Raw genomic sequence first — 114867 nt, forward strand, 5'->3', positions numbered from 1 at the left:
TCCGCGGGCAAGACCCTGGTCGAGCTGTTCGGTCTGGCGCGCGAGCTCAACATCGACGCCGAGGGCATCGACATGGGCCCCTCGCCGACGGACGCGGCCCTGGCCGCCGATCTCGCCCTGCCGATCGAGGAGCTCGAGCTCACCGTTCGGTCGTACAACTGCCTCAAGCGCGAGGGCATCCACTCCGTGGGTGAGCTCGTGGCCCGCTCCGAGGCGGACCTGCTCGACATCCGCAACTTCGGTGCGAAGTCGATCGACGAGGTCAAGATGAAGCTGAACGGCATGGGCCTCGCGCTGAAGGACTCGCCTCCCGGCTTCGACCCGACCGCTGCCGCTGACGCCTTTGGCGCCGACGACGACGCGGACGCCGGGTTCGTCGAGACCGAGCAGTACTAAGAGCTCGGGACTGACGGTTTGATTTTGGCTGCGCGTGCGTTCTGGTTGCTCGCGCAGTTCCCCGCGCCCCTTACGGGGCGCGGGTGCCACTGACCCCGGTACCTGATACGGCCGGGGCAGACAACAAGGAGAAACACCATGCCGAAGCCCACCAAGGGTGCCCGTATGGGCGGCAGCGCCGCGCACGAGAAGCTTCTTCTGGCGAACCTCGCCAAGCAGCTCTTCGAGTACGGCCGCATCACCACCACCGAGGCGAAGGCCCGTCGTCTGCGTCCCTACGCGGAGCGTCTGGTCACCAAGGCGAAGAAGGGTGACCTTCACAACCGCCGCCAGGTGCTGTCCGTCATCACCGACAAGAGCATCGTGCACACGCTCTTCACGGAGATCGGCCCGCGCTACGAGAACCGCCCCGGTGGTTACACGCGTATCACCAAGATCGGTAACCGTCGTGGCGACAACGCGCCCATGGCGATCATCGAGCTGGTCGAGGCCCTGACCGTGGCGCAGGCTGCCACCGGTGAGGCCGAGGCGGCCACCAAGCGTGCCGTCAAGGAAGACGCCCTCAAGAAGGACGACGCGCCCGTCGAGGACGCGAAGCCCGCTGAGGACGCTGCCGAGGAGTCCAAGGACGCCTGAGGCTCTGCCTTGCTGTGAGCGGGTCCGCCCTTCGGGGCGGGCCCGCTTTCGCATGTCCCTGGTGCTGAGAGGATTACTGGTGTGAGTGATGAAGTGGAGCCCGGGTTCGTACGGGTGCGTCTCGACCTTTCGTACGACGGCAAGGAATTCTCCGGCTGGGCCAAGCAGCGGCAGGGGCAGCGGACCGTCCAGGGCGAGATCGAGGACGCGCTGCGGACCGTGACGCGGTCGCGGGAGACGTACGAGCTGACCGTCGCCGGGCGGACCGACAGCGGGGTGCACGCGCGGGGGCAGGTCGCTCACGTCGATCTGCCCGAGGACGTGTGGGCCGAGCACAGCGACAAGCTGCTGCGGCGGCTCGCCGGGCGGCTGCCGCACGACGTGCGGGTCTGGAAGGTGGCCGAGGCGCCTGCCGGATTCAACGCGCGGTTCGCGGCCGTGTGGCGGCGTTACGCCTATCGCGTGACCGACAATCCGGGCGGCGTCGACCCGCTGTTGCGCAGTCATGTGCTGTGGCACGACTGGGAGTTGGACCTCGACGCCATGAACGCCGCCGCCGAGAAGCTCGTCGGCGAGCACGACTTCGCCGCCTACTGCAAGAAGCGTGAGGGCGCCACGACCATTCGTACGCTCCAGGAACTGCGCTGGGAGCGGCGGCCGGACGGGATCCTCGAGGCGACCGTGCGGGCCGATGCCTTCTGCCACAACATGGTGCGGTCGCTGGTCGGCGCCATGTTGTTCGTGGGGGACGGGCATCGCCCCGTGGAGTGGCCCGCCAAGGTGCTCGCCGCCGGGGTGCGGGACTCCGCCGTGCATGTCGTACGGCCGCACGGGCTGACCCTTGAGGAAGTGGGTTACCCCGCCGACGAGTTGCTCGCCGCGCGCGCCAAGGAAGCGCGCAACAAGCGGACGTTGCCCGGCGCCGGGTGCTGCTGAGCCCCGACTGCCGGACTACTCGGGGGCGTTGGCCGCGGCAGAGGCCTGGGCCTCGCCCCGCCGGTTGATCTGGCCGAAGGCGAAGCGGGCCAGGTCGTCGCCGACGGTGTAGACCTTGCGCTCCTTCTCCGTGACGTCCTTGTCGCTGGTGAAGCCGGAGGTCGTGAAGTAGGCGTAACGGCCGTAGGCGTTGTACGTGCCGCGGCAGACCGCCGTACGGCAGAAGGCGGGGATGCCCTTGCCGGACAGGGAGAGGACCAGGCCTTCCTTCGCCTGGTCGTTGGCCTTGGCGGCCTGGGCCGCCGTGTCGAAGACGGCGACGCCGACCGTGACGGCGATGTTGTCCTTCACGTAGCTGGCGCGGAAGAGCTGCGTGCAGTCGTTCTTGGTGAGGACCGCGGCCAGCTTGGCCTGCGTGACGCTCGCGCACTTCTTCGTGCCGTCCGTGTCGCCCTTCTTGTAGACACGGTCGCCCGAGGTCAGCGACTTGCCGGGGAAGAGCGTGTCGGCGCTGAGCGGCGCCTTGTCCTTCTTGGCGCTGGAGATGAACTCCTTGGGGTCCGGCGGGGGCGGCGGCGTCGTCTCCTCGAAGGACGGGCCGGGGTTCTCGCTCGCGCCGGGGATGTCCGCGGTCGAGGGCAGCTCGCTGGCCGGTTTGTTCGCGGCGGAGGAGTTGTCGCTGTTCGCGGAGACGACCGCGACGGCGACCGCGGCCGCGACCACGACGGTGGCGAGCGCGCCGCCACCGATCATCAGCCATTTGCGGCGCCGGGTGCGCGATTCGGACGCCTCGGCGAGCGCCGCCCAGTCAGGGGTCTGTGAATCCCCTGGACCCCACTGAGGTCCCCCTTGCCCAAAGCTCATGCGCCGCATCTTAGACGGGGAGTTGGGGATGTTGAGCGGGGGTCCGGGGAGGGGCCCGGCCTAGCCTGATCCGTATGAACACGGGCAAAGTAGCTGTTAGCGGGTGGTTGTTGCGGCCGGTGACCTGGCACGGCTGGGCGGCGCTCGGAGTCGTGCTCCTCGCCGCGGTCGTGCGCGTGGGGCTGCGGGGCCCGGACGGCGGGATGGACAACGCCATCGTGGTGCGGGCGGCCGAGGCCTGGCTCGAGGGGCGTTCGCCCTATGCCGACCGGCACTTCCTCTATCTGCCGGGCGCCGTGCTCGCCGCGGTGCCGCAGGCGCTGCTCCCGCAGTCCGTCGTGCGGTTCCTCGTCCCGGCGGGGGTCACGGCCTCGCTCGTCGTCGGGTGGGGGTGCGCGCTGCGGATCCACGGGGTGGCGTGGCGCAGCCGGTTCGCGGTGCTCGGTCTGCTCGCGCTCGCCGTGGGGTTCGCGCCGTTCGGGCATCTGATCGGCCTCGGGAACTGGACCGTGGCGTCGGCGGCGGCGCTGCCGCTCGCGCTGCTCCTCGTCTGCCGGGGGAAGTGGGTGGCCGCGGGGCTGGTCATCGGGGTGGCCGTCGCCGTGAAGCCGCTGCTCGCGCCGGTGGTGCTGCTCTTCGTCTTCGCGCGGCGGTGGAAGGGGCTCGGGGCCGCGGTGCTCGTGCCGGCGGTGGTGTCCGCCGGGGCCGCGCTCGCGATGCCGGACCCCGCGGGGTTCTTCACGCGGACGCTGCCGTTCCTGCTGCGGGGCGACGACAGCTTCGTACGGCTCTACGAGGCGTCGCCCGCCGCGATCCTGCCGCGGCTCGGGGTGCCGCAGGGGGTGGCGTCGCTGCTCGCCCTCGCGGCGGCAGGAGCGGGGGTCTGGTGCGCCTGGCGGCGGTGGAAGGGTGGTCGGGGGCCGGGGGAGCTGCGGGTGGTCGAGACGGCCGTGATGCTGATGCTGGCGGCCTTCCTGGTGTCCAGGCCCTCGTACGACCACTACCTGCTGGTGGTCGTGCCGCTGCTGCTCGCGGGGGCGCTGGTGCCGGGGGCTGTGGCCCGGGGGCCGTGGTTCTGGGTGGCGCTCGTACCGCAGGTTCCGGGGTTCAGCTGGCCCTGGCTCGAGCCGGGCACCAGGCGGGCCTTCCGGGACTGCGTGACGCTCTGCGTGCTGGCGGTCACGGTCGCCCGGAGCTGTGTCCGGAAGGGCGGGGCTACCCTGGAGAGCGCAGACCCGCCTGTGGTGGAAGAGCCGCCGGTGCCGGTCTCCAGAGCCGCGTTTTGACCCGTACGGGGCGGCGCGGGTAGTCTCGAGGATTGTTATGCGTATTGGTGTCGTCGTTCTCACGCGAAGGGCCCATACGTAGGTTCCCTGGAGCAGTTACCAGTGGCTCGCATACGGGCAGCGTCCCCGGCACTGTGAGCCCCAGCTGCATGATCGCTTCCTGGGTGCCGTGTGTCTGGACCCCATCCACTGAAGAAGCGAAGGCTACGAAGTGCGTACGTACAGCCCTAAGCCCGGCGATGTGACCCGCCAGTGGCACGTCATTGACGCTCAGGACATCGTCCTGGGCCGTCTGGCGACCACTGCCGCCAACCTCCTGCGGGGCAAGCACAAGGCGATCTACGCCCCCCACATGGACATGGGCGACTTCGTCATCATCATCAACGCCGACAAGGTTCACCTGTCCGGCAACAAGAAGACCCAGAAGATGGCGTACCGCCACTCCGGCTACCCGGGTGGTCTGCGTTCCGTCCGCTACGACGAGCTTCTTGCGAAGAACCCCGAGAAGGCCGTCGAGAAGGCCATCAAGGGCATGATCCCCAAGAACACCCTGGGCCGTCAGATGCTCTCGAAGCTGAAGGTCTACGCGGGCGACCAGCACCCGCACGGCGCTCAGCAGCCGGTCCCGTTCGAGATCACCCAGGTCGCGCAGTAGTTCCGGCCACCCCCAAAGACGTAAAGAAATCTGAGGAGAATCGTGGCCGAGACCACCGTTGAGCAGCCGGTCGAAGAGACCGAGGTTGTTGACGTAGAGCAGTACACCACCGAGTCCGAGGCGCCCGTCGAGGGCGAGTACACCTCGGAGTCGAACGCCGCGCGCTTCGGCGACCCGCAGCCGGCCGCCGGCCTGGGCCGTCGCAAGAACGCGATCGCCCGTGTCCGGATCGTCCCGGGCACCGGCAAGTGGAAGGTCAACGGGCGCACGCTCGAGGACTACTTCCCGAACAAGGTCCACCAGCAGGAAGTCAACGAGCCCTTCAAGGTGCTCGAGCTCGACAACCGCTACGACGTCATCGCCCGCATCTCGGGTGGCGGCGTCTCCGGTCAGGCCGGTGCGCTCCGTCTCGGTGTCGCCCGTGCGCTGAACGAGGCCGACGTCGACAACAACCGCGCCGCCCTCAAGAAGGCCGGTTACCTCAAGCGTGACGACCGTGCGGTCGAGCGCAAGAAGGCCGGTCTCAAGAAGGCTCGCAAGGCTCCGCAGTACAGCAAGCGCTAATCTGCCTGCTTGTACTGTTCGTTCGCCCCGGCGGCACGTTGTGTGCTGCCGGGGCGTTCGTTTATCGGGAACCCTGGAGATCCTGGTGATCCCAGGGCGGGACCCCGGTGATCCCGGGGTAGAAGTCCGGAGGAGGACAGCAGTGGGACGACTCTTCGGCACGGACGGCGTGCGCGGTGTCGCCAACGCGGATCTGACGGCCGAGCTCGCGCTCGGGCTCTCCGTGGCGGCGGCTCATGTGCTCGGCGAAGCGGGCACGTTCGAGGGCCATCGGCCGGTCGCGGTGGTCGGACGAGACCCCCGCGCGTCAGGGGAGTTCCTGGAGGCCGCGGTGGTAGCCGGTCTCGCGAGCGCGGGCGTGGACGTCCAGCTCGTCGGTGTGCTGCCCACCCCCGCGGTGGCGCATCTCACCGGTGCGCTGGGCGCCGACCTCGGCGTGATGCTCTCCGCGAGCCACAACGCCATGCCGGACAACGGCATCAAGTTCTTCGCGCGCGGCGGCCACAAACTGCCCGACGAGCTCGAGGACCGCATCGAGTCCGTGTACGAGGAGCACCGCACCGGCGCTCCCTGGCAGCGGCCCACGGGCGCGGGCGTCGGCCGTGTGCAGACGTACGACCAGGGCCTCGACCAGTACGTCGCGCATCTCCTCGGTGTGCTCCCCAACCGCCTCGACGGACTGAAGATCGTCCTCGACGAGGCGCACGGCGCCGCCGCCCGTGTCTCGCCCGAGGCGTTCGCGCGCGCCGGTGCCGAGATCATCACGATCGGCGCCAAGCCCGACGGCCTGAACATCAACGACGGCTGCGGCTCCACGCACCTGGGCCTCCTGAAGGCCGCCGTCGTCGAGCACGGCGCCGACTTCGGTGTCGCGCACGACGGCGACGCGGACCGCTGCCTCGCCGTGGACCACACGGGCGCCGAGATCGACGGCGACCAGATCCTGGCCGTCCTGGCGCTCGCCATGCGCGAGCACGGCACGCTGCGCTCGGACACGGTCGTCGCGACGGTCATGTCGAACCTGGGCTTCAAGCTCGCCATGGAGCGCGAGGGTCTCTCCCTGGTGCAGACCGGTGTCGGCGACCGCTATGTGCTGGAGTCGATGAAGCAGAACGGCTTCGCCCTCGGGGGCGAGCAGTCCGGGCACGTGATCATCCTCGACCACGCGACCACGGGTGACGGCACGCTGACGGGCCTTCTGCTCGCGGCGCGCGTCGCCGAGACCGGGCGCAGCCTCGCCGAGCTCGCCGGGGTCATGGAGCGGCTTCCGCAGGTCCTGATCAATGTGCCCGACGTCGACAAGTCCCGGGTCACCACCTCCGCCGAGCTGACGGCCGCCGTCGCCGAGGCCGAGCGTGAACTGGGGGCCACGGGACGGGTGCTGCTGCGGTCGTCCGGCACGGAGCCGCTGGTGCGCGTCATGGTCGAGGCCGCCGACATCGACCAGGCGCAGTCCGTGGCCGAGCGGCTCGCCGACGTGGTGAAGTCCGCGCTGGGTTAGGGCAGTTGCCCGGCCGGGACCGCTGCCCGGCTAGGACGGTTGTGACTTGGCGGTGCGCTCGCGCTGCCTGGCCCAGAGGAGCTTCTGGGTCAGGAGCGTGAGCGTACCGGCGAGGACGATGCCGAGCAGGTTGAGCAGGAGCTGCTCGGTGGAGCCCCACGCCTGCTTGTACTCGTCGTAGCTGAAGGCCACGGCCGCGTTCGCCGCCGCGGGGACCGTCGTCACCGAGATCGCGACGCCGACCAGGGCGCCCGACTTCGCCGAGGTCAGGGACAGCATGCCCGCCGCGCCCGCGAGGACCGCCACCACGAACGAGAACCAGTCGGGGCGGTAGATGAAGTTCGTGTTCGGGCGCTCCGACTTCAGGGCGTCGTCGCTGAACAGGTTCACCGCGTCCATGAAGTGGCTGAAGCCGACGGTCACCACCATCGCGACCGCGAAGCCCACCAGTATCGCGATGAGCGAGCGCAGGGCCAGGCGCGGGGCGCGCTGGACCAGGGCGGTGCAGAAGCCCGCCAGGGGGCCGAACTCGGGGCCCACCGCCATCGCGCCGACGATCAGGATCGCGTTGTCGAGGACCACGCCGCAGGCCGCGATCATCGTGGCGAGCGTGATGAACGCGACGTACGTGATCGAGAGCGTCGACTCCTCGTGGGTCGCGTCGGAGAGCTGCTCCCACAGGACCGCGTCCGCGCCCTCGCCCGGGGCGTCCTCCTCCGCCTTGTCGGCGCGGTGGGACAGGGACAGGTCGATGTTCTCGACCGCGATCGAGCCCGACTCGTCGATGCCGAGCCCGCGCAGACCGCCGATCAGTTCGTCGCCCGCCTCGCGGGCCACGTCGCACATGACGACGTCGCCCGAGGGGTTGCGGGCCGCGCCCGGCAGCACGGCGAGGTGGGTGGTGCCGGTCGTCTCCTCGATCAGACGCACCACGTCATCGGTTCTGTCCGCCGGGGTGATCAGGCGTAGATGCAGCATGCGCGCAGCGTAGCGGGGGTGTCCCCGGGGGCTAGAGCTTGCGCAGGCTCAGGCGCTTCACCTTGTGGTCGGGGCCCTTGCGGATGACCAGGGCGGCCCGGCCGCGCGTCGGGGCCACGTTCTCCAGGAGGTTGGGCTTGTTGATGGTGCGCCAGGTCGTGCGGGCGTAGTCCAGGGCCTCTTCCTCCGAGACCTGGGTGTACTTGCGGAAGTACGAGGACGGGTCCTGGAACGCGGTGGCGCGGAGCTTCTTGAAGCGGTTCAGGTACCAGCGCTCGATGTCCTCGGCGCGCGCGTCCACGTACACGCTGAAGTCGAAGTAGTCGGCGAGGCCCACGCGGGTGCGGCCGTCCTTGCCGGGGAGGGCCGGCTGGAGGACGTTGATGCCCTCGACGATGAGGATGTCGGGGCGGCGGACCGTGAGGCGCTGGTCCGGCACGATGTCGTAGATCAGGTGGGAGTAGACGGGCGCCGTCACCTCGTCCTTGCCCGCCTTGATGTCCGCCACGAAGCGGGTCAGGGCCCTTCTGTCGTACGACTCGGGGAAGCCCTTCCTGGACATCAGGCCGCGGGCCTCCAGCTCCTTGGTGGGCAGGAGGAAGCCGTCCGTCGTCACCCGCTCGACGCGGGGGTGCTCGGGCCAGCGGGAGAGAAGGGCCTGGAGGAGACGGGCGACGGTCGACTTGCCGACCGCCACCGAGCCCGCGACTCCTATGACGAAGGGCGTGCCCGACTGGGAGCCCTTCTCGCCGAGGAAGGTGTTGAGCGCGCCGCGCAGGCCGTCGGTGGCGCCTACGTAGAGGTTGAGGAGGCGGGAGAGCGGGAGATAGATGTCCCGCACCTCGTCCAGGTCGATGACATCGCCCAGGCCGCGCAGCTCCTCCAGCTCGGCGGCGGTGAGGGGAAGCGGCGTCTTGTCACGCAGGGCGCTCCACTCGGTGCGGGTGAGGTCGACGTAGGGAGTCGCCTCCGGCCTGTGCCGGTGGGCGCTCCGCGCGGTCGTCGGGGGTACGGAGACCGATGAGATCACAGTCCATTGTTACGGCTGTTTGAACGGGGCGGGGGGTGGGGTGCGTCACCCTGCGGGGCTTGGGCGGCTGGGGTGTGCGGGTTTGTGGTCTTGCGCACCCCGCGGGGCTTGGGTGGTTGGGGGTGCGCGGGCTCGTAGGCTGCTGCTCGTGATTATTGGGGTCGGTATCGACGTGGCCGAGATCGAGCGGTTCGAGGCGGCGCTTGAGCGTACGGCCGGGATGGCCGGGCGGCTCTTCGTGGAGCGGGAGTTGCTGCTGCCGAGCGGGGAGCGGCGCGGGATCGCCTCGCTGGCGGCGCGGTTCGCGGCCAAGGAGGCGCTGGCCAAGGCGCTGGGGGCGCCTGCGGGGCTGCGGTGGACGGACGCGGAGGTGTTCGTCGAGGAGAGCGGGCAGCCGCGGCTGCGGGTGAAGGGGACGGTGGCCGCGCGGGCCGCCGAGTTGGGGGTGCGGTCGTGGCATGTCTCGCTGAGTCATGACGCGGGGGTGGCTTCGGCCGTGGTGATTGCCGAAGGCTGATTGCCGAAGGCTGATTGCTGAGGGGTGGGCGTCGTGCTCGGCGCTGGGTGACACTCGGGGTATGCGTACTGCGTACACGGTGGAGACGGTCAGGGCAGCTGAGCGGGAGTTGATGGCTCGGGTGCCGGAAGGTGCCCTGATGCAGCGGGCCGCTGCGGGGCTCGCGGTGGTGTGTGCCGAGGTGCTCGGCAAGGTCTACGGCTCCCGGGTCGTGCTGCTCGTGGGGAGCGGGGACAACGGGGGTGACGCGCTGTACGCCGGGGCGCGGCTTGCCCGGCGTGGGGCCGGGGTGTCCGCGGTGCTGCTTTCGCCCGAACGGGTGCATGGGGGTGGGCTTGCCGCCTTCCGTGCGGCTGGGGGGCGGGTTGTCGCGGGTGAGGGTGCGGAGGGTGTTCTGCGGAGGGCCGATCTTGTCGTTGACGGGATCGTGGGTATCGGGGGGAAGGGGGGACTGCGGGCCCCGGCTGCTCAACTGGTGAGTTCTGTAAGGGCGTTTGGGGCGCCGGTGGTTGCCGTGGATCTGCCGAGTGGTGTCGATGCGGACAGCGGTGTCGTCGTCGGCGAGGCGGTGCGGGCGGATGTGACGGTGACGTTCGGGGCGTACAAGCCGGGGTTGTTGATCGATCCGGGGCGGGAGTACGCGGGGGTCGTGCGGCTGGTCGACATTGGGCTTGAGCTGGGTGCGGGTGCGGGTGCGGGTGCGGGTGCTGGTGTGGGCGCGGGCGCGGGCGTGGGTGTGGGGGAGGCTGAGGTCGAGGCTTTTCAGTACGCCGATGTGGCCTCGCTGCTGCCGATGCCGACCGGGGAGAGCGACAAGTACCGGCGGGGTGTCGTGGGGATCGTCGCCGGGTCCGCCCGGTACCCCGGGGCCGCTGTGCTCGCTGTGGCCGGTGCGCTGCGGGGTGGTGCGGGGGCCGTGCGGTACGTGGGGCATGCGGCGGATGCGGTGATCGCCCGGTTCCCGGAGGCCCTCGTCTCCGCGGGGCCGCCGTCCAGGGCGGGGCGGGTGCAGGCCTGGGTGGCCGGTCCGGGGCTCGGGGACGACGCCGAGGGGCTCGCGGATGTGGTGGGTGCCGATGTGCCCGTGCTGATCGACGCGGACGGGCTGCGGCTCGCCGATGCGGCGGCGGTGCGGGGGCGGGGCGCGCCTACCTTGCTCACGCCGCACGCGGGGGAGGCTGCTGCCCTGTTGGGGGTTGCGCGGGAGGAGGTCGAGCGGGGGCGTCTTGCCGCTGTGCGGGAGTTGGCGGGGCGGTATGGGGCGACGGTGCTGTTGAAGGGGTCGACGACGCTGGTCGCGGGCCCGGGGGGCGGTGCGGTGCGGGTCAACCCGACGGGGACGCCGTGGCTGGCCACCGCGGGCAGCGGGGACGTGCTGTCGGGGCTGGCGGGGGCGTTGCTCGCGGCGGGGCTCGGGGCGGGGGACGCGGGGGCGGTGGGCGCGTATCTGCATGGGCTCGCTGGGCGGCATGCGGCGGATGGGGCGCCGGTGGGGGCGCAGGACGTGGCGGAGGCGATTCCTGCGGCTTGGCGGGATGTTCGGGGGGACTAGCGTCCGGCTTGGCGGTGCGGTGTCGCTCCGGCTGCGGGTGCGTGCGGGCCGCGGGGCTGGTTCGTCTGTGGGTGCGGTGCCGCGCCGGTATGTCCGTCCTCGCTATCGTCCGGTGGCCGCCTTGGTGCTTCGGAGGGGGAGTGCCGCGAGCCGTGCTCCGGGCGGACATACCGGCACGTCCCCTTGCGAGCGTTCCCGACTGCGGCCCATCCGGTCTTGTTCTTCGGTCAGGCGCGTGCTGCGGGGCAAACGGGCGGGTGGGCGGGAAAGCTTGTTCGGTCAGGTGGTGCTGCGGGGGAACGGGCGGCTGGTCGCGCCCTGCGGTCAGGGCGGCTCTTCGGGTGACCCCACCGCGCGGCACAGGCCGACAGGCCACACCGCGGGGTTCGCTCATCGCATGATCAGTAAGACAGCTCAGCGCGGCCTGGCCGTGCTGCTCGCGGTGGCCGCCACCCTCCCGGCAGGCCCCGCGTTCGCCGACCCCGCACCGCCGAGCCCCGCCTCCCCCGCCGCCCGCCTCGTCCCCGGCATCCCGCTTCCGCCGCGGCACCCGTGGCAGCTGGACACCCCGGACCAGGACCTGGCGCCGCACGTGTACACCCCCAGCGCCGCCGAGGACGCCATCGAGCCGGACGACGCCGTCGGCGAGCAGCTCATCGAGTACGTGCCGCCGGGTGAGGTCGTCAGGAAGTCGGCCGGCGCCCGGTGCAGCGCGAGTACCGGGCCCCATCAGCGGGACGTCGAGCGGTGGCTGAAGCTTGACGTGGACGGGAAGCAGTCCGCCAAGGACTGCCGGGCCATCCGTGCCTTCCAGCGGAAGGAAGGGATCCGGCCCGCCATCGGCTTCGCGGGGCCCGTCACCTGGGCGCGGATGCGGCTCATCTCCGCCCGCAAGAAGCCGAACGCCGAGAGGAAATGCCCTACGCGCGCGTACCGCCTCGCCTGCGTCGATCTGCGGCGGCAGCTGATGTGGGTGCAGAAGGGGAAGAAGGTGCTGCTCGGGCCCGTGCCGATCCGGAGCGGGCGGGCCGGGTACGCGACCCGTGTCGGCTGGCACAAGATCTACTGGAAGCACAAGAACCACTGGTCGTCGATCTACGAGACCCCCATGCCCTACAGCCAGTTCTTCAACGGAGGACAGGCCTTCCACGCCATCTACGGCAACATCTACAGCCCCCCTGGCTCACGCGGCTGCGTGAATATGCGGCTCGACGACGCCCGTGCCCTGTGGAAGACCCTGCACAAGGGAGACCGGGTCTACGCGTGGGGACGCAGGCCCGGGACCTGAGGCGCGCGGCTGCCGGGGTGTCAGCGGGCTCTGAGACACTGGTCGGCGTTATGACTGAGACCGCACCCTTGCGTGCCCGCGCCGAGATCGACCTGGCCGCCCTCCGGGCCAACGTGCGGACTTTGCGCGCCCACGCCCCAGGCGCCGCCTTCATGGCCGTCGTGAAGGCGGACGCGTACGGCCATGGGATGGTGCCCTGCGCCCGCGCCGCCGTCGAGGCGGGAGCCACCTGGGTGGGCGCCGCGACGCCCGAGGAGGCGCTCGCGCTGCGGGCCGCCGGGATCCAGGGGCGCCTCATGTGCTGGCTGTGGACTCCGGGCGGCCCCTGGCGCGAGGGCGTCGAGGCCGACCTCGACATGTCGGTGAGCGGGCTCTGGGCGCTGCGCGAAGTGTCCGCGGCCGCGCGGGCCGTGGGGCGCACCGCGCGTATCCAGCTGAAGGCCGACACCGGCCTCGGGCGCAACGGCTGCATGCCCGCCGACTGGCCCGAGCTCGTCTCGCAGGCGCGCCAGGCCGAGGCCGAGGGCCTGGTGCGCGTCACCGGGATCTGGTCGCACTTCGCGTGCGCCGACGAGCCAGGACATCCGTCCATCGCCGCTCAACTCACCCTCTTCCGCGAGATGATCGCGGCTGCCGAGGAGCGCGGGATCCGCCCCGAGGTGCGGCACATCGCCAACTCGCCGGGCACGCTCACGCTTCCGGAGACACACTTCGATCTCGTACGACCGGGGATCGCGATGTACGGGATCTCGCCGAGCCCCGAGGTCGGCACCCCGGAGGAGTTCGGCCTGCGGCCCGTCATGACGCTCAGCGCCTCGCTCGCCCTCGTGAAGCACGTCCCGGGGGGTCACGGCGTCAGTTACGGGCATCACTACGTCACACCCGGCGACACGACCCTGGGCCTCGTCCCGGTCGGGTACGGGGACGGGATCCCGCGCCACGCGTCCGGCACAGGACCCGTGCTCGTCGGCGGCAAGTGGCGCACGGTCGCGGGACGCATCGCCATGGACCAGTTCGTGGTCGACCTCGGCGGTGACGAGCCGGAGGTGGGCTCCGAAGCGGTCCTGTTCGGTCCCGGTGACCGGGGCGAGCCGACCGCCGAGGACTGGGCGCAGGCGGCGGGCACCATCGCGTACGAAATCGTCACCCGCATCGGATCGCGTGTCCCGCGCGTCTATGCCAATGAGCGACCCGACGAGTGAGTAGGAGCGGCACGTGAGCGAGACCAGCACGGGGGCGGCCGCGGAAGCGGTGACGGAAGTCGCCGCGGCGGCCGGGAACTGGCGCAGGGCCGGATTCGCCGGCGCGGCGATAGGCGTCGTCGCGGCGGGAGCCGCGGCCGGTGTCGCCATCGAGCGGCTGACCGTCGGACGCGGCATGCGCAAGAAGGCGCGGCTCGCACTCGACGCCTCCGGGCCGTACGGCTCGCTGCGCGGCATGCCGGGTCAGGCGTACGCCGACGACGGCACCGAGCTCTCGTACGAGGTCGACGAGGTCGAGGCGGACAGTGCGCAGGCACCGCGCCGCCGCAGGCTCTTCGGGCGCAAGGCCCCTGCCCCCGTCACCGTCGTCTTCAGCCATGGGTACTGCCTGAGCCAGGACTCCTGGCATTTCCAGCGGGCGGCCCTGCGCGGCGTCGTGCGCTGTGTGTACTGGGACCAGCGCAGCCACGGCCGTTCGGGGCGGGGAGCCGCGCAGCTCGCGGACGGGACGCCGGTCTCCATCGACCAGTTGGGGCGGGACCTGAAGGCCGTCATCGACGCGGCGGCGCCCGAGGGACCGCTGGTCCTGGTCGGGCACTCCATGGGCGGCATGACGACGATGGCCCTCGCCGACCACTTCCCGGAGCTGATCCGCGAGCGCGTCGCGGGCATCGCCCTGGTGGGTACGTCGTCCGGGCGGCTCGGCAGCGTCAACTTCGGTCTCCCGGTCGCCGGAATGAATGCCGTGCGGCGGGTGCTCCCGGGTGTCCTCAAGGCGCTCGGCTCACAGGCCGATCTCGTGGAGAAGGGGCGGCGGGCCACCGCGGACCTCTTCGCCGGCATCATCAAGCGCTATTCGTTCTCGTCGAAGGACGTGGACCCGGCGATCTCGCGGTTCGCCGAGCGGATGATCGAGTCGACGCCCATCGACGTGGTCGCGGAGTTCTATCCGGCGTTCGCCGAGCACGACAAGACGGAGGCCCTGAAGCACTTCGCCGAGCTTCCGGTGCTCGTCCTGGCCGGGGACAAGGACCTGGTGACGCCCAGCGAGCACAGCGAGGTCATCGCCGATCTGCTGCCGGACGCCGAGCTCGTCCTCGTCCCGGACGCCGGGCACCTGGTCATGCTGGAGCACCCCGAGGTGGTCACGGACCGCCTCGCGGATCTCCTCGCCCGCGCGGGGGCCGTCCCCGCGGCGGCCGACGCACGGACGTCCAGCGGCTAACGTTGGGGGGCATGGAAACACCGCACAACCCGGCCCCCGTGAACTCCCTCGGCATCACCGTCACCTCCCCCGAGCAGATGGGGGACCTGGGTCGCCGCCTCGCCAAACTGCTCCGCCCCGGTGACCTCGTGATGCTCACCGGCGAGCTGGGCGCCGGCAAGACGACGCTCACCCGAGGCCTGGGCGAAGGCCTCGGCGTCCGGGGCGCCGTCACGTCCCCGACCTTCGTCATCGCCCGGGTCCATCCGTCCTTGTCCGAGGGCCCGCCCCTGGTGCACGTGGACGCGTACCGCCTGGGCGGCGGGTTGGACGAGATGGAGGACCTCGACCTCGACGTCTCGCTGCCCGAATCGGTGATCGTCGTGGAGTGGGGCGACGGCAAGGTCGAGGAGCTCTCCGACGACCGCCTGCGCGTCGTCATCGACCGGGCCGTCGGCGACACGACGGACGAGGTGCGCGAAGTGACGCTGACCGGGGTCGGGACGCGGTGGGCCCAGGCCGATCTCACGCTGCTTTCGGCCTGATCCTCGTCTTTTCGCCCGAACATTCCGACAAGGCGTCGGGAAGATGTTGCGCGGCGTGCTCCGGGCGTGGTCACATGGATACCGGTACTGGTTAGGTCTACCTAACCACGTCTGCCCCCGGAGCCCAGGAGGCATCCATGTCGGCTTCAGAACGTGACGTACAGCCCCGGCCGCACGGGCTGTCGGGGCCATCGGGGATTTCCATGCGCGATCTGCTCGCGTCCTGCGTGGCCGCCACTGCGGTGTCCACGCCACCGCGCGATCCTGCGCCCACGGGCGAGGCCCCTACGGAACGACGACGACCTTCTTGCTGATCGTCGCGAACTCCCACATCGCGTTGCCGTCCTTGCGCGACTCGCGGATGCCGCCGGTCTTCTTCGACGGGTCGGGCTTCGGCGTCGAGCCGTCGACGGCCGCGCTGAAGCCGATCGCGATGCCGTCCACGTTCGCGAAGCGCACGACGTGCTCGATCGCCACGCCGTCCGTTCCGGTGACGGTGCCCGAGCGCGAGGTGACGGCGTACGTGCCGGGGACCGGGTCCACCGTGCTCGGCGTGACCTTGAACGTGCGCTGCGCCTTGCCGGAGCCCGCGACCAGCCACACGCGGTCGTCGCCCACCGAGTAGACGACCCGCTCGCCGCTGCCGGACTGCGCCGGAAGCGCCGTCGGGTTGGCCTTGTCCTTGGGGGAGCGTGACGCCGAGGCGGAGGGGGACGTGTCGGGCTTCTTGCCCAGGGAGTCCGGCGCGCTGGCCGAGGCCTGGTAAGCGAGGAAGCCGACCGCGGCGAGCGCAGCGGCGGTGAGCCCGGCCACGAATCCCGAGCTGCTCCTAGACACCTGCGCCACCCTCTTCGTACTCCGTACGGCTACGGGGTGACGTTAGCAGCAGGTGTGCGGCATCCTCGGTCGGCCGTGCGCCGGGCGCCGGAGCCGTAGGCTATTCGCGTGCTCTTGCTCGCTCTGGATACCGCCACCCCCGCCGTCACCGTCGCGCTGCACGACGGCGCCTCCGTCGTCGCAGCCTCCAGCCAGGTGGACGCCCGCCGCCACGGCGAGCTGCTGCTCCCCGCCGTCGACCGCGTGCTCGCCGACGCCGGGCTCAGACTCGACGCCGTGACCGGCATCGTCGTCGGCGTGGGCCCCGGCCCCTACACCGGCCTGCGTGTCGGCCTGATGACCGCCGACACCTTCGGCCTCGCGCTCGGCGTGCCGGTGCACGGGGTGTGCACGCTCGACGGGCTCGCGTACGAGTCCGGCATCGAGAGCGGCCCCTTCGTCGTCGCCACGGACGCGCGGCGCAAGGAGGTCTACTGGGCGCGGTACGCGGACCCGCGCACCCGCCTCACCGAGGCCGCCGTGGACCGCCCCGCCGACATCGCGGACGCGGTGGCGGGCCTGCCCGCCGTCGGCGCGGGCGCGGTGCTCTACCCCGAGACCTTCCCGGACGCCCGCGCCCCCGAGCACGTCTCGGCGGCCGCGCTCGCCTCGCTCGCCGCGGAGAAGCTCGCTGCGGGCGAGGAGCTGCTGCCCCCGCGGCCGCTGTACCTGCGCCGCCCGGACGCGCAGGTCCCCAAGAACTACAAGGTGGTCACCCCCAAGTGACATCCGTGACGACAGCTGTCCTGCGCGAGATGCGCTGGTGGGACATCGAGCCCGTCTTCGTCTTGGAGAAGGAGCTCTTCCCGGACGACGCCTGGTCGCGCGGCATGTTCTGGTCCGAGCTCGCCCACGCCCGCGGGCCGCTGGCCACCCGCCGCTATGTGGTCGCCGTGGACGGGGACCGGCTCGTCGGGTACGCGGGGCTCGCGTCGGCCGGCGACCAGGCCGACGTGCAGACCATCGCGGTGGCCCCGAGCCACTGGGGCACGGGGCTCGGCTCCCGGCTCCTGACCGACCTGCTCGGCGCGGCCACCGCCTTCGAGTGCGCCGAGGTCATGCTCGAGGTGCGGGTCGACAACACCCGGGCCCAGAAGCTGTACGAGCGCTTCGGCTTCGAGCCCATCGGCTTCCGGCGGGGCTACTACCAGCCGGGCAATGTGGACGCCCTGGTCATGCGTCTGACCGATCCCTCAACTTCCGTACAAGGAACCGACACCCATGGCTGACTCGCGCGATCAACCTCTCGTTCTCGGCATCGAGACCTCCTGCGACGAGACCGGCGTCGGCATCGTCCGCGGCACCACCCTGCTCGCCGATGCCATCGCCTCCAGCGTCGACGAGCACGCGCGCTTCGGCGGCGTCGTGCCCGAGGTCGCCTCGCGCGCGCACCTGGAGGCGATGGTGCCGACCATCGACCGCGCGCTGAAGGAGGCCGGGGTCGCCGCCTCCGACCTCGACGGCATCGCGGTGACGGCCGGTCCCGGCCTCGCGGGCGCGCTGCTCGTGGGCGTCTCGGCGGCCAAGGCGTACGCGTACGCGCTCGGCAAGCCGCTGTACGGCGTGAACCACCTGGCCTCGCACATCTGCGTGGACCAGCTGGAGCACGGCACGCTGCCCGAGCCGACGATGGCGCTCCTTGTCTCCGGCGGCCACTCCTCGCTGCTGCTCTCCACCGACATCACGTCGGACGTACGCCCTCTGGGCGCGACCATCGACGACGCGGCGGGCGAGGCCTTCGACAAGATCGCGCGGGTGCTCAACCTCGGCTTCCCGGGCGGCCCCGTCATCGACCGGTACGCGAAGGAGGGCGACCCGAACGCGATCGCCTTCCCGCGCGGCCTCACGGGCCCGCGCGATGCCGCGTACGACTTCTCCTTCTCGGGCCTGAAGACCTCCGTCGCGCGCTGGATCGAGGCCAAGCGGGCCGCGGGCGAGGAGGTGCCCGTCCGTGACGTGTCGGCGTCCTTCCAGGAGGCGGTCGTCGACGTGCTGACCCGCAAGGCCGTGCGGGCCTGCAAGGACGAGGGCGTGGACCACCTGATGATCGGCGGCGGCGTGGCCGCCAACACGCGGCTGCGTGCCCTCGCGCAGGAGCGGTGCGAGGCGGCCGGGATCCGGCTGCGGGTGCCGCGGCCGAAGCTGTGCACGGACAACGGCGCGATGGTGGCCGCACTGGGCGCGGAGATGGTGGCCCGTAACCGCTCGGCCTCCGACTGGGACCTGTCGGCGGACTCCTCGCTGCCGGTGACGGAGCCACACGTCCCGGGCCACGCGCACAGCCACGACCACGACCACGTGCACGAGGTCAGCAAGGAGAACCTGTACTCGTGACCGTCGCGCTGATGTGGGAGGCCCGCGCCGCCGAAGGGCGGGGCGAGGAACTGCTCGCGTGGGCGCGGGCGCAGCCCCTGGCGGGCGAGCCGGTCCGCCGCGAGAGCTTCCGCGCCCCGCAGGACCGGGTCCTCGTCCTGACGTGGTGGGACGCCGCATACGACGCCGAACTGCCCGAACTGCCGGAGCCCGCGCCGGAGTTGGTGACGCGGGCGGTGCACAGGTGGCGCTTCGAGTCGGCCGGGCTCGGCTGACCCGGAGGGACCAGCCGGTCAGGGGCGTCGCGCCTGCCCCAGGAGCCCGTCGATGACCGCTCCCAGCTGCTTGGACACGTCGTAGTCCGCCGTCAGTTCCAGCCAGCGGTCGGCGAGGGCGGTCATGTGGGGGAGTTCCCCGGCGTCCGCGTCCGTGAGCATGCCGGGGAAGTGGCGCCTGCGGTCCGGCTCCTCGGCGCGGCGGGCCATCGCCTGGCGGAAGACCAGGTCGCCGTAGACGCAGTGCCAGATGGTGCGGTAGGCGGCGACGGCCTCGGCCGGGGTCAGGCCGCAGGTCATGCAGGAGTCGATGATCTCCTCGACCATCCACAGGGCGCCCTTGTCGGTGAGGTCGCCCAGGCTCAGCACCTCGACCACCCAGGGCATCCGCGCCAGCGTGCCGTGCATGTGCAGGGTGACCGCGAGCAGCCGGTCGCGCGGGTCGTCGGGGAGCTCCGGGCGCGGGACCGAATCGGCCGTGCCGGACAGGGTGAGCATCAGGAGCTCGTCCTTGTCACGCACGTGGTGGTAGAGCGCCATCGGGGTCGTGCCGACCTCCTTGGCGACCCTGCGCATGCTCAGGGCGGCCACGCCCTCCTCCTGGAGGATGCGGCGCGCGATGCCGACGATCGTGTCGAGGTCGATGCGGCTGGGGCGGCCGCGTTTCTTCTTCTGCTCGACGGGTTTCTCCGCGGCCGCCGGTCGTGCCGCGTCTGTTCTTTCCGATTCTGCTGCCACGTGGCTCATTGTCGCGCCCCGGGGGTGTGGGGGAAGCGGTGCGGGTGAAGCACGCCGTTTTATTTTCTATACGCGTATAGTAATGTGCGTGGGCATGGTGAATCCCGCTGACTCGAAGCCCCCGCGGACCCGTTGGCTGCTGCCGGTGCTGCTCACGGTGCAGTTCCTGGTCTCGCTGGACATGTCCGTCGTGAACATCGCGCTGCCCGACATCGGCGACGACCTCGGCTTCGGAGCCGATTCGCTGCTCTGGGTCGTCAACGCCTACGCGCTCGCCTTCGGCGGCCTCCTCATGCTGGGCGGGCGCCTCGCCGACCTGGCCGGGCGGCGGCGCACCCTGATCGCCGGGTTCGCGGTCTTCGGCATCGCGAGCCTGGCGGGCGGGCTCGCGCAGACGCCGGGTCAGCTCGTCGCGGCGCGGGCCGTGCAGGGTGCGGGCGCGGCGGCGCTCGCTCCCGTCGCGCTCGCACTGATCACCGTCAACTACGCGGCCGGGTCCGCGCGTTCACGGGCGCTCGGGCTCTGGGGCGCGGCGGGCGCGCTCGGCGGTGCGGTCGGAGTGATGGCGGGCGGTGTGCTCACCGAATGGGCGGGCTGGCGCTCCGTGATGCTGATCAACGTCCCCGTGGTGCTCGGCGCGCTCCTGCTCTCGCGCCGTGGCGTGCCCGCCGACCGGCGCACCGGGCCCGCGCCGCGCCTCGACGTGCTGGGCGCGCTGCTCGTCACGGCGGGCATGGCGGCACTCGTCCTCGGCCTCGTCCGCACGGAGACGTACGCATGGGGATCCGGCACGACCCTGGGCACCCTCGGCGCGGCGGCCCTGCTGCTCGTCGCGTTCGCCGTCGTCGAGTCCCGGCAGCGCGAGCCGCTGCTCCGGCTCGGCCTGCTCAGGAACCGCCCTGTGGCCTCCGCGAACGCGTTCGCGCTGCTGATGTCGTCGGGGCAGTTCGCCGCCTTCTACTTCACCTCGCTCTATCTCCAGGAGGTCATGTCGTACGGGTCGACGCGGGCGGGGGCGGCGTTCCTGCCGTTCTGCGTGGGCGTGGTCGCCGGGTCGGTGATCTCGGCACGGAAGGTCGGCCGCTTCGGGGAGCGGGCGCTGCTGGTGACCGGAGGGCTGCTCGGAGCGGCGGGCTTCGTGTGGTTCGCCCTCACCGTCGGGCCCGGCGGCACGTTCCTCGGGTCCATCGTGGGGCCCTCGCTGGTGGCGAGCGTCGGCATCGGCATGTGCTTCGTGCCCCTCGGCACGGCGGCGACGTCCGGTGTCGCCGCCGAGGAGACCGGCATGGCGTCGGGGCTGCTCAACAGCTCCCGGCAGCTGGGCGGCTCGCTGGGGCTCGCGGTCCTGGTGACGGTGGCGTCGGGCGTCACGGGCTCTGGCCGGGGGCCCGGCGCGCTCGCGGACGGGTACGCGACGGCGTTCGGCGTCGCCGCGGCGCTGCTCGTGGCGGCATCGGTGGTCACGGCCGTGCTGCATCGCGCTCCCGCACGGCTGCGACCTGCGGAAACGTCTGCCCAAGAAGATTCTTCGAAGAATCTGGGCGACGATGTCGATTCGGGCGTCTCCCGTTCGACGCATGGGTGAGAGGCGAGGAGAAGCCCCGCCACCACCCGATGGGAGACCACCATGCCGCGCTACCTGACGATGATCCGCGTCGACGAGAAGAACTCCCCCGAGGGCGGCCCGAGCCCCGAGATGGGCGAGCGCATGGGCGCGCTCCTCGAAGAGATCACCAAGGCCGGGGTGATGCTCGAGACCGCCGGCCTCACCCCGAACGCCGAGGGCACCCGTGTCCACTGGAAGGGCGGTCAACTGTCCGTCACGGACGGGCCGTTCACCGAGGCCAAGGAGGTCATCGGCGGCTACTCGATCACCCAGTGCAAGGACAAGGCCGAGGCGGTCGAGTGGGCGAGCCGGTTCCTGAAGGTGCACGACGAGCAGTGGACGGTGACGGCGGAGGTCCGGGAGATCATCGAGGGCTGAGGCTGAGGCTGAGGCTGAGGCCGAGCCGCGGGCCGTGGGCGCAGGGTCTTTGCGGTGCCCCGCGGAGGGTGCTCTGATGGGTGGCCGTGACGGCCCACTCCTCAGAGCACCCTCGCCAGGACGCTCCCCGCAACGCCATTGAGACCGTCTTCCGGATCGAGTCCCCGCGCCTCATCGCCGGTGTCGCGCGGATCGTGCGCGACGTGGGCATCGCGGAGGAGCTGGCGCAGGACGCGCTGGTCGCCGCCCTCGAACAGTGGCCGAAGACCGGCGTCCCCGACAATCCGGGCGCCTGGCTGACGACCACGGCCAAGCGCCGCGCGATCGACCTCGTGCGCCGCAGGGAGCGCTACGCGCGCAAGTTGGAGGAGATGGGCCGCGACCTGGAGACGGCCCCGCCCCACGTCGACGAACCCGCAGACTCCGTCGACCCTGACCACATCGACGACGACCTCCTGCGCCTCGTCTTCACCGCCTGCCACCCGGTGCTCTCCGCCGAGGCCCGCATCGCGCTCACCCTGCGGCTGCTCGGCGGCCTCACCACGGCGGAGATCGCCCGCGCGATGCTGGTCCCCGAGGCGACGGTGGCTCAGCGCGTCGTGCGCGCGAAGCGCACTCTCGCCGCCAAGGGCGTGGCCTTCGAAGTGCCGTACGGAGCCGATCGCGAGGCCAGGCTCGGGTCGGTGCTCGAAGTCATCTACCTCATCTTCAACGAGGGGTACGCGGCCACGGCGGGCGACGACTGGCTGCGCCCCTCCTTGTGCGAGGACGCGCTGCGCCTCGCCCGGGTGCTCGCAGGGCTGATGCCGCGGGAGGCCGAAGTGCACGGCCTTGCGGCGCTGTTGGAGCTCCAGACGTCCCGCGCGGCGGCGCGGACGGGCCCCAAGGGCGAGCCGGTGCTCCTCGCGGACCAGGACCGCCGCCACTGGAACCGGCCGCTGATCCGGCGGGGCTTCGCGGCACTCGCCCGCGCGCGGGCCGTGTCGACGGGCGGCCCCGGCCCCTACGAGCTCCAGGCCGCGATCGCCGCCTGTCACGCGAACGCCGCGTCGTACGAGGAAACGGACTGGCCCCAGATCGCCGCCCTGTACGGCCTGCTGGCCGCCCGCACCCCGTCACCGGTGATCGAGCTGAACCGCGCGGTGGCCGTGTCGATGGCATCGGGCCCGGCTCAGGCGCTGCGCCTGGTGGACGCGCTCGCGGACGAACCCGCCCTGAAGGACTACCACTTGCTGCCCAGCGTGCGGGCCGACCTGCTGGCCCGCCTCGGGCGCGGCGCGGAGGCGCGGGCGGAGTTCGAGCGGGCGGCGGGGCTTGCGCGGAACGTGAGGGAGCGGGAGCTGTTGCTGGGGAGGGCGGAGGAGTGCGGGTAGGGGCGGGGCCGGGGAAAGGTACTCAGTTCCCCACCGCCGGGTGCCCGATCAGCATCGCGGGCGCACCCGCCACCCGGGTGAGGAACACGGTGGCCGAGTTCTTGCCCTGCGGCTTCACCTTCCGGCGCAGTTCCTCCGGCTCCACCGCGGACCCCCGCTTCTTCACCGTCAGGATCCCGACCTCCCGCTCCCGCAGCACCGCCTTCAACTTCTTGACACCGAAGGGCAGTTGATCGGTGATCTCGTACGCCACCGCGTACGGCGTCGCGTGCAGCGCGTCGGAGGTGACGTACGCGATGGTCTCGTCGATCAGACCGCCCTCCACCCGCGCGGCCACCTCCGCCACCAGATGCGCACGGATGACGGCGCCGTCCGGCTCGTACAGATAGCGTCCGACGGGTCGCACCGCCGGGTCGGGGAGCATCTCGGCGAGGGAGGACGCGACCGAGACTCCCGAGGGCAGCAGCGTCGCGCGGTGCGAGGACGGGGTGTCCGTGCCGAACCACAGCACGGCCTCCTTCACGTCCCCGCCGTCCGAGATCCACTCCGCCGCGGCCTCGGCGGGAACCGCCTCGTGCGGAATGCCGGGAGCGATCTTCAGCGCCGCGTGCGGGGCCTTGCGGGCGGCCTCGACGGCCCAGGACAGGGGCGGGGAGTAGGCCTCGGGGTCGAAGATGCGGCCCCGCCCGCCACGCCGCGCCGGGTCCACGAAGACCGCGTCGTAGGCGGCCGTGTCGACCTCGGTGACATCGGCCTCGCGCACCTCGATGAGGTCGGCGAGGCCAAGCGCCTCCGCGTTCGCGCGCGCCACCGCGCAGGTCAGCGGGTCACGGTCCACGGCAAGGACGGCGATCCCGGCCCGCGCGAGGGCGATCGCGTCGCCGCCGATGCCGCAGCAGAGATCGGCCACGCTCCGTACGCCGAGGGACCTGAAGCTCTCGGCGCGGTGCACGGCCACGCTCGTGCGGGTCGCCTGCTCGACGCCGTTCGGCGTGAAGAACATCCGCCCCGCGTCCTCGGCACCGAACTTCGCCACCGCCCGCCGCCGCAGCCGCGCCTGCGCGAGCACCGCCGTGACCAGCTCCGCCGGGTGCTCGCGGCGCAGGCGGGTGGCGACGGCCAGCTCCCGGGCCGGATCGGCGTCGCGCACCTCGTCGAGATCGAGCAGGGACCGGCCTTCGGCGCTGAGCAGCGCGGAGAAGGAGGTCAGGGCGGCCGAGTCGCGGTCGAGGTCGTTCACCCGGCCCATTGTGGGCCAGTCGGTGGATGGTGCGCGCCCGGCGGCGGTGTCGGCCCGTCAGCAGGGCTTTGAGCTGCAAAGATCCGGCGCCATGCAACTAGTACGACAAAACGACAAATTCAGGGCGAGACGGAAGGCGCGGGGGCCTGTCCCGGCCCGGGTCAGGGGCCGGGTACGGGCCGGGGCGGCCGTGCTCGCCGTCGCCGCGATCGCCTCCGGCTGTGCGTCGGGCGCCGACGGCGGAGCGAACCCCGCCCCCGGCCAGCAGCGCCTGGACGCGCCGCCCGCCCGCGCCCTCGACTCCTACGCCCAGAAACTCCGCGTCGCGCAGGTCGCCCGCGCCGCCGCCGCGAAGCGCTGGGGCCTGGCCAAGACCCCGCTGACCGCGCCGGCCGCCCCGGCCGTGAAGCCGAAGATCACCACCCGCAAGGGGTTCGAGGTCAAGGGGCAGGCGAGCCTGCCGCCCGTCTTCACGACCATCCCGACCAAGAAGAAGATCGTCTTCCTGACCATCGACGACGGCGCCGAGAAGGACCCGGCGCTGCTCAAGATGATGAGCGACCTCAAGATCCCGTACACCGCGTTCCTCAGCGACTACCTGGTCAAGGAGGACTACGGCTACTTCAAGAAGATGCAGTCGCGCGGGGTCGCGCTGAACAACCACACCCTCAACCACCGCTACCTGCCGGGGCTTTCGTACGAGGGCCAGCGCCGCGAGATCTGCGGCATGCAAAACGTCATCCACAAGCGCTACGGCAAGCGGCCCGAGCTCTTCCGCCCGCCGTACGGCAACTACAACGTGGATTCGCTGCGCGCCGCCAAGTCCTGCGGCATCAAGGCGGTCCCGCTGTGGGCGTCCGAGGCCTTCCCCAACCGCATGGACTGGCGCGAGTGGGACAAGGACCTGCACCCCGGCGACATCATCCTCACGCACTTCCGGGGGTGCGAGGACTGGAAGGGCACGATGCCGGACATGGTCCGCAAGGTCATGAAGACGGTCACCGACAAGGGGTACGCGGTGGCCAGGCTGGAGGACTACCTGTGACGGGGCGGGCGCGGGCGCACCGCTACTTCGCCGCGGCCCTCGCGGCGGGCGTGCTCGCGCCCGCGCTGCTCACCGGGTGCGCGCAGTCGGTGGACCCGATCGAGCGGTTGGGGAGGAAGGCGGCGGAAAAGGTCCCGAAGCGAAAGCCGATGGACGACCGCTGTGGGCAGGCGTTCCGCACGGCGGAACGGGTGGGCACAGCCCCACCTGCCGGGCCACCAAAAACAGGGCAGATCCCAGCTTCGGGCAAGGAACTCCCTGACCATGAGAAGCGTTGCCCGGACACGGGCGAGACCCCGCCCGCACCGCGGGATGACGCCTCGCCCCGCTGAGCCGGCCGCCAGGCGAATTAGCAGTCCGCTTGACCGAGTGCTAATCGTCGTCCTAGTCTCGGCCTTGGCACTCACCACTGGAGAGTGCCAACAGCGACGGGCAGGTCCGGCACCCGCGACGACGGATCCACCTGGTCGCCACCCCAGACTGTTAACCCCGTAGATCTCCGAAGGGGGAGACCGGATCGTGACGACCGCCAGCTCCAAGGTTGCCATCAAGCCGCTCGAGGACCGCATTGTGGTCCAGCCGCTCGACGCCGAGCAGACCACGGCCTCTGGCCTGGTCATTCCGGACACCGCGAAGGAGAAGCCCCAGGAGGGTGCTGTCCTCGCTGTGGGCCCGGGCCGCTTCGAGAACGGCGAGCGCCTGCCGCTCGACGTGAAGGTCGGCGATGTCGTGCTGTACAGCAAGTACGGCGGCACCGAGGTGAAGTACAACGGCGACGAGTACCTCGTCCTCTCGGCTCGCGACGTGCTCGCGATCGTCGAGAAGTAATTCACCTGCTTCACCAGTATTGCTTTTGAGCTGCGCCCCTGGTCACCCCGCTGATTGCCGGGCGGCGAGGGGCGTAGTTCGTTAAAACCGAGTATCCGAGAGGGCTGAACCGCTCCCATGGCGAAGATCCTGAAGTTCGACGAGGACGCCCGTCGCGCCCTCGAGCGCGGCGTCAACAAGCTTGCCGACACGGTCAAGGTGACGATCGGCCCCCGCGGCCGCAACGTCGTCATCGACAAGAAGTTCGGCGCACCCACCATCACCAACGACGGCGTCACCATCGCCCGTGAGGTCGAGGTCGAGGACCCGTACGAGAACCTCGGCGCGCAGCTCGTCAAGGAGGTGGCGACCAAGACCAACGACATCGCGGGTGACGGCACCACCACCGCGACGGTCCTCGCCCAGGCCCTGGTCAAGGAAGGCCTGCGCAACGTAGCCGCCGGCGCCTCCCCGGCCGCCCTGAAGAAGGGCATCGACGCCGCGGTCAAGGCCGTGTCCGACGAGCTCCTCTCGACCGCGCGCCCGATCGACGACAAGGCCGACATCGCGGCCGTCGCCGGTCTGTCCGCCCAGGACCCGCAGGTCGGCGAGCTCATCGCCGAGGCGATGGACAAGGTCGGCAAGGACGGTGTCATCACCGTCGAGGAGTCCAACACCTTCGGCCTGGAGCTCGACTTCACCGAGGGCATGGCCTTCGACAAGGGCTACCTGTCCCCGTACATGGTGTCCGACCAGGAGCGTATGGAGGCCGTCCTCGACGACCCGTACATCCTGATCCACCAGGGCAAGATCTCCTCCATCCAGGACCTCCTGCCGCTGCTCGAGAAGGTCATCCAGACCAACGCCTCGAAGCCGCTCCTGATCATCGCCGAGGACGTCGAGGGCGAGGCCCTGTCGACCCTGGTCGTGAACAAGATCCGTGGCACCTTCAACGCCGTCGCGGTGAAGGCCCCCGGCTTCGGCGACCGCCGCAAGGCCATGCTCGGTGACCTCGCCACCCTCACCGGCGGCACCGTCATCGCCGAAGAGGTCGGCCTCAAGCTCGACCAGGTCGGCCTTGACGTGCTCGGCACCGCCCGTCGCGTGACCGTCACCAAGGACGACACCACCGTCGTCGACGGCGGCGGCGACGCCTCCGAGGTCGCGGGCCGCGTCAACCAGATCAAGGCCGAGATCGAGTCCACGGACTCGGACTGGGACCGCGAGAAGCTGCAGGAGCGCCTGGCGAAGCTCGCCGGTGGCGTCTGCGTGATCAAGGTCGGCGCCGCGACCGAGGTCGAGCTCAAGGAGAAGAAGCACCGTCTGGAGGACGCCATCTCCGCGACCCGCGCCGCGGTCGAGGAGGGCATCGTCTCCGGTGGTGGCTCCGCTCTGGTGCACGCCGTCAAGGTGCTCGAGGGCAACCTCGGCAAGGAGGGCGACGAGGCCACCGGTGTCGCCGTCGTCCGCCGCGCCGCCGTCGAGCCGCTGCGCTGGATCGCCGAGAACGCCGGCCTCGAGGGCTACGTCATCACCTCGAAGGTCGCCGAGCTCGACAAGGGCTTCGGCTTCAACGCTGCGACCGGCGAGTACGGTGACCTGGTCAAGGCCGGTGTCATCGACCCCGTCAAGGTGACGCGCTCCGCGCTCGAGAACGCCGCGTCCATCGCCTCGCTGCTCCTCACGACCGAGACCCTGGTCGTCGAGAAGCCGGCCGAGGAAGAGGGCGACGCCTCGGGCCACGGCCACGGTCACTCGCACTGACCCGCTGCCTGACGCCGGCGCTTAGCTGAACCGGAGGCCCGGTACCCCGTAGTGGGGTGCCGGGCCTCCGTGCGTTCCTGAGTGCGGGCTCGTCGTGGCTTGTCGCGCAGTCCCCGCGCCCCTGAAGGGGCGCTCCTGCTCCGGGGGTTCTCTACTGCGGGCCGTACTTCCTGCCCGTCCTCGACGTCACTCCGCCCAGCAGCGCCCTCGGCGTCACCTTCACCACGCCCATCAGTGCCTTGTACCTGGGGTCCGGGATGGAGAGGGTCTTGCCCCGCGCCAAGTCGGACAGCGCCGCCGCGACCAGTTTGTCCGCGTCGAGCCACATCCACTTGGGGATGTTGGACGTCCCCATCCCGGCGCGCTCGTGGAACTCGGTCCGTACGAACCCGGGGCACAGGGCCATCAGCCGCACCCCGGAGCCGGCCAGATCCTTCGCCGCGCCCTGCGTGAACTGCACGACCCACGCCTTCGACGCCCCGTACGTCCCGCGCGGCACGAACGCCGCCACCGAGGCGACGTTCACGACGCCACCGCGGCCCCGCTCCCGCATCGACTCCGTCGCCGCCGACGTCAGCCGGAGCACCGCCTCGCAGTGCACCTTCAGCATCGTCAACTCGTCCTCGATCGACACCTCCAGGTACTGGCCCTTGTTGCCGAACCCGGCGTTGTTCACCAGCAGGTCGACCGGGTTCCTGCGGTCCGCGAGCCGCTTCTCGACGGTGGCGATGCCGTCGTCCGTCGCGAGGTCCGCCGTGAGGACCTCCGCCTCGATGCCGTGCCGGTCGTGCAGTTCGGTCGCCTGTTCCCGCAGTCGCTCGGTGTTCCGTGCCACCAGGACCAGGTTGTGGCCGTCACCGGCGAGCCGCCGGGCGAAGGCCGCGCCGATACCGGCGGTCGATCCCGTAATCAGAGCCGTAGTCATGGACCAAGGCTAGTGAGATCCGGAGACCGCTGTGTCGCCCGGACCGGCCCCTTGACCTGCTGCCTCGTCAAGTCGCCGGTGCCGAGGGCCGGTTACGAGGCCTGCGCGCCGTACTTCGCCACATACTTCCGAGCCGCTTCGATCGCCTCGGGATGCAGCGCGTCCCCGGCGGCGAGCAGGCGCGGCAGCAACTCCCTCTCCGTCGTGACGGCTTTGAACTGGAGGGCGACGGTGACGTCGTGCCCCGGCCGGTGCACGACCTCGATCGTGTCGTCGCCCCGGATCTCGCCCGGTTCGATCACCCGCAGATAGGCGCCGGGAGCGCCCTGCTGCGTGAAGCGCTTGACCCACTTCGTCTCGCCGAGATGGCCCTGGAACGTCTGACAGGGAATGCGGGCCGACGTCACCTCGATGAGCAGGTCGGGGCCGACGCGCCAGCGCTCGCCGATCTTGGCGCCGTTCACGTCGAGGCCGGACGTCGTGAGGTTCTCACCGAAGGAGCCGTTGGCGAGCGGGTGGCCGAGCAGGCGCTCCCACTCGTCCAGGTCCTCGCGCGCGTAGGCGTACACGGCCTGGTCGTTCCCGCCGTGGTGCCGCAGGTCGCAGACCTCGTCCCCGGCGACCCCGCTCCCGGCGGCACCCTTCGCGCCGGGAGCCGCCACCCGTACGGCCCCTTCGGCGGGCTGTTTGTCGATGCCGGTACCGCCCGAGGGAGCGTCGGTGTACTCCACGGCTTTGTGCCGGCCCAGATTCACGGAGAGAAGCTTCATGGCGGAAGGGTAGGTGAGCCCGCTCAAAGCGTCGACGCATTATTGGGCGTTTGATCCAAGTGTCACTTATGCTTGATCCATGATCGAGGCCCGTCATCTCCGCGTCCTGCGTGCCGTCGCCGCCACCGGCTCCTTCTCGGCCGCCGCGCGCGAGCTCGGCTGCACCCAGCCCGCCGTCAGCCAGCAGATGAAGGCCCTCGAAACCTCCGCGGGTACGCCGCTCCTGATCCGCACGGGCCGTGAGATGCGCCTGACCCAGGCGGGCGAGGCCCTGGTCCGGCACGCCGCGGGGATCCTGGCGGGGCTGACCGCCGCCGAGGAGGAGGTCGCCGCCATCGCGGGCCTGCGGGCCGGCCGGGTCCGCCTCGTCTCCTTCCCCAGCGGCAGCTCGACGCTGGTGCCGAGTGCGCTTGCCGCCCTGCGCGCGGCGCACCCGGGCACCCGGGTCTCGCTGGTGGACGCCGAGCCGCCGCGCTCGGTCGAGATGCTGCGTGAGGGCGACTGCGACGTGGCGCTCGCCTTCCGGTACGACGGTGCGTCCGCCGCCGAGGAGTGGGACGACCTGGTCGTGCGCCCGCTGCTCGCGGACCGGCTCGTCGGCCTCGTGCCCGAGGGGCACCGGCTCGCCAAGGCGGAGTCGGTCGCCATCGGGGAACTGGCCGACGAGCCGTGGATCGCGGGCTGTCCGCGCTGTCGCAGGCAGCTGGTCGAGGTCTGCGAGGGGGCGGGGTTCGTGCCCCGCATCGATTTCGCGACCGATGACTATCCGGCGGTGATCGGCCTGGTCGGCGCAGGCCTGGGGGTCGCGGTGCTGCCCGAGCTCGCCATCGAGTCCGTACGCCCCAAAGGTGCACGCACAGTGACGGTGGAGCCTGCCGTCCAGCGCGAGATCGTCGCGCTCACCCTGCCGGATCTGGCGCAGGTGCCCGCCGTGGCGGCCACCCTTGACCACCTCGCGCAGGCCGCGGAGCGCTGAGCGCCCGCCGCGAAGAAACGTTCCTTCAGGTACGCGTGACCATGCCGCCGTGCGCTGCCGAGGCCGCGGCGGACGCCGATGCCGACGGCGCGGACGTCGTGACGAGGCGGTTGCGGGCGCGACCCATGAGCTCCTCGCGCTCGTCCTCGGTGAGCCCGCCCCACACGCCGTACGGCTCCCGTACCGCGAGGGCGTGAGCGGCGCACTCCGCGCGTACCGGGCACCTCATGCAGACCTCCTTGGCGGAGTTCTCACGCGCGCTGCGTGCCGCGCCCCGCTCGCCCTCGGGGTGGAAGAAGAGCGAGCTGTCGACCCCGCGGCAGGCCGCGAGGAGCTGCCAGTCCCAGAGATCTGCGTTCGGTCCTGGAAGGCGGGAGAAATCTGCCATTGCTTGTCTCCTGGTAGCCGTTCTGCGCGGATACGGTGCCCATGACCGTACATCTACTGTCTAAGGAGATGAAAATATGACTCATTGGAAAATCTAGCCACAGACACCAGCAAAAGGGAAGGAAGAGGGCTAAATGGGGCATGGGTTGTGATGAAAGGTTGAGGGTCTCTCGCGCTGTCTGCTCTGTGTCCGCGCCCTCACGTAGAGTGCCGAACGAGGCCGACCGCCCCGTAACTCTTTCGGGTGACCGTCGTTGAGAGTGCGAGGCGGTTGAAAGAACAAGCGCTCGGGCAGATGTCCGAGAGCGTCAACCGCACAGGTGACGAATATGTACCAGCCTGGAGGCTCAAGGTGACGCGCATCAGCTGCGGAGGGCGGCCATGACATCCGTCCTCGTCTGCGACGACTCCCCGCTTGCCCGAGAGGCGCTCCGCCGCGCGGTCGCGACCGTGCCCGGCGTCGAGCGCGTGACGACAGCGGCCAACGGCGAGGAAGTCCTCCGCCGCTGGGGCGCCGACCGCTCGGACCTGATTCTGATGGACGTACGCATGCCCGGTCTGGGCGGCGTGGAGACAGTGCGGCGGCTGTTGTCCGCCGACCCCGGTGCGCGCATCATCATGCTCACCGTCGCCGAGGATCTGGACGGTGTCGCGCTCGCGGTCGCCGCCGGTGCCCGCGGCTATCTGCACAAGGACGCCTCGCGCGCCGAACTGCGCGCGACCGTCACCCAGGCACTCGCCGACCCGACGTGGCGACTGGCTCCGCGCAGACTGCGCTCGGCCGAGATGGGCGCGGCGCCCACACTCACCGCGCGTGAGATCCAGGTGCTCGAGGGCATGAGCCACGGCCGGTCCAACGCCGAGATCGGACGTGAGCTTTTTCTCTCCGAGGACACGGTCAAGACCCACGCCCGGCGGTTGTTCAAGAAGCTCGGCGCCTCGGACCGCGCGCACGCCGTGGCGCTCGGTTTCCGCTGGGGCCTGGTCCGATAGGTGTGCCGCCGTGCGGGCACGGCGCTCCCCGCCCGCCGTGTGGTGGGCGGGGCGACGGACGCCCGTAGCTCCCTCTCGCGGGAGCGGTTGCCGATGCTTCGCCGCCGATGCCGCATCCTTGAGGTGTGGAGTTCCTCGGGGACAGGTCGGTCGAGCGGGAGGGGAGGGCGCACGAGATGAGTTCCGGCGCACCTGCTCATAACGCTTCGGTGCACAACTACGGACGTGGTGCCACGGATCAATCGGCGCCAAGGCACCATGGACCGATGCGCGATGACAAGACGACGGTGATCGGTGCCCTCGTCCTTCGCGCGGTCGAGGGCGATGAGCAGGCCACGCACGATCTGCTGGCTCATGTGCACCCCCTGGCGCTGCGGTACTGCCGCACACGGCTCTCCCGACTGCCGGGTGACGCGCGGCACTTCGTGGAGGATCTGGCGCAGGAAGTGTGCGTCGCGGTCCTCCTCGCGCTGCCGCGCTACAAGGACACGGGACGCCCCTTCGAGGCGTTCGTCTTCGCGATCGCCGCGCACAAGGTCGCCGACCTGCAGCGCGCGGCGATGCGCCATCCCGGATCCACGGCGGTGCCGTCGGACGAGATGCCGGAGCGCCCCGACGACTCCCTCGGTCCCGAGGAGCGCGCGCTGCTCAGCAGCGACGCCGAGTGGGCCAAGAAGCTCATGGCCAACCTTCCGGAGAACCAGCGCGAGCTGCTGCTCCTGAGGATCGCGGTCGGGCTCACCGCCGAGGAGACCGGCCAGATGCTGGGGATGTCCCCGGGTGCCGTGCGTGTCGCGCAGCATCGCGCGCTGAGCCGGTTGCGGGCACTGGCCGAGCAGTAACGATCACCGGTTGCCCGACGATCGCCTTCGGCGTCCGTTCATGACGTATGAACGTACAAACCTGGTCGATGATCTTGATCGTGGAATGAGACACCCTCCGTTCCCGTTAGCATGGACATCCGCACCGATCAAGGCCATTTGGGGAAGGTGTCATGACTGCAAACGTCGACGGAGTGCCCGAGAAATTCGCGACGCTCGGGCTGACCTACGACGACGTGCTGCTGCTGCCCGGCGCGTCGGAAGTCCTCCCGAACGCGGTCGACACCTCGTCGCGTATCTCCCGCAACGTGCGCGTGAACATTCCGCTGCTGTCCGCGGCGATGGACAAGGTCACCGAGGCCCGCATGGCGATCGCCATGGCGCGGCAGGGTGGCGTCGGCGTGCTGCACCGCAACCTGTCGATCGAGGACCAGGTCAACCAGGTCGACCTGGTGAAGCGCTCCGAGTCCGGCATGGTCACCGACCCGATCACCGTGCACCCGGATGCGACGCTGGGCGAGGCCGACGCGCTGTGCGCCAAGTTCCGCATCAGCGGCGTCCCGGTGACCGACCCGGCGGGCAAGCTGCTCGGCATCGTCACCAACCGCGACATGGCCTTCGAGAACGACCGCAGCCGCCAGGTGCGCGAGGTCATGACGCCCATGCCGCTCGTGACCGGCAAGGTCGGCATCTCCGGCGTCGACGCCATGGAGCTGCTGCGCCGCCACAAGATCGAGAAGCTGCCGCTCGTCGACGACGCGGGGATCCTCAAGGGCCTCATCACGGTCAAGGACTTCAAGAAGGCCGAGCAGTACCCGAACGCCGCCAAGGACGCCGAGGGCCGTCTCCTCGTCGGTGCCGCCGTCGGTGCGAGCCCCGAGGCTCTGGAGCGCGCGCAGGCACTGGCCGGTGCGGGCGTGGACTTCCTCATCGTCGACACCTCGCACGGGCACAACAGCAACGCCCTGAGCTGGATGGCGAAGATCAAGTCGGGCGTGGGTGTCGACGTCATCGGCGGCAACGTCGCGACGCGCGACGGCGCGCAGGCGCTGATCGACGCCGGCGTCGACGGGGTCAAGGTCGGTGTCGGCCCGGGTTCCATCTGCACCACGCGCGTGGTCGCCGGAATCGGCGTCCCGCAGGTCACCGCCATCTACGAGGCGGCTGTCGCGGCGCGCGCGGCTGGTGTCCCGGTCATCGGCGACGGCGGCCTCCAGTACTCGGGTGACATCGGCAAGGCGCTGGCCGCCGGCGCCGACACCGTGATGCTCGGCTCGCTGCTCGCGGGCTGCGAGGAGTCGCCGGGTGAGCTGATGTTCATCAACGGCAAGCAGTTCAAGTCCTACCGCGGCATGGGTTCGCTCGGTGCCATGCAATCCCGCGGCCAGGGGCGTTCGTACTCGAAGGACCGCTACTTCCAGGCGGAGGTCTCCTCGGACGACAAGCTCGTCCCCGAGGGCATCGAGGGCCAGGTGGCCTACCGCGGCCCGCTGGCCAACGTGCTGCACCAGCTCGTCGGCGGCCTGCGCCAGACGATGGGTTACGTGGGCGCCGCCTCCATCGACGAGATGGAGTCCAAGGGCCGCTTCGTGCGCATCACGTCGGCGGGCCTCAAGGAGAGCCACCCGCACGACATCCAGATGACGGTCGAGGCGCCGAACTACACGAACAAGCGCTGACGGCCGTACAGGCCGTATAGGCCGAGAGGCGCTGACGGCGCTCCACGCGCGCGTGGGGGCGGGTCCGGATTCCCGGGGCCGCCCCCTTTGCGCGCGTCGGGGATACTGGAGCGGCAGACGAGTGCCGAAGTACCGAAGAAGTGCGAAGTACCGAAGAAAGCTGAAGGGCCACCCACGTGACTGAGATCGAGATCGGGCGCGGCAAGCGCGGCCGCCGCGCGTACGCCTTCGACGACATCGCCGTCGTGCCGAGCCGTCGTACCCGCGACCCGAAGGAGGTCTCGATCGCCTGGCAGATCGACGCCTACCGCTTCGAGCTGCCCTTCCTGGCGGCGCCGATGGACTCGGTCGTCTCGCCGCAGACCGCGATCCGCATCGGCGAGCTGGGTGGTCTCGGCGTGCTGAACCTCGAGGGCCTGTGGACGCGGTACGAGGACCCGCAGCCGCTGCTCGACGAGATCGCGGAGCTGGACACCGACAACGCGACCCGGCGCCTCCAGGAGATCTACGCGGCCCCGATCCAGGCCGACCTGATCGGGCAGCGCATCAAGGAGGTGCGCGACTCGGGCGTGGTCACCGCCGCTGCGCTCTCCCCGCAGCGCACCGCCGAGTTCTCCAAGGCCGTCGTGGACGCCGGCGTCGACATTTTCGTGATCCGCGGGACCACCGTCTCCGCCGAGCACGTCTCCGGTGCCGCCGAGCCGCTCAACCTCAAGCAGTTCATCTACGAGCTCGACGTGCCGGTGATCGTCGGCGGCTGCGCCACGTACACCGCCGCGCTGCACCTGATGCGCACGGGCGCGGCCGGTGTCCTCGTCGGCTTCGGCGGCGGCGCCGCGCACACCACGCGCAACGTCCTGGGCATCCAGGTGCCGATGGCCACGGCCGTCGCGGACGTCGCGGCCGCCCGCCGTGACTACATGGACGAGTCCGGCGGCCGGTACGTGCACGTCATCGCGGACGGTGGCGTGGGCTGGTCCGGCGACCTGCCCAAGGCCATCGCCTGCGGCGCCGACTCGGTGATGATCGGCTCCCCGCTTGCGCGCGCCACGGACGCGCCGGGCAAGGGCCACCACTGGGGCATGGAGGCCGTCCACGAGGACGTGCCGCGCGGCAAGCGCGTCGACCTCGGTGTGGTCGGCACGACCGAGGAGATCCTCACCGGTCCCTCGCACATCCCGGACGGCTCGATGAACTTCTTCGGGGCGCTGCGCCGGGCGATGGCGACGACGGGCTACAGCGAGCTCAAGGAGTTCCAGCGCGTCGAGGTGACGGTCGCGGACGCGCAGCACAAGCGCTGATCGACTTCTTCTTTTAAGAAGGGCCCCGGTACTCGTACCGGGGCCCTTCTTCGTCTGTCAGATGTCAGATGTCAGAGGCGGTGGGCCGCGCCCGCCGGGGTCGCGCCCCGGGTGTCGAGGAGCAGCTGGGCCTTCACGGCGAGACCTTGCAGGTCGTACGTGCGATGGTGCTGGAGCAGGATCGTGAGGTCGGCGTCGGCCGCCGCCTCGTACAGGGAGTCCGCGCGGGGCACGGGGTGGCCGAGGACGCTCCAGCTGGGGACGTAGGGGTCGTGGTAGCTGACGGCGGCGCCCATCTCCATCAGGCGGGTCGCGACCTCCTGGGCGGGGGAGCCCTGCTGGTCGGCGAGGTCGGGCTTGTAGGTGACGCCGAGGAGCAGGACGCGGGCGCCGCGGGCGGACTTGCCGTGTTCGTTGAGCAGGGTCGCCGAGCGCTGGATCACGTACCGGGGCATGCGGTCGTTGACCTGCTGGGCCAGTTCCACCATGCGCAGGGGGCGGGCGCCGCGGCCGGGTCCTGGGATGTCCAGGGGGACCCCGTGGCCGCCGACGCCGGGCCCCGGCCGGAAGGCCTGGAAGCCGAAGGGCTTGGTCTCGGCGCAGCGGATGACGTCCCACAGGTCGATGCTCAGGTCGTGGCAGAGCACGGCCATCTCATTGACCAGGGCCATGTTCACGTGCCGGTAGTTGGTCTCCAGGAGGTGCACGGTCTCGGCCTCGCGGGGGCCACGCGCGCGTACGACCTTGTCGGTGAGCCTGCCGTAGAAGGCGGCGGCCGATTCGGTGCAGGCCGGGGTGAGGCCGCCGATGACCTTGGGGGTGCCCGCGTAGCCGTGGGTGCGGTTGCCCGGGTCGAGTCGGCCCGGCGAGTGCGCGAGGTGGAAATCGCGGCCCGCGCGCAGGCCTGAGCCCTCTTCGAGGATGGGGCGGAGGAATTCCTCCGTGGTCCCCGGGTAGGCGGGGGACTCAAGGATGACCGTGGTGTGCGGGCGCAGGCGCGCGGCCAGGGCGCGGGCGGCTTCGGCCACCTGGCCCAGGTCGAGGGTGCGGTCGGCCGCCGGAGGAGTGGGAGCGCAGATGACCGCGGTGCGGACCCGGCCGAGCTCGACCGGGTCGGTGGTGGGCCGAAAGCCCCTGGAGAGCATCCGGCGGACATCGGCGGCGGTGAGGGTTCCCTCGGCGCCGTCGCAGGGCAGGCGGCCGCTTGCCAGGTCGACGGCGCGGGCGGGGTCGTAGCCGATGGTGGCGATGCCGCCGGAGACGGCGGCCTGGGCGAGGGGCAGGCCGAGGTGGCCGAGACCGATGACGGCGAGATCTGCGGGCATGGCGGTGGGCCGTCCTCCCAATAGCCGGAGCGGGACGAGCGCGCAAGCCCTGTGGACAAGGTGGACCAGCGCAATGTCAGACTAGGAGTAAATATGACCGTTATGCGGCATTGTGCTGTGCCGGGCGTCGGAGTGTTGACCGCGTGTTGTCCACAGGCGGCGGCCGAACTCAGCGGACCTGACCAGAATCTGGGCATGATGTGAGCGCGACCACACCCGACAGCTAACGGGAGGCAGCGGTGAGGACAGCGACCTTGGGACCGGCGGAGCGTGCCGAGTCACTTGCGGAAATGGCCGAGCGGGAGCTGGATGTCCTGGTCGTGGGCGCGGGAGTGGTCGGTGCGGGCACCGCACTGGACGCCGTGACCCGCGGCCTCTCCACCGGCCTCGTCGAGGCACGGGACTGGGCGTCGGGCACGTCGAGCCGCTCCAGCAAGTTGATCCACGGCGGCCTGCGCTATCTGGAGATGCTCGACTTCGCGCTGGTGCGCGAGGCGCTGAAGGAGCGCGGCCTGCTCCTCGAGCGGCTCGCCCCGCATCTCGTGAAGCCGGTGCCGTTCCTGTATCCCTTGCAGCACAAGGGCTGGGAGCGGATCTATGCCGGATCGGGCGTCGCGTTGTACGACGCCATGTCGATGTCGCGTGGCCACGGCCGAGGCCTGCCCATGCACCGTCATCTGACCCGGCGTCACGCCTTGCGCGTAGCCCCGTGCCTGAAGAAGGACGCGCTGACGGGGGCCATGCAGTACTACGACGCGCAGATGGACGACGCCCGCTATGTGGCGACGCTGGTGCGCACAGCGGCCGCGTACGGCGCGAAGGTCGCCAACCGCGCCCGTGTGACGGGCTTCCTGCGCGAGGGCGAACGCGTCGTCGGCGCCCGGGTGCAGGACGTCGAGGGCGGCGGGGAGTACGAGGTCCGGGCCAAGCAGGTGGTCAACGCCACCGGCGTGTGGACGGACGACACCCAGGCGATGGTCGGCGAGCGGGGACAGTTCCACGTCCGGGCGTCCAAGGGCATCCATCTGGTCGTGCCCAAGGACCGGATCAACTCGACGACCGGCCTGATCCTGCGCACGGAGAAGAGCGTCCTCTTCGTCATCCCGTGGGGGCGGCACTGGATCGTGGGGACGACCGACACCGACTGGGACCTGGACAAGGCGCATCCGGCGGCGTCCAGCGCCGACATCGACTATCTGCTCGAGCATGTGAACTCGGTGCTCGCGGTGCCCCTTTCACGGGACGACGTGCAAGGGGTGTACGCGGGACTCAGGCCGCTGCTCGCCGGGGAGTCGGACGCCACGAGCAAGCTGTCGCGCGAGCACACGGTGGCGCATCCGGCGCCGGGCCTGGTCGTCATCGCGGGCGGCAAGTACACGACGTACCGAGTCATGGCGAAGGACGCCGTGGACGAGGCGGTGCACGCACTCGACCAGCGGGTCGCCGACTGTGTCACCGAGGACATCCCGCTGGTCGGCGCCGAGGGGTACAAGGCGCTGTGGAACGCGCGCGCCAGGATCGCCGCACGCACCGGGCTCCATGTGGTGCGCGTGGAGCACCTGTTGAACCGGTACGGATCGCTGGCGGAGGAAGTCCTCGCCCTCGTCACGGCCGACCCCACGCTGGGCGAGCCGTTGCCCGCCGCGGACGACTACCTCCGCGCCGAGATCGTCTATGCCGCGTCGCACGAGGGGGCACGGCACCTGGACGACGTGCTGACCCGGCGCACGCGGATCTCTATCGAGACGTTCGACCGGGGCACGCGCAGCGCGCAGCTGTGCGCGGAGCTGATGGCGCCGGTCCTCGGCTGGGACAAGGACCAGGTGGAGCGGGAGGTGCAGCACTACGAGAAGCGGGTGGAGGCCGAGCGGGAGTCGCAGCGGCAGCCGGACGACCTGACGGCGGACGCGGCGAGGCTGGGCGCGCCGGACATCGTGCCGCTCTAGCCGCGGGCGCTCTCAGCTGCCGGACGGGCCGGAGTCGCAGAACTCGGCAGCCAGGAGAGCCGGTTCGAGGGCCGGGTCGGCCAGCTCGTCCGTGTTGACCCGGAAAGTCAGGACACGGTCGCCGTCGCGGGTGGCGGCCGTGCGGACGTAGCTTCCGGCGATGCGGCCGGTGTGGCCCCAGACCGTGGTGCCGCAGGGCAGCTTCTGCGGGTAGAGGCCCATGCCGTAGTGACCCTCCGCGGTCCGGGTGTTGAGCATCTGTCGCAGCTGGAGCGCGGGGAGCAGCCGGCCGGTGAGGAGGGCGGCGTAGAAGCGGTTCAGGTCGGCGAGCGTGGAGATCAGCTCGCCCGCGGCGCCCGCGACGCCCGGGTCGAGGGCGGTGACGTCCTGGCCCTCGCTCGTGTACGCGCGACCGTGCGGGGCGGGGAGCGTGGTGCGGGTGCCGGGGAATGAAGTGCCGGACAGGCCAAGGGGGGTGATGACGCGGCGTTGGGTCTCGGCGGCGTAGGAGCGGCCGGTGACCTGCTTGATCACCATGCCGAGGACGACGTAGTTGGTGTTGGAGTACGACCAGCGGCCCGGCGTGGTCGCGGGGTGGGCGAGGGCGGTGCGGACCGCCTCCGTCGGAGTGAGGGGGACGAGGCCTTTGGTGTCGGTGGTGTAGTCCGCGAGGCCGCTGGTGTGGGTGAGCAGGGCGCGCAGCGTAAGGCTGCGGCCGTCGAGACTTTTGCCGCGGATGAGACCGGGCAGGTGGAGTTCCACGGGGTCGGAAAGGGACAGACGGTGTTCGGCGGCGAGTTGGAGCAGGACCGTCGCGATGAACGTCTTGGTGATGCTTCCGGCGCGGAAGTGGTCGGTGCGGCGGATGCGGGTGGCGTCTTTGGTGTTGCGGGTGCCGGTGTGGGCGCCGGTGCTGGAACCGGTGTCGGCGCCGCTTCCTGTTCCGGTCGCGGGTGCTTGGTTTCTGTCCGCGCCTGTGCTGGTGTCGTCGGCTGTGGGCTGCTTGGCCTGCGCGAAGTGCCAGTGGGGCCGCTGGGTCGCCCGCTGTCCCGGTGGTGGGTCCGGGGCGCCCGGCTCGGTTGTTGACCATGGGGCCTCGCGGGCCAACAGAGCCGCGGCGGGGGCCTTGCCTCGGGTGACGAGCAGCGGAAGAGTGGCGTCCGTGGCCGGTTTGGCGGCCAGCGGCGCACTGGCGGAAGTCAGGCCGATGAGGGTCACCGCAAGGGGTACGGCCAGCAGTGTCCGCGGAATGGGCATGGCGGTCCCTCCTTGTGCGGAGCCCATCATGAGGGACGTTGGACCCTGGGCGTAGACCGGTCCCTGAGTAAGGGACAATGGAGGCTCTGTCAGGGCGGGTTGCGCGGGTAGCAGCGGTAGCAGCAGAGGGGACGCATGTCGGACGCGGAGCAGGCGGGTCAGTCCCGTCAGGACAAGAGCGAACGTCTCCTCTCCGGGCGTTACCGGCTGGGAGAAGTGCTCGGCCGCGGCGGAATGGGAACCGTCTGGCGCGCCAAGGACGAGACACTCGGCCGGACCGTCGCGGTGAAGGAGCTGCGCTTTCCCTCGAGCATCGACGAGGACGAGAAGCGCCGGCTCATCACGCGTACGTTGCGTGAGGCCAAGGCGATCGCGCGGATCCGCAACACCAGTGCGGTCACCGTGTACGACGTGGTCGACGAGGACGACCGGCCGTGGATCGTGATGGAGCTGGTCGAGGGCAAGTCCCTTGCCGAGGCCATTCGCGAGGACGGGCTGCTCACGCCGAGGCGCGCGGCCGAGGTCGGGCTCGCGGTGCTCGACGTGCTGCGCTCGGCGCACCGCGAGGGCATTTTGCACCGCGACGTGAAGCCGTCGAACGTGCTGATCGCCGAGGACGGCCGGGTCGTCCTCACGGACTTCGGCATCGCGCAGGTCGAGGGCGACCCGTCGATCACGTCCACCGGCATGCTCGTCGGCGCGCCTTCGTACATCTCGCCGGAGCGTGCACGAGGGCACAAGCCGGGTCCGGCGGCCGACCTGTGGTCGCTCGGCGGGCTGCTGTACGCGGCGGTGGAAGGCGTTCCTCCGTACGACAAGGGGTCGGCGATCGCGACCCTCACCGCGGTGATGACCGAGGACGTCGAACAGCCGACGAACGCGGGTCCGTTGGAGAAGGTCATCTACGGCCTGCTGGCCAAGGACCCCGAGCAGCGGCTGGACGACACGGGGGCGCGGGCGCTCCTGCTCGACGTGATTCACGCGCCCGAGGTCAAGGACGAGCCGGAGCCGGTCGACGCGACGAAGGTCGTGCCGTTGCCTCCGGTGCCGCCGACCTTGGGGAAGCGGTTCGGCAAGGACAAGGCCAAGGACAAGGGCAAGGGCAAGGCCAAGGGAGGCGTCGGCCGTGCGGCCGGGGCGGGTGCGGCCGGTGGCGGCGCCGCGGGTGCCGCTGGTGCTGCGGCCACCTCTGAGGCCGCCGGGACCTCCGAGACCGCTGCATCCTCCGTGGACTCCGGTGGCCGCAAGGGCGAGGAGGCCGCCGAGCGGCTGAAGGGTGCGCTCCGGTCGGTGCGGAAGGCCGCGGCTGCGGCTACCGCGCGGGGCGCTGGGGCGGGTGCGGGCACGGGTGCCGGGACGGATGCTTCCGGCTCTGCTTCACCCTCCGACTCCAATTCAGGTTCAGGTTCAGGTTCCGGTTCTGGGGCTGGGGCTGGGTCTGGCTCCGCTTCTGGTGCGGTGGCGGAGAAGCCGTCGCGTTCCGGGGCGGCTGGAGCGGCCGCTGGTTCTGCTGTGTCTGGTTCTGCTACCGCTGCCTCTCCTTCCGCTCCTGCCACTCCGCCGGTTCCCGCGACGCCGCCGCGTGCGACGCCTCCCAAGGCCTCGCTCACCGACGTGGTGCCGCGGCGCACACTCGTGATCATCTCGGTGGCCCTCGTGCTCGCGGTGCTCGGGACCGTGCTGGCCTTCGCGCTGAACGGCGGGGACGAGAACGGCGGGCAGGACAGCAAGAACGGCGGGGACAAGGCCGCGTCCAGCGGGGCCACCGCGGGCAGCGGCGAGAAGGACAAGGAGAAGGACGAGGGCGCCGGGCAGGACGACGGCGCCGAGAAGGGCAAGGGCGACGCGGACAAGGGCACGGGCTCGGGGGCGGACCCGGGCGCGGACGAGAGCAAGGATCCGGACGACAGCGGCGAAGGCAGCGGCAACGACCCCGGCAAGGAGCCGGGCGACGGTGCCGAGTCGACGTACAAGCACTCCCAGGGCTTCTCGGTGGGCCTGCCCAAGGGCTGGAAGTACCAGTCCACGGCTGCCGCGGGCGCGCGCTTCACCGGTCCGAACGGGCAGAAGCTGCTGATCGGCTGGACCCCCACCCCGAAGTCCGACCCCGTGAGCGACTGGAAGAGCCAGGAGTCGTACATGGTCCGGTCGCAGTACAAGCGGATCCGGATAGAGAAGGTCGACTTCCGTGGCTGGAACACGGCCGACTGGGAGTTCACGTACGTCGAAGGCGGCACGAAGTACCGCTCGATAGACCGTGGCTTCGTCGTCAACGACCACCTGGGCTACGGAATGATGTACACGGCCAAGGACGGCAAGTGGGGCAGCGACGAGCGCAAGGACGCGTGGCAGACCTTCACGAAGTCGTTCAAGCCGAAGAAGTAGCCAAGGGTCTCGGCGAGATCTCGCATCCCCTCAATGTGGTTTGCCTCCGGCACGTATCGTGAGTGACTGCGGACCGTACGCAGCCGCAACAAGGCGTTAGACGAACGGAATTGACCACCGGGCGGACGGGGGAGGCGTCGTGGACGAATACGCGGGGCGGGTACTCGCCGACCGCTATCGCCTGCCGCTGCCTCCTGCGGATGAGTACGAACTCGCCGAGACGCGCGCCTTCGACACGTACAGCGGCCAGGAAGTCCTGGTCAGGCAGGTGCCGTTGCCTGAGGTCGTCGACGCGGAGGTGCTTGAGCTCGATGAGCGGGACCTCCCGGAGGGGGAGCTTCCGGCGGGGTTCGTGAGCGCGGGTGCGGTGCGGCGGCCGTCGGCGCGCACGACGCGCAGGCCGTCGGATCCGGCGGTGCGGCGCGCGATAGAGGCGGCGCAGGCCGCCGCGCAGATTCCCGACCATCCGCGGCTCGACCAGGTCTTCGACGTGTTCGCCGAGGGCGGTTCGCTGTGGATAGTCAGCGAGTTGGTCGCGGCGAGGCCGCTGGCCGCGCTGCTCGCGGACCGGCCGCTGAGCCCGTATCGGGCGGCGGAGATCGCCTCGGACGTGGTGACGGCGCTGCGGGTGCTGCACGCGCACGGCTGGGTCCACCGGAACATCACCGCCCGCACGGTCCTGGTCTGCGACGACGGCCGGGTGGTCCTCACGGGCCTCGCGGCCGGCGCGGCGGAAGAGGCGCTGTGCGGGTACGACCCTCGGCCCGAGGAGTTCTTCGCGGGTTTTGAGGGTGGGGCTGGGGGTGGTGCCGGGGATGGTGCCGGGGCCGACCCGGACCCCGATGAGGGTGAGCCTGACGGGGCCTATGAGGTCGATGAGAGCGATCGTTCGCGTGGGCATGCCGCGATCGAGGCCGCCCCGGCCGCTGAGCCCGGGGGCGATGTACGGGCGACACGGTCCAACGCCATAGCCGCGTATCGCGCCGGGGCACGGGCCGCGGCGCGGGTGAGCGAGGACGAGGGGCGGCGGGGCCCGGCGTCGAGGGGCGCGGAGCTGCCGGGGCCCAGGGGCGGCGGGTCGTTCGGGGCGCGTGAGGGGTACGAGGGGTACGAGGCGTACGACGACGAAGGGCCGCGTAGGTACGGCGCGGAGGGCGGGAGCGGCAGCGAAAGCCGCAGCGGGAGCAGGGGGAGCGGCGGGACCAGTGGTGAGGCCGAGGTCGCCGGGAGGATCCTGGATCCGTATGGCGTCGGCGGTACGAAGCAGTGGCACGGGGCCGTGCCGAGGGGCGGCGGCGCGGGGGCGTCGAGTGCCGGTGCGGGCAAGAGTGTTGGGGGTGTTGGGGGCGTCGGCGGAGGAGGCTTCGGTGGGCCTGCCGGCGGGTTCGCCGGGGGGAACGACGGAGGCAGGGCCGACCGAGACACCGGTCGAGGCGCCGACCGAGGCACGGACCGAGGCGCCGACCGAGGTGAGCTAGGCCCTGCGAGTGGCCGTGGCGGTCAGGGCGTTGGTGCCGGCTACGAAGTACAGAGCGCTGCCTACGAAGGCCAAGGCTCTGGCTACGGCGCCCCGGGTTCCCCGTCGCGTCACGACGCACCGGGCTCCGCACTCAGCCGAGGCGGCCCGGACTCCACCCCGGAAGCCGACCCCACCTCGGCCCCCACCCCGCCCCCCTCCTCGTCCGGCCACAGCTACTGGGACGCCCTCGTCGCCGAGCGGAGCGGGGCCCGGCGTGGGCCCGCCACCGCTCTTGCCGCCGAGCGGGCCCGGCACGCGCGCATGACCGTGGTCGGGGCCGTCACCGAGCGGTGGGCGCCCGAGCAGGCCGGGCCCGTGCACGAGAACTGGCAGCTTGCCCCGCCCATCGGACCCGCCACCGACCTCTGGGCGCTCGGCGCGTTGCTGTTCCGCGCTGTGCAAGGGCACGCGCCCTACCCCGAGGAGAGCACCTTCGAGCTCGTCCAGCTGGTATGCGCCGAGCCGCCCGCCTTCGCGGAGGAGTGCGGTCCGCTCCGGCCCGTCGTCGAGTCGTTGCTGCGCCAGGACCCCACCGAGCGGCTCGACTTCGAGGAGCTGAACGGCTGGCTGCGGTCGCTGGTCCGCTCGGCGCCCGAGCCGGAAGCCGGTGCGAACGTCGTGCCCGCGCCGCCGTTCGACGCCAGGCGGCTGCCTGTCGTACGCCGTCGCGGTGTTCTCGTACGTCGAAGGAAGCGACGCGCCCCCGCGCCCGCCGCCACCGCCCCCACGCCGAACTCCCGTCAGAACGGCCGTCACAAGCACAAGCAGCCCAAGCAGTCCAAGCAGTCGAAGCAGCCCAAGCGAGGGCGGGAGGCTAGGCCCGCAGCCGCCGCGTCCGCCTCGGCTTTCGCGTCCGCACCCGCACCCCCGCGGGCACCCGCACCCCCACGCGCACGCGCGCCCAAGCGGAGCGGGACGGGCCAGCCGCGCTCCCTGGGGCGCCTCCTGCTCCTGCTCATCCTGGTCGGGCTCGTCGCGGCGATCGCGTACGCCGTGGCCTTCATGCCCAAGTCGGGGGAGAACAAGGGCAGCGAGCGTGCCGGATCCGCCGGTGACCCCGGCACCAGCCAGGGGCCCGGCCCCGGCAGCGGCTCCAGCGCCCGGCCCAGCGAGGACGGCAAGTCCGACAAGCCCAGCGACAAACCGAGCGAGAAGCCGGAGAGGAGCCCCGACTCGCAGGAGCCGCAGACCAGCGGACCCGCGCTGCCGAAGGGGTTCACGCTCCGCAAGGACGCCGAGGGCTTCCGGGTCGCCGTCGCGAGCGGCTGGGACCGCCGGCCCAAGAACGGGCGGGGGCAGGTGCTTTACACGCAGGGCGACTTCGAGCTGATCGTCGTGCCGGGGCGGGACGGCACGGACGAGTACGGCAGCGACCCCATGAAGTACCAGCGCGAGCACGAGCGCGAGCTTCAGCCGTTCCGCGACTCGACCTGGGCGGTGTCCTCCGGGATGCGCAGGATCGATGTGGGCGGACGGGTCATGGGCGAGGGGCAGTTCACCTGGAGCGGCCCGGACGGCGGCGAAATCTTCGTACGCAATCTCGCGATGATCGTCGGCGGGAAGTACCACGTCGTGCAGATCCGAGGACCTGAGGCGGAGCGGGACGAAGTGGACCGGTTCTATGAGCAGGCCTCGGCGACCTATCAGGTCACTGATTGAACCGTTGACCGGTTTCCCACCCCCATCAGTCATCATGTGATGCGTCGGGCACGGTATTTGACCGTTCCTGATCGACGTTTCGCGGAGCTTCTCGGCCGCGGGAGCGGCTCGGTGTCGTTGCGTCACGCGTCACAGTGAGGTCTCCGAGCACCCCCGGAGGTTCCCCGCACGCCACCGGCTCCCTAACCTGGGCCATGTCAGAACCATTGCGGGGGATCGTGAATCAGATGCAGGGCCTGCTCCTCGCGGGCCGCTACCGGCTCGGAGAGTCCATCGGGCGCGGTGGCATGGGACGGGTGTGGCGCGCGCGGGACGAGGTGCTGCACCGGGTCGTCGCCGTCAAGGAGCTGACGGCCGCGCAGTTCGTGCAGGAGGCCGACCGCGCGGTCCTTTTCGCGCGTACGCACGCGGAGGCGCGGGCCGCGGCCCGGATCAACCACCCCGCGGTCGTCACCGTCCACGACGTCCTCGAGTACGACGACCGGCCCTGGATCGTGATGGAGCTGGTCGAGGGCCGTTCACTCGCGGACGCCGTCAAGGAGCAGGGCCGCATCGAGCCCACCGAGGCCGCCCGCATCGGCCTGTGGACCCTGAAGGCCCTGCGCGCGGCGCACGCGGCCGGGGTCCTGCACCGTGACGTCAAGCCCGGCAACGTACTCCTGTCGGACGACCGGCGCATTCTGCTCACCGACTTCGGGATCGCCGCGATCGAGGGGGACTCGACGATCACGCGGACCGGCGAGGTCGTCGGCTCCGTCGACTATCTGGCGCCCGAGCGTGTCAGCGGCGCCAACCCGGGCCCCGCGTCCGACCTGTGGGCGCTCGGCGCCACGCTGTACACGGCGGTCGAGGGGAACTCCCCGTTCCGGCGCACGTCCCCGCTGGGCACCATGCAGGCCGTGGTCACGGAGGAGCCCGCGCCGCCCGAGTACGCGGGGGTGCTCGCCCCTGTCATCAGCGCGCTCCTCCGCAAGGACCCGGACACCCGGCCGACCGCGGAAGAGGCCGAGCTGATGCTCGCCGAGGCGGCGGAAGGGCGACAGCCGAGCGCGGGGCAGGCGTACGTGCCGACGCAGATCCACTCCACGTCCCAGCAGCAACAGCAACAGCGGCAACAGCCGCAGCCCTCGCCCCAAGCGCAGACCCGGCACCAGCACACACCGCAGTACGGCCACCACTCGGTGGAGCCCGGCACCGTCGTCCACGGGAACAGCGGGACAGGAAACGGCACCGGCCCCAACTCCGCACCCCACCACTCCGGCACCGTCGTCCACGGCATCCACCAGTCACATCAGCCCCACCAGTCCCCGAGTCACCCTCCGAAGCGCCGCATGCGGACCGCGATCGTCGCGGTGATCGCCGCGGCCGTGCTGCTCGGCGGCGGAACCGCGGGCTACCTGTACTACGCGGACGGCGACGACGGCCGTACGGAGCAGTCCAGTGACGGAGCGCCGGGCAAGGCGGTCGGCGGCATACCCAAGGACTGGCCGTTGGTGGAGGACGCCGAGGGCTTCAAGCTCAGGCTGCCCAAGGGCTGGGAGCGCGAGGCCGACGGCAATCAGATCGACTACACCCCGGACCACGGACGGCACTTCGTACGCATCAGCATCGACCGCAACACGACGTGGGAGAGCCCCTACACGCACCAGCTGGACCTGGAGAGGAACCTGAAGGTCAAGCTGCCCGACTACAAGCGGCTGCAGCTCGACCAGAACACCTACCGCGACCGGACGGGCGCGCTCTGGGAGTTCAGCTGGAAGGCGGGGGCGAACGACACGACCGCGGGCCCGCGCCGCGCCATCTCACAGTCTTATCTCGGCCGTGACGGCGTCGAGTACGTGATTTACATGTCGTCCCCCGCCGCCGACTGGAACAAGGCGCGCCAGCAGTTCGACGCGATACTCCGTGGCTGGCGGGAGCGCTGAATGCCATCGCCCGCGGCCGGGGTGGCTGGGACGAGCGGCCTGAACCAGTCCGCCGCCCAGGTCCGGAGGGTCCGTTCGCACACGTGTGGGGCATGATGGCCGCATGGGGAGCGTGGGGGACAACGCCCGGGTCATAGCTGGCCGTTACCGCCTGGATGCGCGGCTCGGCAGGGGTGGCATGGGCGTCGTCTGGCAGGCCACCGATCAGTTCCTCGGCCGCCGGGTCGCCGTCAAGGAACTGGCGCTCGACGACACGCTCTCCGAATCAGACGCGATGCAGCAGCGCGAACGCACCCTGCGCGAGGCGCGGGCGGCGGCGCAGCTCAGACATCCGCACATCATCGTCGTCCACGACGTCGTCGTGCAGAGCGACCACCCGTACATCGTCATGGAGTTGATCGAGGGCGGTTCGCTCGCCGGGCGGATCGCGCGTTCGGGTCCGATGAACGCGCGGGCGGTGGCCCGGATGGGCATCGATCTCCTTGGCGCGCTGAGCGTCGCGCACGCCGCCGGGGTCCTGCACCGCGACATCAAGCCCGCGAACGTCCTCATGGAGGAGGCGACCGGACGCGTCGTCCTCACCGACTTCGGCATCGCGCAGGTCAGCGGGGCGACGACGCTCACGGAGATCGGGTCGTTCGTGGGCTCGCCCGAATACACCGCACCCGAGCGGATGTCGGGCGAGCGGACAGGGCCCGAGTCCGACCTCTGGTCGCTCGGCGCGCTCCTCGTCGCCGCGCTGACCGGCGAGTCGCCCTTCCGGCGCGACTCGATCGGCGGCGTGCTGCACGCCGTCGTCTTCGACGAGATCCGCCCGCCGCCGGCCGCCGCACCGCTGCTGCCCGTCATCCTCGGCCTCCTCGAACGCGACCCGGACCGACGGCTCGGGGCGGCGGAGGCGGTGCGGCTGCTGCGGACGTACGTCGAGACGGGGCGGATGCCGTCGACACCGGCGGGCCGGGCCGGCGGTCAGCCTTCGGCGCTGCCGGGCGGGCGGCTCGGCGGCTACACGCCCACCTACCGTGACCTGCCCACTCGTCCGCCCGCGCACCCGGCAGGGCCTTCCCGGGGCCGGCGCAGGGTCATGCTGATCGCCGCCGCGCTGGTGGCCGCGGTGGCCGGGGCCGGGGTGTCCGCCGCCGTCCTGCTGGGCAGGGACGACGACGGGAAGGGCGGTACGCCGTCGACGCCGGCCTCGCAGAGTTCGCAGACCGGGCAGACGGGGAAGCCGAGCCCGTCGCCTTCGCCGACCCCGACGGTGACGGTCACGCGCGGCTCCCGCACACCGAAGCCCTCAACGCCCGAGGCCCCCGAGGGCTACCGCGTGGCGAAGGACCCCCGGGGCTTCACGCTCGCCGTGCCGGACGGCTTCACGCGCGAGCTTGACGGGCCCCGCACCTTCTACAAATCGCCCGGCGGCACCTACCGCATCGGCATCAAGGAGTCGGCTCCGGAGCCGGGCGGCCCGCTCGCCGTGCAGCGCCGCTCCGCCGCCAAGGGGCCGGAGAACAACCCCGGTTACCGGGACGGCGAGGTCAGCGAGACCTCGCACAACGGACGGCCCGCGGCCCTGTGGCAGTTCAGCTGGGACGGCTTCACGGAGGCGGAGGGCGCACGGCACACGTATGACCTGTGCTGGGAGGAGGGCGGCCGGATGTACGACGTGTGGGTCTCGGCGCCGGTCGGCAAGGCCGAGCAGGGCAGGCGGTATTTCGACACCGCGGTGGACTCGTTCGTACGCCGCTGAGTCCATGTCGTACGCCGCGGAGGCCCGGCCCGGCGCATCACCCCTGTCACAAGTCGGTGACCCGAGTGGAAGCGGGGGCCTTCGGCAAGGTACTGATGTGGGCATGAGTAATGACGGGGGAGCCAACCACGGCCCGTACGAACCGACCAGTTTCGGACTGCAGCCGCCGCAGTCGTCCGTACCGGGGCAAGGCGGGCAGCAAGGTCAGGACGGCAACCCGTACGCCCAGCAGCAGCCGCACCACCAGCAGCCGCACCAGCAGCAGTCGCAGCCGCCGCACCAGCAGCAGGCGCACACGCAGCTGTCGCACCCGCAGCAGCCCGCCGCGCCGACGCCGCCCCCGTCGCCCTACGCCCAGCCCACCCAGGTGGTGCCGAACCAGCCGTCCGAGCCGGACCCGGGCGCGGGCCGCCTGATCGCGGGCCGCTACCGCCTCCTCTCCAAGCTCGGCCACGGCGGCATGGGCACGGTCTGGCGCGCGAAGGACGAGACGGTGGACCGCGACGTCGCGGTCAAGGAACCCCGCATCCCCGACCACCTGCCCGAGCGCGAGCGCACCAACGTCTTCGAGCGGATGCGCCGCGAGGCGCGCGCCGCGGCCCGCCTCGACCACCCGGCCGTGGTCAACGTCCACGACGTGGCGGTCGAGGACGGCCAGCCGTGGATCGTCATGGAGCTGGTCCAGGGGCGCTCGCTCGGTGCCGCGCTCCAGGAGGGCACCCTAGGCGCCCGCGAGGCGGCCCGCGTCGGCCTGGAGGTGCTCGGCGCCCTGGACGCCGCCCACCAGGCGGGCATCCTGCACCGTGACGTGAAGCCGGACAACGTGATGCTGGGGCAGCACGACCGCGTCATCCTCACGGACTTCGGCATCGCCCAGATCGAGGGCGAGACGAACCTGACGGACACGGGCGGCTTCGTCGGTTCGCCCGAGTTCATCGCCCCGGAGCGGGTGTTGGGCCAGCGCCCCGGCCCGGCCTCCGACCTCTGGTCGCTCGGCGTGGTCCTCTACGCCGCGACGGAGGGCGTCTCGCCGTTCCGCCGCAACAACACCCCCGCGACGCTGCAGTCCGTCCTGAACGCGACGCCCGCGGCACCGGCTTCGGCCTCGGGCCCGCTGGCGCAGGCGATCAACGGGCTCCTGGCCAAGGACCCGGCCCAGCGCCCGCGCGCGGCACAGGTCCGCGCCCTCCTGGAGGAAGCGGCGAAGCCGCCGGAGGTGGCGCCGACGCGGGTCGTCCAGGTCGGCGGGGGCGGAGCCTCGGGCGGCAAGGGCGTCACCATCGGCCGCAAGGGGCTCATGGGCATCGGCGCGGTGGTCGTGGCGGCCGTGGTCGCAGGCGTCCTGGTGGTCATGAACCCGTTCGCGGCGGCCGAGGCGGACAGCTGGAAGCAGCACGAGGAGAAGGCGCTGGGCGCGACGCTGGCGGCGCCGCCGGACTATGTGAAGTCCGCGCCGGACGGCACCGTCGCGACGGAACACTGGGTCAGGTACACCGACCCGAGCACCGCCATCTCGATCACTCTGTCCCTCGCGAAGAAGTCCGAGGACAGCGCCGGCGAGATGGCGGGGTCCGCGGCCGCGCAGGCGTACAGCGACAGCGACGGCGTCGAGAACGGCGACGACACCGACATGGCCGAGGATCCCGCTCCCCGGAGCAGTACGGCGAAGACGTCGTACAAGGACCGGGAGTCCGCCGAGAACACGATCACCTACGTCGATGATTCGGACTCGGAGAGCCTGAAGCCGCGCGAGGCCAAGGTCTTCTACTACAAGGCCGCCAAGTCCGGCGACATGTACAAGCTCGCGATCGACTACCCGAGCAAGGGCGACTTCGTCGAGCGCGGCCGTGAGGTCGCCAAGACCGCGATCGCCGAGCTGGAGATCGCGAACCCCTGACGCGGGCCTGTTCCGCGAGTGCAGTCCGAATTGGTGACCCGTTGTTGATCAACTCCGGCTAAGCCCCTGATCAGGCGCTTTACCGCCAGCGATCGCTGGCACGGTGTGTGCGCCCGGTGAAAGCTGATTACCGACGGGTACCCAAATCCCTGACCTGGGCCTACGCTCACCTCCATGACGGACTCGCAGGCCACCGCAGCGCCCCTCGGAACGAACCCGATAGCCACCGCCCCCGAAGGCGCGCGCACCGCCGCCGACGTGGTGACTCCCGAGCTGATCGCGCAGCTCACCCGGGATGTGATCGGCACGGGCCGGACCGCCAACCACCAGCCGTTCACCGGTGAGAAGCTGGCCGACCTGCCCGAGTCCACCCCCGAGGACGTGGCCACCGCCTTCGAGCGCGCCCGCGTGGCCCAGGTCGCCTGGGAGCGCACCCCGGTCCGCCGCCGCGCCGCGATCCTGCTCCGCTTCCACGACCTGGTGCTCCAGCGTCAGGCGGAGGTCCTCGACCTCATCCAGCTGGAGACCGGCAAGGCGCGCCTGCACGCGCACGAGGAGCTGCAGGCCGTCGCCGTCGCCGCCCGGCACTACGGCCGCAAGGCCCCCGCGTATCTGAACCCCAAGCGGCACACCGGCGTCGTACCGACCCTCACGAAGGTCACCGAGAACCGTCAGCCGCGCGGCGTGGTCGGCCAGATCGCGCCCTGGAACTACCCCCTCGAGCTGTCCATCGGCGACGCCCTTCCCGCGCTCGTCGCGGGCAACGCGCTGGTGATGAAGCCCGACACCGAGACCTGCCTGACCGCCCTGTGGGCCCGCGATCTCATCATCGAGGCCGGGCTGCCCGCCGAGGTCTTCCAGGTGGTTCTCGGCGAGGGTCCTGTCGTCGGACCCGAGATCGTCAAGCACGCCGACTACGTCTCCTTCACCGGCTCCACCCGCGTCGGCCGCGAGGTCGCGCAGGGCGCCGCGGGCCGGCTCGTCGGAGTCTCGCTCGAACTCGGCGGCAAGAACGCCATGCTGGTGCTGCACGACGCCGACATCGACAAGGCCGCGGCGGGTGCCGTGCGCGCCTGCTTCTCGTCCGCGGGGCAGCTGTGCATCTCCATCGAGCGGCTGTACGTCCATGAGTCGATCGCGGACGAGTTCGTGGAGCGCTTCGCGGCGCGGACGAAGGCGATGCGGCTCGGCAAGTCCCTCGCGTACGGCGCGGAGATGGGCTCGCTGGTCGGCGAGCGGCAGCTGGAGACCACCAAGCGGCACGTCGACGAGGCGGTCGCCAAGGGCGCCACGCTGATCGCGGGCGGCGTCGCCCGTCCCGACATCGGCCCGTTCTTCTTCGAGCCGACGATCCTGGACGGCGTCGAGTCCCCGATGGCGGTGTGCGGCGAGGAGACCTTCGGGCCCGTCGTCTCCGTCTACCGCTTCACCGACGAGAACGAAGCGGTCGAGCTCGCCAACTCCACGTCGTACGGCCTGAATTCCTCGGTCTGGACGAAGGACGGCAGCCGCGGCCGCAAGATCGCGGCCCGCCTGCGCACCGGCACGGTCAACGTGAACGAGGGCTTCGCGCCCGCCTACGGCAGCGTGCAGTCGCCGATGGGCGGCATGAAGGACTCGGGCCTCGGCCGCAGGCACGGCTCCGAGGGCATCCTGAAGTACACCGAGGCGCAGACCGTCGCGCACCAGCGCCTCATGCCGCTCGCGCCGTCCTTCGGCATGGACGACGAGAAGTACGCGGCGTTCATGAGCCTGAGCCTGAAGGTCATGAAGTCGCTGCGCCTGCGCTAGGCATCTCAAAAGCCGTTCTCTAGGGGTCAGTTCTCAACGAGGAGAGTCAATGTCACAGGAGAGCTCTGTCCAGAAACAGTCGGACAGTGAGGCGGGAGGGTACGACGACGCGTCGTACGACTACGACGTCATCGTCGTCGGGTCCGGCTTCGGCGGCTCCGTCTCCGCCCTGCGTCTGACGGAGAAGGGTTACCGCGTCGGCGTGCTCGAAGCGGGGCGCCGCTTCACCCGTGAGTCGCTCCCGAAGAACTCCTGGGACCTCAAGAACTACCTCTGGGCGCCGGCCCTCGGCCTCTACGGCATCCAGCGCATCCACCTGCTGGGCAACGTGATGGTGCTCGCGGGGGCGGGTGTCGGCGGAGGTTCGCTGAACTACGCGAACACGCTCTACGTACCCCCCGCGCCGTTCTTCAACGACCCGCAGTGGAAGGACATCACGGACTGGCAGAACGAGCTCGCCCCCTACTACGAGCAGGCCAAGCGCATGCTCGGGGTGCGGCTCAACCCGACCACGACGCCGTCCGACGTCCACCTGAAGGCGACCGCCCAGGCCATGGGAGTGGGCGACAGCTTCCACATGGCGCCGGTCGGCGTCTTCTTCGGCGACGAGCAGGACGCCTCGGGTACGTCAACGGCCACGCCCGGCACGGAAGTTCCCGACCCCTACTTCGGGGGCGCGGGTCCCTCGCGCAAGGCCTGCACCGAGTGCGGCGAGTGCATGACGGGCTGTCGGCACGGCGCGAAGAACACTCTCAACGAGAACTACCTCTACCTGGCGGAGAAGGCGGGCGCCGTCATCCACCCGATGACGTCCGTCGTCACCGTCACCGAGGACTCACGGGGCGGGTACGCCGTCGCCACCCTGCCCACCGACGCCAAGCGCAAGGGACGCACGTTCACCGCGCGCAGGGTCGTCGTCGCGGCGGGCACCTACGGCACGCAGACGCTCCTGCACCGCATGAAGGACACCGGGATGCTGCCGCGCATCTCGGGGCGGCTCGGCGCACTGACCCGCACCAACTCCGAGGGCCTGGTGGGCGCGCAGACCACCGACCGTCGCTACCGCAAGCAGCACGGCGCCGAGAAGGCCGACTTCACCAAGGGCGTCGCGATCACCTCGTCGATCCACCCGAACGACTCCACGCACATCGAGCCGGTCCGCTACGGCAAGAAGTCCAACGCGATGGGCGGCCTGACGGTCCTTCAGGTGCCGTACAGCATCAAGGGCGGCTCGGCGCGGGTCGCGGGCTGGCTCGGCAATGTCGCCAAGCACCCGTGGCTGACGGTCCGTTCGCTCTCCAACTGGCACTGGTCGGAGCGGACCATCATCGGCCTCGTCATGCAGACGCTCGACAACTCCCTGACCACGTACCGCAAGGAGAAGGGCATCGGCAAGGGTCTGCTGACCGCACGCCAGGGCCATGGCGCGCCCAACCCGACGCAGATCCCCGAGGCCACCGAGGCGGCGACGCTGCTCGCCAAGGAGATCAACGGCTTCGCGGGGTCGAACGTCGGCGAGCTGATGGGAACCCCGTTGACCGCGCACTTCCTGGGCGGCTGCCCGATCGGCGACAGCGCCGACACCGGGGTCATCGACCCCTACCACCGCCTCTACGGCCACCCCGGCATCTCGGTCGTCGACGGCGCCGCGGTCTCCGCGAACCTGGGCGTGAACCCCTCCCTGACGATCACCGCGCAGGCCGAGCGCGCGATGTCGTTCTGGCCCAACAAGGGCGCCGAGGACACCCGTCCCGCACAGGGCATGGAGTACGTACGTCTCGCCGCCGTCGAGCCGAAGTCCCCGGCGGTACCGGCGGGCGCGTTCGGCGCGCTGAGGCTTCCCTTCCTGGGGATGCCCGCCGTGCCGGCCAAGAAGTAGTCCCGCAAGAAGCGTCCGGCAAGAAGTAGTCCGGCAAGAAGCAGTCCGGGCGGCCACCGCGGCCGCGTACGCGAAAGGACCTGCGCCCCCCTCCGAGCGCAGGTCCTTTCGCGTGCTTCAGGTGCCGCTGAGCGGCGTGCCGTCGGCAGGCTTGCTGCCGTTGCCGGCGTACGTGCTTACGCGGTGGCGTCGGCCTTCTTGCGGCGGACGACGAAGACCGCGCCCGCACCGGCGATGACGGCGACGCCGCCGACGAGGCCGATGGTCGGCAGCATGGAGCTGGAGCCGGTCTCGGCGAGGTTGCCGGTGGTCGGGATCTCCTTGGCGCCGCCCTGGGGGGCCGTGCCGCCGGCGGGCTTCTTGCCGCCCTTGTTCTCCTCGGCCTTGCCCGGGTTCTCGTTGTCGCTGCCGGCCTTCAGGACCGTGAACTCGTAGAACGCGAACGCGTTGTGCACGCAGTTCTGCTCGGAGTCGAGGTAGCCGCCGAGGCCGAGTGCGTAGCCGTCACCGGCCGGGGCCTTGGCGCTGACGTTGACGCGCAGCTTGATGTCGACCTTCTCCTTGGCACCCAGCTCGGTGGTGCCGAAGTAGAGGCCGCCCGAGACCTCGTCCGCGATGGACTCCCAGGCCTTGGTGTCGGGGTTGAAGTACTGGATCTGCGCGTAGTTGGCGAGCCAGTCCTTCTCGTCCTCGCTCTCCGTGAAGTTGTCCACGGCGGCGAGCCACTGGACCTCGCCGAGGTCCTCGTCGCTCGGGTTGGAGGCGGTCAGCTTGAACTGGTGCCAGCCGCTGCCCGCGACGATCTTGCCGGGCAGACCCGAGAGGCCGAGCTCCAGCTTCGAGTCGTCGTCCACACCGTCGTCGTCGACCGCGCAGTCCGTGGGCTCCGCGGTCGGCTCGTCGGTCGGCTCTTCCGTCTCGGTGGGCTCCTCGGTCGGCTTGCCCGTCTCGGTCGGCTTGGCCGTCTCCGTGGGCGTCGCCGTCTCGGTCGGCTTGGCCGTCTCCGTGGGCTTGGCCGTCTCGGTCGCCGTCTCGGTGGGCTTGGCCGTCTCGGTCGGCGTGGGCGTGTCGGTGGCCGACGCGGTCGGAGACGGAGTGGTGTCCGGCGTCGCGAAGGCGGCAGGGGCCGACAGCAGCGCGATCGGGGCTATGGCAGCGGTCGCGGCCGCGGCGGCCATGACACGGCGAAGCTTCATGAAGACCTCAGGTAGTCCGGCGTAGCACCTGGTGAGCGCTACGGAGGTGGAGGCCTCCGCGGTGGGGACGCGGGTGTGGCCGTTGTTACGCATGCATGACCTGCGTCTGCTGTGAATGGTTGTCCTGGAACTCACAGAATTCTTATGTGGCTTGGATCACAGAGCTTGTGCGTCCATCGCCGGGTGCCGTAGAAATTCCCCCGCTCTACGGTGATCCGCCGGGAGCGAGGGGCAGCGGGAGGGGGCGGCGTGGCGGAGCCGGATGAGATACCGGGCGGCATGCGGGACGGGGAGCCGGGCGGGATGCCGGACGCGATACCGGACGACGTGTGGGAGCGGTTCGAGCGCGACAGTCTGCGCGACATCCGTTCCTCGGCGCCGAAGGAGCCGTCCGCGCGGGCGCGCATGGTGGCCGAGAGGCTGCGGCGTCTTGACGAGGAGGCGGCGCGCCAACAGGCCGCGGAGTCACGGGCGTTGGGTCGCAGGCGCAGGAAGCGCAAGGCGGCGAAGGGGGAGGGTGCCGCCGGGGCGTGGCGGCCGGACGAGTGGCGTTCCGCGCCGACCGGGCCGCGGCGCGGCGGGCGTTCGGAGCGCAGCCGCCGGGTGTGGAGCGTGGTGATCGTGGTGGGCGGCATGGCGCTGGCGATCGTGTTCCTGAGTCCGTTCCGGTTCTGGATCTGGCACTAGCGGGACCTGGCACTAGCGGGACCGGCGTGGGGAACTGGTGTCGGAATTCGGTGGCGGGAACCGCCCGTAACGATCTTCCGTCGTAGAAGGGGTGCGGGTGACTCCGCATGAGCGGGTGGCCCTGCATGAGCGGGTGACCCCGCACTGTGCGAGACGAAATTGGGGGAGCGGGAACGTGAAGTCGGCTGTGTCGCGTGGCGTGGTGGCTGTTTCGACCGTGGCGGTGCTGGGCCTTACGGCGGCGTGCAGCGGTAGTGGCGGTGGCGGCGACGGCAAGGACGAGAAGCCCGGACGGGCGGACACGACCTCTGCCACGGCGAAGCTGGAGAAGGCGGCCCTCGCCTCGGGCGACGTGAAGAAGTACAAGGTCGCGAAGGAGTCCGGCGAGGCCAAGGGCAAGGGCGTGCCGCCGGCGGGACGCGTGAACCCGGCCGAGTGCCGCCCGCTGTCCGAGATGCTCACGGCCGCCGCCCCGCCGAAGTCGAAGGCTCACGTCAGCCGCACGCTGAGCAGCACCGATGTCGCGGAGACCACCACGACGGAAGTCGTGCTGCTGGCGTACGGCCAGGCCGATGCCGAGAACGCCATGGACACGCTGCGCACGGCGACGAAGTCGAAGAAGTGCGCCACATTCGGCGACGGCGGCCACCGCTACATCGGCGTCCGTCCGCAGCCCGCGCCGGTCGGCGGCGACGAAGCGGTCTCGTACAAGCTCGCGAGCCGTGCCGGTGAGTTCCTCGACCGGGACCGCGTCACGGTCGTACGCAGCGGCTCGACGCTGATGGCTTTCCGTGCCTCGAACGTCTTCGACCCGGAGTCGGCCAAGTCCGACGAGGAGGGCGAGGCCGCCGGGCTGCCCGAGAAGTTCCGTGACGGGGTGACGGCCGACCCGAAGGTGGCCGACGCGATCGTCGACGCGCAGCTCGCGAAGCTGGCCGAGGCGGGTAAGCGGTAGCGGGGTGACGGAGCGAAGGGCCCCGCGGGACGGATCCGCGGGGCCCTTGGCTGTCAGCACCGACGTCAGGGCAGCGTCGGTGCCGCGGAGCGGCGCAGGGGGGAGTGCGCCGCGGGTCTGGAGGTCGCCGGTGGCAGACCCGGCGCACGAGGGGTGCACGAGGGGCGCGCGAGTGGTCTCGACCAATGGCAATGGAGTTGTGGACTGCCGCACGTGCGGCCAGTCCTGCTACGCATCGTGCTCGATGCGCCGTGACCCGCGCAACCGGTTCGACATGATCCGGACGAACGGGGACAGCCGGGCCTTTTCGAGGAAACGGGGGGACGGTTCGGGGGGACGGTCGGGAACGGTTCGGGGGACAGTTCGAGGGACGGGGAAGGCCGGTCGGCTCCGGGCGTCCCCGGAGCCGACCGTTCCCTGGGTGACCGGGCTGCTGTCCCCTGCCGTCCGGTCACGTCTCTGGAGCGAGGTCCCACGGCACACACGGAGTGTGCGCCTCATCGCTCCAGCGGAGCCACGCGTGGTTTTTCCGTGCCCGCCCCTGGCTGGCACGGACATCGGGACCAACGAAGCCGCTCCGCGCCCGGTCACGCGCCGTACGGGTGAGAGCGGACCCGAACTCAGGTCCGGGGGCGGCACCGAGGGCGGTACCGAGGGCGGTACCGAGGGCGGTACCGAGGGCGGTACCGGGGGTCAGCCCGGCCCCTGCACAGCTTTCAGACCCGGCCCCTGCACAGCTCCAGGAGCGTCATCGCGAGCGACGTACCGGGCTTGCCGAGCGCGTCCCTGTAGTGGCCGAGTACCTCCATCTCGCGCGAGAGATTGACGCGACGGCCGCCCGAACCGATCCGGGCCTCCTGGATGACGGCCGACACGGCCATCCGTTCCTGTACGAGACCGATGATGCGGTCGTCGAGTGCGTCGATGCGGTCACGCGCGCCCTCGATCACGTCGGCGGCCTCGGGGGTGCGGGCGCCGGTCTTGTCGGTCGTGGTGATGGTCATCTGGGGCTCCTCATCGGATGTGGATCCCGGGATCCCGGTGGGTCCCGGTGGATCCCGCTGGATCTCGGACGGAGTGCCCCGGAGCGACAAGGCCCGGAAATGACAGAACGCCCCGGGCCTTGTCGGCCCGGGGCGCCTGGGAAGTCGCTTGTCAGTGGATCAAGCAGCTCGACCATGGCAGCCGGCGGGCCGGTTGCCATAGGTAAAGAGGAAGCTGAGGTGCTTGGTCACGAGGACAGTATGCCCCCAGGCGCGCGTGCCCGGTCAACACGGGTTCCGCCGCGGCTCGGATGCTGAGACGTGACGCACTGCCACCTGCGCGGGCACCGGCTCGCCACGTGCGCGGGCACCGCAGTGCCACGCGTGCGGGCACCGCATAGCCACGTGCGCGGGCACCGGCTCCGTCGGATGCGACGAAGGCGGTGCCCGCGGGCCCGTTAGAATCGACAAAACAGATCCCTGCTCACGCACGAGCCCCAGCTCACGCGCAAGCTCACGCTCAATGCCGGAAGGCCGCCGCCGTGCCATCAGCGTCCCCCGCTGCCGCCGCCCCCGACACCGTTCTGGTCGTCGACTTCGGAGCGCAGTACGCCCAGCTCATCGCCCGCCGCGTCCGCGAGGCCCGGGTCTACAGCGAGATCGTGCCGAGCACCATGCCGGTCTCCGAGATGCTCGCGAAGAACCCCGCCGCGATCATCCTCTCCGGCGGCCCCTCGTCGGTGTACGCGGACGAGGCGCCCAGCGTCGACCGCGCCCTGTTCGAGGCCGGTGTCCCCGTCTTCGGCATGTGCTACGGCTTCCAGCTGATGGCGACCACCCTCGGCGGCACCGTCGACAACACGGGCGCGCGGGAGTACGGACGTACGGCCCTGGCCGTCTCCAAGCCCGGCTCGACGCTCTTCGAGGGCACCCCCTCCGAGCAGTCCGTGTGGATGTCGCACGGTGACGCGTGCAGCGCGGCGCCCGAGGGCTTCGCCGTCACCGCGTCCACGGACGTCGTGCCGGTCGCGGCCTTCGAGGACGACGAGAAGAAGCTGTATGGCGTGCAGTACCACCCCGAGGTCATGCACTCCACGCACGGCCAGCAGGTGCTCGAGCACTTCCTCTACCGGGGCGCGGGCCTGAAGCCCGACTGGACCACCGGCAACATCGTCGAGGAGCAGCTCACCGCGATCCGCGAGCAGGTCGGCACCAAGCGCGCGATCTGCGGCCTGTCCGGCGGCGTCGACTCCGCCGTGGCCGCCGCCCTCGTGCAGAAGGCCATCGGTTCGCAGCTGACCTGCGTGTATGTCGACCACGGTCTGATGCGCAAGGGCGAGACCGAGCAGGTCGAGAAGGACTTCGTCGCGGCCACGGGCGTGCAGCTCAAGGTCGTCGACGCGCAGGAGCGCTTCCTGACCGCGCTTGCCGGTGTCTCCGACCCCGAGCAGAAGCGGAAGATCATCGGACGCGAGTTCATCCGCGTCTTCGAGCAGGCCCAGGCGGAGATCATCGCCGAGGCGCCCGGTGACCAGCCCGTCGAGTTCCTCGTCCAGGGCACGCTCTACCCGGACGTCGTCGAGTCCGGCGGCGGCTCCGGCACCGCCAACATCAAGTCCCACCACAACGTGGGCGGCCTCCCCGAGGACCTCGAGTTCCAGCTGATCGAGCCGCTGCGCCAGCTCTTCAAGGACGAGGTGCGGATGGTCGGGCAGGAGCTCGGCCTGCCGGAGGAGATCGTCCAGCGCCAGCCCTTCCCGGGCCCCGGTCTTGGCATCCGCATCGTCGGCGATGTCACCAAGGAGCGTCTGGACCTGCTCCGCGAGGCCGACGCGATCGCCCGTGAGGAGCTGACCGCGGCCGGTCTCGACCGCGAGATCTGGCAGTGCCCCGTGGTGCTGCTCGCGGACGTGCGCAGCGTGGGTGTGCAGGGCGACGGCCGGACGTACGGCCACCCGATCGTGCTGCGGCCCGTCTCGTCCGAGGACGCCATGACCGCCGACTGGTCGCGCCTTCCGTACGAGGTCCTCGCGAAGATCTCGACGCGCATCACGAACGAGGTCGCCGACGTCAACCGCGTCGTCCTCGACGTGACGAGCAAGCCGCCGGGCACCATCGAGTGGGAGTAGTCCTCCCGGCGGGACCCCCCGTCCCGCAGCGCTGATACGGCGCCGTCCACCGAGGTGGGCGGCGCCGTTCGCGTACGTCAGGTCCGCCTGGTCGTCCGCGCCGGCGCACCCGGCTTCCACAGCTGCACCGCCAGATACTTCTCGTCCTCGATGTACGTCCGCACCACCTCCGTCAGCTCCGTGCGGAAGAGGTGGAACGCGTCCGGGTCCGGCGGGTCCACCTCGCCCGTGTACCGCGCGATGAGCTCGGGATCCTCGGCCCTGATCGCCCGCCCGGAGATCCGGATGTCGCCGCCGGCCATCTCCGTGCCCGGTCCCGGGTTCGCCTGGAGCGAGAAGCGCGGATCGCGGAGCAGGTCGAGCGCCTTCATCGAGTTCGGCATCATGCCGAGCCACAACTCCCCGTACAGGAAGCGGACTTCGAGTCCGGTCGTGCGTGGTGATCCGTCCTTGCGGAGTGTGGCGAGGGTGTGGTGCGTGAACAGGCCGAACCGCTCCTCGGCCGTCCGCGCGTAGGTGGGTTCTGCTGCGCTGAAGGCTGCCCAGTTCGTCGTCATACGGCGAGTGTCCCGCCGATACCCGACACCTCCTGTCCGGCATGACGCACCGATTTCTGTCCGGCATCGCGCCCCGATTGCGCACTCTCTTCACAGGGCACCCCTGTCTTCCTGCGCTGACCGGCGGTAACTTCCGCTCCGTACAGCCAGGGATGGAGGACACATGCAGGCGCCCACACCGATACCCGTCGAGCGGTTGCAGTTCGCGATGCCGCCGGTGCACGACTCGTTGGCGGAGGAACGGCGTTACCGCAAGGAACGGCTCGCCGGGGCGCTGCGGATCTTCGGACGGCTCGGATACGAGGACGGGGTGTCCGGGCACATCACGGCGCGGGACCCGGAACACGAGGACTGTTTCTGGGTGAACCCCTTCGGGATGCCCTTCAAGCACGTCACCGTGGGCGATCTGGTCCTCGCCAACGCGGAGGGGCAGGTCGTCGAGGGACGCCACCACGTCAATCAGGCCGCCTTCACCGTTCACGCCCAGGCGCACCTGGCGCGGCCCGACGTCGTCGCCGTCGCGCACTGCCACTCGCTGCACGGCCGCGCCCTGTCCACACTCGGCGAACTCCTGGACCCGATCACGCAGGAGTCCTGCGCCTTCTACGAGAGCCACGCGCTGTACGACGGCTACACGGGCGTCGTCGTGGACTCGGACGAGGGCCGGCGGATCGCCGCCGCGCTCGGCGACCACAAGGCCGTCATCCTGCGCAACCACGGGCTGCTCACCGTCGGCGACTCCGTCGACGCCGCCGCCTGGTGGTTCCTCACGATGGAGCGCTCCTGCCAGGTCCAGCTGAGCGCGCGGGCCGCAGGGCGGCCGATCCTCATCGGCCACAAGCAGGCGGTGGCGACGCGCGAGCAGCTCGGCAGCGACCTCGTCGCGTGGATCAACTACCAGTCCCTGTGGCAGGACATCAGCCGCAGCGAACCGGACCTGCTCGCCTGAGCCGTTGACCTCGGACGTCAACACGGGCGCGGCGCATTCACCCTCGCTGACCTGACCCGGGGAACCCGATCGCCTTCCAGTACGGCACAATCCCCTTTCATCGCAAGGAAGTTCACGTTTCGGTGCTCGAACGAGGGCGGGGAAGGCGGCGTACGCGGTGGCGGTGCAGGAGGCGCGGCAGGGCGCACACGGGGGCGGCTGCACATGCGGCGACTGCCCGCACGGTGCGCGCGAGGGGCATCGGCGTGCCGTGGCCGCATTCCTCGCCAAGCGCGACGAGCTGGCGGTGGGCCAGGGGCTGCCCGCGGCGGTCGCCCACTCGGCGGGCGCTTCCCGGCAGTGGGTGTCGGACGAGCTGACCCAGTCCGCGCGCGACATCGCCGAACGCGGCCGGGCCGAGGGCCAGGCCTGGCTCGGCCTGCAGTGGCGGCGCACCGCCGCTGTCGTCTGGGTGGCCGTGGGCGTCCTGCTCCTGGTCCAGGCGCTCACCGCGATCGGCGCCGGGTGGACCCTCGCCCGCACCGCCGGAGTACTCGCGGCCGTGGTCGTCGGCGGCCTGCTGACCGGTGCCGGATATGTGCACCGGGCGCGCGGCGGAATCCTCGCGCCGCTGATCGGCGAGGACAACCGCCTCTCCACCTCCCGCGCGGTCGCCGCCTGTTGGGTCCTGCTCGTCGTCTTCGCCGTGCTCGTCCTGGTGGGCGAGCTCGCCGGGGCGTCCGGGCACCGCGAACGGGACGAGCTGATCGCCGGGCTCGACCTGGCCCGCGCCGCGGGCGCCGTGACCGTCCTCGCCGTGGTCTGCGGGATCGCCGTGCTCGTACGCCGCGTGGTGGGCCTGCGCGTCCTTGGCCAGCGGCTGCAGAAGGTGCCCGCCGACCGCCCCCGGGCCGCCGACCTGCTCACCGACGACGCGGGCCGCGGCAGCTTCGCGGACGCGCAGTACATCCTGGTCAGTGCCGTCGCCATGATCTTCGCCGCCGTACGCCTCGCGCGCCGTCCCGAGCAGCTGCCCGACCTGCCGTGGGGGCTCGCCCTCCTCGTCCTGGTGTCGGCGGCGACGTACCTCGCGGGCAAGTACGCCGAGGGCGGCCGGCCCGTGATCCTCTCCGTGGTGCGTGCCCGAGAGGCGGGCGATCTCGACGCCCCCATCCGCACGGGCGACGACATCGAGATCCGCGGCGCCGGATTCGTGCCTCCGGGCGCGCAGACCGCCGATCGCCTCGCCCGTATGGTCGTTCGCATCGGAACCGTGCACGTCCATGTGCCGCTCGTCCCCGTGCCGGGCGGTTTCACCAACCCGACCGACGCGGCCCTGACCGTTCCCGTCCCGGTGGACGTGGAGCCGGGGCGGGTCGACGTCCAGGTGATCACGGCCGCGGGCGTGGAGACGAACCGCTGCACGATCGACGTCACGGACTGAGCACCCCGGCTCCGCGCCGGGCCGGTCCTCGCGAATTCGATGCAAGCCACTGAGCAGGCCCCCCTGTTCGTACGTATCGTCAGATGACGGGTCCATGGGCGAAGCGGGTCAACGGGAGAGGCGGCGAGAGCGATGGCTCACGGCATGCGTACCGACAGCCACACCAGCTACGTCAGAAGCAGCGGCTGGCGGGAGAGCGCTTCCCGATACGCCCTGCTCCCGCTCCGGGTCTTCCTCGGGGTCACCTTCATCTACGCGGGCCTGGACAAGCTCACCGACAGCGCCTTCATGTCGGCCAGTGGCGCCGGGTCCATCGGCGAGATGATGGAAGGCGTCCGCGACATCTCCGCCGTCCCGGCCCTCGTCGACCTCTCCCTCAAGAGCCCGGTCGGCTTCGGCTACGCCATCGCCCTCGGTGAACTGGCCGTCGGCATCGGCACCCTCGTCGGCCTCTTCGCCCGGATCGCCGCGCTCGGCGGTGCGCTGATCTCGCTCAGCCTCTGGCTGACCGTGAGCTGGTCCACCGAGCCCTACTACTACGGCAACGACCTGGCCTACCTGATGGCCTGGCTCCCGCTGATCCTCGCGGGCGCGTCCATCTTCTCGCTGGACGCGATGCTCGCGGCCCGACGCAAGTACGGGTCGGGGCTCGGCTGAGCCGCGGGCCAGGCCGGGCTGGGGCAGGCAGGGCGGGCAGGGCAGGGCTGGGGCGGCTCGGGCTGGGGCGGCTAGGCGTCCCGGGAGTCGTCGACCGGGCGGTCGGCTATTCGGTCCGCCGTGCTGTCCGGCGTCCGGCCCGAGGTGCGATCCGCTGTGCGGGCCCTGGGCCGGCCGCGTATCCCGTAGGACACGGCTGCCGCAGCGCCGCCGAGCAGCAGACCCGCCAGCATGAGCGGGAACACCACGAACCACGGTGTGTCCCAGACGCCGCCCGCGTCACCCGCGTAGGCGATGGCCGCCATCAGCAGGAACAGACCGAGGACCAGCTTGCCGGGATGGAACTCATGACGTAGCACGGCTCACCTCCACCTGTCCGATGCCCACTTCGACGTGCAGCTCGAGCGTGCCGCCGTCCTTGCTTCCCGCGGGCGGGTTCAGCGTCACCGTCTTCTCCTTGCCCGGAGCGATGTCCACGTCGCCCTTGCGGTCCTCCGGCAACTGGATGTCGCCGATGCCCACTTCCACGTCCAGCTTCACCGTGCTGTTCTTCGGCACGATCACCTTCACCTGGCCCGCCCCCACCTCGGCGCTGGTGCTCAGCGTCTCGCCCTTGCCGGGACCGGCCCGGGTCAGGTCGAGTGTGCCGAGGCCCGTCCCCAGTTCATAGCGAGGCTTGACCTGTTCCGTCGCGGTCGGTTTCCACTCCGTCTCCGCCCAGGTGGTGCTGATGTCCTTGGGCAGTGCGGCCGAGCCCGCGAGCAGCCCGGCTGTGATCACCGCGAGCACGATCGAGCCCACGCCGGTGCGCCCGAGGAAGGCGCTGACAGCGATGCCGATGCCGAACACGGCGAGCGCGAGGGCGAGGCCGGTCTGCAGGCTGGTGCCGAGCGGCTGCTCCTCCCACGTGAGGCCGGTGCCCAGGCCGCCCGCCAGCAGCGCTCCCAGAAAGACGAAGCCGCCGATCCAGCGCGGACCGCGCTGCTTGGGCCTGGGCGCCACCGCGGGCTCCCGCTGCCGTATCCGCCCGTGCGGGGGGTCGGGCTGATACTGGACGGCCACTCCCTCGGGCCCCCAGAAATAGCCCGAGATCCCGTCGTGCGTGCCGTCCTTGACGATCGGGTCCCGCCACCACGAAGGCGCACCGGCCACCGGCGGCGCCTTCGCCTCGGGCGGGGCGTCCGCCACGGCCTGGGCCGCCACCGGATCGGGGTCGGTCGTGCCGCGCTGCTGCGACCAGTACCCCGCGCCCGCGAGGAGCAGGGCGAGGACGGCCGCGAAGGTGAGCGCCCCGCCGTTGTTCAGCAAGGAGAGGAAGACGCCGCAGCCGACGAGCGCGAAGAGCACGGCCGTCAGGGCCTGGCCGTCCACACGGCCGGAGAGGAGCCTGCGCGCCTCGTTCTCCTCCTCGTCCTCGAAGGGGACGAACAGCCACGCGAAGCCGTAAAAGACAAGGCCGAGCCCGCTCGTGACGGAGAGGAGCGCGAGCCCGATCCGGAAGATCACCGGATCCATGTCGCAGTGCTGACCGAGACCCGCGCACACGCCGCCCAGCTTCTTGTGCCGGCGGTCGCGGCGGAAGGCCCGCACGTCCATCGGCCCGCCCGGCTCCTGCGCCGTGGCGGTGAGAGGATCGCGCGGCGCGGCCTGCGGGCCCGTCCCGGCGGGCTGCTCGTCTGTCATGTGTCCATGGTGACGGGCCGGAGGCCACCGCGGCAGTCGGGACAACCCTGGCCGAACCCTGAGATCGCCCCTGACACGTCCCTGCCCCGGCCTCCGCACCCCCTGTGTCCGGGGCGGAGATCAGGGACGTCTCGGGGGTCGACCCTGATGCCCCCGCCCGCGTACGCGTGTGAATATCGGAGGCATGCCGGAAGCCGCAGCAGTATCCATCGAAGACGAGCGGCCGCTGCGAAAGCTCTATCGCAGCGGTGACGGCCGTTGGCTCGGCGGGGTCGCGCGCGGCCTCGCCGGTCATCTCGGCCTGCCCGTCGTCTGGGTGCGGCTGATCTTCGTCGGCCTGTCCATGGCGGACGGGATGGGCGCGCTGCTGTACGCGGCGTTCTGGTTCTTCGTGCCGCTGGGCGTCGGCGGGGTCGACGCCCAGCGACCGCCCTCCGCCGTGACCACCGAGACGGCGCCCGACGGACGCCGCAGACTCGTGGCCCGCAAGCCGGACAAGGGCCAGCTCGTCGCGCTGCTCGCGATGGTCGTCGTCGCCATGGTCTTCGTCGGCAATGTGGACCTGGGCAGCTCGACCAAGGCCTATCTCTTCCCGACGCTGCTCGTCGCCGCCGGCGTCGCGCTCGTCTGGCGGCAGGCCGACAACGCCCGCCGGGCCCGCTGGATGGCCGTCGGCCGACGCAGGCGCACCCTGACCATCGCCCGCGCGGGGGCCGGAGTGCTGCTCGTCGGCGCCGGTGTCAGCGGCATCGTCGTGCTGCAGGGCTCCACCTCGCACCTCAGCTCCGTGCTGCAGGCCGCGCTCGCGGTCCTCGTCGGTGTCGCGCTGCTCGCCGGCCCCTATCTCGTGCGCATGATGCAGGACCTCTCCGAGGAGCGGCTGATGCGGATCCGCGCGCAGGAGAGGGCGGAGGTCGCCGCCCATGTGCACGACTCGGTCCTGCACACCCTGACCCTGATCCAGCGCAACGCCGAGAACGCCTCGGAGGTGCGCCGCCTGGCCCGTGCCCAGGAGCGGGACCTGCGCCAATGGCTCTACAAACCGGAGGGCACGGGCAAGGACGAGGCGGATGAGCCCGACACCCTCGCCGAAGCGGTCCGGCGCAATGCCGCGGAGGTGGAGGACAAGCACGGAGTGCCCATCGAGGTCGTCATAGTCGGCGACTGCCCGCTCGACGACCGGCTGACCGCGCAGATGCAGGCCGCGCGGGAAGCAATGGTGAACGCCGCCAAGTACGGTGGCGAGGGCGGTGCGGTGCAGGTCTTCGCCGAAGTCGAGGGGGAGACGGTGTTCGTGTCCGTCCGCGACCGTGGCCCCGGCTTCGATCTGGATTCCGTGCCGGACGACCGCATGGGCGTACGAGAATCGATCATCGGCCGTATGCAGCGCAACGGCGGCACGGCGCGGCTGCGCGCGGTGCCGGGGGGCGGCACGGAAGTCGAGCTGGAGATGGAGAGGACGGCGACGACATGAGCGACGCGAGTGAGCCCGTGGGGCCCAGGGGCGGATCAGAGGGTGCGGCCGAGCCGTCCGCGGCCGAACCGAACACGGAGGCCACGGCCGGGGCTGCCGAACCGGCTCAGCCCGCCGATGCGGCCGGCGCGGCCGATCCAGCCGGTGCTGCCGTCGGCGGTGACCAGGAGAGCCGCCGTGCGCGCGTCGTCCTCGTCGACGACCACCGGATGTTCCGCACGGGTGTCCAGGCGGAGATCGGCAGGACCGCGATCACCGGTGTCGAGGTTGTCGGCGAGGCCGCGGACGTCGACCAGGCGGTCACGGTCATCACGACGACGCGCCCCGAGGTCGTGCTCCTCGACGTGCACCTCCCGGGCGGCGGCGGGGTCGAAGTGCTGCGCCGCTGCGCGCCGTTGATGTCCGATGCCGAGCGCCCCGTGCGGTTCCTCGCGCTGTCCGTCTCGGACGCCGCCGAGGACGTCATCGGAGTCATCCGTGGCGGTGCCCGCGGCTATGTCACCAAGACCATCACCGGTACCGACCTAGTCGACTCCATCTTCCGCGTGCAGGACGGCGACGCGGTCTTCTCGCCCCGCCTCGCCGGGTTCGTCCTCGACGCGTTCGCGTCGACCGACGCGCCCCCGGTGGACGAGGACCTGGACCGCCTCACGCAGCGCGAGCGCGAGGTGCTGCGGCTCATCGCGCGGGGGTACGCCTACAAGGAGATCGCCAAGCAGCTCTTCATCTCCGTGAAGACGGTCGAGTCGCATGTGTCGGCGGTGCTGAGGAAGCTCCAGCTTTCCAACCGGCACGAGCTGACGCGGTGGGCTACGGCGCGGCGGCTGGTCTGACGGTCGGGCCCTGGCTCAGCGGTGCGCGCTGCTCGCCGCCGGGGTGGCCCGTGCGGCGGGGCCCAACTTCCGTATCGCCCAGCGGTAGTGGCCCACCGCCTTGGTGATGCCGATCAGGCCAGTCAGCCACAGGATGAGGCCCGCGCCCATGCCGAGCACGACGTCGCTGTACGAGTCCCGTCCCGGCTCGGCGTAGGCGGCGGACGCGAAGGACGCCCACAGGCCGAGCGCGCACACGAGGAGGGACGAGAGGAGCCAGCAGAGGCTGAGGCCGGGGGATCGGAGGGCGGAGTCCGATGCCGGGTGGCTGTCCAGCGCCAGCCAGCTGTCGGTGAGTTCGCGGGCCTTGCGGTCGCTGCGGATGCCGGCCACGACTCCGTAGACGCAGGGGGCGATGGCTCCCAGGCCCAGGATCGCGCAGAGCGGGACCATGACGATGGCCATCACATCGTGGTCCTCGATCATCTCCAGCGGCACCGTCAGGAGCGCCCAGCCGATGACGCAGCCGAGCCCGAACAGCCAGAGCAGCAGGATCCGGTGCAGGCCCAGGATCCGCCTGCGCAGTTCCTCGAGCGCCATGCCGCGGTCGTGCAGGAGCGCGTTCCGGTCTGGCCAGGTGCGCAGATAGGCAGGTGGCGGGGGCGGCGGCAGCGTACGGCGGGGCATGCCCCTGACAGTACCTGCGGGGGCCGAGCGGCTCCTCAACCCCCTTCCCCGCCGCCCTCTGCGGGCCCTTCATGGCACCCGCAGGACGTCCTCACGCCACCCGCGTCGCCCCCGCGAAGGGCATCTGGCTGATCGGCGCGAGGCGCACCGGTGCGCTCGGGTTCGGGGCGTGGATCATCTGGCCGTTGCCCACGTAGAGGCCGACATGGCTGATGCCCTGGTAGAAGAAGACCAGGTCGCCGGGCTGGAGTTGGGAGCGCGGGATCCGCTCGCCCGCGGCGATCTGCGCGTACGTCGTGCGCGGCAGATCGACCCCCGCCGCCCGGTAGGCGGCCTGGGTGAGCCCGGAGCAGTCGAAGGCGTCGGGGCCGGTGGCGCCCCATACGTACGGGCTGCCGAGCGCCTTGTGGGCGTACGAGACGGCCGCTGAGGCACGGGAGTTGGGAGCCTTGGCCGTACCGCCCGTCATGCCGTCGCGGGCCGCCGTACGGGACGCCCTGTCATCGCCCGAGAGCTCCGCGCGCTGGTCGCCGGTGAGCTGCGACAGGAGCCGCTTGGCCGTGTCCAGCTTTCCGTTGACCGTCTTCTTGTGCTTCTTCAGCTCCGCCTGGCGGGACTTGAGGTGCGCGAGGGTGTCGTCGGCCTCGGTGTGCAGCTGGTCGATCTCCTGCAGCTGTTTCTGCACGCCGGTGACGGCCGCGGCCTGGCGGCTGTCCGCCCGGTCGGCGAGCGCGGCGCGCTCGAGGTACTGGTCGGGATCGGAGGAGAGCGCGAGCTGGACGGCCGGGTCGATGCCGCCGCTGCGGTACTGCGCGGCGGCGATCGAACCGAGGCCCTCGCGCGCCGAGTTGAGCTTCTCCGTCTTGCGGGCCGCCTCGTCGCGCAGCTCGCCCAGTGACTTCTCGGCGCTCTGGGCCTTCTCCTTGGCGCCGTTGTACTTCTCGGTGGCGATCTCCGCCTCGCGGTAGAGCGCGTCGACCTTGGACTTCACCTCGGCCGGGCTGAGTCGCGGGTCGGCGTGTCCCGTCCCGTCGAAGGCGGTGGCTGTCGCGGCCCCGGCGAGGGCGATGGTGGCGGCGGTGCGGGCCGTATGGCCACTGAGCGAGCGCTGTTTGGGCTTGCGGTGCGCTGCCACGAAGGGGGCTCCTTAAGGGTCCGGCGGCGGCCCGCACAGGGGGAGCGGACCGCCGCCGGATTCTCGGCGGTGGTGTCCGACTGCCGCCCCTGGTCCGGGCGGCGGTGGGGAGCCGGGCACCTGACGAAGGACGCTAAACCTGGGCGTCACGGGTTGGTGACGGAATGTGCGCAACTGACGGAAGTGTTCTGGAAGGTGACCGTAGGTGACTGCGCCATTCGCCGGGCCGCACGTCCTTCGCGTACGCGCGTGACCGATGCGGCGCTTGTGCCCCACCTGGCTACGGAGTGGTGATAAGGCCCCGGCTAGGCTCCGGAACCATGGACGTTCTCACCCATCTCTTCGTCGGCCTGCACATCATCGGCATCGCCTCCCTCCTGGGCGGCTTCCTCACCCAGATGAAGCAGATGGGCCAGGGCACGGCCCGCTTCAACCCGGCGATGCTGCACGGCGCGCTGACGATGCTCGTCACGGGCGTCATCCTGGTGGGCCTCAACCAGGCGGACGACAACCCGGTCAACAACCTCAAGATCGGCATCAAGATGGCCGTGCTGATCGTGATCCTCGCGCTGGTCTATGTGAAACGGGACGAGGAGAAGGTGGACAAGGGGATGTTCGGCGCCGTCGGGCTGCTGACCGTCGTGAACATCTTCATCGCGGTGCTGTGGACCTGAGCCGACCCGCGGAAGCAAAGAGATGGCCCTCCACGCGCGCGTGGAGGGCCATTTTCTTGTGCTGCGTCTCGTGTGACGGTTACGCGGGCCGCACCACGCTGTGGATCGGCATGTAGTAGATCGACTCGACGCGGACGTTCGCGCCCGGCTTCGGGGCGTGGATCATCTTGCCGTCGCCGATGTAGATGCCCACGTGGCTGATGTCGTCGTAGAAGAAGACCAGGTCACCCGGCTTGGCGTCGGCGGTCTTCACGGTCGTGCCGACCTTCACCTGGTCCCACGTCGTACGCGGCAGGGAGATCCCCGCGGCCTTCCACGCGTCCTGGGTGAGCCCGGAGCAGTCGTAGGAGTCGGGGCCGGTGGCGCCCCACACGTACGGCTTGCCGATCTGCGCCTCTGCGAAGTTGATGACCTTCGCGGCCTTCGTCGCGTAACCGCTGTCCGTGTCGCCGGAGCCGGAGCCGGAGCCGGATCCGGAACCCGTGCCGCCGGAGCCGGTGTCGGAACCGGAGCCGGAGTCAGGGGTCTCCTTGTTCTCCTCGCGCTCCTTCGCCGCGGCCTCTTCCGCCGCCTTGCGCTTGGCCTCCGCCTCGGCCTCCTGCTTGCGGGCCAGCTCGGCGGCCTTGCGCTTGGCCGCCTCTTCCTTCTTCTTCTCGATCGCCGCGAGCCGCGCCTTCTCCTCGGCGGTCAGCTCCGAGAGCATCGTGCGCGCCTGGCCCAGCTTCTTCTGGACGGTCTGCTTGCTCGTCCTGAGATCGTCCCGCGAGTCGCTCAGCGTCTCCAGGCTCTTGGCGGCCTTGGTGCGCTGCTTCGTCGCCGAGGCCTGCTCCGTCTGGTAGTCGTCGACGGCCTTCTTCTGGCGCGCGGTCAGCCGGTCCGACAGGTGATTCTGGTCGAAGTACCCCTGCGGGTCGTCGGCGAGCATCATCGTGGCGGTCTCGGAGACGGCGCCGGTGCGGTACTGGGCGGCGGCGAACGCGCCCAGCTCCTGGCGGGCCTCGTTCAGCTTGTCGGTGCGCTTGGCCACGTCGTCGAGAAGGGTGTCGACCTTCTTGCGCTGCTTGTCGGTGCGCTCCTTGGCCGAGTTGTACTTCTGCGTGGCCACGCCCGCCTGGTGGTAGAGGTCGTCGACCTTTTTCTGGACCTCTTCGAGGCTGGGCTTCTGCGGCGCGGACGGTGCGGCTTGCGCGCTCTGTGACAGGAGAGCCACGGAGGTGAGGGCCGCCGTCGTGATGCCGAGGGCGGGGGTGGCGCGTAGGCCGGCAATGCGGGTCCGCGGCTTGCGGTGCGACGCCAAGGGAGGCGACTCCTTCCGTAGACCGCCTACCGGGTTAGCTGTCGGGTTCGGGCGGATGGTTCCGGAAGGTTGCCCTACAGTCCCGTACTTCGTACGGGACCGATTCACCCCAAGTTCTTGGTGGGTCCCCGGTTCCGAGGAGATCGAACTCGGCGGAGGCCACCCGTTCCCGGCGGGGTTCGCCGGTGGGAGTACGAGCGGCCCGCGGAGCACGCTAGCCAACTCGTGTGGTCCGTGTGAAGGTTGATGTTCGATATGCCCGATACATTTTCGTTACTTTACGAAGCTCTTGACGCGGGCACGCCGTGCCATGGCGGAGCGTGACCGTTCGCGCTCGGGGCGTAGGCATGTGACGTGGCCGGAACCCGGGGCGGGTTGTCAGTGGGGCCGCCTAGACTCGGGAGGCGATGAGCAGCCTCTTTGATGACAGCTTCCTGGCGGACCTCAAGCCCTCGCGGGCTTCGGAGGAAGAGCACCCGCCGCCGCCCGAGGACAGTGCCCCGGAGTCCATTCCGGATGATCTGTTCGACGGGAAGTTCGACGCGCCCGCACCCCGGGACACGCACTATCGCGGCGGCGCCCCGCGCCCCGTGATCGACCCGGCGGCCCTGCTCGACGGGCTGAACGAGAACCAGCGCGCGGCCGTCGTGCACGCGGACGCCCCGCTGCTCATCGTCGCCGGCGCGGGCTCGGGCAAGACCCGGGTCCTGACGCACCGCATCGCGTATCTCCTGGCCGAGCGGCACGTGCACCCGGGGCAGATCCTGGCGATCACGTTCACGAACAAGGCCGCGGGCGAGATGAAGGAGCGCGTCGAGCAGCTCGTGGGGCCGCGGGCCAACGCGATGTGGGTGTCGACGTTCCACAGCGCTTGCGTGCGGATACTGCGCCGCGAGTCGAAGACGATCGGCTTCACCTCCTCCTTCTCGATCTACGACGCCGCCGACTCCAAGCGCCTGATGGCACTGGTCTGCCGCGATCTGGACATCGACCCGAAGAAGTTCCCGCCGAAGTCCTTCAGCGCCAAGATCTCGAACCTGAAGAACGAGCTGATCGACGAGGAGACCTTCGCAGGCCAGGCCGCCGACGGCTTCGAGAAGACGCTCGCCCAGGCGTACGCGATGTACCAGTCGCGCCTGCGCGAGGCGAACGCCCTCGACTTCGACGACCTGATCATGACGACGGTCAACATGTTCCGCGCGTTCCCGGACGTCGCCGAGCACTACCGCCGCCGCTTCCGGCACGTGATGGTCGACGAGTACCAGGACACGAACCACGCCCAGTACGCCCTGGTGCGCGAGCTGGTTGGCCCTTCCGGGGGCGAGGGTGACGACCCCGCCGAGCTGTGCGTCGTGGGTGACGCGGACCAGTCGATCTACGCCTTCCGTGGCGCCACGATCCGCAACATCCTCCAGTTCGAGGAGGACTACCCGAACGCGACGACGATCCTCCTGGAGCAGAACTACCGCTCCACGCAGACGATCCTGACCGCGGCCAACGCCGTCATCGAGCGCAACGAAAGCCGCCGCCCCAAGAACCTGTGGACCAACGCGGGCGCGGGCGCGGGCATCACCGGCTATGTGGCCGACACCGAACACGACGAGGCGCAGTTCGTCGCCGACGAGATCGACCGGCTCACCGACGCGGGCGACGCGAAGGCGGGCGACGTCGCGATCTTCTACCGGACGAACGCGCAGTCCCGTGTCTTCGAAGAGATCTTCATCCGCGTCGGCCTGCCGTACAAGGTCGTCGGCGGCGTCCGCTTCTACGAGCGCAAGGAGGTCCGGGACGTCCTCGCGTATCTGCGCGTGCTCGCCAACCCCGAGGACTCCGTCCCGCTGCGGCGCATTCTCAACGTACCCAAGAGGGGCATCGGCGACCGCGCGGAGGCGATGATCGACGCGCTCTCGCAGCGCGAGAAGATCTCCTTCCCGCAGGCCCTGAAGCGCGTCGACGAGGCGTACGGAATGGCCGCGCGCTCGGCGAACGCCGTCAAGCGGTTCAACGTGCTGATGGAGGAGCTGCGGACCGTCGTCGAGTCCGGCGCGGGCCCCGCCGTCGTCCTGGAGGCCGTGCTCGAACGGACCGGGTATCTCGCCGAGTTGCAGGCCTCGACCGACCCGCAGGACGAGACCCGCATCGAGAACCTCCAGGAACTCGCCGCCGTGGCCCTGGAGTTCGAGCACGACAACGGCGAGGCCGCGCAATCCGGTGAAGGCGGCGAAGGACAAGGCGAAGGAGAGGCGGAAGGCGGAGAGGAAGCGGGCGCGGGCACAGGCGTGTCGGGCACGCTCTCCGAGTTCCTGGAGCGGGTCGCGCTCGTCGCCGACTCGGACCAGATCCCCGACGAGGAGGACGACGGCTCCGGAGTCATCACGCTGATGACCCTGCACACCGCCAAGGGCCTCGAGTTCCCGGTCGTCTTCCTGACCGGCATGGAGGACGGCGTCTTCCCGCACATGCGCTCCCTCGGCCAGGTCAAGGAGCTGGAGGAGGAGCGCCGCCTCGCGTACGTGGGCATCACGCGCGCGCGTGAGCGGCTCTATCTGACGCGGTCCTCGATGCGCAGCGCCTGGGGACAGCCTTCGTACAACCCGCCGTCGCGCTTCCTGGAGGAGATCCCGGAGACCCATCTGGACTGGAAGCGGAAGGGTTCGGTCGGCGCGCTGGCATCCTCCGGGCCCGCGGCCGGAATCGCCTCCTCCTTGTCGTCGTCGCGCTCGCGCACCGGGGGCGCGCAGGGCTTCGCCACGCGCCGCGCCACGGAGAAGCCGGTGGTCGCGCTGGCGATCGGGGACAGGGTCACGCACGACCAGTTCGGCCTCGGGACCGTGGTCGGAGTGAAGGGCACGGGCGCGAACGCGGAGGCGACGGTGGACTTCGGAGAGCCGAAGCCGAAGCGGCTGCTGCTGCGGTACGCGCCGGTGGAGAAGCTCTAACGCCGGGGGCGGCGGCCGGAGTTACGTCGGGTCGAGGCCGTGGCTGCGCAGCCACGGCAGCGGGTCGATCGCCGAGCCGCCGCCGGGGCGCACCTCGAAGTGCAGGTGCGGTCCCGTGGAGTTGCCGGAGTTCCCGGAGAAGGCGATGGGGTCGCCCGCCTTGACGGGACCGCTGGAGACCTTGTGCGTGGAGAGGTGGCAGTACCACGTCTCCGTGCCGTCCTTGGCGGTCACGATCGCCATGTTGCCGTAGGCGCTGTTCCACTTCGTGGAGACGGTGCCGTCGGTGGCGGCGAGCACCTCGGTGCCGTACGACACCGGGAAGTCGATTCCGGAGTGCGCGGACATCCAGTTGATGCCGGCCTGGCCGTAGTACGCGCTCAGGCCGTGCTGCTTGACCGGCAGCGCGAACTTGGGGCGCAGACGCTCCTTGCGCGCGGCTTCCTCGGCGGCCTTCTTCTCGGCGGCGACCTTCTCCGCCTTGAGGTCGATGCGCTCCTGGGTGCGGCTCGCGCGGTCGGCGAAGTCACCGGCGTCCGCGGAGAGGTTCGCCAGCTGCGTGTCGAGCTTGTTGTTGGCGGCGGAAGGCTGGACCGACGTGGGGTCCGGGGCCGATGCCGCCTGCGCCTCCTTCTCGTCCCCGCCGCCGAAGTCGCCCACGGACGCGGCGGCGATACCCGCGACGCCCATCACGCAGGCGGAGGGCACGGCGACGGTGAAGAGCGCGGAGCGCTTGGCGGGGGAGCGGCGGCGGGCCCGCGAGCGCGAGCCGTGCGAGCGGTCCATGACCGGCGGTTCGTCGTCGCCGACGGAGCCGTGGCGGCTGGGCTCGACCGGACCGAGTGAGTCGGCGGGAGCCTCGTCGGGCGTGAACTCGTGCTCGGCGGGGGCCGGTTGTGCGTAGGCCTCGGGGGCGTGGGATGCGGAGGCGTAGGACCCGGTGTCGTAAGGCGAATGCTCGTACGGTTCGGGTGCCTCGTACGTGTCGGGCGCTCCGGGCGTGTCCTGGGCCTCGTACGTCCCGTGTGCCTCTTGCGGCTCGGGGGTGCCGTACGCGTCGAGCGTCTCCGTGGCCCCGTAGGTCATGTCCTGACCGCCGGAGTTCCACGCGGTCGCGTCGTACGCGCCGGTGTCGAAGGCCTGGGTCTCCCACTGGCCGGTCTGCTGCGGCTGGTGCTGCTGCTCGTGCTGCGGCTGGTTCCAGGCGGCGGTGTCCCACTGGCCGGTGGCGTCGGGGCCCGGCTGCGCGGGGATGTCGGCGGAGAGGTGCTGATAGCCGCCGGTCGACCACATGCTGGTGTCGTAGCTGCCGGTCTCGTAACCACTGGTGTCGTACGCGGCCTGGTGCTGCGCGGCGTACGGGTCGTAGTTCAGCGTCTGCTGCGTCCCCGTGGCGGACCACTGGCCGGTGTCGTACTGACTGCCGGGCATGTCGCCGAAGAGGGGGTCGGACGCGAAGCTTCCGGTGTCGGGACCGGCCGTCGCATAGCCGCCTGAGGTGTCGAAGCTCCCCGTGGAGTAGCCGTCGTACCCGGCATAGGCGCCATGCTGGGTGCTCTGCGGGTCATACGCCGCGTAGGGCGCATAGTCGGCGGGTGCCGAGGCCGGGGGTGTTGAGCTCCCCGACGGGTGACGGTCGTTCACCAACTTCTCTTTCGCCTCGGCAGCAGGGGCAGAGCAGTGCGGCGACTGTACCCGGCGGTATGCGGGCGCGACAATCTTCGGCAGGTTTCACGCTCTCAGGAAACGGGCATTCGGCCGCCTTTCGGCGGACTGTGGGCACAGCTTTGGCCCTGCGTTCGAGATCCGTTCGACAAATTTCCCGCATCGAGGGGTGCGGGAGCTGCTCCTCAGGCCACGGTCAGCCCCTTTTCGGCACCCGTCGCGGGGGTTCCCGAAGCAGGCATGTCGAGGGCCTGGCGGATTCCGGCGGCGACCGCGGGGTGCACGGGCAGGGCGAGATGACCGATACCGGAGACACGTACGTTCTGTGCGATCAGGTCGGGGTGGTTGACGCAGGCCGTCTCCAGGGGAGCCATCAGCTGGTCCAGGTCGCTCCAGAAGCTCACGAAACGGGTCCGGCAGCCCGGCGCGGGCTCGCGCAGCTCCTCGATCACGTCCGAGCCGGGGCGCATCTGGCGCACGATCGGGTGTGCGTCGGCCAGCGGCACGACCCGCGTTCCCTCGTGTGGGGTACCGAGGGTGACCAGCGTGCGGACGCGTTCGTCGCCGCCGAGGCGCTGCGCGTAATAGCGCGCTATCAGGCCGCCGAGGCTGTGTCCGACGATGTCCACCTGGTGGTGGCCCGTGCGCTCACAGATCTCCTCTATATGGCGGCCGAGCAGCTCGGCCGCGGTGCGGATGTCGCAGGTGAGGGGGGAGTAGTTCAGGGACTCCACGTGCTGCCCGGCGTGCTGGGCCAGGGAGCGGCGCAGCAGGACGAAGACCGAGCGGTTGTCGATGAAGCCGTGCAGGAGAACGACCGGGGGGCGGCGCTCCGCGGGGAGCCTGGGGGCGTCGGGTGGCGGCAGTTCGGCGGTGACCCTGCGTTCCTGGGCGATGCCCGACGGGTACAGGAGGAGGTGGCCGGCGAGGATGGCCACCTCGAGTGCGGTCGCCTTCAGCAAGGCCAGGGAGAGTCCCGCGAGTCTGGCGGGCAACTGGAGGCAGGGCGGGCGAAAGGGCAAGACCCTGGTGACGGTCATGGTCGACCTCCCGGTCGGCACGCGAGAGGACGGCTCTGTCCCCCGTGTGCCCGTAGTGGGGAGGCGTGGCAGAGGTCGTACGGCGGTACGTGGTCGGCGCATGTCGCGCCCCGAATACCGGCGCGATCGCCGATGCGCCGCATCACCACGGCGCGCAGCTGACGGCGCGGTGGCACGGCGACCTCGTTGCGGCTCCCCTTGCGCCGTCCCGAAAACGGTCCGTATGCCGCTGGATACGGGAGTGGCGCGCAGCGAACGTGTCCCATCGTGTGATTTCCCCCTCGCTCTCCACCGTGAAACTGCCGGGTGCGAGATGCTGGAGATAACGTTCGTTCACTTCCCCGGCCGGTGCGGCACGGGGTGCCAGTGCTTGGACAGATGGATATCGGTACATGGAGGCAGTGATGGGTGTGGCAGCCGGTCCGATCCGCGTGGTGGTGGCGAAGCCGGGTCTCGACGGTCATGATCGCGGAGCCAAGGTGATCGCGAGGGCACTGCGTGACGCGGGTATGGAGGTCATCTACACCGGCCTGCATCAGACGCCCGAGCAGGTGGTGGACACCGCGATCCAGGAGGACGCCGACGCGATCGGCCTGTCCATCCTCTCCGGTGCCCACAACACGCTCTTCGCGCGCGTGATCGAGCTCCTCAAGGAGCGCGACGCGGAGGACATCAAGGTCTTCGGCGGCGGGATCATCCCCGAGGCGGACATCGCGCCGCTCAAGGAGAAGGGTGTCGCGGAGATCTTCACTCCCGGGGCGACGACGGCCTCGATCGTGGACTGGGTCAGGGCGAACGTCCGCCAGCCGGCGGGCGCCTGACGGCAACCGCTCCGCGGCGGGGGCGTCGTCCGCCCTTTCTCGCTCCGGGGCGATGGCGCCTCGGCGGCCTTGGTCTGCGCCGGGAGCGGCCGACTGCCTTAGCCCCGGGGCGGAGGCGTCCGGCTGCCTCTGGATCGGGGGAGAGCTGTTCGGCTGCTGTGAAGCGGTGGCTGGGGCTTCGGTGAGGGGCGTCGGCTGCTTTGGCTCAGGGACCTTGGTGAGGGGCGTGGGCCGCCTCGGTTCCGGGGCTTCGGCCAGGGGCGTGGGCTGCCTTGGCTCAAGGGTTTTGTTGAGGGGCGTGGGCTGCCTCGGTTCAGGGGCTGCGGTGAGGGGCGTGGGCTGCTTCGGTTCAGGGGCTGCGGTGAGAGGCACCGCCTGCCTCGGCTCAGGGGCTTCGGTGAGAGGCATCGGACGCCCCGTCTCAGCAGCGGGGTTGCCTAAGTTGCCGGAGATGACGGCACCCCCGGATCTTCCGGCGCCGCGCCCGGTTGCCCCGGCTCCGCGCCCAGCTCCGCCCGCATCGCCGCGCGTAGACGCAACGTACTGACCAGGCGCTGGAAGGCTTCCGACCAGTAGCCGCCCGCGCCGGGGGAAGCGTCCTCCGGCTCGTCCGGTATCGCCGTCAGTACGTCGAGACGGACCGCCTCCGCAGGGTCGAGGCAGCGCTCCGCCAGACCCATCACCCCGCTGAAGCTCCAGGGGTAACTCCCGGCGTCACGCGCGATGTTCAGCGCGTCCACCACCGCCCGGCCCAGCGGTTCCGACCAGGGCAGTGCGCACACGCCGAGCAGCTGGAACGCCTCCGAGAGGCCGTGCGTCCCGATGAATCCCGCGACCCAGTCGGCCCGCTCCCCGGCGGGCAGCGCGGCGAGGAGCTTCGCGCGCTCGGCGAGCGACGCCGCTCCGGGGCCCGCCGCATCGGGGGACGAGGGAGCCCCGAGCAGTGCCCGGGACCAGACGGCGTCGCGCTGCCGCACGGCCGCGCGGCACCACGCGGCGTGCAGCTCGCTCTGCCAGTCGTCGGCCACGGGCAGCGCCACGATCTCGGCGGGGGTCCGGCCGCCGAGCCGCTCCGGCCAGGTGCCGAGCGGTGCCGCCTCCACCAACTGGCCGAGCCACCAGCTGCGTTCGCCCCGACCGGCGGGAGGCTTCGGAATGATGCCGTCGCGCTCCATGCCCGCGTCGCACTCGTGCGGCGCCTCGACCGTGAGCGTCGGCGTGCTCTTCGTGCCCTGGGCATGGTCGATGGCCACGCATGAAGCGGCGCGGGCCGCCATCCGCGCGGCGAGGGCGGATGAGGGCAGCGCGGAGAGGAGCTCGGCCGCCGTCGCGCGGACGTTGCGGCTGCGGTCGGTGAGCGCCTGCTCCAGGAACGGCTCGTCGGCGTCGCACAGTTGGGTGCGCAGGGAGTCGAGGAACATCAGGCGGTCCTCCGCTCGCTCCGTGCTCCAGGTGGTGGCGAGCAGTTCCCGCGCGGCGGCGGGGTCATGCGCCCGCACCGCTCCGAGCAGGGCGACGCGCTCGGCGAACAGGCCCTCCTCCCAAAGCTGTTGGACCAGGGCCGTCTCCTCGGGCGCGGGCAGCGACACCCCGCCGCCCGGAGTGGAGCGGAGCGCGAACTTCCAGTCCGGGTTGAGCCGCGCGAGCCACAGGGCCCGCGGGCCCGCGAAGGTGAGCGCCTGCGGCCGGAGGTCAGTACGTCCGCGGGCCGCGTTCAGGAGGGCCGGAAGCAGCTCGGGCGGCGCGGCGAAGCCACGGTCGTTGGCCAACGCCAGCCATTGGGGCAGCAGTTCCATCAGGTCGGGCACCGCGCCCCGGCGCCCACCCCCGGCCGCGCCGGGGTGGTCGGTGAGCAGCGTGGCGAGCCTGCGCCGCGCCGATGGCGGCACCAGGGGCCTGGGATCGTCCGCCGCAGGCTCGGGAGCTGGCGCGGCGGGCGCGGGACGAAGCCCGGCTCTGCGCCGGACGGTCTGCACGGCTGCCGCGTCCAGCAGAGCGGTCGGTGCGTCCTTGTCCTGGGTTCGTACGGGGGGCGTGCGGCGGTCGGTGCCGAGGAGCGCGGCGGTGACCAGGTCTTCCCAAGGGATGACGGTCGCTTCGGTGAGTGCGGTGGTGCCGGTCATGTGGACTCCTCTCTCGGACGGATCACTCGTTCTTTCGTTTGGAGTTGCCGTCTTGGACGCCGGATCTACCGGATCTGTTTGGATCTGCCGCTGCGGTGCTGTGGTGCAGCGACGGACGGCCCTGCGGTGCGTTGTGCGAACCCAGCGCTGCTCCTCGAACGCGGCAGCGCTCTAGGAGTACGCATCGGTGCGACGGGTGGTGAGGCGTGGCGGTCAGCACAGGGCGACCGCCTCTCCCGCTCCGCGCGGCCAGGCCGTCAGAGGGGTGAAGCCCTCGTGGCCACATTCGCCGAAGACCGTCACCGGAGCGCCTCCGGAGAGTGCCACCAGCCGCCACAGCCCCGCACGGGACGCCGCGGAAGGCGTGATGGGCAGGGCCATGTCGCTTTTCGCGTCCGCCAGTTGCCAGCCTTCGGAGGACGGACCGGGGGACGGGATCGGTATCACCTCGCTCAGCGTCACCGGCCAGGAATCCAGCCAGGGGTCGTCCCGCAGCACCTCGCCGTAGCTGTGCGCGGCCTGTTCCGTCCGTACGCCCGGCGGACGGGCCGCCGTCGGCGCGGGGGCGCTGAACTGTTCGCCCAGGTCGGCCCTCAGCTGCCCGGCGCCCGGGTACGCGGTCAGCTCGGCGTCCAGCGCGAGGCCGACCGGCAGCGCGAGTGCGGGTGCGCGGCCCGCGGCTCCGTACGACAGGAGCAGGGCCGTCCGGCCGGACTCCGCGCCGTACAGCCATATCCGGCGGGTGGTGAGCTTGCTGTCCGCCGTGTCGTACTGCGCGAGCACCAGCCAGTGGTCCCGCACCGGCGGTCCCTCCGCCGGCGTGGGCAGGCCTGTGCGGGAGCGGACCGTGGCAGCCAGGGCCTCCGGCAACTGCCCGCGGTGCAGCCAGCCCTGGTCGAGGAGGTGGAGGAGCGCGCACTCCTCCAGCATCCGCACGGGCCAGCCGGGACCGGAGGAGGGTATGGCTCCCAACTCCCTTACGCGTGCGGCGAGTCCGGGCGCCTGCGCGTCGACCATGCGGGCTGCCGTCTCCTCCCACGGCCCGTACCCCATCTGCTCGGCGGAGGCTATGCCGCCGCGCAGCAGATCCGAGAGGCGCCGCTCCAGCTCCGTCACTCCTGCCGTGACCCGCTCGGCCCGCCGCTCCGCCCTGCGGCGCGCGGCCTCGGGATCAGCGGGTGATGAGTCCGGCGCGGCGTCCGAAGCCCGCTTCGTCTCCGCTCTCTTGCGGCGCCCCGCAAGCCACTCCGCCGCCCAGTCCGGCGGCTCCGCGTCCGGCGCCGCGCCGAATGGCTCCTCGCCAGCCGCCGCCCAGAGCAGCAGCAGCCCGAGTGCGTGTTTGCACGGGAACTTGCGGCTCGGACAACTGCATTTGTACGCCGGGCCTGCCGCGCCGGTGATGTCCGCGATGTCGACAACCGTCTGATACGGCTTGCTGCCACTTCCCTTGCACAGTCCCCACACCGTCCCCTCGCTCGAACTGCCTGCCTCCGACCATGGGTCGGCGACGCCGAGTTTGCTTCCCGCCTTGCGTGACGGGGCGTCAGGTGCCAAGGCAAGGACCTGATCCGCCGTCCAGCGCACCCCCTGCTGAGTCATGTCATCGAAGGTAGATCCCGCCACTGACAATCAGCCCCGTGCTCGGCGTCTGTGCAGGTCAGAGGCATGCTCGGGTCGATTGTCAGTGGCGTGGTGCACGGTTGGAATCACATCCGGGCCAGAGGCGTCCGGACGAGTTGGAGGGGGATCGCTCCATGACCGTGTCCGTCGACTCGACGACCTCGACGATCGAGGACCAGCCCGCGTCTGCATCCGCTGGATCCGCGCCCGCAGCCGCGCCCGCGGGGGAGGCGGAGGTGCTGCGGCCGCACGCCGAGCACGCCTTCGCCGCCGAACTGGCCGCGCTCGCCGCACAGGACGACCGGCCGCGGCCCGAGCGCTGGCGGCTCTCGCCGTGGGCGGTCGCGACGTATCTGCTCGGTGGCACGCTGCCGGACGGGACGGTGATCTCGCCGAAGTACGTGGGGCCGCGCCGCATCGTCGAGGTCGCCGTCACCACCCTCGCCACGGACCGCGCCCTGCTTCTGCTCGGCATGCCCGGCACCGCGAAGACCTGGGTGTCCGAGCATCTCGCGGCCGCCGTCAGCGGAGACTCGACGCTGCTCGTGCAGGGCACGGCAGGGACGCCGGAGGAGGCGATCCGGTACGGCTGGAACTACGCGCAGCTGCTCGCCCACGGCCCCAGCCGCGACGCGCTCGTGCCCAGCCCTGTCATGCGGGCCATGTCCGACGGCATGACGGCGCGGGTCGAGGAGCTGACCCGCATCCCCGCCGACGTGCAGGACACGCTGATCACGATCCTGTCGGAAAAGACCCTTCCCATACCGGAGTTGGGCCAGGAGGTGCAGGCCGTCCGCGGCTTCAACCTGATCGCGACGGCCAACAACCGCGACCGCGGGGTCAACGACCTGTCGAGCGCGCTGCGCCGCCGCTTCAACACGGTGATCCTGCCGCTGCCGGAGAGTGCCGACGCAGAGGTCGACATCGTCTCGCGCCGCGTCGACCAGATCGGGCGCTCGCTCGATCTGCCGACCGGGCCCGAGGGGATCGACGAGATACGCCGCGTCGTCACCGTCTTCCGCGAGCTGCGGGACGGGGTCACGGCCGACGGGCGTACGAAGGTGAAGTCGCCGAGCGGCACGCTCTCGACAGCTGAGGCGATCTCCGTCGTGACCAACGGCCTAGCGCTGGCAACGCACTTCGGGGACGGCGTGCTGCGGCCGGGAGATGTCGCCGCGGGCATCCTCGGCGCGGTCGTCCGTGACCCGGCGGCGGACCGGGTGATCTGGCAGGAGTACTTGGAGGCGGTGGTCCGCGAGCGCGACGGCTGGAAGGACTTCTACCGCGCGTGCCGTGAGGTGAGTGTGTGACGGATGCGGGTGGCGTGGGCCCGGATCTGAGCGGGGTTGTGGGCGTGACGGTGGCCGTGGGTGTGACGGTGGCTGGTTCGCGTGAGACGGCGTGAGACGGAGAGGGGGGCGGACATGAGCGACGAGGTGCGCGGGGGCGAGGCGCGAGCGGGCGAGGGGCCGTTGCTGCTCGGGGTGCGGCATCACGGGCCGGGGTCGGCGCGTGCGGTGCGGGCCGCACTCGAGGAGGGCGCGCCGCGCGTGGTGCTGATCGAGGGGCCGCCGGAGGCCGACGCACTGGTGGCGCTCGCGGCGGACGAGGGGATGCGGCCGCCGGTCGCGCTGCTCGCGCACGTGGTGGACGAGCCAGGCCGGTCGGCGTTCTGGCCGCTGGCCGAGTTCTCGCCGGAGTGGGTCGCGATCAAGTGGGCCGCGGGGGCCGGGGTTCCGGTGCGGTTCATGGATCTTCCGGCGGCGCATTCGCTGGCGCGCGCGGAGGGAACGGAGGAGGCGGAAGACGCCCCAGCTCCTGGGGACGCGGAGGCGGTGCGGATCGATCCTCTCGCGGTGCTCGCGGAGACCGCCGGGTACGACGATCCCGAGCGGTGGTGGGAGGACGTCGTCGAGCACCGGGGGGCCGGGGCGGACGCCTTCGCGCCGTTCGACGCGCTGGGCGAGGCCATGGGGGCGCTGCGCGAGGAGTACGGGACCGGTGGGCACGACCGTGACCTGGTGCGCGAGGCGTATATGCGGATCCAAGTCCGCGCGGCGCAACGGGAGTTCGGTCAGGACGACGTCGCGGTCGTGTGCGGGGCCTGGCATGTGCCCGCGCTGCGGCAGAAGGTGACCGTGTCGGCCGACCGGGCGCTGCTCAAGGGGCTGCCCAAGGTGAAGGTCGACATGACCTGGGTGCCCTGGACGCACCGCCGCCTCTCCCGGGCCAGTGGATACGGCGCGGGAATCGCGTCCCCCGGTTGGTACGGGCATCTGTTCAGCGCGCCCGACCGGCCTGTGGAGCGCTGGCTGACGAAGGTCGCGCGACTGTTCCGGGACGAGGACAGGATCGTGTCGTCCGCGCATGTCATCGAGGCGGTACGGCTCGCGGACACGCTCGCCGCGATGCGGGGGCGTCCGCTGCCGGGGCTCACCGAGACGACGGACGCGGTCCGTGCGGTGATGTGCGAGGGCTCGGACGTGCCGCTCTCCCTCGTCCACGACAAGCTCGTCGTCGGGGACGTCCTCGGGGAGGTTCCCGACTCGGCCCCGGCCGTTCCGCTGCAGCGCGATCTCACGCGGCTCCAGCGGAAGCTCCGGCTCAAACCCGAGGCGCTTGAGCGGGAGTTGGAGCTCGACCTGCGCAAGGAGACGGACGCGGCGCGCAGCAGACTGCTGCACCGCCTCCGGCTGCTCGGGATCGGCTGGGGCGAGCCCGCCGCGTCGCGGGGGAGCACGGGTACGTTCCGGGAGACCTGGCGGCTGCGGTGGGAGCCGGAGCTGTCGGTGCGGGTGGCGGAGGCGGGGGTATGGGGGACGACCGTGCTCGCGGCGGCCACCGCTCGTGCGGAGTCCGACGCCATCGGGGCCGGCGCCCTGGCTGATGTCACCGCGCTGGCCGAGCGGTGTCTGCTGGCCGAGCTGCCGGACGCGCTGCCGGTGGTGATGCGGGTCCTGGCGGACCGGGCGGCGATGGACGCGGACGTCGGGCATCTGGCGCAGGCGCTGCCCGCGCTGGTGCGGTCGCTTCGGTACGGCGACGTGCGGGGCACGGACACGGCTGCGCTCGGCGAAGTGGCTCTGGGGCTCGCGGAGCGGGTGTTCGTCGGGCTGCCCCCGGCGTGTGCGGGGCTCGACCAGGACGCGGCGCTCGAGATGCGGGGGCATGTGGACGCGGTGCACCAGGCGGTGGGCCTGCTGCGCGAGTTGGACGCCGGTCCTGCGGGTGCGGGGGCGTCTCGCCCGAGTGAGTCCAGGGTGGGCGCTGCCGGTGTACGGGCGCGGTGGCACTCCGTGTTGAGGGTGTTGGGGGAGCGGGACAGCGTGGCCGGGGTGGTGCGCGGGCGGTGCGTGCGGATCCTGATGGACGGCGGGGAGCTGGCCGAGGACGAGGCCGCTCGGTTCATGGGGCTCGCACTGTCCCGGGGGACCGAACCCGCCGAAGCCGCCGCCTGGATCGAGGGGTTCGTGGGCGGTGGGTCAGGGGGCGGCATGCTGCTCGTGCACGACGAGCGGCTCCTCGGCCTGGTCGACGACTGGCTGAGCGGGGTTCCGGACCGAGCCTTCACCGACGTGCTGCCCCTGCTGCGGCGCACCTTCTCGGCGTACGAACCGGGGGTGCGGCGGACTCTGGGCGAGCTGGTGCGGCGCGGTCCGGGGGCGGGTGGCGGTGGCTCGGCCGTCACCGGCGGGATACCCGGCTTCGGGGCGGAGCTGGATGGTGAGCGCGCGGATGCGGTTCTGCCGGTGCTGAGTCTGTTGCTGGGGGTCGGGTCCGGACCCGGGGCAGGAGCCAGTGGCGGTGGCGGTGGCGGTTTCGAGCTTGTGGAGGTGGGCTGATGACGCAGGAAGTGTTGGACCCCGCGGGGGAGCGGCTGCGGCGGTGGCGGCTTGTGCTGGGTGGGGGTGCGGCCGAGGGGACCGGGTGTGAGCTCGTCGGGCGGGACGCGGCGATGGACGGGGCGCTCGGCGCGTTGTACGGGGGAGGCGACGCGGGGAAGAAGGACCGGGGGCGGGAGCGTTCGGCGGGGCTCGGGGCGTCCGCGCCGTCCGTGTCGCGCTGGCTCGGGGACATCCGGACGTACTTCCCCTCCTCCGTCGTCCAGGTCATGCAGCGCGACGCCATCGAGCGGCTCGGGCTCTCCGCGCTGCTCCTTGAGCCCGAGATGCTGGAGGCCGTCGAGGCCGACGTGCACTTGGTGGGGACCCTGCTCTCCCTCAACAAGGCCATGCCGGAGACCACCAAGGAGACCGCGCGGGCCGTCGTGCGCAAGGTCGTCGAGGACCTGGAGAAGCGGCTCGCCACGCGCACCCGCGCCACCCTCACCGGCGCGCTCGACCGCAGCGCCCGTGTCAGCAGGCCGCGCCACCACGACATCGACTGGAACCGCACGATCGCGGTCAACCTCAAGAACTACCTGCCGGAGTACAAGACGATCGTGCCCGAGCGGCTCATCGGGTACGGGCGGGCGTCGCAGTCCGTGAAGAAGGAGGTCATCCTCTGCATCGACCAGTCGGGCTCGATGGCCGCGTCCGTCGTCTACGCCTCGGTGTTCGGTGCCGTGCTCGGCTCGATGCGGTCGCTCAACACGCGGCTCGTCGTCTTCGACACGAACGTCGTCGACCTCACCGATCAGCTCGACGACCCGGTGGACGTCTTGTTCGGCACGCAGTTGGGGGGCGGAACCGACATCAATCGGGCGCTCGCGTACTGCCAGTCGCAGATCACCCGGCCCGCCGACACCATCGTCGTCCTCATCAGTGACCTCTACGAAGGGGGCATACGCAACGAGATGCTGAAGCGGGTCGCGGCGATGAAGGCGTCCGGAGTGCAGTTCGTGACGCTGCTCGCGCTCTCCGACGAGGGGACGCCCGCGTACGACCGAGAGCACGCGGCGGCGCTCTCGGCGCTGGGCGCACCGGCCTTCGCGTGCACCCCGGACCTCTTCCCGGAGGTGATGGCGGCGGCGATCGAGAAGCGACCCCTGCCCATACCGGACATGAATACGCATCAGTAACAGGGGGCTTGCGCGAGGGCGGGCGGCCCGTGCGAGGATCGGCGGGCTTCACTCCCGGAGCATCACGCTCCGTATCTCGCCCCGCTCCTCCCCGCCCAACCCGGCCCCGCTCAGCAGAGGAATCCCCTCGTCTTGACTCCCGCAGCAGTCGTTCTGCCTGATGCCGCTGTGCGCCTGGTGCGTGCGGTGGCCGGGCGGCGTGCGCTGCAAGTGGTGCTGTTGCTGGCTTGTTTGCTCGCGCTGGGTTTCCTCTGTGGCGAGCGGGCGGAGGCGGTGGACGGAGCGCCGTCGGCTCCGGAACGTGCGCAGGTGACCGAGCCCGTGCGTGAGCGGGTGGCAGAGCCTGTGCGTGAGCAGGTAGGCGAGCCCGTGCGGGAGACCGCGCGCGAGGCTGTCCGTCACGGGCGGCAGGCGGTGCGCGACGCCGCGGTCGAGCCGGTGGCTGATGCCGCCGAGCCCGTGGCGCGGACCGAGCGGACCGTGCGGGGCGTGGTGGGGCCGGTCGTCGACGGGGTCACCGGAGTTCTCGGCGGTTCGCCGCAGCGGGTGCTGCCCGCGGCGCCCGACATGCCTGAGCTGCCGTTGCCTGATCCCGGTGCGGGCAATGGCGATGACGCGGACGCCGGTTCCGGTGCCGAGCCCCAGTCTCCGGAGAGCGCCGCCAAGCCCGGCGACGGTCGGGGCGGGGCAGGAGCTGGGGCGCACGAGGCGCGGAAGTCGTCCGGGGCGCGGGGCGAATCGTCGTACGGCACCGGTGCCGGTGTCGGTACCGGCACCGCGTATCCGGCTGGTCAGCAGGCGCGCGGTGCCGCCCTGTTCGGCGGTGACACCTCGGACCACGCGCACGGCAGCGGGCACGAGCCGTTCCCGTCCGCGCCCGGTCCCGGTGATCCGGCGCGGACCCTGGGCGGTCAGTCGGCCGGTGACGGGAGTCAGACGCGGCACGGCGATCCGTGCGCCGCGTCGAGCTACAGCCGTGCGCCGGTGCGGCTTCTGCAGGGTGCCGGGGCCGGTCAGGTCCTCGCGCCGATCCGCGAACGACACCGGGACATTCCCGAATTCCCTGGCTAGGGCAGCCCTTTCCCCGCGAAGACCTGCCGCGCGGGGGTGGCAAAGGTCTGCCCGCCGACCGGACGTATCCGAGTCGGATTCACAGCCAGAGTTCGAAGGATCTGAAGCACGCATGAACAAGAACATCCGTCGTTCCATCGTCATAGCCGCCGGTGTCACGGGCGCCTGGGCGCTCGGTTCCGCCGTGGCCAGCGCGGACGAGCTGCCGCAGCACTCCGTGGCCCTGCCGGACAACGCGTCCGCGTCCGACGCGGTCGCTGACGTCACCGGCGACGTGGCAGACGCCACCGACGCCACCGACGTCGCCGACGTCCGGGGCAAGGCGAAGTCCGCCGTCACGGACGCGAAGTCCGCCGTCACCGAGGCGAAGGCCGCCGCTCACAAGGCCACCGCCCCGGCTGTCGACACCCCGGACGTCAAGACGCCCGCCGTCGACACCCCCGACGTCACCACCCCCAACGTCTCCACCCCCGAAGACTCCGTCGACTACCTCTTCGGCCCGCTCTCCGCCTTCGCCCCGGAGGTCGAGGCCGCCGCGGCGAAGGCCCCGGGGACCGCGACGCAGACGGCCACGGACGCGACGCGGACCACCACGAAGACCGCCGCCCCGATCGTCGACGAGACGGCCACGGCCGTGCTGCCGCCCGTCGCCGCCACCGCCGTCGACGGCGTCGTGCCGGTCGCCGGGCAGGCGGTCAACGACGTCACCTACCTCGCGCAGGGCGTGGTCGGAGATGTGACGCCGTTCGCCGGCGGTGTGGTCGGCGAGGTCCCGCCGTTCGCGCAGGGTGTCGTCGGCGACGACGTGCAGCCCTTCGCGGGCGGTGTCGTCGGCTCGGTCACGCCGCTCGTGCAGACCGTCACCGACCAGGTGCGGCCCGTCGTGCAGGGCGTCGGCGGCAGCGCGGACGCCCTCGCGTACGGCGTCACGGGTGACGTCCACCCGTTCGCCGGTGGCGTCGTCGGCCAGGTCTCGCCGTTCGCGCAGGACCTCACGGGCACCGTCGCCCCCGACGCGCAGTCCCTCGCGGGCAACGCCGTCTCGGGCGTCCGGGGCGTGGCCGGCTCGGTCACCCCGGACTACCTGCCGACGTACGAGCAGGCGTACAACACGGCGCACAACACGGCGAACAACGCGACGTCCAACGTCTGACAGCGGGAGCGACGAAGAAGCGACGCGGAACGACGCGGAAGCAACGCGGGAGCTTCACGGAAGTGACAGCCGTGCGGCGGCACGCGCTGTACCAGCCGTAACAGGAGCAAATGGGCGGTCCCTGTCACCCCAGGGGCCGCCCTCCTTCACGCAGATCAGCCCCGGATCGGCGATCTGTGACAGTCATCACCGCCCAAATGTGATCTGCGATTTAGGGACCTACGGCCCACGGCGATAACCTGCGAGACGGACATGCCGCGTACCGGACTCCGTCCTACGCCTCCCTTGTGACAGCGCAGTCACGTTGCCCTCCGCGGCACGCCCACGCAGACAGCTGACCACAAAGCAGCGAGATCGCAGCGAGATCACGGAAAAGGGACGGACGCGCGTGGACCTGTTCGAGTACCAGGCGAGGGACCTCTTCGCCAAGCACGGTGTACCGGTGCTGGCCGGTGAAGTCATCGACACGCCTGAGGCGGCGCGCGAGGCCACCGAGAAGCTGGGCGGCAAGTCGGTCGTCAAGGCACAGGTGAAGGTCGGTGGCCGCGGCAAGGCCGGCGGCGTGAAGCTGGCCGACAACCCCGACGAGGCAGTCGCTCGCGCGACGGACATCCTCGGAATGGACATCAAGGGCCACACGGTCCACAAGGTGATGATCGCCGAGCTGTCCCCGGAGATCGAGGCGGAGTACTACGTCTCGTACCTCCTCGACCGCACCAACCGCACCTTCCTGGCCATGGCCTCGGTGCAGGGCGGCATGGACATCGAGGAGGTCGCGGAGAAGACCCCCGAGGCCCTCGCGAAGGTCCCGGTCAACGCCGTCGAAGGCGTGAACATCGAGAAGGCCCGCGAGATCGTGGCCCAGGCGAAGTTCCCGGCCGAGGTGGCCGAGGGCGTCGCCGAGGCGATGGTGACCCTGTGGGACACCTTCGTCGCCGAGGACGCGCTCCTCGTCGAGGTCAACCCCCTGGTGAAGACCAAGGACGGCCGCATCCTGGCCCTTGACGGCAAGGTCTCGCTCGACGAGAACGCCGACTTCCGCCAGGCCGACCACGAGGCGCTCGAGGACAAGGACGCAGCCAACCCGCTCGAGGCTGCTGCCAAGGCCAAGAACCTCAACTACGTCAAGCTGGACGGCGAGGTCGGCATCATCGGCAACGGCGCGGGTCTCGTCATGAGCACCCTCGACGTCGTCGCGTACGCCGGTGAGAACCACAGCAACGTGAAGCCGGCCAACTTCCTCGACATCGGCGGCGGCGCTTCCGCCGAGGTCATGGCGAACGGCCTGGAGATCATCCTGGGCGACCCGGACGTCAAGTCCGTCTTCGTCAACGTCTTCGGTGGCATCACCGCGTGCGACGAGGTCGCCAACGGCATCGTCCAGGCGCTCGAGCTCCTCAAGTCCAAGGGCGAGGAAGTCACCAAGCCGCTGGTCGTGCGTCTCGACGGCAACAACGCCGAACTGGGTCGCAAGATCCTGTCGGACGCCAACCACCCGCTCGTGCAGCGCGTGGACACCATGGACGGCGCGGCCGACAAGGCCGCCGAGCTCGCGGCTGCGAAGTAAGGGACCAGGTCAGAACACCATGGCTATCTTCCTGACCAAGGACAGCAAGGTCATCGTCCAGGGCATGACCGGTGCCACGGGCATGAAGCACACGAAGCTCATGCTGGGCGACGGCACGAACATCGTCGGCGGCGTGAACCCGCGCAAGGCCGGCACGTCCGTCGACTTCGACGGCACCGAGGTACCGGTCTTCGGCACCGTCGCCGAGGCGATGGAGAAGACGGGCGCCAACGTCTCCGTCCTCTTCGTGCCGCCGGCCTTCTCCAAGGCCGCCGTCGTCGAGGCGATCGACGCCGAGATCCCCCTCGCCGTCGTCATCACCGAGGGCATCGCCGTCCACGACTCCGCCGCCTTCTGGGCGTACGCGAAGTCGAAGGGCAACAAGACCCGCATCATCGGCCCGAACTGCCCCGGTCTCATCACCCCGGGCCAGTCGAACGCCGGCATCATCCCGGGCGACATCACGAAGCCGGGCCGCATCGGCCTGGTCTCGAAGTCCGGCACGCTGACGTACCAGATGATGTACGAGCTCCGTGACATCGGCTTCTCGTCGGCCGTCGGCATCGGTGGCGACCCGGTCATCGGTACGACGCACATCGACGCCCTCGAGGCGTTCGAGGCCGACCCCGAGACCGACCTGATCGTGATGATCGGCGAGATCGGCGGCGACGCCGAGGAGCGTGCGGCCGACTACATCAAGGCCAACGTGACGAAGCCGGTCGTCGGCTACGTCGCCGGCTTCACGGCGCCCGAGGGCAAGACCATGGGCCACGCCGGCGCCATCGTCTCCGGCTCCTCCGGCACCGCGCAGGCCAAGAAGGAGGCCCTTGAGGCCGCGGGCGTCAAGGTCGGCAAGACGCCGACCGAGACGGCGAAGCTGGCGCGGGCGATTCTGGCCGGCTGAAGCTTGACCTGAGCTGTTGAAGGTGGGCCCGCATCTCACTCACGTGAGGTGCGGGCCCACCTTTCTATGTCTGCGGGTCGTATGTGGCTGGTCGCGCAGTTCCTCGCGCCCCTAACGGGCCTGCGGTGTCAGTTTCTCCGGGCCGCTCGACAGGTCCTCGCGGAGCTTCTTGTGGAGGATCTGGTCCTGGTACGTCAGGTGGCCAGGACCCATCCTCGGCGGTACGCCGCTGATGGCCTTGCCCGGGGACTGGGGCGGCTCGTAGTGCGTGGGGGCCGTGCGCAGCGTCAGGGCCGTGGCGCCGACGATCAGTGCCGTGAAGGCGATCGCCGCGCGGGTCCAGAAGCGGGCGCGGTGCTCGCTTCCGGTGCGCACCCGGCCCGCGTTCGGGGGCTGGAGCTTCTCCGCGGAGCAGAGCTCGCCGAGGCGCTGGTGCAGGGCTTCGGGGGTCGCCGCCTGCTCGGGCAGCCTCTCGGCGATCGCCTCGCGTGCGCGGAGCAGACGGTTGGCCGCCGCGGGCGTGCTGGCCTCCGTCTCGGCCGCGGTCTCGGGCAGGTCGAGCCCGACGCCGTCGTAGAGCAGGAGGGTGCGGCGCTGCGCGGGCGGCAGGCTCATCAGGACGGTGAGGAAGGCGCGGTCGGCCGCCGTGGCGGGCGGGGCGTCCGGCTGCCGGTGGGTGGGGCGCAGGCGGTGCCAGGGGGACATCGCGTACTCGTACGCCGCCGCGCGCACCCAGCCCGCCGGGTCGCGGTCGACGGCGACCTCGGGCCAGCGCTGCCAGGCGAGCTGGAAGGCGCGCTCCACGGACTCCTGGGCGAGGATGCGGCGGCCGGTGAGGAGGTACGTCTGGCGTACGAGGCCGGGGGCGCAGGTCGTGCAGAGCGCGTCGAAGGCTTCGGCGGGGGTCGGCCCGGCGGTGGAGAGGGCCGGTGCGGGCTCGGTCGCGGCCTGGACGGCGGCAGTCGTAGTCGCCGTATCCGTATCCGCATCCGTGCCCGTGCCCGTGCCCGTGGTGCGCACCGACGGCTCGGTTGGCCGGACGTGGCCGTTCATCGCCGCGCCCACCGGGATCCGCGCGGGGGACTTGCCGTCCTTCGCGTCGACGGTCGACTCCAGGTCCTTGGCCCAGCTGGGGCGCCGGACGGAGCGCTTGTCGTGCACGGTCCGCTCGTTCGCGATCTCGGCGAGCAGCTTCGCGTAGGCCGCGCGCCGGCGGCCGCGTGGCGTCGAGCGGCCCGACTCCCAGGAGCGGACCGTCTCCCGGGTGACGCCCACCCTCGTGGCGACATCGGCCTGGCTGAGGGACTTCGCCTCGCGCAGACGTCGGCGTTCCTTGGGGGACGGCAACGGGGTGGCAGGGCTCTGGGTCATGTCGGACTCTCCGCGCCGGGGGCCGTGGGCCTTCGTGCGGCGGGGAGCCGGGCGCGGCTGATCCGTCGTACGAAAAAGTACATAAACGTATCTTGTGCGACACATCCGGTATTCGCCTGTTACGGGGAGAAAGCGCGTGTCGTTGGGAGCATGGCGACGTGACTCAAATCACCGACCGCAGCTCACCGTTGCCGCCCCTCAAACCGCTGATCGAGCGGGCCCGCGACCGCTCACCCGGACTGGCGACGTGCCTGTTCGGAGGGGCCGTCGCGGCGGGGCTCGGGCTCGGCTCGTGTGCCGTCCTGGTGATGGTCCTCTGGATCAGCTCGCCCTATCCGGACAGCGGGCCCGGCGGGGCGCTGCATGTCGCGGCCTCGGTGTGGCTGCTCGCCCACGGCGCGGAGCTGATCAGGACGGACACGCTCTCCGGTACGCCGGCCCCGCTCGGCGTCACGCCCATGCTCCTGATGGTGCTTCCGGGCTGGCTCGCGCACCGGGCGGCGCGGGACGCGGCGGATCCCGAGGAGCGGGGGATGGCGCCGCGGACCGCGTGGTGCGGGGTGGTCGGCGGCTATCTGCTGGTCGGCGCCGCCGCGACGCTGTACGCGGCCGGGGGCGAGCTGCGGCCGTCGTGGCCGAGCGCGGCGGTGCACCTGCCGGTGTTCGTGGCGGGCGCGGCGGCGGTGGGGGTCTGGACGGCGCTGGGGCGGCCCCAGGGCCCGCTGCCAGGTGTGGTGCGGGCGGGTCTTCGCGCGCTGCCCGCAGGGGCACGTCCCTTCTTCGTACGTCGATACGTCCGCGCCGTCACGCGGGCCGGGGCGGCCGGGACGCTGGTGCTCGTCGGCGGGGGAGCGCTGCTGGTCGGGATCTCCCTCGCGCTGCACGGCGGCCTTGCCAGGGCGTCGTTCGGGCAGGTCACGGACGTGTGGTCGGGCCGCTTCGCGGTGCTGCTGCTTGCCGTGGCGCTGGTGCCGAACGCGGCGGTGTGGGGCGCGGCATACGGCCTCGGTCCCGGCTTCGCGCTGGGTACGGGGAGCATGGCGGGGCCGCTCGCCGTGAGCGTGGGGCCGATGCTGCCTCCGTTTCCGCTGCTCGCCGCGGTGCCGGCGGAGGGGCCCGGGTCGCCGTTGACGTGGGCGGCGGGTGCGGTGCCGCTGGGGGCGGGGATCGCGGTGGCGTGGTTCACGGCGGGGGCTGCGGCGCCTGCCTTCGGGGAGCGGGACGAGGCGTGGTCACGGGGGCGTACGGCGCTGGTCGCGGGGGCGGGGGCGGTGTTGTGCGGGGTGGCGCTCGCGGGGCTCGCCGAGCTGGCGGGCGGTCCGATGGGGGTGGCCGTCCTGGCCGACTTCGGGCCCGTGTGGTGGCAGGTGGGGGCTGCGGCGCTGGGGTGGACGGGGGTGGTGGGGGTGCCGGGGGCCTTGCTGGTGCGGGCCTGGCGGCTGCGGACCCGCCGGGTGGCTGCGCCGCGCTGGGCGTGGCTGCGGCTGCGGTTGCAACTGCCGAAGCCCCGAGTCCCGCAGCTTCAGCTGCGCGCCCCTCGCCTGCGGCTTCCGCGGATCCCTCGCCGCCGCCACAGCCCTTCTTCTCCTCCGGAGGCGGCGCCGCCGGTCGCGGAGCCGTTCGAGCCGTACGACTTCTTGCCGCGGGCACCTGCGGTGGGCGGGGCGGAGGACTGGGGCGGGGCGGACTGGCACGACGAAGCATCCCGGGAGGCCCGCTGGGCCGCTTTGCGCGAAGCGAACGGCGAGGAGCGGCCGCCGGGGGCTTGAGGGGGGCGTTGCCCTTCGGCTGAGCGGCACACCGGCGGTGCCGCCACCGCTGTGCCGAGGCGACTCCGGCCGCGCGTGCGCAGCCCTCGCCGGGCCCGCCGTGTGCGCCGCCCTCGCCAAGCCCGCCGCTTCGCGGCGGATGTCTCCCGCCCACCCACCCGAGTACCCCGCGGCATCGCCGCCTAGGACAAGCAAGCCCGCCGCTTCGCGCCGGATCTTTCCCGCCCACCCACCCGAGCACCCCGGGGCAATCGGGTGGGTGGGCGGGAAAAATCGCCGCGCAGCGGCGGACCGGCGAAGCCCTCCCGAGGGCGAAGAGAAAACGAGAGGCCAGCCCACCCGCCAGGGCCCCCGGTCAGGTAAGCCCCCGCCCAGGGCCCCAGCCCTCCCCACCAGGGGGCAGGGCCCGCACACCGGGCGGAGAGCCGAGGCAAGGTCAGGCCCCCGGCCAGGCCCCGCCAGGGATCAGTCCCGTTCGCCCAGGAGTGGGCGCAGCTGCTTGGGTAGGAGGTCGTTGCACTCCTGCTTCGACTGGCTCGTGAGGGCATCGCTCACGCACGTGTAGTAGTCGCGGTACACCAGCTGCGCAGCGAACGTCGCCGCCACCATCGCCAGCGCGAGCGAAGCCGTCACCAAGCCGCTGATCGCCGCCGTGGTCTGCGGCTTCGTGCTGGCGGGGTCCGCCGCAGGCCGCTGCGGGGCGGGCGCCGTCGGATCCGGCTGCTTCGGCTTCGCCCGCAGCGAGCTGATGCCCCAGTGCAGCGCGAGCGCGCCCAGGAGCAGGGCCACGTACCGCCAGCCGAAGAGCGCGAAGAAGAAGGCCCACATGCCGGAGAGCAGGGCGTACCGAGCGCGGCGCTGGGCCGGGTCGGTCGGGTCCCAGCGCATGCCGGACCCGGACCCGGAGCCGGAGCCGGACGGGCCGTCGGGGCCCTGCTGGCCGGGCCCCTCGCCGAAGCCGCCGCCCTGGGAGCGGCCGGGCTGCCGGTCGCTCCACTGGCTGCCCCAGGGGGACTGGCCCTGGCCGTCAGGGCCGTCGCCGCCGTTGCCCCCATTGCCGGGGCGGGGCCGCCACGGCTGGTCCGGGGTCCCCTCCGGCGGCGGCGCGAAGGGGTTGTCGTCCTTCTTCCCGGAGCCCCCGGAAGAATCGGAGCTGCCCGAGCCCCCGGAGTCCTGGGAGTCCTGCGGCGGGGACGACGGGCGGCCGTCGCGCAGCAGCGTCGAGCCGCGCTCCCCTCCGTGCGTCAACCCGAACGCGAAGGACAGCGGGAGGCGGAGGCTACGGTCCGGCATCAGGTGTGCGTCTTCCCCTTGGTTGAGCGAGCTTCTGGACGGTGTGACGTCGCTGTGACGTCCTGGTGCAGACGCTACCTTCCGGCCGCGCCCCCGTCCCGTGAGGGGCCGCACCGTGTGCCGGTATCGTTGCTGACGGTCGGCCGCTTCGTAGAGTTCCCCGTATCGCGGGGTGCGAAGCCTTTGTACGACCCTACAAAGACGCACCTCCCGAGAAAGGGCCCCGCTGTGGCCAAGAGCCCTGTGGCCAAGCGCCTCGTCGTGTTGGTCTCCGGATCAGGCACGAATCTGCAGGCTCTGCTCGACAAGATCGCGACGGACGGGACATCGGGCTACGGCGCCGAGATCGTCGCCGTCGGCGCGGACCGCGACGGCATCGTGGGGCTCGAACGTGCCGAGAGCGCCGGGATTCCCACCTTCGTCTGCCGGGTGAAGGACCACGCGACGCGCGACGAGTGGGACGCGGCGCTGGCCGAGGCGACCGCCTCGTACGAGCCCGATCTGGTCGTGTCGGCCGGGTTCATGAAGATCGTGGGGAAGCGATTCCTCGCACGGTTCGGCGGCCGGTTCGTCAATACGCACCCCGCCCTGCTGCCCAGCTTCCCCGGGGCCCACGGCGTGCGCGACGCGCTCGCGTACGGCGCGAAGGTCACGGGATGCACCGTCCACTTCGTCGACGACGGCGTCGACACCGGCCCGGTCATCGCCCAGGGCGTGGTCCCGGTCGGGGATGAGGACGACGAGAGCGCTCTGCACGAGCGCATCAAGGAAGTCGAGCGAAGGCTGCTCGTCGATGTCGTGGGGCGTCTGGCCCGCAACGGCTACCGCATTGAGGGACGAAAGGTACTTATCCCGTGACCGCCGAAGGTACGCACGGTTCGCAGCGCCCGATCAAGCGCGCGCTCATCAGCGTCTATGACAAGACCGGGCTCGAGGACCTCGCGCGCGGGCTGCACGAGGCCGGCGTCGAGCTCGTCTCGACCGGTTCGACCGCCGCGAAGATCGCCGCCACCGGGGTGCCCGTCACCAAGGTCGAGGAGCTCACCGGTTTCCCCGAGTGCCTGGACGGCCGGGTCAAGACGCTGCACCCGCGCGTGCACGCCGGGATCCTCGCCGACCTGCGCCTCGACGACCACCAGCGCCAGCTCGCCGACCTCGGCATCGAGCCGTTCCAGCTCGTCGTCGTGAACCTCTACCCCTTCAAGGCGACCGTGGCCTCGGGCGCGACGCCCGACGAGTGCGTCGAGCAGATCGACATCGGCGGCCCCTCGATGGTCCGTGCCGCCGCCAAGAACCACCCCTCGGTGTCGGTCATCACGAGCCCCTCCCGGTACGCGGACGTGCTCGCCGCCGTGCGCGACGGCGGGTTCGACCTGACCGCCCGCAAGCGCCTGGCCGCCGAGGCCTTCCGCCACACCGCCGAGTACGACCTCGCGGTCGCCTCGTGGTTCGCGGACGACTACGCCTCCGACAGCTCGGCCTTCCCTGAGTTCATCGGCAGCGCGTACGCCCGCAAGAACGTCCTGCGCTACGGCGAGAACCCGCACCAGGGCGCCGCCCTCTACGTCGACGGCAACGGAGGCCTCGCCGAGGCCGAGCAGCTGCACGGCAAGGAGATGTCGTACAACAACTACACGGACACGGACGCCGCGCGCCGTGCCGCGTACGACCACGACGACCCCTGCGTCGCGATCATCAAGCACGCCAACCCCTGCGGCATCGCGATCGGCGCGAACGTCGCCGAGGCGCACCGCAAGGCGCACGCCTGTGACCCGCTCTCCGCGTTCGGCGGCGTGATCGCCGTCAACCGCCCGGTCTCCAAGGAGATGGCGGAGCAGGTCGCCGACATCTTCACCGAGGTCATCGTCGCGCCCGAGTACGAGGACGGCGCCCTCGAAGCCCTCACCAAGAAGAAGAACATCCGCGTCCTGCGCGCCCACAAGGCCCCGTCCAACACGGTCGCCCGCGAAAGCAATTGGGAACGTAAGCAGATCGACGGCGGCGCGCTCCTCCAGGTCACCGACCGCCTCCAGGCCGACGGCGACAACCCCGCCAACTGGACGCTCGCCACGGGCGACGCCCTCAACGCGGGCGAGCTCGCCGAGCTGGCCTTCGCCTGGAAGGCGTCGCGCGCGGTGAAGTCCAACGCGATCCTGCTCGCCAAGGACGGCGCGTCGGTCGGCGTCGGCATGGGGCAGGTCAACCGTGTCGACTCCGCGAAGCTCGCCGTCGAGCGGGCGGGCGAGGAGCGGGCGCACGGCGCGTACGCCGCGTCGGACGCGTTCTTCCCGTTCCCCGACGGCCTGGAGATCCTGACCGCCGCGGGCGTCAAGGCCGTGGTGCAGCCGGGCGGTTCGGTCCGTGACGAGCTGGTCGTCGAGGCCGCGAAGAAGGCGGGCGTGACGATGTACTTCACGGGTACGCGGCACTTCTTCCACTGAGCCCGAGCGAGTCCTGTGGCAAACGGTGGCCGCGCCCTTCCCCCGAGGGCGCGGCCACCGTCGCTTCGCAGGTGGCCAGTGTGTGGGCGTGACGGACGCGGGCATCGCGGGACAGCCGGTCCGCGTAGCCCGGGTCGGTGTGGTCGTGGCCGTGCGCGGCCACGCAGAGCGCGAGCGGCAGATCGATGCGGGGCCCCGCGGACCGGGTCCCCAGTGGCGCCGCATCCCCCGTGGACGGCCCCGCGCACCCGGCCGCGGCGATCATCGACACCGCCGCCGCGGCCGTGCACGCCAGCCTGAGCGTGCGCTTCATGTGGTGCTTCCCCCCTGCTGTGCCGTCCCCCTTGGCGGCACGTGAACACCATGACGGCGTGAACGGCGGGGCGGTACCTAGGAGTTCTGAGGGTCGGCTCCGCACTCCTCGATCCAGCGGTGGGAGAGCACGACGTACGTGCCCGTCAGATTGCCCTGCTGGCCGACGGACGTGCAGCCCACCGGATCGCGCTCGTCCCGGTAGACGTCCTTCCACCGGTACTTCCAGCCGCGCCCCACGTAGTACGCGACGTCATGGAGCGGTGAGGCCGCGTCGCCGTTGTTGAAGATCGAATGCACCTTCTTGGTGCGCGTCCAGGGGCATGTGCGGCCGCCCTGCGCGAGCCAGTCGCGGTCGTCGCTCTCCCACGCGCACATCTCCCCGTTGCCGTACCGCTCGCTGAAGAAGCAGACGGAGAGCTTCGGGCAGCGGTGATAGCCGTACGTGACGGGGTCGTCCCGCAGCACCTCCACGAGCCCCGCCGTGAGCGCCATGGCGGCCACCACCGCCCCGGCCCCGACCACGACGGGCCGCCCCGGCCTGCGCACCCGCACCCACCGCGGAAGCCGCCGCACGGACGCGAGCCCCGCCGCCCGCTCCACCCGCCCAAGGAGCGCCTCCGTGTCCTGCACGGCCCGCGCACAGTGCGTACGGGCCAGGCAGTCGACGACGATCTCCCGCCATTCCTCCGGGAGTTCGGGGGAGAGGCGCAGCTCGTCGAGGCCGCGCGCGTATCTCACGACGGCGTCCCTGCGGGCCGACGGAGTGCCGCCGGGCAGCGGGTAGGTGCCGGTGAGGACGAGGTGGGCCAGGACGCCGAGCGCCCAGATGTCCGCGGTCGGACGGATCTGCTGCCCGCGCTCGCCGATGTCCGACCAGAGCAGCTCGGGCGGGGTGTAGTCGGACGTGGAGAAGGCGGGCGTGTACGCGTGGGTGCCCTCCATCTCGGCCGCCATGTTGAAATCCGCGAGGCGGGCCGAACCGTCCTTCATCAGCAGGACGTTGGCCGGTTTGAGATCGCCGTGCACCCACCCCGCACGGTGCAGCTGACGCAGCCCCGCGCAGACCTCGGCGAGCAGCGCGGCCCCGTTCACCGGCGGCAGCGGCCTGTCCAGGAGCCCGGCGAGCGAGCCCTCCGCCTTCTCGAGGACGAGGACGGTGGCGCCGTCGAGCGCGGGGTGCTCCGGGTCGTCCACGGTCAGCGTGTCGTACATCCGGATGAGCCGCGGGGAGCGCAGCTTGCGCAGCAACTCGACCTCGCGTTCGGCCAGTTCGCGCAGGTGGTTCAGCTGGCGCGGGGTGCGAAGTCCTGTGGGCAGGAACTTCAGCGCGACGGTCCGGGGCAGCCCATCGGCGGGCGTGCCCCGGCGGGCCGCGTAGACACTCCCGAAGGCGCCGCTGGCCAGGGGCTCACCCACGACCCAGGGCCCGATGCGATAGCCCTTCGGTACGTCGACGGCGTACGCACCGCCACTGGTGCTCATGGCTGCGCCCCCCATACTCCGGTTCCGACGTGGGCCCAGAGTATGAGGGGTGCGGGATGCGGTGAGAGTGTCTCGGGTCAGGCGACGCAGTTGCGACTGGTCACACTCGGCCATTCCTTGTTGGATCCGGTGTAGCGGACCCCGTTGAAGTCCACGGCCTTGCGGTGACGCTCGTCGGTGAAGTTCCCGGACGCCAAGTACCGCTGCTCATAGTGCAGATGGGCCCACCCGGAGTTCCCGGAGGTACCGATCCGCCCGATCTTCGTGGACGCCTTGACCTTGTCGCCCTTCTGAACGTACTTCGTGGGCGCGTCCTTGAGGTGGTAGTACGCCGTGAACCAGCCTCCCCCGTGGCTCACCTGGATCGTGTTCCCGGAGCCCGTGTCCTTGTACGTGGCGGACACCGTCCCCTTCGCCGAGGCCAGGACGGGCTTGCCGTCCGAGCCCGTGTTGCCCTTCACGACCATGTCGAGCGCCGGGCTGTGCCCCCAGGTGTTCAGCTGCCACTTGGTCCCGCACGGAAAGGGCATCTGAAAGGCAGGCTTCGCGGCGGCCGACACCTGGTCGTCCCGCTGGTCGTGCGGTGCCGCCTGGGCGAGCCCCGGTGCGGTGAGCAGCGCGGCACAGACCCCCGCCGTGCCGATGGCCGCCATCGCTGAACGCGTCGTCGTGCGTTTCGTCGTGCGCGTCGTTGTGCGCATGGAATCTTCCCCCTGGAATTCCGTGCCACCCCCGTGGTGGTGGGACTGAGGTTAGGAGGGGTGCGAGGGGGCGGGGTACCTCATACGTCAGAGGGTCGGCGGGCAGAAGTCCGGCCGCCAGAGGGTCAGCACCCCTCGATCCAGCGATGGGAGAGCGGCTTGACCGGTGGGGTGAGGTTCTTCTTCGTCTGCACCTCGACGCAGCCGAGGCGTTCCCCCTTGAGCCTCGGCTTCGCGAAGTAGACGACGTCGACGAACTTCGTGCCCATGTCGGTGTCGTGGCCGTTGTTGTAGATCGACCGCGGGCTCGCCTGCGCCGTCCACGCGCACTTGCCGTCGCCCGTGAGCCAGTTCATGTCGTCGCCGACCCAGGTGCACATCTGACCCTGGCCGTCCTTCCCGGAGAACGCGCAGACGGAGCCCACGACACAGCGGGCGTAGCCGGACTTGGGTCCGCCTGTCGGAGTGCCCGGGTTCTCCTCGTCGAGGAGGGCGTTCAGGCCGAAGCCGAGTGCGGTGAACGTGACCGCCGCCGTGGCCGTGGCCAGCAGTGCGCGGCGGACGCGGCGGGTGCCGGGTCCTGGCCGCCGGGGGAGCCGGGGTGCACGGTCGGCGCCCGCCGCCTCCTCGGCGCGGCGGAGCACCGACGGGGCGTCGTGGGCGGCGCGTTCCGCGTGGGTGCGGGAGAGGCAGTCCGTGATCAAGGCGTGCCATTCCAGCGGGAGTTCGGGGGAGAGGCGCAGCTCGTCGGTGCCGCGCGCGTAGCGGATGGCGGCGTCTCTGCGGGCCGACGGAGTGCCGCCGGGCAGCGGGTAGGTGCCGGTGAGGACGAGGTGGGCGAGGACGCCGAAGGCCCAGATGTCGGCGGTCGGGCGGATCTGCTGGCCGCGTTCGCCGATCTCGGACCAGAGGAGTTCGGGAGGGGTGTAGTCGGGTGTGGAGAAGGCGGGCGTGTATGCGTGGGTGCCCTCCAGCTCCGCCGCCATGTTGAAGTCCGCGAGGCAGGACGAACCGTCCTTCATCAGCAGGACGTTGGCCGGTTTGAGGTCGCCGTGCACCCAGCCCGCGTGGTGGAGCTGGCGCAGGCCGTCGCCGATCTGGGCGAGCAGGGCGGGACCGGACCGCGGCCGGTGCGACCGGGCGAGCAGCACGTCCAGGGATTCCGCGGCCTCCTCGAGGACGAGGACGGTGGCGCCGTCGAGCGCCGGGTGCTCCGGGTCGTCCACCGTCAGGACGTCGTACATCCGGATCAGGCGCGGGGAGCGCAGCTTGCGCAGCAACTCGACCTCGCGCTCGGCCAGTTCGCGCAGATGGTTCAGCTGGCGCGGGGTGTGCGTGCCGGTCGGCAGGAACTTCAGGGCGGCCCGCCTGGGCAGCTCCGGGTCGCCGGACGCGGTCCGCCGCGCCGCGTACACGCTGCCGAAACTGCCGGTCGCCAGCGGCTCGCGCACCTGCCACGGGCCGATCCGATAGCCCTTGGGCACCGAGACGGCGTAGACGAGACCGCCCGCCGGATCGTTGCCCGCACTCATCGGCCGACGCCGCCGGGGGGCGGGATCAGGACGACGAGATCGTCTTCGCGTACGAGATCGAAACGCAGCGCGAGCGAGACCAGCGACTCCTTCTTGCCGTTGAGGCGTGGGCCCGAATCGGCCGTGTCGGGGCCGGGCTTGAGGCGGAGCTTGACCGCGAGGTAGTCGATGTTCCACTGCACGGCGGCGCGGTTCGCCGAGGGCCAGCCGGGCCTGAGGCGGTCCACGACCTGCTCGACGGTGGGCAGCGGGGCGTGCGGGGCGCCGCGCAGGCGCGGTTCGCACAGGGCGGCGAGCACGGCGAAGTACCGCTTGGTGCGGTCGACGGAGAAGGCGGGGCGGGTCGTCGCGCCGACGATCCCCGCGCGGTCCAGGCCGCCCAGGTAGTCGTGGCGCGGCGCCCACACCTCCAGGTGCAGGAGCTCGCCCGCGGCGGGCAGCACGATCCGGGAGAACTCGAAGGGCACGGGCGCGTCCAGACGGCCGGGACCCACCTTGATGTGCTCGCCCGCGCCCTCGGGGTTCTCCACCACGTACGTCTGGTGGGCGCTGAGGTTGCTCAGTATCCAGAACGCGCCGTGCGCGGCGATCTCGCCTGCCGCGCGTGAGACGCCCTCGTGGTCGATGGGCAGGTCGTTGGCCTCGGCCGATCTGCCGAAGGTGAGTCTTTCGCCCGGGGCGAGGCGGAGTTGGCCCGCGCTCGCTGGCTGCTGCTCCACTGTCCGTGGCGGCACGACGATGATGCTGTACAAGGCCTGTCCCCCTCACGCCCGACGTGGTCAGAGTAGAGCGAGAACCCACGGGCCGTGCCCCCCTCGGCAGGGTGAGCACGGCCCGTGGGTGTGAATGGCTTGTGCGGCGCGGTTGGCGCCCGCCTCAGTAGCGGGGGCGGTTGAACCACGCGGTGCCGCTGGGGACGACCGGGGCGATCGTGATGATGACGGCGAAGGTGACCCAGATCAGCGGGCCGATGATGGCGGTCGCGAGACCGGAGTCGAGGCCGACGAAGAGGCCGATCAGGCCGACGATGCCACCGAGCGCGCCGTAGACGACCGTGGTGATCCGGACGCCCTGACCACCGCGGCTGAACTTCACGCCGAGCGTGATGGAGAGCACCGCGAGGGCGGCCGCGATCAGCGCACCGATGATGGCGATACCGGCCACCGCGTCACCGGCCTCGCCCATGCCGCTCAGGCCCAGGTCCTCACCGCTGTCACCGGCGTCGCTCGCGATCGCACCCACGTAGAGGTAGATGATCGCGAAGAGTATCTGCACGGCCGAGATGAGGAACAGGAAGACGCGGGCCGTCACGAGGAGCCCCGGCATCGACTGCTGCATCATGTTGCCGCCCGGGTAGCCGGGGTACGCCGGCTGCTGCGGGTAGCCGTAGCCCTGCTGCGGCGGGACACCGGGCGGGGCCTGGGGATAGCCGTACCCGGGAGCGGCCGGGGGCTGCTGGGGCGGCTGCCCGTAAGGGTTGTTCGGGTCGCCGTAACTCATGGCGGTCTTCCTCCGTCGGGTAATGCGGGGACGACGCGGCACATCACGGAGGAAGTTCTACAGATGCGGTCCGTCCCCCCGACACTGCCCGCGGCACTGTGCCGCATATCGTTCTTTAGGCCAGGCTTATTTGTCCAGCCGCATTCCCTATGTGTTGTGCAAGTGCAACAGAGCTGGTCAGGTCTCGGGACACAGCTGGGACACAGCCGGGCCGCGACGGCGCCCTGATTGGTACCGGGCGGGTCTCATCCGGGAAGATGGAGTCATGACCGCCCAGATTCTCGATGGCAAGGCCACCGCAGCCGCGATCAAGTCCGAACTGACCGTCCGCGTGGCGGCCCTGAAGGAGAGGGGCTTCACGCCCGGCCTCGGGACTGTTCTGGTCGGTGACGACCCGGGCAGCCAGAAGTACGTCGCCGGGAAGCACCGCGACTGCGCGCAGGTCGGCATCGCCTCGATCCAGCGCGAGCTGCCCGCCACGGCGACGCAGGACGAGATCGAGGCCGTCGTCCGCGAGCTCAACGACGACCCGGCCTGCACCGGCTACATCGTGCAGCTCCCGCTGCCCAAGGGCATCGACGAGAACCGCGTCCTTGAGCTGATGGACCCGGACAAGGACGCCGACGGCCTGCACCCGATGAACCTCGGCCGCCTTGTCCTGAACGAGCCCGCGCCGCTGCCCTGCACGCCGAACGGCGTGATCACGCTGCTCCGCCAGCACGGCGTGGAGATCAACGGCGCCGAGGTCGTGGTCGTCGGCCGCGGTGTGACCATCGGCCGCTCGATGCCGCTCCTGCTCACCCGCCGCTCGGAGAACGCCACGGTGACCCAGTGCCACACCGGCACCCGTGACCTGGCCTACCACCTGAAGAAGGCCGACATCATCGTGGCCGCCGCGGGCGTCCCGCACCTGATCAAGCCCGAGGACGTGAAGCCGGGCGCCGCGATCCTGGACGTCGGCGTCTCGCGCGACGAGTCCGGCAAGATCGTCGGCGATGTGCACCCGGGCGTCGGCGAGGTCGCCGGGTGGATCTCGCCGAACCCCGGCGGCGTCGGCCCGATGACGCGCGCCCAGCTGCTCGTCAACGTCGTCGAGGCCGCCGAGCGCGCCGCGTCCGCCGCCGCGAGCTGAACCGGGAAGGGTGAAGCCCATGAGCGCAGAACCTGAGCAAGGGGCATCGCCGGCCGACGCTGCGGAGGCCCCGGAGACCGTGGAGGCCCCGCAGGCCGTGGAGGACGCCGAGGCCAAGGGCGCCGTCAGCGCCCCCGGTCCCGGCGGGCCGAAGAAAACCACGCGGCGCTTCCCGCTCCTGACCCGGGACACCGCGCGGCCCGAGGGCGGCGGCAGGGCGGCGCCCGGCGACGCCCCCGCGCCCGCCCGCCAGTGGCCGCTGCTCAGCGTGCTCTCGACGGTGGGGCTCGGGCTGCTGCTCACGGCCTTCGACGTGTTCCGCGTCGGCACGATACTGATCGGCCTCGCGCTGATCGCGGGCGCCTTCATGCGGTGGGCGCTGCCCGGCGTCGGCATGCTGGCGGTGCGTTCGCGCTTCACGGACATGGTCACGTACGGCGTGCTCGGCGTGGCCATCGTGCTCCTCGCGATGATGGCGCAGCCCCATCCGTGGCTGGAGATCCCGTTCCTGGGCGACACCTTGCACCGGACGATCACCACGTAGCAGGCGGTCGCACGACGTGGCCGGCGGCCCGTCCTCTCCCCCGGGGAGGACGGGCCGTCGCCGTATTCCGGGGGCCCCCGGCGGCCTCGGCGGCCCCGGACAAGAAGTTACGGCGGTGGGGCGGGGGAGTCGTCCCGTGCCGGGTTGAGGTTCGGGCGCGCCCTGCGGAGTACGCCGGTGGTTCCTGCAACGTCCGCTGTACCGCGGTGGTTTGACGTACCTGTGCCCGCACCGGGGCTACGCTGCGGCGATGCGGATCCGCCCCCTCGTCGCCGACACGTCGATCGCGGTCGCCCTGACCACGGTCGCCGTGCTCCTCGGGCAGGAGTCGGCTCGGCAGAGGTGGCCCGAACTCGACGCGCTGGGCTATGCGTTGGTGGCGCTCGTCAATCTGCCGGTCGTGTTCCGCTCGAAGGCGCCGCTCGCGGTCCTGCTCCTGGTGCACCTGGTGTGGATCGGGTACGTCACCGTCGGCTACTGGCCCGTCGTGAACACCTTCGCGCCCATGCTCATGGTCTACACGGTCGCGTCCCTGCGGCCCGCCCGCGTCTCCGTCCCCTGCGCCGCCCTGATGAGCGCCGTCTGGATCTACGCGGGCGTGGTGAGCGAGGGTGCGGCGATGGCGTCCGTGGTCGGGCAGGCCATCGGATTCCCCCTGGTGATCTGGCGGTTCGGGTACGTCGCGCGCCGCTCCGCCGAACTGGCCCGGCAGCTCAAGCGCGAGCAGGACGAGCGGGCGCGGCGCGAGGTGGCCGAGGAACGCGGGCGCATCGCACGGGAGTTGCACGACGTGGTCGCCCACCACATGTCGGTGATATCCGTGCAGGCGGGCCTCGCGAAGTTCGTCTTCGCCTCGGATCCGGCCACCGCCCACGCCGCGCTCTCCACCATCTCCGGCACCAGCGGCGAGGCGCTGGAGGAGCTGCGGCGCATGCTGCGGGTGCTGCGGGCGCGGGAGGACGGCGACGGCGCGCCCGACGCCCCGATGCCCGGTCTCGCGAGGCTGGGCGAGATGGTCGAGCGGGTGCGGGCCGGGGGCGTCGCCGTCGAGCTGCGCGTCGAGGGGGCGCGGCGGCAGCTCGCACCCGGCATCGAACTCTGCGCGTACCGCGTGGTGCAGGAGGCCCTGACCAACGTACTGAAGCACGCGCGAGGGGCCGGAGCGGTGGTCGAACTGCGCTACGAGACACACCATGTGACGGTCTCGGTGACCAATGACGGAGAGGGGGTGATTCCGGACAGAGTGGTCACGGGGGGCGGTCACGGGTTGATTGGGATGAGGGAGCGGGCCAAGCTCTACGGCGGGACGATCAGCATCGGTCCGCTGAGCGAGGGAGGGTTCGCCGTGCGCCTGACTCTGCCGACCTCCGCGCAGGCCGCATCGCAGGGGGACGGCGCGACTTAGATGACCAGGGTGCTCGTGGTCGACGACCAGTTCCTCATCCGGGCCGGTCTCGTGGGGCTGCTGCGTGCCGCCCCCGGCATCGAGGTCGTGGGTGAGGCGGGTGACGGCGCCGAAGCGGTCGAACTCGCCGCGACGACCCGGCCCGACGTGATCCTGATGGACATCCGCATGCCCGGCATGAGCGGGATCGTGGCCACCGAGAAGATCCTCGCCGAGGCGCCCGAACCGCCGCCGCGCGTCCTGGTCCTGACCACGTTCGACCTCGACGAGTACGTGTACGGGGCGCTGCGGGCCGGGGCTTCGGGATTCCTGCTCAAGGACTCGGGGCCCGAGCGCCTGCTCGCCGCGGTGGCCGCCGTCGGCGGCGGTGACGCGCTCTTCGCGCCCAGTGTCACCTGCCGTCTCGTCGAGGCCTTCGCCCGGCAGGCCGGTGCCGGGGCGGCCGGTGACTCCGCCGAACCGCTCCCGGATCTGCGGGCGTTGACCCTGCGCGAGGTCGAGGTCCTGAAGCTGATCGCCACGGGCCTGTCCAACGCGGACATCGCCGACCGCCTCTACATCAGCGAGGCCACCGTCAAGACCCACCTCAACCGGACGATGTCCAAACTCGACCTGGACAGCAGGGCGCAGGCCGTGGTGGTGGCGTACGAGACGGGCCTCGTCACGCCGGGCGGCGGCGACCGCTGACCTGGCGGACGGAACTCGGCGGACAGGAGCCCGGCGGACAAGAAGCGCCGCCGGACAAGAAGCCCCGCCCGGACAAGAAGACGGCGCCCGTCCTCTCCCCCGTGGGAGGACGAGCGCCGCCGGTTCATGGGGGCCGTTCCAACGGGATCCAGCGTCATGCCCCCGCCAACTCCGTACAAGGGATGGGTTGCCCCTGTGGCACGGAGGTGACCATTCCGCAACGGTGTTCTCGGCCCGCAACAGATGGCCGCCCCGTGCGGAAGGAACCACTTCGGGTCGCGCAGCCGTCATGGGGGCAAACGGGGCACATGCTGGGGGTGAAGCATGAGTGCTGCCTGGCAGCCGCTTCCGGAGGCACTTCCGCCGGAGGTGCGGCAGCTCGTGGAACAGCTGCGGCTGCTCAAGGACCGCACCGGCCTGAGCCTGGTCGCGCTCGGCAAGGAGACGGCCTACAGCAGGTCCTCCTGGCAGCGTTACCTCAGCGGCAGGCAGCCACCGCCCCGGCAGGCGGTCGCGGAGCTGTGCCGGGTGGCGGGGGAGGACAGCGAACGGCTCTGCGCGCACCGGGAGATGGCCGTCCGTGCGTGGCCGCAGGGCGGGGCGGGCGATGCGGGGTCCGCTCCGGGTGTCGTACTGAGCAAGGCGGGCGAGGATGTGCCCTCTGCCCGGCCGGGAAGGCCACGGCGGCCGCCGCGCCCCCGCACATCACGTGCCCGCCCGTCACGTGCCCGCCCGTCACGTGCCCGCCCGTCACGTGCCCGCTCGTCGTGGACGTGGCGCTCCGCCGCCGGGGTCACCGTGTTCCTCGTCCTCGTGGTGCTGCTGGAGGGGCTGCTGCGGTACTTCATTCTGTAGGGCCGCCACGACGCGATGGCGGGGGCGCTTCGCAAAAGCATCAAGCCGTGCAAACGGGATGCTTTGGGGCGTCCCAGGTCGCTACCAGGGGTTCCGCATCGTGGACCCCGACTGCGGTGGGACACTGGACGTTGGACCGCATGGAGTGCGACGGTGCACGCCAGTGGCCCGAATGCTCCCGTGCGCCCCCCGTCCGGGAACTGACATCCTGACTTTTGGCATCCCTCTGGGTAGCCCATGACAGGAGCAGCGGGGGCTGCCCCATGGGCAGAGCGGGGGACACCACGCGCGGGGGCACGTTGGCACGTACGGGGGGAATAGGGGGAGTAATGCCTCGTTGGAAGGCACTACCGGATGAGCTCGATCCGCAGGTCAGGGAGTTCGCCAGTCAGCTGCGCAGGCTGGTCGACCGGAGCGGTCTGAGCATCGCCGCGGTGTCGGACCGCACTGGGTACAGCAAGACGTCGTGGGAGCGCTATCTGAACGGGCGACTGCTCGCTCCGAAGGGTGCGATCGTCGCGCTTGCCGAGGTGACGGGCACCAACCCCGTTCACCTCATCACCATGTGGGAACTCGCCGAGCGCGCGTGGAGCCGCTCCGAGATGCGGCACGACATGACCATGCAGGCGATCCGGATCTCCCAGGCGCGGGCCGCGCTCGGAGAGCTGGGGCCCAATCCGCCCAAGGGCAAGGGCAGCGGTGGTACGGCGCGCAACGGCGCGGCGGGCGCCGGCACGGGCCCTGGCGCCGGTGCGGGCACCGGTGTCGATTCCGCCGACCGTCCCGACCGTCCCGACCAGCCCAGCCGCTCCGACCAGCCCAGCCGCTCCCACCGTTCAGGCCGTCCCGGCGGGAGCGTCACCGGGGTCGCGGGCCCCGCGGGCGTCTCGCCCACGGTGCCGCCGCAGTCGCCGTCGTACGCGGCAGGGGGCGGCGGCGACCAGGGAATCGTCTTCGGGCCGCCCGGTACGCACGAGCCGGGCCACGGCGGGGACTCGCCCGACCGGCAGCGGCGGCGCAGGAAGCTGACGATGTTCCTCGCGGGCGTCGTCGGCGCGCTCGTCGTCATCGCCGCCGCCGTCTTCCTGACGGACTTCGGCAAGGACGACAAGGGCGACGAGAGCGCCAAGCCGCCGGCGTCGCCGAGCACGAGCGACAAGGACCTGCCCGCGGGTGTCGAGTGCAGCGGCAAGAGCTGCACCGGCAAGGACCCGGAGACCATGGGCTGCGGCGGCGAGCTGGCCGGCACGACGGCGCGCCAGACGGTGGGCAAGGCGCTGATCGAGGTCCGCTACAGCAAGACGTGCGGAGCGGCGTGGGCGCGGATCACGCAGGCGGCGCCGGGCGACAAGGTGACCATCTCGGGCGCGGGGGGCGCCGAGCAGAAGGGAACCGTGAACGCGGACTTCGACGCCTACACACCGATGGTGGCCGTCAAGGACGGTGCGTCGGCCAAGGCGTGCGCGACGCTCAAGGCCGGCCAGACCGGCTGCACCAAGTAGGCGCCGTCCGGGGCGGGCCCGAGGAATGACCCCCGGGAGGTGGCGGCCACCACCTCAGGGGGGGGGAGCGTGGCGGCCGCCCGGGGGTGTGACCACTCCCGTGGGGGTACTGGTCCGTGTGCCCGCACTTGCACGAGCCATGCCTGTCGATTTCGCAGAAATTTCGCGGACCCGGGGCGCGGGCTCCGAACGGGGGCTCCGGACCGCCTCCGACCAGCACGGGTGGACCTTTGTGGGGTGGGCCACACCCTCCCGGGGTTCGGGGGTCGACGGGGCGCGATAGCCTGGCGGCGGATCTCTCTTGATGCCAAGAGATCGATCATCGAGAGGCGATCGACGAGGGCGTCGGCAGGGGATCCAGCACAAGGGGCAGGGACCCCCACCGCCAGCTGTCTTACGGAGATCGCCATGACCCGCACTCCCGTGAATGTCACCGTCACCGGCGCGGCCGGCCAGATCGGCTACGCGCTGCTCTTCCGCATCGCCTCGGGCCACCTGCTCGGCGCGGACGTGCCGGTCAACCTGCGACTGCTCGAGATCACGCCGGCCCTGAAGGCCGCCGAGGGCACCGCCATGGAGCTCGACGACTGTGCCTTCCCGCTGCTGAACTCGATCGAGATCAGCGACGACCCGAACGTCGCCTTCTCCGGCGCCAACGTCGCCCTCCTCGTCGGCGCCCGCCCCCGCACCAAGGGCATGGAGCGCGGCGACCTGCTCTCCGCCAACGGCGGCATCTTCAAGCCGCAGGGCAAGGCCATCAACGACAACGCCGCGGACGACATCAAGGTCCTCGTCGTGGGCAACCCGGCCAACACCAACGCGCTCATCGCGCAGGCCGCCGCCCCGGACGTACCGGCCGAGCGCTTCACCGCGATGACCCGCCTGGACCACAACCGCGCGCTCTCGCAGCTGTCGAAGAAGACCGGCGCCCCGGTCTCCGACATCAAGCGCCTCACCATCTGGGGCAACCACTCGGCCACCCAGTACCCCGACATCTTCCACGCGGAGATCGCCGGCAAGAACGCCGCGGACGTCGTGAGCGACCAGTCCTGGCTCGCCGACGACTTCATCCCGACCGTCGCCAAGCGCGGCGCCGCGATCATCGAGGCCCGTGGCGCGTCCTCGGCCGCCTCCGCCGCCAACGCCGCCATCGACCACGTCCACACGTGGGTGAACGGCACGGCCGCCGGCGACTGGACCTCCATGGGCATCCCGTCGGACGGTTCGTACGGCGTGCCCGAGGGCCTCATCTCCTCCTTCCCCGTCACCACCAAGGACGGCAAGTACGAGATCGTCCAGGGCCTGGAGATCAACGAGTTCTCACGCACGCGCATCGACGCGTCGGTGCAGGAGCTCACCGAGGAGCGCGAGGCGGTTCGCGGTCTCGGCCTCATCTAGTACGTCCTGGCGTGCGGCTCGGTCCGTACGCCCGCGTCTCCACCTCGCCCCCGGCGGCCACTCGATCGGCTGCCGGGGGCGAGGTGCGTCCGGTCCTCACTCGTGTGAGTGGCGGGATTTCACTTGTTCGAGGGGCATAATCACCTTTCTGTGGCCCCTGCACACACGCTCCGTTACCCTCCAATTCCGCTTCATCCCAACGGAGTTGGCCATGGCAGGTAACACCGAGGCCACCAGACTGCTGTGCGCCGGCGTCCATCTGGACGCGGTGTTCCGCAGGAGGGTCGTCGCAGAACTGGTCGGTCACGCGGAGCGCCCCGTGGCGCCGCCGCTCGGTGCCGACGTGCTCCCGGTGCTCGCGCACGCGCTGCGCGCCCGGCGCGAGGAACTGATCACCGCGCTGCTCCTGGCGGCCGTGTGGCTCGGGTTCCTCGTCACCGACGCGGTGATGCTCTGGGACGAACTCGATGACTCCAGTGGCGGTGAGTCGGGCATGACCGGCGAGGACATCGCGCTGCTCGCCTTCGACCCGGACGACCTCGTGGACGCGGGCCCCGGCGGCACGTTCGGCGCCTTCGTGCCGGGCGGCTGGGCGATCGGGTACGCCGTGGTGGTCCTGCTGCTGTGGCTGGCGCGGGTCGTCTCCGGGCGCGGCACGGACGGCGGGATCCTGCGGCGGATGGAGCTTCCCGCGCCGCTGGCCTGGCTGCGGCGCAGGATCGGCTGGCTGGTGACCGCCTTCGTGTGGTGGTGCGCCGCCGCGTACGCCTTCTCCGCGATCTCCGTGATCAAGGACACCCCGTATCCGGTGATCTTCCCGCTGCTCGTCGCGGCCGTGGTGTGGCGCCATCAGTTCCTGCGCAAGCGGATCCTGCGCACGCAGCTCGCCCGGCAGGCCTTCGCCGAGACCGAACAGCCGCGCATCCCCCGGCGGTTCTCCCGCATCGCCGACTGCATCCACCGCGAGCAGAACGCCCCGGTCACGCTCTACGACGCGAACCGCCCCTTCGTGGGCGCCGGGAAACCCCGCAAGCCGTGGTCGGTCGTCCTTGAGCTGCAGCGCGCCGAGAAGCAGACGAACGGCGCGCTGCCGACCCAGCGGGCGTACGAACCGCTCACCGCGCGCGAGGTCATCAAGATGATCGAGCCGCGCCTCAAGGACCTGCGCAGGTCCGCCGCGGCCACCAGCGTGGACCGGCTGCGGGACCTGGAGATCGAGGAGTTCGTCTACCTCCCCGCGGGCGCGGGCCGCGACGAGCAGCTCTACACCGGACAGGGACACGAGACCGCGGGGCTCTACGACGCCGGGCAGGTCGCCCGGCACATCGAACGGGCGGCGGGCGAGGGCGGCGAGGCGCGGCGCCACTTCCTGCGGATCCGGGTCGGCGCCTGGAACGAACAGGTCGTCGTCTCGCTCCTGGTGAGGGTGCACACGCAGGGCGGCATGCTGGTCCTCGAAGTGGTGCCGCACGTGCTCGGGCCGATCGTCCCCGCGTTCCGCGAGGTCGACTCGATCGTGGCCAGTGAGCCGGAGGGCCCGGTCCGTGACGCCCTGCGCGCCTGCGTCGACGGTCCCGCGGTCGGCGTGGCGATCGGCATCGCCGCCCTGCGCGCCCTGCCCTCGCTCGTCCCCTCGTTCCGGCTCTGGCTGGCCCAGCCCGAAGCGCCCGACGCGTCCGACGGGGCGGCTCCCACGGTTCCCACGCCTTCCACGACTCCCGCCGCGCGTGCCGCGCGCGCCCTGCGGTCCGTGTGCTCCTGGCTGGAGATCGGCCGTCCCGTGCAGGCGCCGCCGGACGCCCCGCTGGTCTCGCTGCGCCAACTGGCGAGCACCGACGAGCTCTCGCTCTTCCAGGAGATGGACGTCGCCCGCTACACCCGCACCCTCCAGGACCGCATCGGCGAGGGCGTCCGCGACGCGCTGCGGGCCGGTGGCTTCCGCACGGACCGGCTCGAGCAGAACATCACGCAGATCAACAACAGCGGGGTCTACATCACGGAGATGTCCGGCGGCGCCATCGCCACCGGATCCCACGGCCAGGCCACGCACACCACCGAGAGGAGCACGGCATGAGCGGCGACGGGGACAACGGCGGCGGTGCGCACGTCCAGATCGGTTCGATCACCGGCGGTTCGCAGGCCTTCGGCTCGCACGGCAAGGCCGAGTCCACCAACCACACGGTGGTGGTGTCCGATCCGAAGCAGCAGCATCTGCTCACCCAGGTCCGTGCCCTGCGCGGTGAACTGCGTCAGGCCGCCGAGCGCACGCCCGACGACGAGGCGCTCGACGCCGAACTGGGCGAAGTGGAACGGGAGATCGGCCGCGCGGGCCACGGCGACAGCGGACTGCTGGGCAGGCTCCGTACCCGCCTTGAGCAGTACGGCGCCGCCGCCGCGACGGCCGCGTCCGTGACGGCGGTCCTCCAGGCGATCGCCCAGATCACGGGCTGAGGGACGAGCGGTGCGGATCTTCGACGCCGACCGCCAGGAGTGGGTCGGCCACGAGCAGGAACAGCGGATCGCCGAGCTCCACGACCGGGACGCCGTGCGCCAGGGCAAGGCGCTGCGCGGCGCCGTGACGGTCCTCGCGGTGTGCGGCCTCGCCTTCGGCACCTGGGCGCTCGGCTGGAAGGACGAGCCGGGGCCGCGGGGCTATCTGACGGTGCTCCAGCAGCCCGCGCCGAGCGGGGACAAGAACGCCGGGAGCGGGGACAAGAACGCCGAGGGGGACACCGCGGCGCCGTCCCCCGCGGGCGTGCCCCCGGCCCCGTACGAGGAGGTGTTCGACCAGGAGGGCTTCCGGCTCGCGGTGCCGCGGGGCTGGGTCCGCGATCTGGTCGAGCCGACGGAGGGCTTCAACGTCGTCAACTACCGCAGTCCTCAGGGCGACCGGCGGCTCCAGGTGTACCGGGTGGGGGAGTCGTCGCCGTACGAATCGCTGCGGACCTGGCTCGACGAGACGCCGATG

At 71.2% G+C, this 114867-nt stretch carries 99 protein-coding genes and 1 riboswitch (1 of these 100 only partly in view); of the genes, 68 read left to right on the plus strand and 31 right to left on the minus strand.

Translation table 11 applies throughout. The features are described from left to right. From ABZ833_RS31465 to truA, 3 genes are all read left to right on the plus strand, one after another. Positions 1 to 396 (plus strand): DNA-directed RNA polymerase subunit alpha C-terminal domain-containing protein (locus ABZ833_RS31465; protein WP_361053549.1); only part of this gene is annotated, 396 nt, incomplete at its 5' end. A gap of 138 nt (positions 397 to 534) precedes the next feature. Further along, complete coding sequence (gene rplQ, locus ABZ833_RS31470; RefSeq protein WP_361053552.1) at positions 535 to 1032, plus strand: 50S ribosomal protein L17; 498 nt, start codon at positions 535 to 537, stop codon at positions 1030 to 1032. An 81-nt stretch (positions 1033 to 1113) separates the two neighbouring features. Then, on the plus strand, positions 1114 to 1968 hold the full coding sequence (truA, locus tag ABZ833_RS31475) for a tRNA pseudouridine(38-40) synthase TruA (RefSeq protein ID WP_361053555.1): 855 nt from the start codon (positions 1114 to 1116) through the stop codon (positions 1966 to 1968). 15 nt (positions 1969 to 1983) lie between these two features. Here truA and ABZ833_RS31480 read toward each other — a convergent pair whose 3' ends face one another. Further along, entirely contained in the window at positions 1984 to 2832 is an 849-nt protein-coding gene (locus ABZ833_RS31480; RefSeq protein ID WP_249588324.1) for a hypothetical protein, read from the minus strand. 74 nt (positions 2833 to 2906) lie between these two features. Between ABZ833_RS31480 and ABZ833_RS31485 the strand changes: the two genes are divergently transcribed. The 4 genes from ABZ833_RS31485 (at position 2907) to glmM (ending at position 6838) form a co-directional block, all read left to right on the plus strand. Continuing rightward, complete coding sequence (locus ABZ833_RS31485; RefSeq protein WP_361053558.1) at positions 2907 to 4118, plus strand: glycosyltransferase family 87 protein; 1212 nt, start codon at positions 2907 to 2909, stop codon at positions 4116 to 4118. Between the two features lie 211 nt (positions 4119 to 4329). After that, on the plus strand, positions 4330 to 4773 hold the full coding sequence (gene rplM / locus ABZ833_RS31490) for a 50S ribosomal protein L13 (RefSeq protein ID WP_190084432.1): 444 nt from the start codon (positions 4330 to 4332) through the stop codon (positions 4771 to 4773). Between the two features lie 42 nt (positions 4774 to 4815). Further along, positions 4816 to 5337 carry a 30S ribosomal protein S9 gene (gene rpsI / locus ABZ833_RS31495; RefSeq protein ID WP_249588321.1) on the plus strand — a complete coding sequence of 174 codons (522 nt, stop codon included), beginning with the start codon at positions 4816 to 4818 and terminating at the stop codon, positions 5335 to 5337. Positions 5338 to 5479: 142 nt separating this feature from the next. Further along, entirely contained in the window at positions 5480 to 6838 is a 1359-nt protein-coding gene (glmM, locus tag ABZ833_RS31500) for a phosphoglucosamine mutase (protein WP_361053563.1), read from the plus strand. Positions 6839 to 6868: 30 nt separating this feature from the next. Here glmM and ABZ833_RS31505 read toward each other — a convergent pair whose 3' ends face one another. Next, positions 6869 to 7816: a DUF389 domain-containing protein gene (locus ABZ833_RS31505; protein ID WP_361053566.1), complete on the minus strand. Its 948-nt coding sequence runs from the start codon at positions 7814 to 7816 to the stop codon at positions 6869 to 6871. A gap of 31 nt (positions 7817 to 7847) precedes the next feature. Continuing rightward, positions 7848 to 8846 (minus strand): type I pantothenate kinase, encoded by a 999-nt coding sequence (gene coaA, locus ABZ833_RS31510; protein WP_361053569.1) that lies wholly within the window; start codon positions 8844 to 8846, stop codon positions 7848 to 7850. A 148-nt stretch (positions 8847 to 8994) separates the two neighbouring features. Between coaA and ABZ833_RS31515 the strand changes: the two genes are divergently transcribed. From ABZ833_RS31515 to tsaE, 6 genes are all read left to right on the plus strand, one after another. Next, the gene (locus ABZ833_RS31515; protein ID WP_361053571.1) at positions 8995 to 9363 is read left to right on the plus strand and encodes a holo-ACP synthase; all 369 of its coding nucleotides are present in this window, start codon (positions 8995 to 8997) and stop codon (positions 9361 to 9363) included. A 61-nt stretch (positions 9364 to 9424) separates the two neighbouring features. Continuing rightward, positions 9425 to 10915 carry an NAD(P)H-hydrate dehydratase gene (locus ABZ833_RS31520; RefSeq protein ID WP_361053574.1) on the plus strand — a complete coding sequence of 497 codons (1491 nt, stop codon included), beginning with the start codon at positions 9425 to 9427 and terminating at the stop codon, positions 10913 to 10915. Positions 10916 to 11312: 397 nt separating this feature from the next. After that, the gene (locus tag ABZ833_RS31525; protein WP_361053577.1) at positions 11313 to 12203 is read left to right on the plus strand and encodes a L,D-transpeptidase family protein; all 891 of its coding nucleotides are present in this window, start codon (positions 11313 to 11315) and stop codon (positions 12201 to 12203) included. A gap of 50 nt (positions 12204 to 12253) precedes the next feature. Next, a complete protein-coding gene (alr, locus tag ABZ833_RS31530) occupies positions 12254 to 13405 on the plus strand; it encodes an alanine racemase (RefSeq protein WP_361053580.1) in 1152 nt (383 codons plus the stop codon). Between the two features lie 13 nt (positions 13406 to 13418). Beyond that, positions 13419 to 14630, plus strand: a complete 1212-nt coding sequence (locus ABZ833_RS31535; RefSeq protein WP_361053583.1) for an alpha/beta hydrolase — start codon at positions 13419 to 13421, stop codon at positions 14628 to 14630. A gap of 11 nt (positions 14631 to 14641) precedes the next feature. Further along, positions 14642 to 15154 (plus strand): tRNA (adenosine(37)-N6)-threonylcarbamoyltransferase complex ATPase subunit type 1 TsaE, encoded by a 513-nt coding sequence (tsaE, locus tag ABZ833_RS31540; RefSeq protein ID WP_361053586.1) that lies wholly within the window; start codon positions 14642 to 14644, stop codon positions 15152 to 15154. Between the two features lie 285 nt (positions 15155 to 15439). On the opposite strand, the gene ABZ833_RS31545 is transcribed toward tsaE, so the two are convergent. Beyond that, positions 15440 to 15991: a hypothetical protein gene (locus ABZ833_RS31545; RefSeq protein WP_361053589.1), complete on the minus strand. Its 552-nt coding sequence runs from the start codon at positions 15989 to 15991 to the stop codon at positions 15440 to 15442. Between the two features lie 108 nt (positions 15992 to 16099). Between ABZ833_RS31545 and tsaB the strand changes: the two genes are divergently transcribed. Genes tsaB through ABZ833_RS31565 form a run of 4 tightly spaced genes read left to right on the plus strand, consistent with a single transcriptional unit; the run spans position 16100 to position 18618 of the window. After that, positions 16100 to 16756 (plus strand): tRNA (adenosine(37)-N6)-threonylcarbamoyltransferase complex dimerization subunit type 1 TsaB, encoded by a 657-nt coding sequence (gene tsaB / locus ABZ833_RS31550; protein ID WP_361053591.1) that lies wholly within the window; start codon positions 16100 to 16102, stop codon positions 16754 to 16756. 29 nt (positions 16757 to 16785) lie between these two features. Then, positions 16786 to 17259 (plus strand): ribosomal protein S18-alanine N-acetyltransferase, encoded by a 474-nt coding sequence (gene rimI, locus ABZ833_RS31555; protein WP_249592888.1) that lies wholly within the window; start codon positions 16786 to 16788, stop codon positions 17257 to 17259. Further along, entirely contained in the window at positions 17252 to 18364 is a 1113-nt protein-coding gene (tsaD, locus tag ABZ833_RS31560) for a tRNA (adenosine(37)-N6)-threonylcarbamoyltransferase complex transferase subunit TsaD (protein ID WP_361053594.1), read from the plus strand. The genes rimI and tsaD overlap by 8 nt, the downstream gene beginning before the upstream one ends. Continuing rightward, positions 18361 to 18618 carry a hypothetical protein gene (locus ABZ833_RS31565; RefSeq protein WP_361053597.1) on the plus strand — a complete coding sequence of 86 codons (258 nt, stop codon included), beginning with the start codon at positions 18361 to 18363 and terminating at the stop codon, positions 18616 to 18618. The genes tsaD and ABZ833_RS31565 overlap by 4 nt, the downstream gene beginning before the upstream one ends. Positions 18619 to 18636: 18 nt before the next feature. Here ABZ833_RS31565 and ABZ833_RS31570 read toward each other — a convergent pair whose 3' ends face one another. Further along, positions 18637 to 19263, minus strand: a complete 627-nt coding sequence (locus ABZ833_RS31570) for a helix-turn-helix domain-containing protein (RefSeq protein WP_361054120.1) — start codon at positions 19261 to 19263, stop codon at positions 18637 to 18639. 187 nt (positions 19264 to 19450) lie between these two features. On the opposite strand from ABZ833_RS31570, the gene ABZ833_RS31575 reads away from it, so the two are divergent. From ABZ833_RS31575 to ABZ833_RS31585, 3 genes are all read left to right on the plus strand, one after another. After that, positions 19451 to 20941, plus strand: coding sequence for an MFS transporter (locus ABZ833_RS31575; RefSeq protein ID WP_361053600.1), 1491 nt, complete (start codon positions 19451 to 19453; stop codon positions 20939 to 20941). A 42-nt stretch (positions 20942 to 20983) separates the two neighbouring features. Beyond that, positions 20984 to 21340, plus strand: a complete 357-nt coding sequence (locus tag ABZ833_RS31580) for a YciI family protein (RefSeq protein ID WP_361053602.1) — start codon at positions 20984 to 20986, stop codon at positions 21338 to 21340. 80 nt (positions 21341 to 21420) lie between these two features. Next, positions 21421 to 22713, plus strand: coding sequence for an RNA polymerase sigma factor (locus ABZ833_RS31585; protein ID WP_361053605.1), 1293 nt, complete (start codon positions 21421 to 21423; stop codon positions 22711 to 22713). A 22-nt stretch (positions 22714 to 22735) separates the two neighbouring features. On the opposite strand, the gene ABZ833_RS31590 is transcribed toward ABZ833_RS31585, so the two are convergent. Further along, on the minus strand, positions 22736 to 23962 hold the full coding sequence (locus ABZ833_RS31590) for a methyltransferase domain-containing protein (RefSeq protein ID WP_361053608.1): 1227 nt from the start codon (positions 23960 to 23962) through the stop codon (positions 22736 to 22738). Positions 23963 to 24044: 82 nt separating this feature from the next. Between ABZ833_RS31590 and ABZ833_RS31595 the strand changes: the two genes are divergently transcribed. The 4 genes from ABZ833_RS31595 (at position 24045) to groL (ending at position 27569) form a co-directional block, all read left to right on the plus strand. Beyond that, entirely contained in the window at positions 24045 to 24998 is a 954-nt protein-coding gene (locus tag ABZ833_RS31595; RefSeq protein ID WP_361053611.1) for a polysaccharide deacetylase family protein, read from the plus strand. Beyond that, a complete protein-coding gene (locus ABZ833_RS31600; protein WP_361053614.1) occupies positions 24995 to 25330 on the plus strand; it encodes a hypothetical protein in 336 nt (111 codons plus the stop codon). The genes ABZ833_RS31595 and ABZ833_RS31600 overlap by 4 nt, the downstream gene beginning before the upstream one ends. 187 nt (positions 25331 to 25517) lie before the next feature. Next, positions 25518 to 25826 (plus strand): co-chaperone GroES, encoded by a 309-nt coding sequence (groES, locus tag ABZ833_RS31605; RefSeq protein ID WP_006347174.1) that lies wholly within the window; start codon positions 25518 to 25520, stop codon positions 25824 to 25826. Positions 25827 to 25943: 117 nt separating this feature from the next. Beyond that, positions 25944 to 27569, plus strand: a complete 1626-nt coding sequence (gene groL / locus ABZ833_RS31610; RefSeq protein ID WP_361053617.1) for a chaperonin GroEL — start codon at positions 25944 to 25946, stop codon at positions 27567 to 27569. A gap of 151 nt (positions 27570 to 27720) precedes the next feature. Here the strand turns inward: groL and ABZ833_RS31615 are convergent, their stop codons facing one another. Together ABZ833_RS31615 and ABZ833_RS31620 are read right to left on the minus strand one after the other, a co-directional pair. Beyond that, positions 27721 to 28494, minus strand: a complete 774-nt coding sequence (locus ABZ833_RS31615) for an SDR family oxidoreductase (protein ID WP_361053620.1) — start codon at positions 28492 to 28494, stop codon at positions 27721 to 27723. Positions 28495 to 28586: 92 nt separating this feature from the next. Further along, a complete protein-coding gene (locus tag ABZ833_RS31620) occupies positions 28587 to 29264 on the minus strand; it encodes an MOSC domain-containing protein (RefSeq protein WP_361053623.1) in 678 nt (225 codons plus the stop codon). A 79-nt stretch (positions 29265 to 29343) separates the two neighbouring features. On the opposite strand from ABZ833_RS31620, the gene ABZ833_RS31625 reads away from it, so the two are divergent. After that, entirely contained in the window at positions 29344 to 30240 is an 897-nt protein-coding gene (locus tag ABZ833_RS31625; protein ID WP_361053626.1) for a LysR family transcriptional regulator, read from the plus strand. Positions 30241 to 30265: 25 nt separating this feature from the next. Here ABZ833_RS31625 and ABZ833_RS31630 read toward each other — a convergent pair whose 3' ends face one another. After that, positions 30266 to 30628 (minus strand): WhiB family transcriptional regulator, encoded by a 363-nt coding sequence (locus ABZ833_RS31630; RefSeq protein ID WP_361053629.1) that lies wholly within the window; start codon positions 30626 to 30628, stop codon positions 30266 to 30268. Between the two features lie 380 nt (positions 30629 to 31008). Here ABZ833_RS31630 and ABZ833_RS31635 point away from each other — a divergent pair, with 380 nt between their 5' ends. From ABZ833_RS31635 to ABZ833_RS31650, 4 genes are all read left to right on the plus strand, one after another. After that, a complete protein-coding gene (locus ABZ833_RS31635) occupies positions 31009 to 31620 on the plus strand; it encodes a response regulator transcription factor (protein ID WP_003948568.1) in 612 nt (203 codons plus the stop codon). Between the two features lie 266 nt (positions 31621 to 31886). After that, positions 31887 to 32462, plus strand: coding sequence for a sigma-70 family RNA polymerase sigma factor (locus ABZ833_RS31640; protein ID WP_055549856.1), 576 nt, complete (start codon positions 31887 to 31889; stop codon positions 32460 to 32462). A 152-nt stretch (positions 32463 to 32614) separates the two neighbouring features. Further along, the gene (gene guaB, locus ABZ833_RS31645; RefSeq protein WP_361053632.1) at positions 32615 to 34120 is read left to right on the plus strand and encodes an IMP dehydrogenase; all 1506 of its coding nucleotides are present in this window, start codon (positions 32615 to 32617) and stop codon (positions 34118 to 34120) included. A 176-nt stretch (positions 34121 to 34296) separates the two neighbouring features. After that, positions 34297 to 35421, plus strand: a complete 1125-nt coding sequence (locus tag ABZ833_RS31650; protein WP_361053635.1) for a GuaB3 family IMP dehydrogenase-related protein — start codon at positions 34297 to 34299, stop codon at positions 35419 to 35421. Positions 35422 to 35492: 71 nt separating this feature from the next. Here the strand turns inward: ABZ833_RS31650 and ABZ833_RS31655 are convergent, their stop codons facing one another. After that, complete coding sequence (locus ABZ833_RS31655) at positions 35493 to 36746, minus strand: nucleotide sugar dehydrogenase (RefSeq protein ID WP_249588294.1); 1254 nt, start codon at positions 36744 to 36746, stop codon at positions 35493 to 35495. A gap of 239 nt (positions 36747 to 36985) precedes the next feature. On the opposite strand from ABZ833_RS31655, the gene ABZ833_RS31660 reads away from it, so the two are divergent. Then, positions 36986 to 38692, plus strand: coding sequence for a glycerol-3-phosphate dehydrogenase/oxidase (locus ABZ833_RS31660; protein ID WP_361053639.1), 1707 nt, complete (start codon positions 36986 to 36988; stop codon positions 38690 to 38692). 12 nt (positions 38693 to 38704) lie between these two features. Here ABZ833_RS31660 and ABZ833_RS31665 read toward each other — a convergent pair whose 3' ends face one another. Continuing rightward, entirely contained in the window at positions 38705 to 39949 is a 1245-nt protein-coding gene (locus ABZ833_RS31665) for a serine hydrolase domain-containing protein (RefSeq protein ID WP_361053642.1), read from the minus strand. Positions 39950 to 40084: 135 nt separating this feature from the next. Between ABZ833_RS31665 and ABZ833_RS31670 the strand changes: the two genes are divergently transcribed. From ABZ833_RS31670 to ABZ833_RS31700, 7 genes are all read left to right on the plus strand, one after another. Further along, complete coding sequence (locus ABZ833_RS31670) at positions 40085 to 42334, plus strand: protein kinase (protein ID WP_361053645.1); 2250 nt, start codon at positions 40085 to 40087, stop codon at positions 42332 to 42334. Positions 42335 to 42473: 139 nt separating this feature from the next. Further along, positions 42474 to 45512 (plus strand): protein kinase, encoded by a 3039-nt coding sequence (locus ABZ833_RS31675; protein ID WP_361053648.1) that lies wholly within the window; start codon positions 42474 to 42476, stop codon positions 45510 to 45512. A gap of 227 nt (positions 45513 to 45739) precedes the next feature. Next, positions 45740 to 47437 carry a serine/threonine-protein kinase gene (locus tag ABZ833_RS31680; protein WP_361054123.1) on the plus strand — a complete coding sequence of 566 codons (1698 nt, stop codon included), beginning with the start codon at positions 45740 to 45742 and terminating at the stop codon, positions 47435 to 47437. A 103-nt stretch (positions 47438 to 47540) separates the two neighbouring features. After that, a complete protein-coding gene (locus ABZ833_RS31685) occupies positions 47541 to 49184 on the plus strand; it encodes a serine/threonine-protein kinase (RefSeq protein WP_361053651.1) in 1644 nt (547 codons plus the stop codon). A 103-nt stretch (positions 49185 to 49287) separates the two neighbouring features. Continuing rightward, positions 49288 to 51081: a serine/threonine-protein kinase gene (locus ABZ833_RS31690; RefSeq protein WP_361053654.1), complete on the plus strand. Its 1794-nt coding sequence runs from the start codon at positions 49288 to 49290 to the stop codon at positions 51079 to 51081. A gap of 174 nt (positions 51082 to 51255) precedes the next feature. After that, complete coding sequence (locus ABZ833_RS31695) at positions 51256 to 52872, plus strand: succinic semialdehyde dehydrogenase (protein WP_361053657.1); 1617 nt, start codon at positions 51256 to 51258, stop codon at positions 52870 to 52872. A gap of 49 nt (positions 52873 to 52921) precedes the next feature. Beyond that, positions 52922 to 54751 carry a GMC family oxidoreductase gene (locus ABZ833_RS31700; RefSeq protein ID WP_361053660.1) on the plus strand — a complete coding sequence of 610 codons (1830 nt, stop codon included), beginning with the start codon at positions 52922 to 52924 and terminating at the stop codon, positions 54749 to 54751. Positions 54752 to 54927: 176 nt separating this feature from the next. Here ABZ833_RS31700 and ABZ833_RS31705 read toward each other — a convergent pair whose 3' ends face one another. Beyond that, positions 54928 to 55947: an LPXTG cell wall anchor domain-containing protein gene (locus ABZ833_RS31705; protein ID WP_361053663.1), complete on the minus strand. Its 1020-nt coding sequence runs from the start codon at positions 55945 to 55947 to the stop codon at positions 54928 to 54930. A 249-nt stretch (positions 55948 to 56196) separates the two neighbouring features. Here ABZ833_RS31705 and ABZ833_RS31710 point away from each other — a divergent pair, with 249 nt between their 5' ends. Together ABZ833_RS31710 and ABZ833_RS31715 are read left to right on the plus strand one after the other, a co-directional pair. Further along, entirely contained in the window at positions 56197 to 56634 is a 438-nt protein-coding gene (locus ABZ833_RS31710) for a hypothetical protein (RefSeq protein WP_361053666.1), read from the plus strand. 202 nt (positions 56635 to 56836) lie between these two features. Further along, positions 56837 to 57589, plus strand: coding sequence for a hypothetical protein (locus tag ABZ833_RS31715; RefSeq protein ID WP_361053669.1), 753 nt, complete (start codon positions 56837 to 56839; stop codon positions 57587 to 57589). 716 nt (positions 57590 to 58305) lie between these two features. Here the strand turns inward: ABZ833_RS31715 and ABZ833_RS31720 are convergent. Then, complete coding sequence (locus ABZ833_RS31720) at positions 58306 to 58593, minus strand: chorismate mutase (protein ID WP_249588282.1); 288 nt, start codon at positions 58591 to 58593, stop codon at positions 58306 to 58308. A gap of 521 nt (positions 58594 to 59114) precedes the next feature. Between ABZ833_RS31720 and guaA the strand changes: the two genes are divergently transcribed. Further along, positions 59115 to 60701: a glutamine-hydrolyzing GMP synthase gene (gene guaA, locus ABZ833_RS31725; protein WP_361053672.1), complete on the plus strand. Its 1587-nt coding sequence runs from the start codon at positions 59115 to 59117 to the stop codon at positions 60699 to 60701. 77 nt (positions 60702 to 60778) lie between these two features. On the opposite strand, the gene ABZ833_RS31730 is transcribed toward guaA, so the two are convergent. Further along, the gene (locus ABZ833_RS31730; RefSeq protein WP_361053675.1) at positions 60779 to 61258 is read right to left on the minus strand and encodes a pyridoxamine 5'-phosphate oxidase family protein; all 480 of its coding nucleotides are present in this window, start codon (positions 61256 to 61258) and stop codon (positions 60779 to 60781) included. 163 nt (positions 61259 to 61421) lie between these two features. Between ABZ833_RS31730 and ABZ833_RS31735 the strand changes: the two genes are divergently transcribed. The 3 genes from ABZ833_RS31735 to ABZ833_RS31745 all read left to right on the plus strand — a co-directional run bounded on the left by ABZ833_RS31735 (position 61422) and on the right by ABZ833_RS31745 (position 64287). After that, positions 61422 to 62207 (plus strand): class II aldolase/adducin family protein, encoded by a 786-nt coding sequence (locus ABZ833_RS31735; protein ID WP_361053677.1) that lies wholly within the window; start codon positions 61422 to 61424, stop codon positions 62205 to 62207. Positions 62208 to 62364: 157 nt separating this feature from the next. Then, positions 62365 to 63630, plus strand: coding sequence for a hypothetical protein (locus ABZ833_RS31740; protein WP_361053680.1), 1266 nt, complete (start codon positions 62365 to 62367; stop codon positions 63628 to 63630). Between the two features lie 132 nt (positions 63631 to 63762). Beyond that, positions 63763 to 64287 (plus strand): DoxX family protein, encoded by a 525-nt coding sequence (locus ABZ833_RS31745; RefSeq protein ID WP_361053683.1) that lies wholly within the window; start codon positions 63763 to 63765, stop codon positions 64285 to 64287. Between the two features lie 71 nt (positions 64288 to 64358). Here the strand turns inward: ABZ833_RS31745 and ABZ833_RS31750 are convergent, their stop codons facing one another. Further along, entirely contained in the window at positions 64359 to 64646 is a 288-nt protein-coding gene (locus ABZ833_RS31750; RefSeq protein WP_361053686.1) for a hypothetical protein, read from the minus strand. Beyond that, on the minus strand, positions 64633 to 65970 hold the full coding sequence (locus ABZ833_RS31755; protein WP_361053689.1) for a PspC domain-containing protein: 1338 nt from the start codon (positions 65968 to 65970) through the stop codon (positions 64633 to 64635). The genes ABZ833_RS31750 and ABZ833_RS31755 overlap by 14 nt, the downstream gene beginning before the upstream one ends. Positions 65971 to 66154: 184 nt before the next feature. On the opposite strand from ABZ833_RS31755, the gene ABZ833_RS31760 reads away from it, so the two are divergent. Both ABZ833_RS31760 and ABZ833_RS31765 read left to right on the plus strand, forming a co-directional pair. Beyond that, positions 66155 to 67444 carry a PspC domain-containing protein gene (locus tag ABZ833_RS31760; protein ID WP_361053692.1) on the plus strand — a complete coding sequence of 430 codons (1290 nt, stop codon included), beginning with the start codon at positions 66155 to 66157 and terminating at the stop codon, positions 67442 to 67444. Beyond that, positions 67441 to 68277 (plus strand): response regulator transcription factor, encoded by an 837-nt coding sequence (locus ABZ833_RS31765; protein WP_361053695.1) that lies wholly within the window; start codon positions 67441 to 67443, stop codon positions 68275 to 68277. Before ABZ833_RS31760 ends, ABZ833_RS31765 begins: the two co-directional genes overlap by 4 nt. A 15-nt stretch (positions 68278 to 68292) precedes the next feature. Here the strand turns inward: ABZ833_RS31765 and ABZ833_RS31770 are convergent, their stop codons facing one another. Together ABZ833_RS31770 and ABZ833_RS31775 are read right to left on the minus strand one after the other, a co-directional pair. Then, complete coding sequence (locus tag ABZ833_RS31770) at positions 68293 to 68943, minus strand: hypothetical protein (protein WP_361053698.1); 651 nt, start codon at positions 68941 to 68943, stop codon at positions 68293 to 68295. Positions 68944 to 69034: 91 nt separating this feature from the next. Beyond that, positions 69035 to 70078, minus strand: coding sequence for an NlpC/P60 family protein (locus ABZ833_RS31775; RefSeq protein ID WP_361053701.1), 1044 nt, complete (start codon positions 70076 to 70078; stop codon positions 69035 to 69037). Positions 70079 to 70398: 320 nt separating this feature from the next. Here ABZ833_RS31775 and ABZ833_RS31780 point away from each other — a divergent pair, with 320 nt between their 5' ends. Next, positions 70399 to 70752 carry a hypothetical protein gene (locus ABZ833_RS31780; protein WP_190084477.1) on the plus strand — a complete coding sequence of 118 codons (354 nt, stop codon included), beginning with the start codon at positions 70399 to 70401 and terminating at the stop codon, positions 70750 to 70752. A 79-nt stretch (positions 70753 to 70831) separates the two neighbouring features. On the opposite strand, the gene ABZ833_RS31785 is transcribed toward ABZ833_RS31780, so the two are convergent. Then, a complete protein-coding gene (locus tag ABZ833_RS31785) occupies positions 70832 to 72049 on the minus strand; it encodes an NlpC/P60 family protein (protein WP_361053705.1) in 1218 nt (405 codons plus the stop codon). A 7-nt stretch (positions 72050 to 72056) separates the two neighbouring features. Further along, positions 72057 to 72214, minus strand: a riboswitch (cyclic di-AMP (ydaO/yuaA leader). A 242-nt stretch (positions 72215 to 72456) separates the two neighbouring features. Between ABZ833_RS31785 and pcrA the strand changes: the two genes are divergently transcribed. Beyond that, on the plus strand, positions 72457 to 74988 hold the full coding sequence (gene pcrA, locus ABZ833_RS31790) for a DNA helicase PcrA (RefSeq protein WP_361053708.1): 2532 nt from the start codon (positions 72457 to 72459) through the stop codon (positions 74986 to 74988). Positions 74989 to 75009: 21 nt separating this feature from the next. Here the strand turns inward: pcrA and ABZ833_RS31795 are convergent, their stop codons facing one another. Together ABZ833_RS31795 and ABZ833_RS31800 are read right to left on the minus strand one after the other, a co-directional pair. Continuing rightward, positions 75010 to 76632 (minus strand): M23 family metallopeptidase, encoded by a 1623-nt coding sequence (locus ABZ833_RS31795; protein ID WP_361053711.1) that lies wholly within the window; start codon positions 76630 to 76632, stop codon positions 75010 to 75012. 206 nt (positions 76633 to 76838) lie between these two features. Next, complete coding sequence (locus ABZ833_RS31800; RefSeq protein WP_361053714.1) at positions 76839 to 77693, minus strand: alpha/beta fold hydrolase; 855 nt, start codon at positions 77691 to 77693, stop codon at positions 76839 to 76841. A 404-nt stretch (positions 77694 to 78097) separates the two neighbouring features. On the opposite strand from ABZ833_RS31800, the gene ABZ833_RS31805 reads away from it, so the two are divergent. Next, positions 78098 to 78514, plus strand: a complete 417-nt coding sequence (locus ABZ833_RS31805) for a cobalamin B12-binding domain-containing protein (RefSeq protein WP_160506729.1) — start codon at positions 78098 to 78100, stop codon at positions 78512 to 78514. A 437-nt stretch (positions 78515 to 78951) separates the two neighbouring features. Here ABZ833_RS31805 and ABZ833_RS31810 read toward each other — a convergent pair whose 3' ends face one another. Together ABZ833_RS31810 and ABZ833_RS31815 are read right to left on the minus strand one after the other, a co-directional pair. After that, on the minus strand, positions 78952 to 80637 hold the full coding sequence (locus ABZ833_RS31810; RefSeq protein ID WP_361053717.1) for a DUF5691 domain-containing protein: 1686 nt from the start codon (positions 80635 to 80637) through the stop codon (positions 78952 to 78954). A 213-nt stretch (positions 80638 to 80850) separates the two neighbouring features. Beyond that, positions 80851 to 82236 carry an SWIM zinc finger family protein gene (locus tag ABZ833_RS31815; RefSeq protein ID WP_361053720.1) on the minus strand — a complete coding sequence of 462 codons (1386 nt, stop codon included), beginning with the start codon at positions 82234 to 82236 and terminating at the stop codon, positions 80851 to 80853. 155 nt (positions 82237 to 82391) lie between these two features. Here ABZ833_RS31815 and ABZ833_RS31820 point away from each other — a divergent pair, with 155 nt between their 5' ends. The 7 genes from ABZ833_RS31820 to sucD all read left to right on the plus strand — a co-directional run bounded on the left by ABZ833_RS31820 (position 82392) and on the right by sucD (position 91972). Beyond that, complete coding sequence (locus tag ABZ833_RS31820; RefSeq protein ID WP_361053723.1) at positions 82392 to 83567, plus strand: AAA family ATPase; 1176 nt, start codon at positions 82392 to 82394, stop codon at positions 83565 to 83567. Between the two features lie 114 nt (positions 83568 to 83681). Next, positions 83682 to 86099: a DUF5682 family protein gene (locus ABZ833_RS31825; protein WP_361053726.1), complete on the plus strand. Its 2418-nt coding sequence runs from the start codon at positions 83682 to 83684 to the stop codon at positions 86097 to 86099. Then, positions 86099 to 87277, plus strand: a complete 1179-nt coding sequence (locus ABZ833_RS31830) for a VWA domain-containing protein (protein ID WP_361053729.1) — start codon at positions 86099 to 86101, stop codon at positions 87275 to 87277. Before ABZ833_RS31825 ends, ABZ833_RS31830 begins: the two co-directional genes overlap by 1 nt. Before the next feature lie 132 nt (positions 87278 to 87409). Next, positions 87410 to 88348: a hypothetical protein gene (locus ABZ833_RS31835; protein ID WP_361053732.1), complete on the plus strand. Its 939-nt coding sequence runs from the start codon at positions 87410 to 87412 to the stop codon at positions 88346 to 88348. A gap of 112 nt (positions 88349 to 88460) precedes the next feature. Further along, the gene (locus ABZ833_RS31840) at positions 88461 to 89501 is read left to right on the plus strand and encodes a hypothetical protein (protein ID WP_361053735.1); all 1041 of its coding nucleotides are present in this window, start codon (positions 88461 to 88463) and stop codon (positions 89499 to 89501) included. Positions 89502 to 89889: 388 nt separating this feature from the next. Then, positions 89890 to 91068 (plus strand): ADP-forming succinate--CoA ligase subunit beta, encoded by a 1179-nt coding sequence (sucC, locus tag ABZ833_RS31845; protein WP_361053738.1) that lies wholly within the window; start codon positions 89890 to 89892, stop codon positions 91066 to 91068. 19 nt (positions 91069 to 91087) lie between these two features. Then, positions 91088 to 91972, plus strand: a complete 885-nt coding sequence (gene sucD / locus ABZ833_RS31850; protein ID WP_361053741.1) for a succinate--CoA ligase subunit alpha — start codon at positions 91088 to 91090, stop codon at positions 91970 to 91972. Positions 91973 to 92083: 111 nt separating this feature from the next. Here sucD and ABZ833_RS31855 read toward each other — a convergent pair whose 3' ends face one another. Then, the gene (locus tag ABZ833_RS31855) at positions 92084 to 93343 is read right to left on the minus strand and encodes a sigma factor-like helix-turn-helix DNA-binding protein (RefSeq protein WP_361053745.1); all 1260 of its coding nucleotides are present in this window, start codon (positions 93341 to 93343) and stop codon (positions 92084 to 92086) included. A gap of 158 nt (positions 93344 to 93501) precedes the next feature. On the opposite strand from ABZ833_RS31855, the gene ABZ833_RS31860 reads away from it, so the two are divergent. Next, complete coding sequence (locus ABZ833_RS31860; RefSeq protein ID WP_361053748.1) at positions 93502 to 95112, plus strand: DUF6350 family protein; 1611 nt, start codon at positions 93502 to 93504, stop codon at positions 95110 to 95112. A gap of 465 nt (positions 95113 to 95577) precedes the next feature. On the opposite strand, the gene ABZ833_RS31865 is transcribed toward ABZ833_RS31860, so the two are convergent. Then, entirely contained in the window at positions 95578 to 96405 is an 828-nt protein-coding gene (locus ABZ833_RS31865) for a hypothetical protein (protein ID WP_361053751.1), read from the minus strand. 228 nt (positions 96406 to 96633) lie between these two features. Here ABZ833_RS31865 and purN point away from each other — a divergent pair, with 228 nt between their 5' ends. Further along, complete coding sequence (gene purN, locus ABZ833_RS31870) at positions 96634 to 97263, plus strand: phosphoribosylglycinamide formyltransferase (RefSeq protein WP_361053754.1); 630 nt, start codon at positions 96634 to 96636, stop codon at positions 97261 to 97263. Beyond that, positions 97260 to 98846: a bifunctional phosphoribosylaminoimidazolecarboxamide formyltransferase/IMP cyclohydrolase gene (gene purH / locus ABZ833_RS31875; protein WP_361053757.1), complete on the plus strand. Its 1587-nt coding sequence runs from the start codon at positions 97260 to 97262 to the stop codon at positions 98844 to 98846. The genes purN and purH overlap by 4 nt, the downstream gene beginning before the upstream one ends. Here purH and ABZ833_RS31880 read toward each other — a convergent pair. The 6 genes from ABZ833_RS31880 to ABZ833_RS31905 all read right to left on the minus strand — a co-directional run bounded on the left by ABZ833_RS31880 (position 98818) and on the right by ABZ833_RS31905 (position 104376). Continuing rightward, entirely contained in the window at positions 98818 to 99159 is a 342-nt protein-coding gene (locus ABZ833_RS31880; protein ID WP_361053761.1) for a hypothetical protein, read from the minus strand. The genes purH and ABZ833_RS31880 overlap by 29 nt on opposite strands. Before the next feature lie 77 nt (positions 99160 to 99236). Then, positions 99237 to 100643 carry a serine/threonine-protein kinase gene (locus tag ABZ833_RS31885; protein WP_361053764.1) on the minus strand — a complete coding sequence of 469 codons (1407 nt, stop codon included), beginning with the start codon at positions 100641 to 100643 and terminating at the stop codon, positions 99237 to 99239. Between the two features lie 77 nt (positions 100644 to 100720). Next, positions 100721 to 101344, minus strand: coding sequence for a M23 family metallopeptidase (locus tag ABZ833_RS31890; protein ID WP_361053767.1), 624 nt, complete (start codon positions 101342 to 101344; stop codon positions 100721 to 100723). Positions 101345 to 101469: 125 nt separating this feature from the next. Further along, positions 101470 to 102876, minus strand: coding sequence for a serine/threonine-protein kinase (locus ABZ833_RS31895; protein WP_361053770.1), 1407 nt, complete (start codon positions 102874 to 102876; stop codon positions 101470 to 101472). After that, the gene (locus ABZ833_RS31900) at positions 102873 to 103628 is read right to left on the minus strand and encodes an FHA domain-containing protein (protein WP_361053773.1); all 756 of its coding nucleotides are present in this window, start codon (positions 103626 to 103628) and stop codon (positions 102873 to 102875) included. The genes ABZ833_RS31895 and ABZ833_RS31900 overlap by 4 nt, the downstream gene beginning before the upstream one ends. A gap of 124 nt (positions 103629 to 103752) precedes the next feature. Further along, entirely contained in the window at positions 103753 to 104376 is a 624-nt protein-coding gene (locus tag ABZ833_RS31905) for a hypothetical protein (RefSeq protein WP_361053776.1), read from the minus strand. A gap of 265 nt (positions 104377 to 104641) precedes the next feature. Here ABZ833_RS31905 and ABZ833_RS31910 point away from each other — a divergent pair, with 265 nt between their 5' ends. The 10 genes from ABZ833_RS31910 to ABZ833_RS31955 all read left to right on the plus strand — a co-directional run. Beyond that, a complete protein-coding gene (locus tag ABZ833_RS31910; RefSeq protein WP_361053779.1) occupies positions 104642 to 105508 on the plus strand; it encodes a bifunctional methylenetetrahydrofolate dehydrogenase/methenyltetrahydrofolate cyclohydrolase in 867 nt (288 codons plus the stop codon). 19 nt (positions 105509 to 105527) lie between these two features. Beyond that, positions 105528 to 106052, plus strand: coding sequence for a DUF3017 domain-containing protein (locus ABZ833_RS31915; protein ID WP_361053782.1), 525 nt, complete (start codon positions 105528 to 105530; stop codon positions 106050 to 106052). Positions 106053 to 106302: 250 nt separating this feature from the next. Beyond that, on the plus strand, positions 106303 to 107457 hold the full coding sequence (locus ABZ833_RS31920) for a sensor histidine kinase (RefSeq protein ID WP_361053785.1): 1155 nt from the start codon (positions 106303 to 106305) through the stop codon (positions 107455 to 107457). After that, positions 107458 to 108144, plus strand: a complete 687-nt coding sequence (locus tag ABZ833_RS31925; RefSeq protein ID WP_361053788.1) for a response regulator transcription factor — start codon at positions 107458 to 107460, stop codon at positions 108142 to 108144. 324 nt (positions 108145 to 108468) lie between these two features. Further along, a complete protein-coding gene (locus ABZ833_RS31930; RefSeq protein ID WP_361053791.1) occupies positions 108469 to 108999 on the plus strand; it encodes a helix-turn-helix transcriptional regulator in 531 nt (176 codons plus the stop codon). A 329-nt stretch (positions 109000 to 109328) separates the two neighbouring features. Beyond that, positions 109329 to 110501: an XRE family transcriptional regulator gene (locus tag ABZ833_RS31935; protein WP_361053795.1), complete on the plus strand. Its 1173-nt coding sequence runs from the start codon at positions 109329 to 109331 to the stop codon at positions 110499 to 110501. Between the two features lie 408 nt (positions 110502 to 110909). After that, positions 110910 to 111899, plus strand: a complete 990-nt coding sequence (locus tag ABZ833_RS31940) for a malate dehydrogenase (protein WP_361053798.1) — start codon at positions 110910 to 110912, stop codon at positions 111897 to 111899. A 211-nt stretch (positions 111900 to 112110) separates the two neighbouring features. Further along, entirely contained in the window at positions 112111 to 113973 is a 1863-nt protein-coding gene (locus ABZ833_RS31945) for a hypothetical protein (RefSeq protein ID WP_361053801.1), read from the plus strand. Further along, positions 113970 to 114350 carry a hypothetical protein gene (locus ABZ833_RS31950; RefSeq protein ID WP_361053804.1) on the plus strand — a complete coding sequence of 127 codons (381 nt, stop codon included), beginning with the start codon at positions 113970 to 113972 and terminating at the stop codon, positions 114348 to 114350. The genes ABZ833_RS31945 and ABZ833_RS31950 overlap by 4 nt, the downstream gene beginning before the upstream one ends. A 10-nt stretch (positions 114351 to 114360) precedes the next feature. Further along, on the plus strand, positions 114361 to 114867 hold the 5' portion of the coding sequence (locus ABZ833_RS31955; protein ID WP_361053808.1) for a hypothetical protein. Its footprint extends 273 nt past the window's final position; only the first 507 of its 780 coding nucleotides appear in the window; its start codon is at positions 114361 to 114363; its stop codon lies beyond the right edge, outside the window.

This window comes from Streptomyces sp. NPDC047525 (assembly GCF_040643025.1).
Taxonomy (GTDB): Bacteria; Actinomycetota; Actinomycetes; order Streptomycetales; family Streptomycetaceae; genus Streptomyces; species Streptomyces durmitorensis.

Bases quoted from the DNA above. Each gene is read 5' to 3' on its own strand.
- rplQ (WP_361053552.1), top strand. From the start codon at position 535: ATGCCGAAGCCCACCAAGGGTGCCCGTATGGGCGGCAGCGCCGCGCAC.
- ABZ833_RS31480 (WP_249588324.1), bottom strand. From the start codon at position 2,832: ATGAGCTTTGGGCAAGGGGGACCTCAGTGGGGTCCAGGGGATTCACAG.
- ABZ833_RS31485 (WP_361053558.1), top strand. From the start codon at position 2,907: ATGAACACGGGCAAAGTAGCTGTTAGCGGGTGGTTGTTGCGGCCGGTG.
- ABZ833_RS31505 (WP_361053566.1), bottom strand. From the start codon at position 7,816: ATGCTGCATCTACGCCTGATCACCCCGGCGGACAGAACCGATGACGTG.
- ABZ833_RS31520 (WP_361053574.1), top strand. From the start codon at position 9,425: ATGCGTACTGCGTACACGGTGGAGACGGTCAGGGCAGCTGAGCGGGAG.
- ABZ833_RS31525 (WP_361053577.1), top strand. From the start codon at position 11,313: ATGATCAGTAAGACAGCTCAGCGCGGCCTGGCCGTGCTGCTCGCGGTG.
- alr (WP_361053580.1), top strand. From the start codon at position 12,254: ATGACTGAGACCGCACCCTTGCGTGCCCGCGCCGAGATCGACCTGGCC.
- tsaE (WP_361053586.1), top strand. From the start codon at position 14,642: ATGGAAACACCGCACAACCCGGCCCCCGTGAACTCCCTCGGCATCACC.
- rimI (WP_249592888.1), top strand. From the start codon at position 16,786: ATGCGCTGGTGGGACATCGAGCCCGTCTTCGTCTTGGAGAAGGAGCTC.
- tsaD (WP_361053594.1), top strand. From the start codon at position 17,252: ATGGCTGACTCGCGCGATCAACCTCTCGTTCTCGGCATCGAGACCTCC.
- ABZ833_RS31575 (WP_361053600.1), top strand. From the start codon at position 19,451: ATGGTGAATCCCGCTGACTCGAAGCCCCCGCGGACCCGTTGGCTGCTG.
- ABZ833_RS31580 (WP_361053602.1), top strand. From the start codon at position 20,984: ATGCCGCGCTACCTGACGATGATCCGCGTCGACGAGAAGAACTCCCCC.
- ABZ833_RS31590 (WP_361053608.1), bottom strand. From the start codon at position 23,962: ATGGGCCGGGTGAACGACCTCGACCGCGACTCGGCCGCCCTGACCTCC.
- ABZ833_RS31595 (WP_361053611.1), top strand. From the start codon at position 24,045: ATGCAACTAGTACGACAAAACGACAAATTCAGGGCGAGACGGAAGGCG.
- groL (WP_361053617.1), top strand. From the start codon at position 25,944: ATGGCGAAGATCCTGAAGTTCGACGAGGACGCCCGTCGCGCCCTCGAG.
- ABZ833_RS31615 (WP_361053620.1), bottom strand. From the start codon at position 28,494: ATGACTACGGCTCTGATTACGGGATCGACCGCCGGTATCGGCGCGGCC.
- ABZ833_RS31620 (WP_361053623.1), bottom strand. From the start codon at position 29,264: ATGAAGCTTCTCTCCGTGAATCTGGGCCGGCACAAAGCCGTGGAGTAC.
- ABZ833_RS31625 (WP_361053626.1), top strand. From the start codon at position 29,344: ATGATCGAGGCCCGTCATCTCCGCGTCCTGCGTGCCGTCGCCGCCACC.
- ABZ833_RS31630 (WP_361053629.1), bottom strand. From the start codon at position 30,628: ATGGCAGATTTCTCCCGCCTTCCAGGACCGAACGCAGATCTCTGGGAC.
- ABZ833_RS31635 (WP_003948568.1), top strand. From the start codon at position 31,009: ATGACATCCGTCCTCGTCTGCGACGACTCCCCGCTTGCCCGAGAGGCG.
- ABZ833_RS31640 (WP_055549856.1), top strand. From the start codon at position 31,887: ATGCGCGATGACAAGACGACGGTGATCGGTGCCCTCGTCCTTCGCGCG.
- guaB (WP_361053632.1), top strand. From the start codon at position 32,615: ATGACTGCAAACGTCGACGGAGTGCCCGAGAAATTCGCGACGCTCGGG.
- ABZ833_RS31655 (WP_249588294.1), bottom strand. From the start codon at position 36,746: ATGCCCGCAGATCTCGCCGTCATCGGTCTCGGCCACCTCGGCCTGCCC.
- ABZ833_RS31665 (WP_361053642.1), bottom strand. From the start codon at position 39,949: ATGCCCATTCCGCGGACACTGCTGGCCGTACCCCTTGCGGTGACCCTC.
- ABZ833_RS31670 (WP_361053645.1), top strand. From the start codon at position 40,085: ATGTCGGACGCGGAGCAGGCGGGTCAGTCCCGTCAGGACAAGAGCGAA.
- ABZ833_RS31680 (WP_361054123.1), top strand. From the start codon at position 45,740: ATGCAGGGCCTGCTCCTCGCGGGCCGCTACCGGCTCGGAGAGTCCATC.
- ABZ833_RS31685 (WP_361053651.1), top strand. From the start codon at position 47,541: ATGGGGAGCGTGGGGGACAACGCCCGGGTCATAGCTGGCCGTTACCGC.
- ABZ833_RS31690 (WP_361053654.1), top strand. From the start codon at position 49,288: ATGAGTAATGACGGGGGAGCCAACCACGGCCCGTACGAACCGACCAGT.
- ABZ833_RS31695 (WP_361053657.1), top strand. From the start codon at position 51,256: ATGACGGACTCGCAGGCCACCGCAGCGCCCCTCGGAACGAACCCGATA.
- ABZ833_RS31700 (WP_361053660.1), top strand. From the start codon at position 52,922: ATGTCACAGGAGAGCTCTGTCCAGAAACAGTCGGACAGTGAGGCGGGA.
- ABZ833_RS31705 (WP_361053663.1), bottom strand. From the start codon at position 55,947: ATGAAGCTTCGCCGTGTCATGGCCGCCGCGGCCGCGACCGCTGCCATA.
- ABZ833_RS31720 (WP_249588282.1), bottom strand. From the start codon at position 58,593: ATGACCATCACCACGACCGACAAGACCGGCGCCCGCACCCCCGAGGCC.
- ABZ833_RS31730 (WP_361053675.1), bottom strand. From the start codon at position 61,258: ATGACGACGAACTGGGCAGCCTTCAGCGCAGCAGAACCCACCTACGCG.
- ABZ833_RS31735 (WP_361053677.1), top strand. From the start codon at position 61,422: ATGCAGGCGCCCACACCGATACCCGTCGAGCGGTTGCAGTTCGCGATG.
- ABZ833_RS31745 (WP_361053683.1), top strand. From the start codon at position 63,763: ATGGCTCACGGCATGCGTACCGACAGCCACACCAGCTACGTCAGAAGC.
- ABZ833_RS31755 (WP_361053689.1), bottom strand. From the start codon at position 65,970: ATGACAGACGAGCAGCCCGCCGGGACGGGCCCGCAGGCCGCGCCGCGC.
- ABZ833_RS31760 (WP_361053692.1), top strand. From the start codon at position 66,155: ATGCCGGAAGCCGCAGCAGTATCCATCGAAGACGAGCGGCCGCTGCGA.
- ABZ833_RS31765 (WP_361053695.1), top strand. From the start codon at position 67,441: ATGAGCGACGCGAGTGAGCCCGTGGGGCCCAGGGGCGGATCAGAGGGT.
- ABZ833_RS31770 (WP_361053698.1), bottom strand. From the start codon at position 68,943: ATGCCCCGCCGTACGCTGCCGCCGCCCCCGCCACCTGCCTATCTGCGC.
- ABZ833_RS31780 (WP_190084477.1), top strand. From the start codon at position 70,399: ATGGACGTTCTCACCCATCTCTTCGTCGGCCTGCACATCATCGGCATC.
- pcrA (WP_361053708.1), top strand. From the start codon at position 72,457: ATGAGCAGCCTCTTTGATGACAGCTTCCTGGCGGACCTCAAGCCCTCG.
- ABZ833_RS31800 (WP_361053714.1), bottom strand. From the start codon at position 77,693: ATGACCGTCACCAGGGTCTTGCCCTTTCGCCCGCCCTGCCTCCAGTTG.
- ABZ833_RS31805 (WP_160506729.1), top strand. From the start codon at position 78,098: ATGGGTGTGGCAGCCGGTCCGATCCGCGTGGTGGTGGCGAAGCCGGGT.
- ABZ833_RS31810 (WP_361053717.1), bottom strand. From the start codon at position 80,637: ATGACCGGCACCACCGCACTCACCGAAGCGACCGTCATCCCTTGGGAA.
- ABZ833_RS31815 (WP_361053720.1), bottom strand. From the start codon at position 82,236: ATGACTCAGCAGGGGGTGCGCTGGACGGCGGATCAGGTCCTTGCCTTG.
- ABZ833_RS31820 (WP_361053723.1), top strand. From the start codon at position 82,392: ATGACCGTGTCCGTCGACTCGACGACCTCGACGATCGAGGACCAGCCC.
- ABZ833_RS31825 (WP_361053726.1), top strand. From the start codon at position 83,682: ATGAGCGACGAGGTGCGCGGGGGCGAGGCGCGAGCGGGCGAGGGGCCG.
- ABZ833_RS31830 (WP_361053729.1), top strand. From the start codon at position 86,099: ATGACGCAGGAAGTGTTGGACCCCGCGGGGGAGCGGCTGCGGCGGTGG.
- ABZ833_RS31840 (WP_361053735.1), top strand. From the start codon at position 88,461: ATGAACAAGAACATCCGTCGTTCCATCGTCATAGCCGCCGGTGTCACG.
- sucD (WP_361053741.1), top strand. From the start codon at position 91,088: ATGGCTATCTTCCTGACCAAGGACAGCAAGGTCATCGTCCAGGGCATG.
- ABZ833_RS31855 (WP_361053745.1), bottom strand. From the start codon at position 93,343: ATGACCCAGAGCCCTGCCACCCCGTTGCCGTCCCCCAAGGAACGCCGA.
- ABZ833_RS31865 (WP_361053751.1), bottom strand. From the start codon at position 96,405: ATGCCGGACCGTAGCCTCCGCCTCCCGCTGTCCTTCGCGTTCGGGTTG.
- ABZ833_RS31880 (WP_361053761.1), bottom strand. From the start codon at position 99,159: ATGAAGCGCACGCTCAGGCTGGCGTGCACGGCCGCGGCGGCGGTGTCG.
- ABZ833_RS31885 (WP_361053764.1), bottom strand. From the start codon at position 100,643: ATGAGCACCAGTGGCGGTGCGTACGCCGTCGACGTACCGAAGGGCTAT.
- ABZ833_RS31890 (WP_361053767.1), bottom strand. From the start codon at position 101,344: ATGCGCACAACGACGCGCACGACGAAACGCACGACGACGCGTTCAGCG.
- ABZ833_RS31895 (WP_361053770.1), bottom strand. From the start codon at position 102,876: ATGAGTGCGGGCAACGATCCGGCGGGCGGTCTCGTCTACGCCGTCTCG.
- ABZ833_RS31905 (WP_361053776.1), bottom strand. From the start codon at position 104,376: ATGAGTTACGGCGACCCGAACAACCCTTACGGGCAGCCGCCCCAGCAG.
- ABZ833_RS31910 (WP_361053779.1), top strand. From the start codon at position 104,642: ATGACCGCCCAGATTCTCGATGGCAAGGCCACCGCAGCCGCGATCAAG.
- ABZ833_RS31915 (WP_361053782.1), top strand. From the start codon at position 105,528: ATGAGCGCAGAACCTGAGCAAGGGGCATCGCCGGCCGACGCTGCGGAG.
- ABZ833_RS31920 (WP_361053785.1), top strand. From the start codon at position 106,303: ATGCGGATCCGCCCCCTCGTCGCCGACACGTCGATCGCGGTCGCCCTG.
- ABZ833_RS31925 (WP_361053788.1), top strand. From the start codon at position 107,458: ATGACCAGGGTGCTCGTGGTCGACGACCAGTTCCTCATCCGGGCCGGT.
- ABZ833_RS31930 (WP_361053791.1), top strand. From the start codon at position 108,469: ATGAGTGCTGCCTGGCAGCCGCTTCCGGAGGCACTTCCGCCGGAGGTG.
- ABZ833_RS31935 (WP_361053795.1), top strand. From the start codon at position 109,329: ATGCCTCGTTGGAAGGCACTACCGGATGAGCTCGATCCGCAGGTCAGG.
- ABZ833_RS31940 (WP_361053798.1), top strand. From the start codon at position 110,910: ATGACCCGCACTCCCGTGAATGTCACCGTCACCGGCGCGGCCGGCCAG.
- ABZ833_RS31945 (WP_361053801.1), top strand. From the start codon at position 112,111: ATGGCAGGTAACACCGAGGCCACCAGACTGCTGTGCGCCGGCGTCCAT.
- ABZ833_RS31950 (WP_361053804.1), top strand. From the start codon at position 113,970: ATGAGCGGCGACGGGGACAACGGCGGCGGTGCGCACGTCCAGATCGGT.